Source organism: Lentilactobacillus sunkii DSM 19904 (assembly GCF_001435575.1).
Taxonomy (GTDB): domain Bacteria; phylum Bacillota; class Bacilli; order Lactobacillales; family Lactobacillaceae; genus Lentilactobacillus; species Lentilactobacillus sunkii.
Window position 1 is genome coordinate 173,014 of record NZ_AZEA01000001.1, and the last position, 115,343, is coordinate 288,356.

The window sequence follows — 115,343 nt, forward strand, 5'->3', positions numbered from 1 at the left end:
TGCGTTGACAATTCTTTCGTGATACTTTGGATCATTAATCCAGCTGGCAATTGGTGATGGGAAGCCAAGCTTTTCTTTCAAAGCAGTCTTCTTAGGCATCTCGCGTTCTGCAGCTGTCCGAAGTGAGATTTTGGTTTCATCAGGCGTAATTCGAGTCTTAACCGGCATTGTTTCAGCAAACTTTGCCACTTCTTTGTCGACAAACGGTACTCGGACTTCAAGCGAGTTACACATACTCATTCGATCAGCCTTGTGCAGGATGTCAAATGGCAGCCAGGTGTTGATATCAAAGTATTCCATCTGAGTCATTTCGTCCTTACCCTTCACATCATCAAAAATGTGTTTGGTGTAAGCACCGGAATCAGTATTAATTGAAGGATCCTTCAAAACCTTATTCCGATCGTCATAGTTAAACACGTAGTTAACCCGGTAATAGCGTTCGCTCAATGGCTGAGCCCCACGGACCAGGAACCGCTTGCCATGGAATCGTGGCAGCCGTTTTGCAACAGCAGCCAAACCTTTACGTACCGGCTTTGGTACGTACTTCTGATATCGATCAAATGGAATGGCTTCAAGATACGTATTGTATCCGCCAAAGAACTCATCGGCACCTTCGCCAGATAGAGCAACTTTAACATGTTTTGAAGTGTCTTTTGAAAGATAGTATAACTGGATCGCTGCCGGGTTTGAAAGTGGCTCGTCCATGTAATACATCATGGTTGGCAGGAAGTTAAAGTAGTCATCCCCATTCATATAAATCGGGGTGTTCTTCTGGTTGATTGTTTTAGCAAATTCAGTTGACCAAGCCAACTCACTGTATTTTGAATGATGGAAACCAATTGAAAACGACTGAATCGGCTTCAACTTTGCGGCCTCATTCAAGACATAACTGGAATCAATTCCACTAGACAAGAAGCTGCCGACTTCAACATCGGCAATCATATGGGCTTTAACTGAATCGTCAACTAACTTACCAATCTTGTCAGCATCGCCTTCGATAGTCTGGCTTTCATCGATATGATCGTAATTAAACTTGTAGTAGCGATGGGTTTCAGTCTTACCATTCTTGTGCAGGAAGTATTGTCCTGGTAATAGTTTGTATACATGTTTAAACATGGTTTCTCGGGATGGAATGAACTCAAAGCTCAAATGAATGGGTAACAGGCGAAGATTCAATTCCTTATTGAAATTTGGATGTTCCAAAAATGCTTTGATTTCAGATCCCCAAAGGAAGGTATCACCGTCATCGTAGTAGTACAGCGGCTTAATTCCAAAGTGGTCACGAGCACCAAAGACTTCGTTATTTTTCTTATCATAAATCACAAACGCAAACATGCCACGGAGCTTGTCCAGCAATGCCGGGCCCCATTCTTCATAACCATAAACCAAAACTTCTGAATCAACGTCAGTTTTGAATTCATAGCCCAAGTCGCGAAGTTCTTCACGAATTTCTTTGTAGTTATAGATTTCACCATTAAAAGTCAGTACCTTAGTCTGGTCAGCGTTGAACATCGGCTGACGGCCATGTGCCAAGTCAATGATTGAAAGTCGTCGAAAGCCCATCGAAACATTGTCGTCGGAGAAATAAGCTTCGTCGTCGGGGCCACGATGCTTGATCCGATCAGCCATGCTGTTAATAGTACCTTCTGAAACATCTTTTTGGTTAACGTAACCAACAAATCCGCACATATCCTATACCCCTTTTATCAAATCTTCTTGGTCGGTCTTAAAATTAATAACGTTTTATATTTTATCAGATTAACAACCGTGCTACCAGTAGTATAAACCTTTCTTAAAAAACAGCGACCCAAAGGAAATTAAAACACTTTGGAATTTTATTTTACCATTATTTTAAGTTATACTTGTGTTAGAGCAACAAAAGCTTTGAAGGGAGAGATACAAATGGATGAGATCGTATTTTTCAACCCAGGAGATTCAATCGGCAACTTTCATGATCATAATGAGGCAGTAAAAACTGCCCAGATTTACAAAGAAAAAGAGCACAGCAAGAATGTCCTTGTTGTCCATGGTGTCGATAATAAAAATTTTGATATCTTTATGGCTGACGATATTATTAGTCATGACAACGAAAAGAATGCCATTCAGAAGCCTTATAAAATTTCTGATCGTATTTAAATTGTGAATAAAAAAATGGTTCCCGTTATCTATTAGGATAACGGGAACCATTTTTCTATTGCTTTAGTCTTTGGTATTAACAACCAAAACTTTAGTTGTTGCATTACGAACAACAAATGCAGTTGTCGAACCAATCAATAACCGGTTGATTGCATCTACACCGGATTTACCAATGACAATTAAGTCTACATCATGCTCATCCGGATATACATGTGCAATGATGTTCTTTGGATTACCGATATCAATCGAAGTTTCATATTTGATGCCTTGAGAGTCAGCATACTTCTTTGCTTCGTTAATAATATTTTCAGCAATCTTGTGCTGGTCATCATACATGCTCGGCGGCATTCCTGCAGCACCGGCACCATAATAGAAATTGGTATTATTGATAACCGTAACCAAGTTGAGTGTGGAGTCAAATTGTTTTGCTAATTTGCAAGCTTCTTCCAAAGCTTGTTGTGAATTCTTACTTCCATCCAACGGAACTAAAATGTGTTCATACATTATTAATCACCCTTTCATGTAAGCGGAATCATTTACCTCTACAACACTATAATGCAACGTTTATCGACAAAATGCAATCAATAAGTTTAAAGATATAATTTAAATCATTCTGATTATAAATTTGATTGACTATCATAACGCCATTCGCTTCTAGGCAATTAAATTGCAGTGTTTGTGACAATCATATCAAATTAAAAAATGGTGCAAACATCATCAACATCCGCATACTATATGACTATACGACATAGTATGAAGATCTTCACCGAAATCAGGTAACTGGTTTTGAGACAATTAATTTCGACAAGTTGCAAAATCGCTTTGAAGCGGAATGTGCAAACTAACGATATAACCAAAAAGCTCCCCAATCCATTGTTCCTAATGGATTGGGGAGCTTTTTTGTAATTAGTGCCCTCGGCAGGATTCGAACCTGTACTTGATTGCTCAAACAGCGACCTGAACGCTGCGCGTCTGCCAGTTCCGCCACGAGGGCAACAAACAACATGTTTTATTTTACACTAAAAGTAGTAACTTGAAAAGAAGTTTTGTCGTTTTGATTTAAATACAAGGTATCTGCTCGAGCTGGGATCGTTTTTCATCATCAGATATCCGATTAGTGCCATCAAGAATGCCCCGGCTAAGTCAGCGATCAGATCAGTCATTGTATCGATCAAGGCAGCCCGACCTACCAGGAGTTTACCAGCTTCGGCATATCTCTGAAGATCCAGCCCACCCAGGCCATCAGCAGTAAATTCATACATTTCCCAGAAGACACCGCAAGTAGTTCCGAAGGTAAAAGCAAACAAACTCATCAAAAACGGCTTATTAGATGCATTATCTCTGGAGCTAAGCAAACCTTGGAAAATGGAAAATCCCAATCCCGCAAGCATCATGGCTGAAAGAACGTGCTCATACTTATCCCAGAAAGGCACGCCGTAAAACTGTAAACCAGATCCCAAGAAAATGGACAGGTACAGAAAAATATAAAAGAAGATTAATTCAATTTGTGGGAAATAGAAATTACCGAGCTTTTCAATCAAAAACGGCAGACTGGCAATGATGATTCCTAATAAAACTTCAACTAGCAGAAGCATCTGACCATGAAACTTTGGCTGACCCTTCATAAACCAGTAACCATAGTAACCGATATACCCAGCCATTGAGACAATCGTAATCCAAAACAACCAGGTACTGACCCGTAATTTACCAATTTTCATATGTAATGATCCCCTTTTATATCAAATTAATTGTCCGCAATTAAATTGACCTCGAATGTTAAGTCTTGCTTTTAAATGTGAATACATTACAATAATAACATAAACCATTACAAATTAATCGACTAGCACTGTTCCACGAAGACTGGTACAAGTGCACACAAACTTACAGGAGTTGAAATTATGCCTAAAACCAAACAAATTCACTTGGATGAACAGTTGTGTTTTCAAGTATATACAGTCAATAAAAAATTCAATCATTTTTATCAGCAGGCACTCAAGCCCTTTGATTTAACTTATCCCCAGTACATTGCCATGCTGACTCTTTGGCAATATGCCCCACTTTCCGTCAAACAATTGGGTGAATATCTGCATTTGGACAGCGGAACTTTAACCCCTTTACTCAAACGTCTTGAGAGCCATGGCTGGATCACTCGCAGCCGAAGCGAATCTGACGAACGAACAGTTATCATTGAATTGACGGAAGATGCTCAAAATAAACGTGACGATGTTTTTGATCGTGTGAACAATTGTTTTGACATTCTCGGCCTCACACCTGAAGAAAAAGCCGCCTGCTCTCAAACAATGTCGACGATTGAAACTAAATTGGACGACTATAACGAGTCACATATTTAACGGTGGATTCCTCACACCAATAACAATCATCTTGGAAGCATCGCTAAAAGGCGATGCTTTTTTGTATTCCTCATTTACAAATTTAAATATTTAAGTTATTCTACTTAGCAGAAGATACCCCTAGGGGTATATAAAGGAGAATTTTAATGTTATTTACAAAAGTTAAATCTATTTCTACAAAAGAGCTTCAAGAACAATTAAACAATCAACCAACCATCGTGGACGTCAGAGAAGATTTCGAATACCAAGGTGGGCATATTCCGTCTGCCGTCAACCTGCCATTGTCAACGTTGGATCAACAGACAGGAAATCAGAAACTTCATGAACCTTGGTACTTAATTTGCCGGTCTGGTGCGCGGAGCATGCGAGCTGCGAAGTACCTTACCAAAGCCGGCTATGACGTCATTAACGTTAAAGGTGGGATGAACGCTTGGAACGGTCCCGTTCAAAATTAGGAGGATGCCTTAATGAAAGTTGTGATAATTGGTGGCGTCGCTGGTGGAATGTCAGCGGCTACCCGTTTAAGAAGATTATCTGAAGATACTGAAATTATTGTGCTGGACAAGGGTCCCTATGTCTCATTTGCAAATTGCGGGCTTCCCTATTACCTTTCAGGCGAAATCAGTCAGCGAAATGATCTGATTGTCCAAAGCCCAGAACAATTAAACAAGCGATTTAGAATCGATGTCAGACCCAATACCGAAGTGACGCAGATCAACCCTGATGATCATCAAATCACGGCTACGCATAACGGAACTTCTGCAATTATAGATTACGACAAGTTGATTCTTTCACCCGGTTCAAAGGCAGTTATCCCAGATATTGCCGGTCTGTCTGACGCAGACAATGTCTTTACGTTAAGAAATATTCCGGATGTCGACAAAATTATGAACAATCTCAAACACGACCCCAAAAAGGCGGTCGTTATCGGTGCGGGATCAATTGGTGTAGAGGCAGCTGAAAATCTGACAAATCGTGGTCTTCACACGACCTTGATTGAAGCCGGAGACCATGTGTTACCATTTTTGGATTTTGAAATGGCCGGCATCGTGAATCATGAATTAGCCAAGAACGGTGTCGATATCAAGCTAAACACCCGAGTTGAAAAGTTTTCAGGACATCAGCTAAAGCTCAGTAACGGGACTATTATTGACGCCGACATTGTCATCCTGGCAACTGGCGTTCATCCTGATACCACATTGATTCAAGAAGCCGGGATTGAGACAGGTGATCACGGTGGAATCATCGTTGATAGTCACTATCAAACATCCAAGCAGGATATATACGCCGTGGGTGACGCTATCCTGGTTAAACAATTGATTACAAATCATTTGACTTCAATCCCTCTGGCATCTCCTGCTAATCGGCAGGGACGCCAAGTTGCCGATGTCATTATGGGGATGCACCGACTTAACAAGGGCGGGATTGGGACCTCAATTGTGCGGGTGTTTGGCCTCGCTGCTGCATCAACCGGCTTGAACACCAAACAGCTTCAAGCTGCCGGAATTGACTTTATGACCGTTCATACAACCAATTCAAGTCATGCCGGATATTTCCCGGGGGGGAAGCCACTTTCACTAAAAGTGATGTTTGACGCCAAAACTGGTCGATTATACGGTGCTCAAGCCGTTGGAGCTGAGAGCGTAGATAAACGGATAGATGTCTTATCAGTCGCAATCAAATTTAAGATGGGCATTACAGATCTGCCGGAATTTGAACTCAGTTATGCCCCACCTTTTGGTTCCGCAAAAGATCCCGTCAATATGATTGGATATGCCGGTGAAAATTTGCTGGATGGCTTATCTGAGAACATTCAATTCGATCAAGTGGACGAAGCAGTCAAAAGCGGTGACTACCTTGTTGACGTTAGAACTCCTGAAGAATTAATCCGTGACGGTCAGCTGCCAAATGCGGTGAACATTCCCCTAGATTCTCTGCGAGATCGTTTAAATGAATTACCAAAGGATCGACAAATTATTGTCAGTTGTCGAAGTGGCCAACGCAGTTATCTTGCTGAACGGATTTTAAAAAATGATGGTTATCATGTTAAAAACTTAGATGGCGCGTTTTTAACATATCGTGCAGCTTACCCGGAAAGAATCGTTCATTAAGGAGGATAGATCCATGGCGTGTGATCCTAAAATTACCAACCGCTTGAAACGAGCAGAAGGACAAATTCGTGGCATTTTAAAAATGATGGATGATGACAAGTCATGTCAAGAGACTATGGTTCAACTCATGGCCGTTCGATCCAGCCTTGATAAAGTGATGGGTCTGGTTGTAGCGGAGAATATTCGGCATTGTTTGGATGAGAATGGCAATGTCTCAAACGACAAAATTGAAGAAGCCCTCAAGATGATTGCCAAATTATGATAAACGTTGAAATTTAAATCTGCAGTAAAACGAACCAGTGGCAATGACCGCTGGTTTTTTTTAAACCCAAAAAAGTCCTAATCACCTAGTGATCAGGACTGAATATTTTGTTCATCTTAAATATTAATCGTTCTAATGTTTATAGTGTCTTGAGCCAATCAAGAAGGACTTGACCAACATGATTGAATTGATTCAGTGTATCCATTCGACTCAAGGATCCTGAAGTCAGCATTGCAACGTCAACTTGTTTGTTGTTATATACAAGTCTCGCAACATCATGATCAATAAGATAACCTTCACCAGTCTTATTGTATATAGCAACAGGTTCGTTTGACTCATCAAAATTTCCGGGCAGCTTATATCTAAATTGTTGATCGGCAAACCATGATGTGACAGCTTTACCATGAGTGAGAATTGATTGTAAGAGTTGTAAACTCTCAGCTGCACTGGTGAAATTATCAATGCCAAGGGCAAGGGAACGGCCATCCATCAAATACCGGTTGAGTTTAGTTTGTTGAAAACCATTATCGGTAAGATAGGTCTGAACATGCTTCATACCAATCAAAGAAATCACAACGTTTGTAGCTGAATTATCAGAATCACTGATCATCAACGCAAGCAGATCCCTTAACAACCATTTACGTGGTTCTAACAGCTGCAAAACCCCCGCTCCTCCGACAAGCTGATCGGCACTGACAGGAACCATTTGATTCAAATCAATTCCGCTGTCTAAAATATCGGCAAGAATTGCCAATTTAATCAATGACGCCGAAGGAAATGACATTTGACTCTCGTGTTCAACCAATGTTTGTCCATCCATCCGAATCAATAGACCATAGTCATATTGCGATCCTGACAAAATCTGATCGATTTTGTCAGACAATTCATTGCTCATCGCCAATATCTCCTGAAACCGGCAAACTCTGAAGCAAATTTAGGCTCAGTCAATTCAGCAATATCAACTTTGGCGCCTGGAGTTCGGGCCTCAATCATTTTACCATGACCAATATACATGCCCACGTGGTGAACATAACCTGTACCGTGATCATACGCAAAGAACACGAGGTCTCCTGGTTGAATTTCTTCAGGAGCTAATGGCAGACCACTCTCCTGTTGGTCATCGGCATCTCGTGGAATATCGAATCCGAGAACCCTGTGAAGGGTATACGCAAAACCGGAGCAGTCAAAACCATATGAACTGGTACCGGCCCAAAGATATCTTTCTCCAAGAAACTGGCGGGCCATCTCGACCATCGTTTCGCCAGCATTGTCGCCAACAAATGGCAATGTAGCCGCTGACTTATCAATATAACCTTTTCCAAGAGGTGTCACAACTTCGATGAAATCGCCATCGACACCTGTCTGCGGCAAAACCGTGCCAAGGCTGATTTCAAGTACCGGTTTTTTATTTTCATCATACAAGTTGGCTGTGCGAACAGCTATTCTCACGATTGAGGTTACCGGTGGATAACTGATTTGACTCTCACTCAGCAATTTTGTAGGTACCCAGCCGGGATAACCCCTCGAATCAGAATCATCCTTTTGACTTGGCACATATACTTTTGCCCAGTCACCATCAAAGTGATCAACAATCACTTCGTCGTTAAACAAAGCCTGGGTTTGAAGTAAGTCGTCATCTGACAATGCAACTGATTCTTCATCACTCATTTGTTGAACCCATTTTTTTACATCACCATTCAAAGCTGGTTCATCAACTTTTCTTGGCGATTCTTTAGATTTCCAGATAGTTGCAGCTGGAACCTTTACACGTCTTGTTTCCATCTGAGCACCTCCATTCGTATTGATCAATATCACTAATTTTTAGTATACATATATTATAGTCCTTTCGCCAGTAAGACGGCGTTTAAGTATACAAAATGGATCGCATGGGTGCTGTCATTGAAACTACCCAATACGATCCATTTCTTATTCAAATCCTAATCCCGGTAATTTGGGAAAAGTAATTTCATTTCGGTTGTTAATAATTCCACCGGCTACGGGATTGCTGGTAAACATCATTGAGGCATCAAGATCAACATACTTGATATTTCGCTTAGCCGCGGCCAAATGAGCGGCAGCAGTCACTGATACCGACGATTCAATCATACTACCAACCATACATGGAATCCCGGCAGTTTCAGCAAGTGTATTAATCTTCAATGCATTGTCAATTCCACCAGCCTTCATTAATTTAAGGTTGATGATGTCACAACCATTCATCTCAATCATTCTGGCAGCATCAGCAACTGAAAAGATGCTTTCATCCGCCATAATCATGGTCGTCGTATTGGCAGTCACGTATGCCATCCCATCAAAATCCACTGCTTTAACTGGTTGCTCAACCAGCTGAATACCCAAATTCAGGTCACGCATGCGGTTAATCGCCGCAACAGCCTGTTTGGGATGCCAGCCTTGATTGGCATCCAGGCGGATATTGACTTCAGGACCAACTGCTTTTCGGATCGCAACAACCTTATCAAGGTCATCCTGTTCCGAATCGCTGCCCACTTTAACTTTTAAGGTCGTGAAACCCTGTGCCATTAAATCTTCCGCCTGGTGAATCATCTCATCTGTTGAGCCAACACTAACAGTGTAATCTGTTGTAATCTTATCGGAATGCCCACCTAATAGCTGATATAAAGGAACCCCATACATTTGGGCAAGCAAATCGTTCACTGCGATGTTCAAAACAGCCTTGGGACTTGAGTTATGCACCATGGATTGGTCAATGACTGCTTTAATATCCTCCGCATTGGTTAATGACATACCGATAATTTTCGGACCGATAACGTTATTAACCGCTTCTTCGATACTGGGTAATGTATCTCCAGTAATGACAGGAGTTGGGGCAGCCTCACCATATCCGACTTTACCGTCACTGGCGGTAATCTTGACAATCAAAGTCTGGGCGGTCGTTACTGTCCTCAAAGCGGTCTTAAACGGTCGCTTTAAAGGAACCGCAGCCTCTTTTACCTCAATACTTTTAATAACGGGTTCCAATAAATGTCACTCCTAATTGTTTACTTAACGTAAGCTTCCTTGAAATTGTAGTTGGCACCGGCAGTGTTATAGACAATACCCTTGACCTTTGAGTTAACCATCCATTTTTCACCTGATTGATAAAGTGGAATAATAGCCTGGTCTTTTAATGCCAAGTTCTGTGCCTTGACCATATCATCCCAACGGGCATTTGCATTGCTTCCGTCGTCAGCATTACTTGATTTAATTAATGAATCGTATTGTGAATTCTTCCATCCGGAGATGTTGCTTGGATTGTTTGAAGTCAAAATATTCAGGAATGTGATTGGGTCGGAGAAGTCAGCAAACCAGTTGGCAACCGTTACCGTAAATTGACCTTCAGCTTGACGGGAAAGAATTGCCCGACCAGGAATGTTATTCAATGTAACCTTTAATCCAGGTAATTTTTGTAAGGCGCTTTGGAGGTACTCACTTAACTGCTTCTGATCACTTCCATCAGAGTTCAACAATGTGAAGTGAAGGGATGTGCGGCCAACTTCTTGCAAGCCTTCTTTGAACAGCTGCTTTGCTTTGGTTGGATTGTAACTCATGGATGCAGGTGCAGTAGTATCCTTGGTAAAGTCGGTTCCGTTCTTAGGCGAAACAGCGAGTCCATCGGAAACAAAGCTCTTATTATCAATGGCGCCGCCACCCATCACTTTGTTAGCCAAAACTTTTCGATTGATGATCATTGACATTGCTTGTCTGATCTTTAAGTTCTTGAAAACTTTGTTCTTTTGGTTAACTGCAATGTAGTAGTTGGAAGACTGTTTACGTGAAATCATATCCTTCTTGTTACCCATTTGTTTAGCCTGGGTAGCAGACAGTTGATGTATCAGGTTGAACTTCAAACTTAATGTTGTCCAGCTTGACTGACTTCTTGTCCCAATAATCTTTGTTCTTCTTTAAAGTCCAAGTATTATTGGTACCCGTCCATTTGGTTAATGTAAATGGACCATTATAGACCTGGGTCTTTGACGAAGTTCCGTAATCATTACCATATTTGTTAACGGCTTTAGAATCTTGTGGGAAAAATACAGGGAAGCCCATCAGTAAGTTAAAGTATGGAATTCTTTGTTCAAGTTTCACTGTCAGTTTATATTTACCATCTGCTTTAATCCCCAATTTGGAAACTTTTGCTTTTTTATTTTGAATTTTGTCAGCGTTTTTGATACCGGAGAAAAGATAACCATATTGTGATGCGGTCTTTGGATTCAAAGTCCGCTGCCAAGAATAAACAAAGTCTTGGGCAGTCACTGGATCACCATTACTCCACTTGGCACCTTTTCTGAGATTATAGGTATAGGTCTTACCATCCTTGGAAACGGTCCAATTCTTGGCAATTCCTGGTTCAACTTTACTATCCTTACCTAACCGAACTAGCCCTTCATCGACGTTATTCAGGACGTTGAACGTTCCAACGGCGGTTGTCTTTGACGGATCAACCGTTGTAAGTTCGGAATCAGTTGATGTGGTAATTGTCTTTTTTTCTTGACCAGAATTTTGGCCACAACCAGCCAGAATCAATGCAATGCTTGCTACACCGGCAAGTGCAGCTACTCCACGAGATAAATGCATGATGTATCCTCCTCCAAATATGTAAAATTCCTAACAAATGAATCTTAATTCTAATTTAGCATAAAAACATAAAAAAAACAGGCTTTTTCTAATATTAAGTTCAGAAAGCCTGTGTAAATATGCGATTTTGATGTGAATTTTACTTATTAATTGTAATTGCCATTCGGCGGGCATTATAAATTTGTTCAAACTTGGCTTTTGTGAGCCAGTATTGCCCATCAATTGGGTCGCTCACATGAACACGATCAACATCAACTCCGTCTAAAAGCACTGCATGATTGTTCGATGGTACCATTCCAAAAGGATATTGATCCCATTCTGGGGCCTCAAAATGAACAGTCACAAAGGTTAGAACGGGATTGTGATCATATACAGAAGTATACAGCCATTTAGGATCGGCGCCTGAAAGTTCTTGTAATCGGCCATATTGGCTACCCCACCACATCAACGGTCTGGTAAAAATGGCTTCAAATTTGCCTGGCTGATTTTTAAATGGTGAACCACCAAACCCATGATAAGGATTGGCATCTTCACTGATAGGCATCTGGAGTAAAAATTGGCCATAACTCAACTTAAGAGCCCGTTGCTGGTAATGGAGCCCTTCAAGCAAACTGGCTGCCTCACATCCGTTAATAGCTCCCCAGGCAAGTTGATTAATGTTCCCAGCATTTAATAAAACTTTAGAGCTCATAAAACCACCCCAAGCTGTGCCAATGCCCGTGTTACCATTGGAATATGCTCCGGATGTTGCTCGGTCAACTTTCGACATGCATCAACCAAATTCAATCGCAAGCGGCCTTTTCTATCCACCACAGATTCGGCATGAACCATTGAGCTTAATACCGCTTCATCGACAACAGCTGCAGTCGCACGGAAGAATAAATCAATTTGATTATCGTTAAATCTGGTAACTGTATCAAATTCAGTTGTTTCGAAGTGATCAACTTGATTGGCTGTTGAAAAAGCCAATACGATTTCACCACTTCCGTTACCAATATACCCACCAGTTCGATTAATTCCGACCGTTGCCCGCTTTGCCATTCGTTTCAGCTGACGGGAATTCAGCGGTGCGTCGGTTGCCAAAATTGTAATAATCGACCCTTTTTCTTCTTTCTTTTTGTCTTCTGCGAGCATTTTGGCCAATGGCGCACCAACCGGGGCACCATTGACAATGAAATCAGTCAGATACCCATAATTGGTCATTACCAGTGAACCAACTGTATATTGATGCTTCGAATCGACGGTCACCACTCTGGACGATGAACCGATTCCACCCTTTAAGTCGTAGCACATCATCCCCCGGCCGGCACCGACAGCACCTTCTTCAAAAGTAAGGCCTCTATCAGCCAGAGCATCGGTAATATTTCGCTCAGTAATTGCCATCTTACGAATATTTGAAACATCACCGTCATTACATTCCATCACAATCGGATTAACTGTACTGGTTGAATCACCAATTTCAGGGTTTTGAGCCAGCATCTGCTTAGTAAGTGCATTGAGAGCTGTGCCCACGCCAAATGTATTCGTCAATAAAATCGGCGTTTCAATCGTTCCCAACTCATCAATTTGAACTAATCCAACACTTTTACCAAAACCATTAATCACACAAGAGGCAGCGGGAACTTTATGCCTAAAAAGATTCCCTGGGTGCGGCAAAATTGCTGTAACCCCACTGTGAACGTCTCCTTGATCAACCGTCACCTGGCCAACCTGCACGCCGGCAACATCGGTAATGAGGTTTCGCTTTCCTTTTACTCCGTCCGAAACATCGTTTAAAAGCTTAACTGATAGTCCCATCACAGACACCTCCAAATTTACTTTACATATATAGAATCGACACAATCATCGCACCGACAGCGATTAAATTATTCAAGAAATGTAAACCAATTGAGACCTTTAAATTTTTAGTTGTTATATACAAATACGCTAAAACCCCACCCAAAATTGCGTACGTCAGGAAACTAATGACATTAAAATGAGCAAAATTAGGATCCATATGGGGAAATGCAAATGCCACGGCGCTGACAACTATTGGCAGCCATTTGCTGCTTGATTTGAAGAAAGCGGTAATTAAATAGCCACGAAAAATTGTTTCTTCTAAAATCGGTGAACAAAAAATTGCAGTGAACCCCATGAGAATCAAAGTTAAGTGATTACTCGTCAAGAGTGTTTGAATCTCCTGGTTGTTGTCAGTTTGGGTCACATGGTACACGACTCTATTCAGATTGCCTAATACAATTTCAAGTAAGATAAAGCCTGCCCACGCAAGAACAATCATTTTGACATTTTGCCAGGTCACCCGCTTAACTTCATACCGGCCATATTTTCGATAAGCAAATCGTGCCAGCCAGATGAAAATGAAAAATCCCAATAAATAAACAGCTGCCACAACATAATTACCGATTGAAGATAGTCTCCCTTGAGCAATAAACATCAGTGGGAGCTGAACACTTCCTACTAAAACGATTAGGCCAATAAAAATCATGATTCTTTCGAAGTAATCGCCAAATGTTAACTTTCTGGTATCTTCCATACGCTAACTCCTTAACTATTAAAAGCCTTATTTAAAGCTGTAAAATCAATTGTCCCTAATCCGGTCGCTTGGTTGTAAAGCTTGCCAGGCTGCCCGGTATAATACAAGTTCGTATTATTGGTCCGACTGTCCAGCGGATTAAACGGTGAATTTGACCGTTTGGCGAATCGATAGATCTGCGGGTTCCAAAAACCTAATCGCCCATTGGTATTGAAGTCAGACATCAATACACTGGCTGCAGCCATTTGAGGAGCAACCACACTGGTCCCACCGGTAATCAGCCACTGCCCTTTTGAGTTGCGATTATTTTTCGGTGTTATAAACATACTGTAACCGGTATTTGGATCGGCATTCGCTGAAACATCCGGTAAATTTCTGCCGCTTGACTTGCCGCTCTTATTGACGGCTTTTTTAAGCAATACCGGGCGACCATATTTGAACTTCCATAAATCGGTGGCGTTATAAGTCCCGACACCACTGACACCTTTTTGGTAGCTTGGAGTGGCATTATACTTACTGAATCCACCGCCACCACCGGCAAAAAAGCTTTGGAGCATATCCAGATTACCGAAGAATCGTTGATGCTTATAGTTTGGGTATAGGAAATCAGCACCCCATGCCCGTTCTTTTGTGATCGTAACCTTCTTTTTGTTGACAGTGTACGTCTTTGGTAGAGTTGTTCCACCAACCGCGGTCACATACGGAGAATTCGAAGGTGTATCAACGGACAAGCCGGAAGTCAGTCCGGTGGTGATGCCGTCATACGCACCGTTGTCACCAGTTGCGGTAAAGACACTCATCCCTTGTGCAGCCGCCTGTTCAAAAAGCAGATTCATAATTTGATTATACTTTTTCGGAGTAATTCCCTGCTTCATTTCATAGGCAACTTGGGCTTCGCTTTGCCCCCAACTCAGCGATAAAGTATCCGCAACGTTTTGACCAACTGCCGCAGCAATTGAGTTAACCATACCCGTAATGTTTGGTCTGGCAATATATGTTCGAATATTGCTTCCGGGTGCAATGGCGCCCGCCTGCTCAACATCAATGGTGGTTTCATCATAACCGTCCCAGGTTCCCTTGTAATGATTGGTACGGTAAACACTTAAACGGTTGGATTTAACATCAATTCCCTCATCATCCCAATATCGATACACATCGTTGGGATGGAAATTGGCAAAGGAAATGATCCCAATTGTCTTGCTCCTGCCAGTTGCACCATTGTCATACAGCGACTGAAGATTATAACGGCGGACAAATCTGGTTGGGGAGTACTTTTGAGAGGTATTTGACACCGACGAGTTAGTCAGCCGGCTGTGTAGTGACGTTGGCTGATATTGAGTTTTAGAAGATGAAAATAGCGAATAATTTGATAATCCAAATATTGTATACACTGATTTGGAAAGCCGTTTTGGTAATTTTGGCGTTCGGCTTGCCTTTTGATACTTCACTTCACCGTTATTAACATTGACCAGATTAACTTTGAAAGCTTTTTCAATATTTTTAGTTTTCCCTTGGACAACCATAATTAGGTTGCCTTTGTAGGTTGAAGCTTTTAAATGGTGCTTTTTGAGATAAGTCTGGAGAGCTTTGACATTCTTTGAATTCTGCCCGAATCGTTTGGAAAACGTTGTTGGCGTTACAAAACTTCGGTAACTTGAAGAACTGGGATTCACAGAATCATAAACGAACTTATGTAATGATTTTTGGCTTTTTGGACGCAGCACAATATCAACCAACTGTTGTTTGGAGTCTGAAACGTTGGTCGTCTTTGCCTGGGCCTGCGGGGCTCCCGAAACACAGGAACCCAACAATATGAACATTGCCAATCCGGTTGATATGAAAAACTTTTGAAACCAATCCTTCTTCATACAATTCCCCTTCAGTAAAAGTTGTTATTGATCATCCTTTTTTTGGCTCTCTTCTTGTTCTCGTCGAGCTTTTTTCTCATCTCGGGCGCGGACAATCATCACAACCAGCGGCGTCAGGATCAATCGGATGATGATAATCGCGATTAACCAGATTAAGGCAAATGACAGAACTGACATATGCCATGATTTCGTTATATAGAATGCAACCGCCAACACGATGATTACGGCAGCGATGATCAAGAATAATCGATTCTTTTTCAAATTAATTCTCCTGTAAAATTTCTTATTTCATACTATCATACTTTCCCGGTGGAATTCACGTTTCAATTGGTAAAGTTACAGTTTGTAATCTCATATTCGAAATCGATATAATGATAGTGGCTATATAAATTAACTTTTTGAAAGGAGAATCATTATTATGCTAAAAGAATTTAAAGCGTTCATTGCCAGAGGAAACGTTATCGACCTGGCTGTTGGTGTCATTATTGGCGGTGCATTTACCGGCATCGTCACCTCCCTTACAAATAATTTGATCAATCCATTAATTGGCATCTTTTTAGGAAAAATGGATCTTTCCAACTTGGCCTTTAAAGTTGGCAGTGCCACTTTCAAGTATGGTGCATTTATCAACTCTCTAATCAACTTCATTATCGTTGCGTTCGTCGTCTTTCTCTTAATCAAAATGATTAATAAAGTCATCAAGCGCCAACCGACGAAACCTGCAATTGATAACAAAGAAGTACTACTTTCAGAAATTCGTGATTTGTTAAAAGAAAGAGAATAAGTCAGCCAAAGAGATCCCGATAACGATTCAAAAACGCCAATTCATTGCGATTGTATACCGTGTGGGCTAGAATTAAAGACGTGAATGATTCGTTTATTTCCCAAAATTTGAGAAGAGGTTTTGTTATGAGAACGTTTGCTATTAGGGCCCGCGACGGGGTCATGGAACTCAATTATTCAGAAGATTCCAACAAGCCGCCGTTTCGAAAGTTTATGATCACATATAACCCCAAATTTTCAATTGGTGATAATCTTGAAAACATCAAAGCTGCCTTAACCGGTCTGCCAATTGATGCAGCCATCATCGAAAACTCACTCAACTATGAGTTTTCAGATACTATCATCGGTATTAATCATCAAAAAATCGACATTGGTTTGGCAATTGCCAATATGATGAATATTCCAGTTGTTAATTTACAAAAGATCAAGGAAGTCGGTTTGGAAAAAGCCGTCGCCCAAAAAGAAGAATACCTTAAGTGGCATTTGGATTATTATGGCGAATATGCTGGAAAACGAAACTACGGCCAAGAAGCAATGCTGACCATCGGTAACGGCTACTTTGGCCTTCGTGGTGCCTATGTCGAGTCGCACGCCGACAAGGATAATTACCCCGGCTTGTACGTTGCTGGTGTCTATAACCAGCTCACTACCAAAATTAATGATCGTGATGTTGTCAACGAAGACTTGGTTAACTTACCAAACGCCCAATATATCAGCTTTGGTGTTGACCATCAATTACCGTTTACGATTAAAAAAGCCGATATTCAAGATATTTATCGAAGTCTTGATTTAAAAACCGGTGCTTTGACAACGACCCTTCATATTCAACTATCCACTGGACATATCATCCAAGTTCGGGCAACAAAAGCTGCCAATATGAATGAATGGCATCGTTACGCAATCAAGTACGAATTAAAACCAATCAATTTCTCCGGTAGTTTACAGATTTATTCCGGGATTGACGGCAACGTCATCAATGGTAATGTTGAACGTTACCAGGATTTTGATCAGCATCATATTGATGTCATTGGCATGTCAGCTCATGATAATCAAGTTTCCATGACCGGTCAAACAAAAAATTCCCACGTTCAATTTGTGATTAACTCAAAGCTTGACAGTCAAAGTGTTGAAACAAAGAAACTAATCGATACCACGACTGAAGAAGGAAAAGTTGAACAGACTTTAAGCATCAACGTTGAACCTGGAAAATCATACGAATTCGAAAAAAATGTCACCATCTTTACCTCAAAGGATGAAGATACCCATTTGGAAGTCCAGGCACAAAAAGAATTGGACGCATCATCATTTGATGACACCCTATCAGATAGTCAAAAGTTTTGGACCAACGTTTGGCAGCATTCAGACATCATCATTGACAATGATTTAACCAGTCAAAAGTTAACGCGGGTGAATATTTTCCACATGCTGGTTACCAGTGCCGCACTTGCATCCGGAAAGCTCGATGCCTCGGTTGGTGCTCGTGGGCTGCATGGTGAAGCTTATCGTGGCCATATTTTCTGGGATGTCACGTTTGATTTACCATTCTATGCAATCCACTACCCTGCAATCGCCAAACAATGTCTGTTATATCGTTACAATCGTCTTGGAGAAGCAAGAAAGTATGCCGAATCTGAAGACAAACAAGGGTCAATGTATCCTTGGCAGTCAGGAATGTATGGTGATGAACAGTCTCAATTTGTCCACTTGAACCCAGTAAGCGGCGAGTGGGATCCTGATAACAGCCGCCTTCAACGCCATGTATCCATCTCTGTCGCTTACGATATTATCAACTATGTGCATATTACCGGTGACCAGGAATTCATGGATCAGTACGGACTGGAAATGCTTCTATCAATTTCCAAGTTCTGGGTAAGTATGACCGACTACGACAAATCAGCTGATCGATACGATATCCATCACGTCATGGGACCAGATGAATTTCATGAAGAATATCCAAACTCCAATGACCACGGCCTGACCAACAATGCTTATACGAACATAATGGTTTCCTGGTTGTTCGATAAAGTAAATACATTGGTTTCTAAAGAAAACCAAGATGTGTTGAAGAAAGCAAGCGATAAAGCCGGATTTAGCAGTGACTTGCTGGATAAAATGAACGACATCGACCATAAGCTTCGTTTGGATATCAACGATGAAGGAATCATTGGTCAATTCTCAGGATACTTCAATCTTTCCAAACTGAACTTTGACTCATATCGGAAGAAGTATGGCGATATTTCCAGAATTGATCGGCTTCTTAAAGGTGAAGGCAAATCGCCTGATGCCTATCAGGTTGCAAAACAGGCTGATACGTTGATGGCATATTATGAATTGCCATTTGATGAAGTCCAAGAAGTTATCAACCGTTTGGGATACAAGCTTCCAGCAAACTTCTTTACCACCAACTTAAGATTCTACCTCGATCGAACAACCCATGGTTCAACACTTTCAAGAATCGTTTATTCAGTTCTTGATCAGATCGACGGCAACATGGACCAGTCATGGCAGCTGTTCTCGACGGCCCTGTTCTCCGACTATTATGATATTCAAGGTGGAACAACGGCTGAAGGGATTCACTTGGGCGTTATGGGTGCAACCCTTCAGATCGAGACCAAATGCTATGGTGGTGTTCGATTTGACAGCAATGAAGTCACGATCAACCCTCACCTGCCAAGCATCTGGAATAAAATTTCATTTAAAGAAACCTACCAAGGCATTAATTACAACTTCGTGATTGGTCACCACAGAATCGACGTCACCGCTGATGCAGATAACCATATCAGCGTCGCTAAAAAAGGTTATTCCCTTAACAAGAATAAGATGACGACGATCACGTATAAATAATGAGGAGTGAACAATAATGGCAAAATATTCAGATATTAAAGGTTTTGTGTTCGATTTAGATGGTGTGATTACCGATACGTCAGTCTTCCACAGTCAAGCATGGCATCAAGTTGCTGATAAGGTTGGTGCCCCTTGGTCCAAAGAACTCGAAGATGGATTGAAAGGGATCAGCCGAATGGATTCACTGGAAATGATCTTGAAAGCTGGCAATTTGCAGGACAATTACACTGATGAACAAAAGGTGGACTTGGCAACCGAAAAAAATACCAACTATTTAAAGTTGGTTGATCAAATGACACCAGCAAACATTTTGCCTGGGATCAAGGATTTTCTTGACGAAATTAAAAATGGTGGTTACCTTCTCTCACTCGCTTCAGCATCAAAGAATGCACCCAAGGTCCTCCAAAAGCTAAACTTAACCGACTACTTTCCAAAAATCGTCGATCCTAAAACTTTGAGCAAAGGCAAACCCGATCCAGAGATTTATGTCAAAGGAGCAGAATTAATTGATTTAAAGCCTGAGCAATGCATTGGTGTTGAGGATGCTGCAGCAGGGGTTGAATCGATCAATGCTGCCGGTGAAACTTCAATTGGTATTGGTGATAAACAAATTTTGAAAGATGCTGATATTAATTTTGAAGATACATCAGAAATGACACTTGCTAACATTGAAGCGCAAATGAACTAATAACGATTTCATATCGATAACCAAAAGAATGAAGTGTGCCAAAAGGCGATTTTGCTTCTGCCAAGTAGGCTAGGCATTTCATGGCCGTCGTGGCATAACCTACGAAGCGGCCTTTTGGCACACGTTATGGCTATATAACAGGAGAAATTCAAAGGGGCTGTGAGCAAAACGTTAGTTTTGTCACAGCCCCTTCTTTGCTGTCGGAAATTATTTGATCAGTCCATAGTGTCTCAGACCATTCACAATTCCGCCATTAATATTTGATTTGGTAATATATGATGCTTTCTCCTTAACTTCGGGAACGCCATTGCCCATTGCAACTGGAAACTTAACTTCTGAGAACATCTGTAAATCATTCATCTGATCACCAAATGCGTAAGAAGGAATATCGCCTAAATCAAGTTTTTTCATCAAGGCTTGAATACCTGTTTGTTTCGAAACACCCCATTTCATCGTATCCAAGCAACGGGGATTGTTTCGAACCAATGCCAGCTCGCCTTTGAACTTATCTTGATAAAGCTTATCCTTATCGTAATTAAAGACGTTTAAGAAATTAACTTCATTGTGCTTATAGAATTCAGGATCAACATGAGGCGTTAATCTCAATAACCGATAATTAACTTTGGTCATGTCATTTTCTGCAGTGAGCGCAAATTCTTTATTGTTATAAAAAGAAATCACATCCCCCTGCTCTTTTGCAAATGCTAATATTTGTTCAATCACATCATCACTGATTTTTTCAGCCTTGAGCTTCTTGCCATTATATTGCACATAACTTCCATTGGCACTTACCAGTGAATCAATTCCGGTCGCATCAATCACATATTGAATTTCAAAAATATTTCGACCGGTAGAAATAACCGGAAGAATGTTATTCTCACGTAATTCATTGATAGCTGCGACATTTTCGTCAGACACATTTTTCTCATTGTCAAAAAGTGTCCCATCCAAGTCAAAAAACACAACCGCTTTATACATCGAATTTCCTCCATTTTTCTTATTGGTTATATTGTACTACTTAACATGTGTGGAGTTCCCTTATTTAACCCGAGAATCTAAATATTATATATATTGTGTTACCACATTTTGTGGTACACTAGATATTGTAATTTTTATGAATAAGAGGGGCAAACATGGTGATAATAACAGCAGGAATGATTGGTGTCGGTAAGACCACCTTAACCGGAAAAATTGCAGAGCATTTAGGATCAAAAGCTTTTTTTGAGCCCGTTGGTGATAATCCGGTTCTACCACTTTATTACTCTAATCCAAAACAATACGGATTTTTACTTCAAATATACTTCTTAAACAAGCGCTTTTCTATGATCAAACAGGCACTGAATGACGACAATAATGTCTTGGATCGTTCGATTTACGAAGACGCCCTATTTACCCGGGAAAACAATGCCCAGGGAAACATCACGGATACAGAACTTTCCGTTTACCTCAAGTTATTAAATAACATGATGGCTGAATTGGATGAACTGCCGAAGAAAGCCCCTGATTTGCTCGTGTATGCAGATAGTGACTTCGATACTATCAAGCACCGAATCAAGAAGCGCGGCCGTGATTACGAGCAATTTGACGACAATCCAAGCCTTCAGGAGTATTACTTCAAAATGTGGGCAGCGTACAAAAAGTGGTTTCAAGAATATGATGTCAGCCCTAAAATGAAAATCGATCTACAAAAGTATGACCTTTCAGATCCGAAGAACGTTGATATCGTCCTTCGCCAGATTGACGATGCCTTGGATAAAATTCGCCAACCGCAAAGTGAAACACTATAACAAAAAATGAAGGCAAATTTGTCTTCATTTTTTTACATTCAGTTTAATTTTACCAACTGAAAGACCCACAATCTCTTGTTCATCTGGCTTAAACGCGATACTGCCCTTAGACACCAGGTAATCAATTCGATGCCGGTACCACCAGGATGGTACAAATGGGTAATTCCCAAGTGTTTCACCAATCACTCTCATAATATTCCGGTATCGATGCTGACTGAGATTAGCTATGATGAACCGGTCGTAAAAATCAATTGATTGACTGACTGCCAGTCCGTTAATAATCGTTCGAATCGGGTTATTTTCCCCACGTAACTGCTGCCAGTAATAACGATAGGCATCTCGTTGTGATTCCGGCAACTTGGATTCATAGTTGAATAATTTAAGTTCATCAATTCCAGGGGCACTTATTTCACCCAGTCCAGAAATTGTCAGGAGTTCGTTGTCCAAGGTCGCAAATGCCATCGGAACATGGATGGCCGCCGCTTCAACATCATAATCGAAGAGATAGTCGCATATCCACAAAAAGCCACAGTAATCGTCAGCGTTGCCACTCCACCAAATTCGGATTGACTCCCTCTGATCAAGCCCATCATTTAGTGCTCTAAGCATTTTTTTGAGATGAGTAACTGCCTCGGCCGTATTCTGCTCAGACTCCCTGGTATGCGCGTACTGAATTTTGTACACAGTTTTCCGACTCTCCACAAAGGAGCCCTGACTGATGTCCCCCAAGCTTAAATACATCGGCATGGATAAAATCTTGTGATCCATCCCTTTTTGCTGATAGTAGTGCTTCAATGTCACCGCAAAACTATCGTTGAATACTACGTCGATCATGAACAAACCTCACCCTTCAAATTGTCATCTTTCAATGACCCGCTCAGAAAAGTATAACCGTTTTCCAAACTCATATGCAAATTAAATTGAACCATAATGTTATAATTTGGACAGAATGTAAATGAATTTATTTACGTTAAAAGGAGGAAATAATGGCATCTTCAAAGAAATTGAAACTTTCTGCAGCCCAGATTTGTGGCTGGATTGTATGGTGGCTCGTAACGATTGTCTTGATCGGAGTTGCATTTATCTCATACTTTTTTGGTGATTCCCAGACAGATTCATCCCTATTTTGGGTTGTCTTGGCGACTTTCGCTGCCCTATACACGATTCAACAAATTCTCGCAGCAATTGCCATTAGGCATCTTCATACAAATAATAATTATGTATGGCCCATCGTATTGATTGTGATGGCATTTCTGGGGAGCTTTGTCTATGTAATCCCCGGTATATGGGCACTGATTGTTAACAATCCACAAAGAAATTCTCCTGAAAATTCAAATTGAATCATGATTTCCACACAAAAGCAGAGGAGTGATTCAGCCATCAATGGCCAAATCACTTCTCTGCTTTTTTAGATAATTATTTGGAATCGAATTCAGTTTGGAAATCAACTCATGCCCTACAGCGTTTAGTCCCGATGGACCACAAACACATCACAAGGGGCCTGGGCAATCACAAAAGCTGCAGTGGAACCCATTGTCATTCGATCAACAAAGTTTGCCCCAGTGGCTCCCACAACGATAGCATCGATGCCCTCATCGTCAACAATTTCATGAGCCAGCTTGTTTTTGGGATCGCCGGCCGTCACAAAAGCATTCACTTCAAGGCCCCGGTCTTTTGCCAACAGCTCATATTTATGAACCAAACGTTGGAATCGTGACGTTACTTCATCAATTGTTGACTGATTTGCGTTTCCAAACCCAATTAAAGCGGCCTTGGAAACTCCGAGAATTTCCCGATCATTGATAACCGCTACGATTGTCAGTTTGGCGTGGTTATGCTCAGCAATTGTGACAGCCTTTCTAACCGCTTTGGCAGCCGTCTTTGAACCATCAATTCCAACTAAAATATTCGAATAATTAAAGCTCATCATGGGTACCACCTCAAATGTCTTTACTTAGCGGTCAACTCATAAATTGACTGACCATAGATTGCCATTGCTTTGATCAAATCATCAATTGGCTGAAATTCATTCGCTTGGTGCATGGTATCTTGCGCGTTCGGGAATAAAGCACCAAAAGCAACTCCTCGTTTCATTAATCGAGCATATGTCCCGCCGCCAACCACTTCTGGTTTGGATTTGGTATCATCGGTTTGTTCCTGGTAAACGTTCATTAAAGTGCTGACAATCGGATCGTTGGGATCAACATAGTGGGTTCCCATGTTGTTAATTTCCTTGACTTCACCATCATGCTTGCCGGCAGCTTCTTTCAGATGGGACAAAATTTCCTTATCATCGGTTCCTTTTGGATAACGGAAGTTGGTATTAACACTGCCGCCATGCTGCATATCAAATTTCATAATTCCAATGTTCATTGTGACATCACCCATGACATCATCCACATGATCGGCGCCGATTTTGACAGCACGTGAATCATCGTGTAAGTCCTCAGCAAGATAAGCGATAAAGGATTTCGCTGCACCTTCAAAAGCAAATTCATTTAAGAACTTAGCCATGTAGGTTCCCGCGTTGACCCCATTTTTAGGCTCCATTGCATGAGCTGCCTTTCCCTTAATGTGAAGAGCTACGCCATCTCCAGTGGCTTTTACATCACCTGCAAGTGGGTTCTTATCCAAAAAAGCGGTGAATGCATCAACAAACTTTTCGTTATCACTAACTTCAACTAAAGCGGTAGCATTTCCAGGAACCATATTTGGACGTAAGCCGGAATCGAATTCTCTCAGGGTGTAGTCGGAACCATTAGTATGACCAAAAGTTGTCACGTATGTTGCATTCCCTTTTTCACCGTTAATCAAAGGAAATTCTGCATCAGGTGAAAAGCCAAATGTTGGTTCCGGTTCAACTTCAAAGTAATGTTTCATTCCAGTCCATTCGCTTTCCTCATCAGTACCGATAATGAGGCGAATTTTCATATTTGGAACAATATTGTTGTCTTTCAACATTTTCAAGCCATAATAGGCTGCCAATGCGGGTCCCTTATCGTCAGAAGCTCCGCGACCAAATACTTTGCCGTCTTTTTCGATCATTGTAAATGGGTCGGTGTCCCAACCATCTCCTGCTGGCATCACATCGGCGTGAGCTTGCATGGCCATGGTCCGATCACCGGATCCATACTCAATATAACCGACGATATTATCAATATTCTTGGTAGTAAAGCCATCACGATCACCAAATGATAAAAATTTCAGCATCGCTTTAGTCGGACCTTCACCCAAAGGATATTCATCTGTCTTGTGTTCGTCGTCACGGACACTGTTGATACTGATCAAATCTTTTAAATCTTTCAAGTAGTCAGCTTTATAATTCTGGGCACTCTTTTTCCAATCAACTGTCATTTTGTCTCGCTCCTGTTCATTTCTTATAATTCAATTTTATCACACTATGCCGGACACGTTTCTAATCTGTCAATTGCTGGAATGCTATAATTGAGTTGAGTACAGATTTTGATGGGAGATCTGATAATGGTAAAAGTTAAAAAAATCACAAAAAGCATCCTCAATGAAGTCATAAGAAAGCGCCCCGCAAACAGCTTTAAGGGCACATACGGAAAGATTGTCTTAATCGGCGGCAGCCAGAATTTTGGTGGTGCAATCGTAATGGCCTCACTGGCAGCAGTTTATTCTGGTGCCGGGTTAGTCACGACTGTAACCGACCCCAGCAACCAAACAAGCCTCCACGACTGGCTGCCTGAAGCGATGTTCGTCGATTGGAACCAATTCGACCACGCCAAACCGATTATTGAAGCAGCCGACGTGATCGTGATCGGTCCAGGTTTGGGAACTGATAATCATGCATTCGATTTGTTAAAAGCAGTCTTTCAGATTGTAAAAAAAGGGCAAAAGTTGATCATTGACGGCTCCGCACTGACATTACTTGCATCTAACAACTTGCCGTTGCCAAAGGACTCTTTAAATATCCTAACGCCGCATCAAATGGAATGGCAGAGAGTGTCAGGTATCAAGATTGCCGATCAAACTCCTGACGCCAATCAAAAAGCTGCAGAACAATTACATGCAATTGTTGTGGTCAAATCACACCGAACTCAAGTATATGAGGGAACCGACATCTTTGAAAATACCGGTGGAACCCCTGCTCAGGCCACCGGTGGGATGGGTGACACGCTAGCCGGAATGGTTGGTGGCTTTACTGCTCAATTTAAAGATACGCCAAAAGCTGTTCTCGCGGCTGTATACTCACATAGTGCAATCGCCGATAAACTGGCTGAAAAACAATATGTCGTTCTGCCTCACCAAATCAGTGAGTCCCTGCCTAAGTTTATGCATAAGAACCAAGCTGAATAACTGGCGCATGATAGACAAACATCCTCCAGAAATAAATCCTGGAGGATGTTTTTGATTATTCAATTTTTAACAAACGTCTTAATTTATCGCTTCTTGGGCCCAAAATCATATCAGCAATCCGACTTTTAAGGGATAGATAAATATAAATCATTCCACCAACTCCAACAGCGATCAAAGTCACAATTAAGCTGATGACTCTTCCAAATGGATTTCCGATCAACTGGACGATAAAGTTCAAACCGTAAACAGTCATTAACGTGGCTGCATACATAAACAAAGAATACTTGGCAATCTTTCGAAAGCCGATATCGAGCATATTTTTTTCAAAACCAAAATGACGATTCATGTATCTCAAAATCAACCAGTTAGCAACTGTCAATCCGATTCCTGTTGATAACAGCGGACCAAATGAACCCAGAAAATACGTACATGGCCACTGAAGAATAAACTTAACCACGGTCCCCATTGCAAAGAATTTAACTGCCCGCCGATTTTGAGACAAGCCTTGCATCACAGCCGATATCACAACAAACATCCCCATCGGAATGGAAATAATCGATGAGAATGTCAGAATGTTGGCACCCAAAGCCTGATGAGTGGTTCCATAAAAGACCCGGTTAAGCGGTCCGGCAATCGCAGCCATTCCCAAGGCAGCTGGGATCATCACAAACATGAATAGTGCTAAAACATTAGAATTCTGTTTACGGATCTCTGTCTTGTCCCCATTAGTCAGTGCCTCTGAAAGCATTGGCACAGCGGTAATGGCCAAGGCCGACGATAACGATATGGTAATCATAATCAATTTGTTGGAATTAACGGCGAACATTGCATATAGATCGGACAGGGTCGCATAGTTATAGTTTGTCGCCGCCCGCATAATTTTGAAAAAGGTGAATTGATCAATCAGCATAAAAATTGTAATACCGGCACCCAAAATGATAAATGGGACAGCCTGGGCAATGATTTCCTGATATAATTGTCTTGCTTCAACGTGGATATCATTATTGCTGTGCTTAACCAAATGGTGAAAGTCTTCTCGCCGCCTAAGATAGTAACCCCCCAATGTTGCAAGACCGGCTACTGCTCCGACAAATGCAGCAAAAGTTGATTGCGCAACGGCATGCACCCAGCTGCCATGGAGCACCTGCATCATAATGAATGCTGTTATCAGCATGTAGGCAACCCGGGCAAGTTGTTCCACAAATTGTGAGATCGCTGAAGGAGCCATTTGCTGATAACCCTGAAAATATCCCCGAGTTAAGCTCATCGTGGGAATAATCAAAATCGCCCAGGCAAGTGAATGCAGAACCGGAATAACGTTTGGATTGCCACCATCAATCAGTGGTGCTCCAAAGTAAAGTATCAGCGCACAAATGAGGCCGGTTGCCACTGCAAGAACCAGTCCCCGCTTATATAACCTTACCCCCACTCCGTACTCATTGAGCGCGTTATAATGAGCGACCTGCTTGGCAATTGCGGAAGGGATTCCGGCAATCGCGGCAATCAGGAAAAAGCTATAAATGTTATAACCCAATCCATAAAGGGCGTTGGCACGGAAAAAATAATTTCCAAACCAAATCCCCCATGGAATAATGTAAACTGCACCTAAAAATCTGCTGAGAATGCTCCCGGCTGTCATCCAAGCTGATCCGGACAACATTTGGTCGCGAGATTTTTCAGACCGGTTTTGATTATTGTCAATCATGGTTGTTCCTACTTTCATATACTTTGACACTCGTTTCATTTTAATAAAGTTGGCGTGTAATAGCAATCATCGCCTTATATATTAAAAATTACTTAAGCATCAGATGTTTTCTTACGATGTAATGAAAAAGTATTGTCACGGGTGCCCTAAATGCACTAGAATATTTTTATATGTGGTCTTAATAATTTTCGAGGTGAAATTCTTGTGAGTAAAAAAAGAATCGAGTGGATTGACGTTGCCAAAGCAGTCGGAATTGTTGCGGTTGTATTTGGACACGCCATGACACGACATGGAACCATGTTTCATTTTCTTTATTGGTGGCATATGCCAATCTTCTTCATCATGGGAGGCTTCTTCTTAAAACCAATCGTTAACAACAATTGGTTTGGCTTTTTCAAAAAACGGATTTTACCACTTTTAATTTCGTATTTAATTTGTGGTAGTTTCTTAATCCTTCTATCACACTTTATTCGGGGTGAAAGTTGGTCGTATACAATTTTCTACTTTGCCCGCCTATTATATGGTGGTCGAACCCTGAACCATTATCTAAGTGTCTTTTGGTATATCAACGTTTATCTGCTGGCTTTGGTTTTCACATCAATCGTCATTACATATGTTAAAAACCGGGAAGCTCAAATCATTGTTGCCTTTATCGCACTGATTGTATCCACCAGTTATAAACACATTTATTTCCTATCCTACAAGTATGTTCCATGGGATTTCGATGTTGCATTCATCGCAATGTTCTTTATGTTGTTTGGATATCTTTATTTCCATAAGATTCAGCAGTTCGTTAAAGACTTGTGGGTCATTATCCCCGCTGCAATGCTGACCGTCTGGTTATTTTGGATGCAGCATATGGATCGTTTCAATTTTGCATTTTACCTCAAGTCAAAGATTATTCACGCATCATATCACCACATTGCAATTTCTCGGGTTTCCTACATTACATTCATCCCGATCATCGTTTGTTTAGTCGTCTTTAGTGCCAGCTATTATTTCTGCAAATTCATGCCTCAATTTATGATCAAACCTGTTCAACTCTTAGGTCAACAGACTTTGGGAATCATGTATCTGCATAAGGCAGTCATTGATATCATTGATGAAGCCGGGTATAACGGTGCCATCATGGAAACAGTATTGGCAGTCATTATTTCATTCACCTTGTCACTCATGTATGGCTATGCTAAACGAAAAATAAAAAATTCTCGTATAAGGCGGTCACTTAGTTGATAAATTATCGGCGCTCAAGACTTTTGCGAATACTTTACTTTTTAATAGGTGGACTCATAATCTTGGGTTTCGGTTTCAATATCTGGCAGACACAGCATGCTCAAGACCAATTAAAGGCTAAATATATTGATTCAAGTACCCCCACGATTTTTGTTCATGGCTGGGGAGCAACCCTGCGTTCAGAAAAAGATATGATTTCTGCAGCTGAAATAAGCGGTGCTGCCTCTCGGCGAATGATTGTCAGGGTGCGGTCAAACGGTAAATTGGCAGTCACCGGGACAGTCAAGCCATGGATGATCAACCCGATCATTATGGTCAGAATGGATAATAACCGTGCCGGTGAGGTTCAATACGCCCGCTGGCTGACCAAAGTTTGTAAACTCCTCAAGGACAAGTATCACGTCAACAAACTAAACTTTGTCGGCCATTCAATGGGGGCTTACGCAGTTATCTATTACAACTTATTGAACGGCAATCGAAAGGACCTGCCAAGAACTAATAAGTTGGTTGTGATTGCGGGCCCATACGATGGCATTATGGATAACCATAAATCCAATCAGCCGACTTCCGGACCATTGATGCAGCTTTGGGATGATGCACCAAACAAAAATAAAATTCTTCCAACAGGTAAGCCGAAAATTATTCATCCTGAATTTCAAATGCTCTATCGGCTCCGGCACAATTTCCCACGTCAAGCCAGAGTGTTGAACATTTACGGCAACCTTGGTGACGGATCAAACTCGGATGGCGTCGTTACAAACGCCTCTGCCCTGTCTCTGGGATATGTATTACGTGATCATGTCAGCTTTTACCAAACCTTCGTAGCGTTTGGACCGAAAGCCCAACATAGTGCGCTTCATAATAACAACATGGCGGTCAACAAGATATTAACCGAGTTCATCTGGGACAAGAATTATCGTGATAGTTCAGCAAGTGAATTGATGCAGTAAAACATCAAACGGACGGAATCCAAAATCTGGATTCCGTCCGTTTTTCTGACTCTTTATGGCCATCAAAAAAGTGGCTAAGGTTTAACAACCTCAACCGCTCACTTTGAAAAATTCAATTATCCAACTACGATATTCACAATCTTGTTAGGAATAACAATGACTTTACGAATCGTCTTTCCTTCAAGATACTTCTGAACATTTTCGTCAGTCTTAGCTGCTTCTTCAACCTTGTCTTTAGCCAAATCACGTGCCACTTTGAGATGTGAACGAACTTTACCATTAACCTGAACAACAAGTTGAACAGTGTTCTCGACCAACTTGGAAGCATCGTATGATGGCCATTGCTCGTAGGTAATGGTGCCATCGTGACCCAGGATGCTCCAAAGTTCTTCTGCAATATGAGGCGCAACGGGTGACAATAACTTGACGAACCCTTCCATATAGCTGATTGGAAGAGAGTCAGCCTTGTAGGCCTCATTGACAAAAATCATCATTTGAGAAATACCGACATTAAATCGCATATGTTCGAAGTCGTCGGAAACGATTTTGACTGTCTGGTTATAGACTTTATCCAGTGTTCCGTCATTAATTGTCGTTACCCGGTCACGTAAATGATTATTATCGTCAATGATCAAGCGCCAAACACGATCCAGCCAATGGTAGGCACCGTGAATACCTTCAGTGCTCCATGGCTTGGCAGCATCAATTGGTCCCATGAACATTTCGTAAACCCGCAGCGTATCTGCACCATATTCTTCAACAATGTCATCGGGATTAATGACGTTACCCTTTGATTTAGACATCTTTTCATGATTGGTTCCCAAAATCATGCCTTGATTAACCAACTTCTGAAATGGTTCTTTGGTTGGCACAACGCCTAAATCGTAAAGGAACTTGTGCCAGAATCTGGCATACAGCAAATGCAAAACCGCATGCTCGGCACCACCAACATACAAATCAACAGGTGACCAATATTTCAGCTTTTCAGGTGAGGCAATTGCTTTGTCATTATGTGGATCCATGTAACGAAGCCAATACCATGAACTACCTGCCCATTGTGGCATTGTGTTGGTTTCTCGTTTACCCTTGCGACCATTCTTATCAACAACGTTGACCCAGTCGTCCAAGTTGGCAAGTGGACTTTCTTTTCCACCAGAAACTGAAATGTCTTTGGCCTTAGGTAATCTTAATGGCAATTCATCTTCCGGAACCAACGTCGTCTCGCCATCTTCCCAGTGAATAACGGGGATTGGTTCACCCCAATAACGTTGGCGGCTGAAAATCCAGTCACGAAGTCGGAAGTTCACTTTTTCATGGCCGGCTTTATGGTCCGTCAACCAATTGATAGCTGCCTTGATAGCGTCGTCTTTTCCCATTCCGTCCATGAAACCGGAGTTAAAGTGAGGGCCATCACCGGTGTAAGCTTCTTCATCGGTATTACCGCCTTCAATCACCGGAATAATCGGCAGATCAAATTTCTTGGCAAAGTCATAATCACGTTCATCATGGGCTGGAACGGCCATGATGGCACCAGTTCCGTATGATTCAAGAACGTAATCACCAATCCAGATCGGAACTTCTTTTCCGTTCATCGGGTTGATACCATAAGCACCGGTGAAAACACCGCTCTTATCTTTGTTCAAGTCAGTTCGTTCGAGGTCTGATTTTCTGGATACTTCATCTTGATAAGCTTTGACTTCAGCCTCATGTTCAGGGGTCGTAATCTTTGAAACCAGGTCATGTTCCGGTGCGAGAACCATGTAGGTTGCACCAAATAAAGTATCCGGACGAGTTGTGAATACTTCAACCTTATCATCGGGATGATCCTTTACTTGGAAGAAGACACTGGCTCCACGTGAACGGCCAATCCAGTTGCGTTGCTGTTCCTTAATACTTTCAGGCCAGTCCAAATCATCCAGGTCGTCAATCAATCGATCAGCGTAGGCTGTGATTCGAAGCACCCATTGACGCATTGGTACCCGGTATACCGGGTAGCCGCCACGTTCTGTCTTGCCGTCAATAACCTCTTCATTGGCAACAACGGTTCCACCCATGAAGTCTGGCGCCCAGTTAACTTCAATGTTATCTTCATATGCGAGTCCGCGTTTGTATAATTGTTCAAAAATCCATTGCGTCCACTTGTAATAATTGGGGTCAGTTGTATTAATTTCACGATCCCAGTCATATGAGAATCCCAACGAACGAATTTGTCGTTTGAATGTCTTAATATTCTTGGCCGTAAAATCTCGAGGATTATGACCGGTCTTCAATGCATACTGCTCTGCAGGTAATCCAAAAGCATCCCATCCCATTGGGTGAAGAACATTCTTGCCCTGCATCCGTTTCATTCTGGCCATAATATCAGTAGCTGTGTAGCCTTCCGGATGGCCAACATGAAGTCCCTGTCCTGATGGATATGGGAACATGTCCAGAACATAGTATTTCTGCTTGTCGGCAATTTCTTCAGTCTTAAATGTTTTATGCTCTTTCCAATAATGCTGCCACTTGCGCTCAATTACCTCATGATTGTATGCCATTTTGCAACTTCCACCTTTCATATTTCCCAATAAATGAAAAAAGCCCCATAAGAAACCACACTGGGCTTCTTATAGGACGATTTAACGCGGTACCACCTATATTCTCAATTGCTTGAGCACTCGAATCAATAACGGCGATAAACCGGCTTAGCTTACTTCGTTCGACCAAGCATTCGACGATGAGTTCACCACAACCTGTTCTGAGTTCACAGCAGCCACTCAGTTTCTGGAAAACAGGCAGTTGGTTACTAATTCGTCTCTGCATTTTCACAAATTGAAATTATTGGTTATTATCATACCAAAACGGGTCTTAAAAAACAACTGCCCAGCGTGCTATAATTTTATTATTGGAGTTGAAGTCATGAAAAAACAATTACAAAAATTATCAACCTTGGTTGGATTGGTTTCTTTGCTCACTTTTCTCGTTCTGACTTACGGGGTTCTTTTCCATAAAGAATGGATCAGCACCTTTGACAGTTACTTTGGCCATGCCGTCAGAAGCCTTACCACCCCAACCTTGACATCATTCATGGTCCATTTAACAAAGCTTGGCAATTATGAATCTTTGTTGGGCTTTACAGTTGGAGCCGGGCTGATTCTATTTCTGGTTCGGAAAGTTCGGGCTGCTTTGTTTTTACTCATTAATGGGGTTGTCCTGGCTGGTCCGGTTAATACACTGATCAAACATTTGATTAATCGGCCCCGGCCAACACTTCCCCACATGGTTGCCGTCCATAGCAGCAGCTTTCCCAGTGGCCATTCAATGAGCATTATGATTGTTGCCGGCAGCCTGATTCTACTTGCTAATCGCATTTTAAGGACCAACACTCAAAAACTGATTGTAGACGCCTTGTTAATGATTGTTATCATCGGCATCGGTATCAGCCGAATTTATGTCGGTGTCCACTTCGCCAGTGATGTTCTTGGCGGTTGGACACTGGGTGCTGTTACACTATTAATTTCACAGTGGATCTTTAACAAATTTGCGGGAGGCATCTCATGAAAATCAAGTCTGCATTGGAATTCAGCCATCAACTGCTATCAGAATCGATCGTCGCTGGGGATACCGTCATTGACTGCACAACGGGAAACGGCCACGATACTTTATTTTTAGCGAATTTGGTTGGTAAGAATGGAACGGTTTATGGCTTTGATATCCAAGCTGAAGCCGTAAATAATACGAAGGCTCTGTTAAAAAAGAATCATGTCGAAACTGATCATATCTATTTATATAACATCAGCCATGCCAAAGTTGACGAGGTCTTGCCCGATGAAACGATGATCTCTGGAGCCATTTTTAACCTGGGTTATCTACCTGGCGGCAATAAAACGATTGTCACCTACCCGGAAACTACCATTGCCGCCATCAAAGGCTGCCTCTCACATCTATGTCACAACGGTGTCGTCATAGTCGTTGCCTACTATGGACACCCGGGTGGTGAACGAGAAAAAAACACCGTCCTCGAATTTGGCAGTCAACTAGACCAAAAACGATACAGTGTTTTAAAATACAGCTTTTTAAATCAAAAACATTTTCCACCAATCTTAATGGCAATCCAGCGAATCGACTAATTGATTCGCTGTTTTTTATTCTTTCGATCGGCAAGATTGGCAACATAAGCAATCACAATTAAAATCAGACCGACGACAAACACATTATGCAATGAATCATACAAGACTTGGCGCAGTGCCGGCAAAATTTTATCACTGAGTTCATTGGCAGTTAATGGGTTTATTAACTTATCCATCATCTTCAGGGAAGTGCCCTTTGTCTGACGGACACCTCTGAGCATGGTCATATTCATCACAATTCCAAAAATTGAAATCATTAAAGTCTGTCCCAGCGTTCGGCAAAGCGTATTAAATGATGTTGCAACACCAATCTGGGTCGGTTTAACTTCATTTTGGACGCTAATAATCGATGTAGTGACGGTTAATCCAAATCCGGTACCGCAGATCATTGAAATCCCAAGGAAGGCCACAAACGGCGTATATGCTGGAATTAAGACCATGATGATTGCCCCGGTCAGGATGAAAAAGAGGCTTAAATTAATAATCCGGTATGGTGATGTTCGAGCCAAGAGCTTCCCGGCCAAGAACGAGCCAACGATCCACATCAGAGAACTTGGGGTAACCGCAAAGCCAGCCATTGATGCTCGCAACCCTAAAATTCCCTGAGTCCAGTCTGGTAAATAGACTTCGTAACCAATGAGAAAACCGCTGACAAGAAAGACAACGATGTTTTGAACAACAAATGTCCGATTATCAAACAGTTCCATTGGAATTAATGGATCTGCAGCCAGCCGTTCGGTGCGGATAAACATGACCGTGGCAATAATGGTCACAAGAAAACAAGCCGCAACAATCTGCCAGTTAATGGGATCCTGACCAACCAACTGGAAGGCGTACATAACCGCCAACAGCATAATTGTCAGCCAGGTCGTTCCCATGATATCCATTTTACTTTCAGCATGGTGTTTGTCCTCATGTAAGAAGAGTTGAACCATCATCATAACGATTAAGCCGATGGGCAGATTAATAAAGAATATCCAGTGCCAGCTTAAGTGGTCAACAATAAAGCCACCCAGCAAAGGCGCAATCACTGATGCAATTCCCCAAGCGGACGAATTGAGTCCAAGCACCTGAGCGCGCTTTTCCAAAGGATAAATGTCAGCAATGATTGTGTTTGAGATCGGCATGATTGAACCAGCACCAATTCCCTGAACAGCCCGCCAAAAAATTAACACAACCATCGAGTGGGACAGTCCTGACATAACCGAGCCAAATATGAATATTAAGATACCGCCAATAAACATCGGCTTACGTCCGACACTATCGGCCAATTTCCCATAAATGGGTGTCGCAATTGCGTTGGTGAGCAGAAAAATGGAAAAAACCCAGTTCATCAGTGAAACTCCACGCAGATCACCAACAATCGTTGGCATCGCCGTGGAGACAATTGTGCCCTCAATGGCAGCCATGAAGGTGGCAACAAACAGAGCGATTGTCACCAGAGTTACGTTACTTTTGGTAGCTGTTTTCGTCATGAAATGACCTCTTTTCTTTTAAAATTAAACAAAAAAATGCCCTTGAATTTTCAAGGGCGTTTTGCTTGTCAGCTGTTTATAACTTGAAATAGTCTTTTAACGCATCAACCTTATCTGTATGCTCCCAAGGAAGATCAATATCAGTTCTTCCAAAATGACCATATGCAGCGGTCTGTTCATAAATTGGTCTCTTTAAATCAAGCATCTTAATGATTCCGGCAGGCCGTAAATCAAACAATGCTCGGGTTGCAGAAATTAATTTTTCTTCAGAAACTTTACCGGTTCCGAATGTATTAATATCGATTGAAACGGGTTTGGCAACCCCGATGGCATATGCCAGCTGAATTTCAGCTTCACTAGCTAACCCGGCAGCAACAATATTCTTTGCGATATAACGGGCTGCGTAACTAGCCGAACGATCCACCTTGGTTGCATCCTTGCCTGAAAAGGCACCACCACCATGATGAGCGTAGCCGCCATAAGTATCAACAATAATCTTACGACCAGTCAGGCCGGCATCCCCTTGAGGACCACCGATAACGAAACGGCCGGTTGGATTAACCAGATAACGGGTCTTGGCATCCAGATATTTGGCCGGAATCACCTGTTTGATAATTTGATTGATAACATCATTTCGGACTTGGTCCAAACGGATGCCATCATCGTGTTGGGTACTCAAGACAACTGTATCAACCCGAACGGGCTTGGCATTGTCATCATATTCAACGGTGACTTCGGCTTTGGCATCGGGGCCGAGATAACCAATTTCCCCACTCTTACGAAGTGAGGCTTGCTTTCTCATCAGCTTGTGAGCCAACGAAATTGGCAATGGCATTAATTCGGGTGTCTCGTTAATGGCATAACCAAACATGAGACCCTGGTCACCAGCACCAATCTGGTCCAACGGATCGCCGTGGCCTTCCCGCTGCTCCAAGGCATCATCAACACCCAACGCAATGTCAGGCGACTGTCCATCCAGGGCAACGATCACGCCGCAGGAATCGCCATCAAACCCATAACGACCATCGGAATAACCGATTCGTTTAATGGTATTTCTAACAACTTGTTGAATGTCAACATATGCAGTTGTAGAGATTTCACCAAACACAAACACCAATCCGGTTGTGACCGATGTTTCGCAGGCTACCCGGGCATCCGGATCTTTGGCCAGCAAGGCATCCAAGATTGCATCGCTGATTTGGTCAGCAATCTTATCTGGATGGCCCTCGGAAACTGATTCTGAAGTAAATAAATGTTTTTCGCGCATTTTCTTTTCCCCCTATTGTTTTTTAAGGTTACAAGGCTTCTTCACGCATCACGTGAATCCTATCGGGAACTCATAACTCTACAATCTTATCATAAATGGTTTTCATTTGGAACCTAATTTTTCCTGCCCGTTGACCATCGGCCACAAAACCAGTAGGATTATTTTTGTAATATTTATTCTGCCTGATAAGGAGAAAGTATCTTGTTAAATATTAATCGGTCTGCCTTCATCCAGTCTGGATTGCGGATTGTCACCATGCTGTTTATCTGGATGTTGTTTGCAAATATTTCACTGAAGATGTTTTTCGTCAATCCCAAATTGCTCCACCTGACGCTGATTGGATTGGCCTTTGCTGCACTTTTGAGTGAAATTTCCAAACCACAAAAAAATATGTTGTTCGTGATTGGAGTGGATGTAGTCTTAGGTATCCTACTTGCATCCCTCTATTTGGACACACCTAGTGTCAACGTCTGGCTCATTTTGATTGATTTCGCTTTGGCAAACCTGCTGTTGATAGCCAACTTTATTGACGAACCCCACTGCCGCTGGATTATTTATGGCTTTATCAGCGGCACGGGATTGGTGCTGCTATACACCACTTCCTACCATCACTATTTCTCTTTGGTTTCGCTGATGTACATTACCTTAATGATCTTCGCCAACATTTTCTTTTCCTATTATGCCTTCATGAAGAAAAATAACCAGCTCTCAATGATTATCATTTCCGTCTTGCTGTTAATGCTTTGCCTAACGTTATCAATTTCATTTTTGAAAATTATTCTGATCACCGTTATTTTAGCCTTTTATGTATATTTCGAATCACGAGTCAACTTTCGAAACCATGAAAAACGGGCAAACGTTTCAAGTGTTTCATTCTTGTTATTTGCCCTTCTGATCTGTTTTTAAGGTTCATTTATTATATTTTTGTTAATATGGTTAATTTTCAGAAAAGAATCATCAAAAACGCCACCATCATCCGTTCAATCGTGTAGTATGACGTTGATTGATAAACTCAATAGGGACGGTGACAAGCGTGAACATTAAAGTAGTTGGTGATATCCGAGTTGGAAAAATACAGCCTTCATTAACTGGGAATCCCATTGTTGACGATGTCCTCATTCAACATTTTTGTGATCGACTAAAAGAAAAATTAAATTCACTGCAATTATTCATTGATATTATTCCAGATCATTTCTTTGACGTGACAAAACCATGTGCCGACATCATTTTAATGGATCGACGAATTATTTCCGACCTTCCTGATGAACTGATAATGAACTTTAAGATAATCGACATTGACCATAATGATATTTTACGAGGAAACATTACGGGTGCGTTAAAGGGTCTTAAACGATATGACAGCGGGAAAAACGTTTCCACAATCTAATCATAAAATAAGGGTGCTGATATCAAACAAAAGTTTGGTATCAGCACCCTTTTCTGTTATCCAATTCAATTATTTTTTAAACCGACGATCTTTTTCGATATATACAATCATGAACAAAACCATGACAATCGTTAAAACGATTGTGTAGAACCACGCTTCATCCCGACCGGCAAGCGGAAGTTTGACATTCATCCCATAAAAACCGGAAACAATTGGCGGAATGGCTAAAATGAGTGACCAAATTGTCAAAAACTGCATCGTTTGATTTAATTTATTGTTCAAAATATTGCCGAAAGCCGATTCGGTTTCTCGAACAACATCGCCAACAACATCAAACATGGTCTGACATTGTTTATATTCAATCAGCAGATCATCAATCTCTTCATTCACCTGGCTGGTTAATTCCGGTGACATTTTCAAATTCTCTTTAATCGTCCCTTGAAGTTCTTGGAGCGCAATCAAATTGCCGGCAGTCGCCGAACGAAGATAGACCAAACTGGTTTTAAGACCGGCTAATTCATCCAAACTTCGATTACTGATTGCCCGGTTGTGCATTCCTTCAAGCTTTTCGGCTTTTTGACTGATTTCGTCTAATTGATCAAAGAACGGTGAGATCAGCGCAAACAAAATTGCCAAAATATGTTCGGCAACTGTATCATAAACCGGCTTTGACCGTTCCTGAACCAACTTGGCCTGCTGGGATGCGTGGCAGACCGTAATCAACAATGAATCGCTGAATCCAAGGAAAATTGGCGAAGTCAACATCCGACTTACCTTAGGGTCGGCAATTGCCCGCACAACCAAGGCACTAAAACCCGACAAATCGTCAAAGGTTGCCCGGGGCTGCTCATGGCGGTCAAGCATGTAATTTTTAAATTTAACCGGTGCCCGATACTCACTCGTAATGTTGTCAAGTTCGTCTTCAGTGGGTGAAATTGCTTCAACCCAGGTATACATCTTAAATTTATGAATTTTGATCATGATTGTTCCTCGTAAATCGTTATTTTAGTAATAACTAAAGTCTAATTTTTTGAGGCAATGATTTCAACACTAAACTATTTTGCTTTACCTCGATGAGCTGAAAATTGGTAAATAACAAGCATTGATCCAATCGAAATAAGTGAAATAATCATGGCAACCCGAGTGGAACTGTTGACGAGGAGAAATCCCAAAATGAAAACAAAGAATGCCAAAGTCAAATAATCGGTGATTGGATACCCGGGCATTTTAAAGATCTTTGTGCCCTTTGGATGGGCTCGGCGATACTTAATGTGGACAATCACAAGAACGACCCAAACTACCACGAAATTAATCGTTGAAACACTAGATACCAAACTGAATACCCCGGCAGGAATAAAGTAGTTCAAAACAACAATAATTAGAAGAAATGCCGTCGAAAAGTTCAATGCGATATTGGGAACACCATTTCGACCTAATTTAGTGAGGAAGGATGAAGCATTTCCACCCATACTCAGTGCATACATTGTCCGGCTGGTACTGAACAGGCAACTATTGGTAGCAGACACCGCAGCAGTTAAAACGACAAAGTTTAAGATCCCGGCTGCACCCACGATTCCAATTCCAGAGAATACCTGAACGAACGGGCTGGCAGTGGTTGTAATCTTATTCCAAGGATAAACGCTCATCACAGCAATCATTGAACCGATGTAGAACAAGCCAATCCGAATTGGCAGGCTGTTGATTGCTTTAGGCAGGTTGGCTTCAGGATCATCAGTTTCACCAGCTGTCAGCCCCACCATCTCAATCCCAACAAATGCAAATACAACCATCTGAAATGACATTAAGAAACCGTGAGCACCAGTTGGGAAGAAACCGCCGTGACTGACCAACTGGGTAAATGACGCCGTGGAACCGGCAACGTTGGTATGAAAGATTGCCAACCCAAAGCCGACAACGACCAAAACAATAATCGCCACAACCTTGATCATCGAGAACCACGATTCCATTTCCCCAAATAACCCGACGTTGACCAGATTGGCACCAAACAAGCAAAGCAGGATGATCAGCGGTGGGATCCATTGAGGAATGGTTGGGAACCAATATTTAATATAAATTCCGGTTGCCGTTAAATCTGCCATGGCCAAGCTAATCCAGCAAAACCAGTACGTCCAGCCGGTCACAAATTCCCAACGATCACCCAAATACATTTTGACAAAGTCTAAAAATGAATGTTTGGATGTATCCGATAAAAGCAACTCACCGATTCCCCGCATCAGGAGAAAACAGAAGATCCCAACAATTAAATACGAAAGAATAATTGAAGGCCCAGAAGTATGAATCGCAGATCCGGATCCTAAAAACAATCCGGTTCCAATCGCCCCACCAATAGCGATCATCTGAATATGACGACTCTTTAACGAACGAGATAGTGAATTTGCTTGATTCTTGGTTTCCATAATATCCTCCTTAAAAATGTAAACAAAAAACGTCCCCAGTACCTAATAAGATACCAGGGGCGTTCATTCAACGCGGTTCCACCCAAGTTCCACAATACAGTATGTATTGCCTCTAATTGCAGATAAGGCTGCCGCCATTAAGTATTGCCATATTGACTGCCAACTTTCAGCAAACGTCAGCTCTCTGTGAATATTTACTAGTATACGGTTGATTTTTCAATTGTCAACCCCAAATCGTCAACACTTGTTCATTAATTAGAGACAGTTTTAATTCAAATGTCCATGTTATTTGCTTTTTAAGTCAATAACGAGTATCTTTGAGCCAATAAAAGTTGAATCGACTTTTAATCAATTCCATTTTGGAGGGATATTCATGGATTCTCATACTGCACTTTTAATTATTGATTATACAAATGACTTTGTGGCCGACAAAGGCGCTTTGAGTTGTGGTGAACCAGGTCAAAAACTGGAACCCAGCATCATTAAGCTCGCTGATCAGTTTGTCGCAAATGGCGATTGGGTCATCCTACCGACAGATGTCCACAAACCAAACGATCCCTACCACCCAGAAACAAAACTGTTCCCACCTCACAATGTTCGTGGAACTTGGGGACGGGAGTTTTATGGTGGTTTATCGGATTGGTACAAAAATCACCAAAAGGATGACAAAGTCTACATGTACGATAAAACCCGTTATAGCGCATTTGCCGGAACCGATCTGGATATCCGCCTACGTGAGCGGCATATCGATACCGTTCATCTAGTCGGTGTCTGTACCGATATTTGTGTCTTGCATACTGCAGTTGACGCCTATAACCTATGCTACAACATCGTCGTTCATAAATCCGGAGTTGCCGGTCTTACTCAAGCCGGAAATGATTGGGCACTTGATCACTTCGAGCATGTCCTCGGTGCCACTGTCGAAGACTAAAATCGTTTCATTTTGCAAAATAGTCAGTTTTAGTGTTTAATGTTCTTCAGTAGACAAAATATATTTTCGTATGAAGATGGCATAAAGCTTTTGTTTTATGACCATCTTCTTAAAGTTTAAAAATATTTTGAACTCAGGAGGAACGACAATGGCTAATAAAGTGTCCAGATACAATAACGACCAGTGGGAAACCGCAAAAGAATCCGTTTTACAGGAGTACGAAGATTATAAGCAAACCCTGCGTGACCAAGGGGTTGACTATACAATCAAAAATGCGCGGAAATTATTGATCTATCAAGACCTGGTTGCCGAATGGGAACACAAAATTGGAACTGTTATTACTGACCTTGAAGATAACGTCTTTGCGTTAAGTGTCTTTGACGATATAAAGAAACGAAAACAAAGCACCCTTTTGGCTCGCGGCTATGAGCATATTTCAAGTTGGCCGGATTTTAATCCAACTGCCTTGGCATTATGGCTTGAACTGGAAGAAGACGAAACGATGGCTTAGTTTGTGAGGTGTGAAATATGTCTCATTTTGACATGTCCATGTTGGTCACGATCGCAATTGGGTTGGTTTTGATGATTCTTACCAATAATCGGCCATTCGCGATTACACTGGCTGTTTTGGCAATTCTGATAACAATCATGATGACAATCAAGAAAATAATCGAGCGAAACAAATCAAATCATAAAGATCATTCAAAAAGCTGACTGTGGTCAGCTTTTTTTGTTGGAATCATAAGTTGGATATCATGCCTAAACAAAAACTGCAGCAATGAATGAAAGATCATCCATCACTGCAGTTAATTGAGTTCAGCTCTAAACTATTTTCCCTTTTTCTCCGATTTCCGATTCTTCTTCATGTATTCATCACGAGTTTGGAGATCTTTCACATGAATCTTAATCTCAATTGGCTTTAAGTCAGTCATTTCAGAAATTGTTTGGGTTAGCTTCGAAGTAACCTTCTTGAATACCGTTGGAATCGACTTGCCATACTCCAATACTGCGTCCATTGCCAACTTGACTTCTTTATCATCGTTATCTAAATCTACTTTCACCCCCATGGATGGATCGGTGTCGTCATTGAATTTATCGGTCACAGTATCAATGAGATTCCCCTCAAGGGATAATACCCCATCCACGTCACGGACAGTGTTGCCCGCAATCTTTGCCAGTACGTCATCATCATAGGTCAACACAGTTGCTACAGGACCGTTATTTTCTTGTGTCATTGTTTTTCCCTCCATAGGCTATTCAACTCTGTCATCGTTGACAGTGTTTGCGATATCGTCTTTTTTGCGGGTGCTTTGCTGTTCCCATTCTTTTTTGGTCAGAACATCATTGATGTTCAAGTTAATTTCAACAACGTCCAACCCCGTGTAATTTTTAATTGCTTTTTGGGTACGGCTGCATATTTCATCAAAGATATGCCGGGCATCGGCACCATACTCAATAGTGGCTTCCATGTCCAAAGCAACTTGCTTGTCCCCCACCTCTGCATCGATTCCTTTGGTCGGATCCGTCGTTTTTGAAAACCGATCGGCCAGCTCACTCATCATCCCACCGTCCAAAGACAGAACGCCTTCAACATTTCTTGACACCAGGCCGGCAATTTTTTCGATTACCGAATTTTCGAAAGTTAATTTCTTAGTCAAATCTGGATTAGTCACAGTTGCATCCATTGCAGTCATCTCCTTATATTGTCAATATTCTTAGTCATCATTTACCAATTGACTGATTAAGCTTTTAATACCGCCAAATTTCCAAATGACAGTTCCAATCAAAGCCCCAATCAGGGTCAATGTCAGGACAATCATCATGCCGCTGAGTCCACCAAAGACCCAAACCACACCACAAATCATCCCGAAAATGGCGCCATACATTATTGCATTCATCGTCATCCGCCTCCTAAACTACTCGTGGGTGACTTGCTTTTTGTCTGTTTTGTGATGAATCAAACGGGGTGACTTTGACACGAACCTTTTTGACTTTTGCATCCATCACCTGTTCAAGCTTGTCTGTCACAATGGTCTGAATTTCTTCGCCTAATTTGAGTAAATCCTGGTTCAGCCTGTCAACAGCAGCCACGTTAACTCGGGCGACCCGATTCTTGGTTCGAAGATGCAGCTTAACTTTGACGTCATTCACATTACCTTCTTCAAGAATGCTGTTCTGTAGAATTTTTTCCACGGCAGCTTTTGAGATGCTGAGCCGGCCATTTGAAGATTTAAACCGCAGCTGATCCGATTTTTGGGGTGCACAAATGGCAGTTAGAATCAAAACAAGACTGATCAACCCAACAATCACACCAAGGATAACGGCCGTGATCAAAATCCAAAATGTCTTGGTTTGGACAGTTTTGATCATAATTGGAGAAATGTACTCAATCGGGACAACAAGACTGACAAACCAGACCGTTTGGGCGATTCCAATCAACCCCATCATCCATATAAAAAACTTCGTAAATTTATTCAATGTGCAACCTCCTTTCTGAAAAGAGGTAAATTATTTGGCAATTCCACGGGTTACCATCGAAATCACAAGGACAAAGATTATCGCCCCTACAATTGCCGGTAGGATCGCCATGCCGGCCAACTGTGGCCCCCATGCCCCAAAAACAGCTTCTCCAAGCCAGGCGCCAATCAAACCACCAACAATGTTGCCAATCCATCCCATGGGCATGTCTCGGCTGACAATTGCTCCTGCAAGGGCCCCGATCAATCCGCCGACTATAAGTGTCCAGAGTAAACTAAACATGATTATCATCCTTTCTTTGATTTCGTTTATAGAATTCATAGCTCCTTTGCTATATCTATATTCTATAATAATTTATATCTTATTGTGTGAATAAGCTATGAAGAAAGATAGAAAAGAATGTGAACATTATCACCGCTACCCTCAAACTCCCAATCTCGCCATGGAAGCCGATAATCATTTCACTAAAAAAAGAGTCGACCGTTAAGCCGACTCCAAAAGTCCAAGTTACAACACCCCCATCCACACACCAATGCCTGATATGACTGCGCTCAGAAACATCAGTCCAATCATCAGGGCGTGAAACTTCTTATGCATGACAACCAATGCCAGATACTCTCTGATAACGGCATTCGGCAAATAATAAAACGGGGTTTTTGAACCGATTCCAAATATGTTCATTCCTACCTTGCGGGCAAGAATACCAGCTCGCAACGTGTGATAATTACTGGTCACAAAAACGATTTTTGCTTTATCGGATTCAAAATCGGCTTTGATCACTGCTTTGGAAAATTTCATGTTTTGCAGGGTGTTGACTGATTGGTCTTCAATCAATGTGTCCGCACGTCTGACACCATGTTCCAAAGCATAATCTCTCATTGCCACACTCTCCGGTACCAGCTCATCGCCACCCTGTCCGCCGGAAAAGACCATTTTGGAATGTTGATTGGATTTATGGATTTGTTTATTATAGAATTCAATTCCTTTATTGATCCGCCCACCAAGTAAACGCCCAACTTTATGGCCGTCCACCAAGCCGGCACCCAAAACAATGATGTAATTTTTATTTGTTCGAGGAAAGTAAAACTGATATAAAAGCATTGATGATAATGTATTCCAAACCGTCAATAAAACATAAAAGATAAACAAGGTCAAAAAGGTCATGATAAATGCCTGGATCGGAGCTGGTGTATTGATTGGATTGAAAAAAATCAAAACATCAACCACCACAACCCCAATTCCGGCAAGCAGAGTCAAAGAACCGCTAAAACTATAGCCCTCTTTTCGCCAAACGATTAAAGCATTGATAAACAAAAAGACGAAACTTAAAATCAAGCCTAAAAGAACCGCCAGTCCAACAATCACCAGAGCAACCGCAAGAATCAGCGCATAATATTTTTGACCGAACATTTCAAATAATTGTACCAGTAAAACCAGCAACGCAAGCAAATTCAAATTCGCCAACCAGCCAATCACTGAGGAATTACGATTCTTTATCAAATATGTACTCAAAAGAACTGCCAAGACAACAAACACAGTCCCCGTTAATGATATCATAAACATCCCTGATCCCTCTTCCAATAATTAACTCAAATTCCGCAAAATAAAGGCCGGCAGCAAAACCAAAGTTTTGTCCCGGTCAGATGAATATCTGAAAAGCAGCATCATTTGTTTTTATAATCCTTACTGTTCATCTCCTCGGCAGCAAATTCCTTGATAAACTTCAAAATTTCTTTGACTTTATCGTCGCCATACCGGCTTATCCAGCTGTCAAACCGCTTTGTGATCAGATCATCAACGTGCTTTTCGGTTTTTTCACCAGCAGGTGTTAAATGCAAATACAGTCGCCGACGGTCACTTTCAGCCGGTTTTTGAAAAATATAATCATGCTGTAATAGAACCTTGATTTGGCGTGAAATTGCACTTCTGGTTACCCGCCTCTCACTGGCTATATCCATCAACGAAACATTCTTTTTTTCAGCTACTGTATGCAAAATTAAGTATTGCTCAAAAGAAAGTCCATACTTCGTTGCCGGCTCTGAAACAAAGTTATCTAAGTATTTAAGCGAAGACAAATAAACATCAATTGCTTCCTTTAGTAGATCTTGATTTGTTTTGCTCATATCTGTCACCATTCCCCTTTAATTATTAAACCTTATATCACCTTAATTATATATTTTAGTCACCAGTGTCGCAACTAAATGGATTATCTTTATCGTTTTACTGATTTATGCCTTATAATTATGACATAACAACAAAGGATTGATAAAATGGCTGATGATGTAGTTTCTCTCATTCACCACGTTGAACTCAACATTTTTAAACAATTTGCGACAATTACCAAAAAATATCACATCAACTATATTGCAATGGGCGGTACCATGCTGGGGGCAATTCGACACCAGGGCTTTATTCCCTGGGACGACGATATGGACGTTGGCATGCTGCGGTCGGACTACGAGCATTTTTTGAAAGTTGCCAGCGAAGAACTGCGAGGAACCCACTATTTCTTACAGACACCATGGACCGACCAAAACTACGCGCTGAGTTACGCTAAGATTCTCGATCGGAACACGTTTATTGAGGAAAAGAACAACGTTAACAACGCCCGGAAAGGAATATTCCTGGACATCTTCCCCTTGGACAAAATCCCCGATTCACCGGCAAGACAGCGCCGACAGATAGTTGATATCAGACGGTTGGATAGTCGAATCTATTTAAAATTACGGTATAACGTCATTGATAATCCAATCAGAAAATTCCAAAATCCCCTTTCGGAAGAACAGGTTGAATCAGCCGATGATTTCAAAGAACAACGTGAGGCAATCATGAAGATGTACAACAGTAAGCCTGCACTCATGAATGTTAAGAACCTCGCCTCACAATATTCGTATGAAAAAGAAATTTTGAACGTTGACCAAGTCAATGACATTGTTGATCTGCCTTTTGAAGATACCAGCATTCGAGTACCTGCTGACTATCAGTCAATCTTGACCAGAATCTATGGGGATTACATGGAATTGCCACCGGAAAATGCGAGGACAGAAAAGCACATTGTCCGTCTCATCACCAATAACCAAGAGTTTGAACTATAACTAATTACTTGCATTGACTTAATTTTTTTGGTAGGTTACATACGTTAAGCAATGTAGAAATGAAGGTGTTATGAATGTTTAATCCAAATGAATCCCGATTCGCCAGTTACTCAATCGTCTCATCATTGCCCGATGAAGCCATTGATAATGTCTGGTACATTATCGACAATGATTTGCAGGGCGTTTTCCAGCTCTCAAATCTAATCACATTCAATCTGGTCAATAATGACGGCAAGCTTTCCTATGATTTTATTCAGGGAAATGAATTGGTCGCCACTTTTGACTCCCCATACCCTTATGACAACGGTTATCCCAAATCTTTAGTTGTCTATGACAGCGGGGACCGTCAAATAATTGCAACACCATCGGAAATTAATCTTTAAACCGCATCAAAAAGGACTGAAAATGATTTATTTTCAGCCCTTTTTTGGAACATTATTTAAGTGCCTGTTCGCACACCCAAATATTTTGATTATTTAATTTAAATCGATACCAAACCGTGCTGCCGTTAGAATACGACTTCACGGCTTTTTTATTAGCTCGAACGGTCTTATTAAGTACATCTTTGGAATAGCCGGTAATTTGGGAAAGAGTCGCTGTATTGTAAACGTGGTTTCTCAACGCATACTGACCCTTTTGAATCGTAATTGCATTTTTTGTGTCTGCAAAGGTGACTGGGTTAAAGTTAAGTGCTTTGGAATAGACCCAATACTTTTGTGCGTTGGATGCTTTGCTGAAACGAATTCGATACCAAGTACTCTTAGATGGCTTCTTAACGGCCCGAGAGTCGACGTAAACCTTCTTTCCAGTATATGCCGGGGTATAAGCCCAACTATAGCTGAACGTGCTGTATCCTGATCCCTTGACGTGGTTATAAAGCCGATACTTGGCGAAACTCTGGTTCAAAACAGCTGTCTCGTTACCCTGACCCCGATTATATTTCACGGTAGCCGGTTGAGTAATTGAGTTGGCATTCAAGCCAGAACTGCTTTGGGAATCAGATGAACCGGATGTGGTGTTGTTATCCCCACCATAGTAATGTTTTACCAGGGCATAAAAATCGTTCATCGTATATGCTTGGCCAAAATAGGTCTGACCTGATTTGGCGTAATAGCCGTCCGGATCGACATGGTCGGAACCACCCAGATAATGGGCAACGGCCTTGTGGGACCAGACCGTTCCTTTACCATCATTAACAGCGTTATTTAACGGTAAATTATATTGGTGAAGCAACTCAGCAGTGTAGTTGGCTGCATTATTAACTTCTTTGGCAAACGCAGATTTACTGTGGACCTCAACTTGTTCAAACTGCAGGAACCGTCCATTACCGGGAAAACCACAACCCCACGCAAGGTAATCAGTGTTGGCAATGTTGATCACTCGGGATGCGTCAACATATGAATGAACGAAGGCATTTTGATAGTTCTTCTTCATATAAGCGATTTCGCCATAAATAGTGGAGTTGGGATTACCCGTCTCATGAACGACGACGCCATCAGGCTTGCCGGTTGTGTATTTATTGGTTGGAAACCCGCTCCAAATCGATTTGGTTACATTGGCCGGCTGAAGATTATTCTGGTAAATATAATTGTTAACGGCTGAATCACCATGGGCATTGACTAAAAAAAGCGTTGAAACTCCGATGAACGCAACAATCCCCATTGTGGTTCTTAAAAAAATTCTCATTAAGTTTAAAATTAAAAGACGTTTTTTCAATATCATGATCCCCCCATGATGAACAAAATTTTTAACTGATCGATTGCCCCTAGAAATCTGTATATTAATCGTAACATATTCGAGTAAATTGTGAAAAGATGTACTATGGCTTGGAATCAATAGTCAAAAAAGGCCAAATAAAAAGCGGGTTCATCACCCGCTCTTTAAGTTACTGCTCCGGCTGGGTTCGAACCAGCGACCTCTTGATTAACAGTCAATTATTCTACCACTGAACTACGGAGCAAAAATATTTAATTAATTACCACTTAGATAATATATCATATTCCTTCGTGGCTGACAACTGGAAAAATGTATAAAAAAAGATTTTGGGGAATCCAAAGATTCCGAAAGATCTCTACTGCTCCGGCTGGGTTCGAACCAGCGACCTCTTGATTAACAGTCAATTATTCTACCACTGAACTACGGAGCAAAAATATTTTCTTTAAAAACGACATATATATTTATATCATATCTCTGGAAAATATGCAAACCAAATTATCATTTAAATTTCATTAATCAACTAACTAATGTGATTTTCTTTAAGAATGATGTCAACTTCCTTCTGCATCTCGGGCGTTTTCTTCCATTCTTCAAAATGATCCATATTCTCGTCGGGCATCGTATAATGCTCGTTGATATATTGCTCATATTTGGCCACGTGAGGTGAATGTGGGATATTTAGCTGTAATATCCTTACCTGCTTAATAAAACCTCTCTCAGCGGCTAATTCAGCCCGTCCGTTTTGAACCATATTGCTGATCTCAATATACTTCGTTCCATCGTTTCTGGTGATCTCTTCGATCAGTGTCAGCACTTCATGACTTTTCACTTTAAAACCTCCCAAATGATTCACGAGAACAATTATACATAAAAAAACTGACGTTATAAAGGCGTCAGTTTTTTAAGAGAGAAAGAGAATTGATTAGAAGGTATTTATTTAGTACCCGAACATAATATACTCAATATTGTAAGCGCTGTCAACTATTTCCACAAAAAAGATTGCCAATTAACAGCAATCTTCGAATTCAACAGCATAACTATTCTTTTCCAGGCAAATGAAGTGTATGAACAGGCCGCATGATTGACGAAGGATTATCGATTATATGATCAAGTGAATGGCCGGAAACATTAACCAAACAGAAGAAAATAACAACCAACAGAACGCCCCATGTCAGTAGTTGGTTCCAGACAGACATTTTTTCACTGATGACAGATCCATAGAAACGTTTATGAATTTCAGCCGGAACATCCTTATTTTCTGGATGATCTGCTTGTTCCTGTTCAGTGATCTGCTTTTGATAGTTCTTGATGCTGAAATTCTTTTGAACACTTTTTCGTTCGGTTTCAAAACGATGCTTTTCTTTTTTGCTTAACTTTTTGAACCACTGGGTAAACTCGCGGTATTTCTTGGTAACTTCCTTAGTTTCCCCAACCATCTTAAGTTCGCCATAGTTAATCCAGGCAACCTTGTCACACAGCATTTCAATCTGCTTGAGTGAATGACTGACAAAGATAATCGTCTTACCTTCTTCTTTAAATTCACCAATTTTGTCGACACATTTTTGGTAGAAGGTATCATCACCAACTGACAATGCTTCATCAATGATTAAAATATCCGGGTTGATGTGAACGGCGATGGCAAAGCCAAGCCGAGAACGCATACCGCTTGAATAGCTTTTAACTGGTTGGTCGACGAAATCGCCAATATCAGCAAAAGAGATGATATCGGGCATCAATTCGTCAATCTCTTCATTGGTTAATCCCTGCATCAATGATTTGAGTCGAATGTTTTCACGTCCGGTCAAGCTGCTTCTGAGTCCGGCATGGATTGCGACGATCGATGTCTCGCCCCGGACATCAACGTATCCGGTCGTCTGTGGGATAATGCCGGAGATAATATTGGAAATTGTTGATTTTCCAGAACCATTCACACCAATCAAGCCCAGGGTTTCCCCCGGTTTAATTGTGAGTGACACCCCCATCAATGACCAAAAGTGGGGAACTTGTTTTTTGGTGATCGAAAAGAATGAACGCAATTTTTCTGATTGAGTCTTAAACAGCTCATACTCTTTTGTGACATTTTCTACTTTTACTTTATAATCATTTTCCATTGTTTTGCTCCTAATTTAAGAGACTCTGAATTCACGAGTCATATTATAACAAACTTTGCGACAGAAAAAAGGATTCTCAAATAAACTTTGCGAACCCTTAAACATCTATTTACGAACGACTCTTTCCAATGGCAAGCTGTTGAATTGGATGACCGAAGCACCCTGGTTAATCTTTGTTGCCCCATTATCATTAAAAACGAAATTAGGAATAATGCGTTTTGGAATGCTGTTAATTTTTGATTGAGCATTTTCTGCACGAATAGCAGCGTCATTCTTCTTATTGCCTGCAAGCTGTTTGTTAAGCGATGCATCAATTTTTGAACCGATGTCACCTGTGCTGGTTGATCCATCCAATTTGTTTAAATCATACTTGGTAATAATTGCATTTAATTTATTACCATAATTCATATCTGTTGCATAGGTTAATGACAACGCCATTGCAGCATCACTCGAGGTCAATGCATTGGTTGTCCAGGTTCCGGCATAATAATCAGGATCGGTTAACGTACCGTGTCTCAGCAAATATGCATTGTCTTTAATTGAAGCTTCGATTGTCGGGTACTTCTTAAAAGCGGCGGCAGTCATATAATGCTTCCCTTTTGATGTGTATTCTCCGGTACTCATGGTAACGGATTGGCCATTATAAGCCCCTTTAACGCCAAAGTAATTGTTTGCGTCCAATGATAGCTCTGAACGGCCAAAGTCACTCTCAACGATTGCCTGGGCCATCATCACGGATGGATACAGGTGGTTCTCGCGGCTGACTTTGACAACCGGCACTTTGAGTTGGTTGATAAAGTCAGTTTCAACACTGGCACTCGATCCGTTTGCGTTTACAAAACAAAAGCCGGTAATCGCAAGAGCTGCGACTATGGCTTTCATCATGACTTTTGATATTTGCCTAAAAATTCCAAAAACCTCCCGATACTGAAACTGCTGATATTTCAAAGCAGCTTCAGATGCTTCTATGATCTGATAGATTCATACATTTATGATAAGAATGATCCAGAAACCCAGTACTTTGTCGAAGAATTTGGAATGGAGATCCGGTACCATAATGAACGATCATTGACTTTAAGGCCAATTTTATCAACAGATACTTTAGTGCCGGCTTTTAAATCAAGTTCATTTAACTTGTAGTGCTTTTGAAGATTGCCGGTTGCGTTGGCATGATCATACAAGTAGGTTGAACTGGCATTCTTCGAGATAGACTTTGTTTCTTTGTGATTAACAATTGCAACCGATCCAGGATATGATACAACATCTGAACCTTTAATCCAACCTTTTGTCTTTCCATCAGCGATTCGATACCAAAGGACAATCCCTTTGGAAGTCTTCTGCAAGGCGGTTTTGTTGACATTAAAGCCTTTATTTGCGGCCGCAATTGTTTTCACTTTCTTAACAGGTTTGGATAACAACTTTGAGCCGACAATATGGTTGTAAATATAACCGGAAGACGACTTGCTTGGTGTCAATGCTCCACTGGCTGTTCCGGAATACGTGGTTGCAAATTGAAGTGCAGGTGCACTAACCCAGAACTTCTTCGCTTTGGAATTGCTGTAGAAACGCAAGCGATACCAATTAGTTGAACTATTGTCTTTAACGCCACGCATATCCAAATAAACCTGAACTCTGCTGTTAACGCCTAATTGAGACCATGTATAACGTTTCTGAGCGGTTGTCGAACCCTTCACATGATTATATACGTAGTATTTCTTGTATTTACTTGAAAGTGGAACCAAATCTTTTCCACCTGATTTGTAGTACTTAACTTTTGCCAATTTTGGCGCAGTCGGAACTGCACTCACAGTGGAACTGGAACTAGCCGAACTGGCACTTGAACTGGTTGCAGCAGAACTTTGAGTAGCTGATGAACTGGACGAGCTTGCTGAAGAAGTCGTAGAACTACCAGTTTCGCCAAAGACCTGATCCAAATTGTAGGTCTGAATGACGGTAATCAACGATTGGCCATAATTAGGCGCAGTGGCATATTTGCCAGTCAATGCATTAGCTGCATCCTGATAAGTTGCGGCGTTTTCCTTCCAAGAACCGGAATAATATTTGGAATTCCAACTTGTCCCGTTTCGAAGAGTTGAACCGTTATCCGCGAATGAAGCATATGCGGACGGATATTTCTTAAAATTAGCGGTTGTATTAATCATTTGGCCATTACTGTTATATTCAGTTGTCGGCATAGAAACAGAAGCGCCATTGTAGGCACCTTTAATACCGAAGAAGTTGTTGGCTTCGATGGTCAGCTGACTTTGGCCCCAACCGCTTTCAAGACCAGCCTGAGCCATCATGACCGATCCATACAGATTGTATTTCGTCGATGCTTTTGAAACATCACTCTTATATTTTGTGATAAAACTGCTTGCTGTAGAAGCATGCGCTTGCTGGTATGTACTTTGGGCAGAAAATGCTGTGAATAAAACCCCCATCCCCGTAACAAGCAAAGCAGTCAAACCATGCTTAATTATTTTATTCAATGAACCACACCTCCGTTTAAGCCACATCACTATCATATTAGATAATTGATGAAAAATGAAGCCCTAACATAGAATTAATTATCCAAAAAGCTTTAAACTTTCTTAATATCTTTATCAACTCTTATACTATATCATTTTATGACCGAAAACAAAAAAAGAAACTACCAATTCAAAATAAATATTCGGCTATCTTTGATCTAATTGTGATTAGGATAAGAAAAAAGAGATAGGCAATTTTGCCTATCTCTAAAAAGTTAAAATTAAAATTTAAATTCTATTCAACAGTGACACTCTTCGCCAAGTTTCGAGGACGGTCAACATCAAGTCCTTTGTTTAAACTTGTAAAGTAAGCAATCAATTGAGCAGGTACCACACTCAGCAATGGCGTAATTAATTCACTGACATCAGGGATAACCAAGGTATCATCGTCCTCTGCCAAACCTTTACGAACAATTGTAAAGGTTGCAGCACCACGAGACTCTGTTTCCTGAAGATTACTACGGGTTAAGTTGGCAGTCCGCTTTTGGGTAATAATTCCAACAACCGGCGTTCCTTCTTCGATCAGTGCAATCGTTCCGTGTTTCAATTCACCGGATGCAAAACCTTCGGCTTGAACGTAGGAAATTTCCTTCAGCTTCAAAGCTGATTCAAGTGAAACGGTCTGATCAATCCCACGACCGATATAGAAAGCACGGTTTGCCGGAACAAAGTATTTCTTAGCCAAATCTTCAATGACATCTCGTTCATCGATGATTGCCTGCATACCTGTCGCAACCAGACCCAACTGCTGACGAATATCAAATTCTTCGGCGATAGTCTGTTCCTTAGCTTCACCCAAAGCCTTGGCCAAGATCGCTTCAACGCCTATTTGGGCGGTATAAGCCTTGGTAGATGCAACGGAAATTTCCGGACCTGCGTGAAGCAGCATGGTATAAGTTGCTTCACGGAAGAGTGTTGAATTTTCAACATTGGTAATGGTTAAGCTCTCATAATTATTGGCGTTTACGTTAACCAACACCTCACGGCTGTCAGCAGTTTCGCCACTTTGTGAGAGGAAAATAAAGAATGGTTTCTTGGATAATAGTGGATTGTCATATGCAAATTCTGATGCAATATGAACCTCGGTTGGGACATGTGCCAACTTTTCAAATAATTTTTTACCTACCAAACCGGCATGATAGCTGGTTCCGGCACCCACGATGTAAAGACGATCAGCCTGCTTCATTGCATTGATCAATTCGGTGTCAACGTTTGGCTTACCTGATTCTTCAGTATAAAGTGAAGCCAATTTACGCATGACGTTAGGCTGCTCATCAATTTCTTTGAGCATATAGTAAGGATATGGACCTTTTTCAGTTTCCTGGGCATCCATATCAACATGGAAAGTGTCCCGCTCAACTTTGTTGCCTTCACGGTCTTGAATGTCAACATCGTCGGGCGTAATTGTAACTACTTCGCCATCATGAAGTTCAAGAAAATCGTGGGTAACATTCAACATTGCCGGTGCATCAGAGCAGACAACATTGCAGCCATCACCGACACCAATCAGTAATGGACTCTTGTTTTTGGCAACATACAATGTCTCAGGATCAGTGCTGTCAATCAGCAAAAATGCATATGAAGATCCTTCAAGGAGGTTCAAAGTCTTCAAGAAGGCTTCCTTAGTTGTCAAACCTTCATTTTGAACGAAGCGGTCAACCAACTGAACGACAACTTCAGTATCGGTCTGACTGGTAAAAGTGGTTGTGCTTAAATACTTAGCTTTTAATTCTTTGTAATTTTCAATCACACCATTGTGAACCAAATAGAAACGGTGATCCTCAGAATATTGAGGATGAGCATTCGCAACGCTGACAACACCGTGAGTTGCCCAACGGGTATGACCAATTCCAACGGAGCCGTGTACTTCTGGCCCAACAGCTGCTTCAAGTTCAGAGATCCGGCCCTTACGCTTTACCAGGTAGTCATTACCATTTAAATCATTTACATAAATACCGGCTGAATCATAGCCACGGTATTCAAGCTTTTCAAGCCCTTCCAATAAAATTGAAACAGCATTATCATTTCCAGTTACTCCAACTATTCCACACATTTTAGTATTCTCCTAAGTTTTTAAAATTGGTATATACAGAATATCAGCGCCATATATTTTTATAACACGTATAATCTACCTAATTTCGAGATAAATGTCAACAAAAGATATCAAATGGTATAGCAAACTTTAAAAATTGATATATCAACTAATAACGATCAGGCGTAACCAAATAAAATGGAGTTGCAGAAAAACTTTCGTTTTACTTACAACTCCACTCAAAGACAATATTTAAATTACTTATTTCATGAAAAAATGTGGTTTCTATTCAATTCCCAATTCGTCACGAACCACGTCAGCGATGCGCTTGGTATAATCATCAACCAAGTCCTGGGTTGGGGCTTCGGTCATAACCCGAAGTAATGGCTCGGTTCCGCTTGGGCGAACCAGGACACGACCATCACCATGCATTTCCTCTTCAACCTGTTTAATCGCTTCTTTTACTTTATCATTATCCAAAACGTGCTTCTTGTCAGCAACCTTGACGTTAATCAATCGTTGAGGGTACTTGGTGATTTCGCCAGCAAGTTCTGATAACTTCTTACCAGTTGACTTCATCACCGATAACAATTGCAAGCTGGTCAGCATGCCGTCACCGGTTGTGTTAAAGTCCAAAAAGATAATGTGGCCGGATTGTTCACCGCCAAGATTGTAACCATCCTGGTTCATCTTTTCAACAACATAACGGTCGCCAACCTGAGTCTTAACACTGGTCATCCCAGCACGTTCCATTGCTTTGTACATGCCCATGTTACTCATAACGGTTGTCACAATCGTATTTTTCTTCAACCGTCCGCGTTCAGCCATGTATTTTCCACAAATGTACATAATGGCATCCCCGTCAACCAACTTACCGTTTTCATCAACGGCAATACAACGGTCACCATCACCATCAAAAGCAATACCAGCCTGAACGCCCTTATCCAAAACGAACTTTTGCAGCTGTTCAGGGTGGGTTGATCCGACATGGTCATTTATGTTGAGACCGTTAGGATTGGTTGCCAACGTTTCAAATTCAATTCCTAAATCAGCGTACAAAGTGGTAACCAGTTTGCTGGTTGAGCCATTAGCAGCATCGACACAAACCTTCATTCCCGACAAGTCTTCCGAAATGGTCTGTTCTAGAAAATGAATGTATTTTTGACTGCCTTCAAGATAGTCACCCACAACACCCAAACCGTCAGCAGCCGGACGAGGAAGAATATCTTCAGATCGTTCAAGGATCCCTTCAATTTCTTCTTCCAGTTCGTCTGAAAGCTTGTATCCGTCGGCGCCAAAAAACTTAATCCCGTTGTACTCCACTGGATTGTGAGATGCTGTGATCATAACACCCGCATCTGCATCCTGGTTTCTAACCAAATAGGCCACACCGGGGGTTGTGACGATTCCAAGATTTAAAACCTCAATTCCCACCGATAATAAGCCGGCAATCAGGGCTTCTTCCAACATTTGACCGGAAATCCTGGTATCCCTGGCCACCAAAACCTGTGGCTGCTTTCTTTCAGAATGGTGGGTCAGAACATAGCCGCCTGCCCGCCCGCATTTAAAGGCCAATTCCGGGGTGAGTTCTTTGTTCGCAATACCGCGAACGCCGTCAGTACCAAAATACTTCATTTTAAAAATTCCTCATTTCAGTTTCCATATTTTTACTAGTTATTTCTGGTAATTTTAACCGCAATTCGTTCAGGATCAAATCCCTTAACGTTGTTCAATTTCGGATCAAGAGTGACTTTCTTGGTCTTAGTCTTTGTCACATCGCTTGTATCGACCTCAACCTTAACCGAACTGAGCTTGGCCAGTTCTGCCTTGGTTGCAAATACTCTTACCCGCTTGGTTGCCGAAGTCAGGGTAAAGCTTTCATTGTCATCAGTGATTCCCTTTGGCTCAAGCTTGATCGGCAGTTCCTTGCTGTTTCCCGGCGTAATTGGCAGTGTAACATCCGCTGTAGCTGGGGTAATTACAACGTTAACGGTGTTTTGCTTAGAATCAAGCGCCTCAATAATTGCCTGGCTCGAAATTGATGACTTGGCATTCTGAGGAACGTTTAGTTGGGCGACAACCGACTTAATCCGGTTAATCTGATCGGAAGCACCGGTAATCTTAACGTTCTTAACATCGGCATTTGCATCCCCGGCTTGATAACCGGAGGCAATGTTTCTTTGTGAGTATTTAACGGTCAAAGGATATGAAACAGTCTCCCGCGGCTGAATATCAACCTTAATTGTAGCCGGTTCGAAGCGATATCTCAAATCATTATTTAAACCGTCCTGCTGAATTCGCACCGTATGACGCCCAACTCCTAATTTGGAGAGATCGGCATATGCCTTGAAGTTTTGGGTATTGGCAGTGGTTGTAACCAGTGCGGAAGGACCAGTCAGATGAACCTTCACCTTCTGAGGGTAGCCGGTAACGAAATATTTGTTACTATTAACTGTCAAAGACAGCGGAACAGAAAATGTTTGGGTCCGATTGGAAGTGAGTGAAGTTGAATTGGTGTTATTGCTCGACTGGTTGCCGGTTGTATTCGTCTGCGTGCTTCCCACATACATAAAAAGGAGAATTGCAAAAAATAGTGACAACAACCGATATGCCCAGTTTTTAAAGAGCCATTGTCTCATAATTACCGGCCCCCTTTAAAATGCTTGTCAATGAAACCCGAAACTGTATTGATGAACGTTTTGTGAGTCTGATCATCCTCATCGGTAAATAATTGGTTCTTGAAATATTTGAGATAATCATCCCGGGTCATGCCACGCAGCAGCTCATTATTTTGGGTGATCGAAACTTCACCAGTCTCTTCAGAAATAACAACCGTCATCGCGTCAGTCAGTTCAGAAATTCCAACCGCCGCCCTGTGCCGGGTTCCCAATTCTTTGGGAATCAAATTACTCTGTGAGAGTGGCAGATAGGCTGCTGCAGCCGCAATTCGATTGTCCTTGATAATGACCGCACCATCATGCAGAGGGGTATTTGGAATAAAAATGTTAATCAGCAATTCCCCGCTGACATCGGCATCCAAATCAATCCCAGTTTCGATATATTCCTCCAAACCGGTATTCATCTGCATGGTAATTAATGCCCCGATTCGTCGTTTCGACATATATTGGATTGCTCTGTCCAAAGCGGTGATCATCTTCTGGGCATTTTCGTTTTCTTTTCTGCCTTTAACAAAAATGGATCCGCGGCCAAGATGTTCCAATCCACGACGAATTTCAGGCTGGAAGATCACAATCAGCCCAATAACCCCCCAATTGATAACCTGGTCCATAATCCAAGATAAGGTAGAGAGCCCCGTGTACGCACTGATAATTTTGACGATCAAAATAAGAACAATCCCACGTAAAAGCTGGACTGCCTTGGTATCTCGAACAATCAAAAGTAAATTATATATCAAGAACCAGACTGCAAATATATCAATCAGGCTCGTAAAATTATGTAACGTAAAAATATTTGACCAGTTCATTGCGCTCTCCCTTAAATAGTTTTCAAAAATATTATATCATTCTACCCGCCTAAACTGATAACTGAATGAAATTTCAGCTGATGTTTAAATAAATCATTAAAAATGTCTTGAAGTGTCAATTATTAATGGCATTTATCGGCAAAAAATAGTTTAATTATATTGATAGGGGGTTTTGTCGTGAACGCAAAAAATAAATGGCTGGTTCGGGCACTTTTTCTAGTCTGGATCGCAGGATTATATTTATATCTAAAAACACCCCCATTTAACTTTCTGGTGTTAAATACGTTTTTGGCTTTTATTCCAATCGAACTCAGCTTCCACATTGATGTGGGTAAACCTAAAAATCCGATTTTATTCTGGATCTTGATCGTTGTGTGGCTGTTATTTTATCCTAATACTCCATATCTGTTGACGGATTTATTCCACTTATCCTTGTTGAATCCTTATGGTGTCAATGGCCTGCTGCGATTAGATGATATTATGTGGTTTAAGTTTTCATTGCTTTTGATATCAACTATTTTCTCAACGCTTCTTGGGCTTTGGGGATTGGATACCATTGCAGATGCCATTACCTCAAGAATCCATGCCCAGCACTTAATCATCAAACACAGTGTCGTGATTGGATTAACGATTCTGACGTCCGTTGGAATTTTTATCGGCAGATTCCTCCGTATTCACACAATCTACCTATTTTTAACTCCGGAATTATTTATCCGACCGTTGTTGAATATGTGGAGCCGACCCGCAATCGTCTTCATTGTTTTATTAACCGCGGTTCAACTGGTCTTTTATTACACTCTAAAATTAATTCAAAAACCACGAAAATAGTAAAAGGGATGTCTGCCGTCAAAGTACGGTGGAACATCCCTTTTGAATTGCTCAAAATTCATCATTCGACCACAAATTTATTTCTGAACTGCGCCACATAGTCCCTTGGTAACTGGAGCCCATTCTTTAAATAATGATCAAACGTTCCGAAGCGTTCCAATAAAATATCGTTGGCATGCTTCAAGTAATCACTATCCACCATCAAGGCGACATGGAGATTATCCAGCTGCTGTTGATTCATTTCATCTTTGAAACGATTTAAAATGTCCTGATTGGCTTGAACCCGCAATTTGTTGGTCAGTAGATAATCATCCATAATCTGTTGATCATTGGCACCGGCAATCCTCAAAATGACGGCTGCAGCAAATCCAGTTCGATCTTTACCTGCAAAGCAATGGAACAGAATTGGCGCGTTATCTTCCAGCAGGCCCATCATGAAGTCATGATAACCCTTTTGGGCTGACTTGCTTAACACAATTGACTCATAGGTTTTGAGCATGTTTTCATGAACTTTGTTGCCACTGGTAATCATCGATCCCAAGCTGGCACCATTAGAAGTTTTATCAGATAAAATATCAATATGATAATAAGTGGTTCCTGAAACTTGGGTATCGGGCGCCTGCCTGACTTCATCAGTACTTCGAAAATCGTAGACGTCACCAATCCGACATTCATCCCGGAGAAAGGCCGATTGCTCTTGGGTAATGCCGGCAATCGCCCCGCTCCTAAAAAAATATCCGGTCTGTAAAACGCCTGCAGGTACTTTAAGCCCGCCAATATCCCTGAAGTTGATAAGTCCTTTGTCATTCATTTGAAATCCCCCTACTGGTTTTGATAATCCATGATCAAAACGGTTTCAGAATAGTTAATGTATTGTCGAAGATGAGCTGCCATCGACCAATCAATGTTGCCTTGCTCCAGTAAAACCTGAACGCCTTCACGTTCAGCCGCCAACGCTTTAATTCTCAAGCTCTGATAATTCATTGCCTGATCCTTAATTTGTTTTTTGGAATGATCCTTGGCCAATTCAATCTGATTACGGTAACGAACAATCAAATGATAAACAGATTGACTGTCAAATCGCTGGTTATCAATGTCATCACGGGCAAAGTAATCAGACAAAGACGAAATAGCCGCTTTTGCCTGTTCCCGTTGAATCAATGCCAGTTCATCAGAAATATCTTCATCGGTTTTGTGACGAATGATCCATAAGGAAATGCGATTGCGCAATTTTGCAAAATTTCGGGCAGTGCCGTGTCCAAGTCGAACTTTATGACCAATTGAGCGAATCATCTGATTTTCCAACCGCTGTAGTTTGGCTGTGGCGATCAGAAATGCCTGTTTTGAAATTTTCTGGTCGTCATACAACTTCTGAACAGCTGCTCTTTCTCCTCGTAGTGCGACTCGCCGAAGAGCAAGTTCATCAGAAATAATCGAATCCATGTCTTTCTTATCCTGTAATTTAAGTTCAAGCCGTCTGATAAGGAATTGATAATCCAAAATCAGGTCAAATGCTTCCTTTTGGTTATTCGGCCGCCGTTCCTCTTCAATCCGTTGAACAGCCAACTTCATAATATAAACTCTGGCCTCATCTTCGGAAATATAGGTGGTTCCTTCATCATTAGCAGGTGTCCCGTCAATCTCATCCGGATCATCACCGGAATTGGCTCGAGTCAATAACGGTGCCTTATCCTCAGAAATTAACGGTAAGGTAATCGTCGCAACGACTAAAGAAATGATGATCACTCCGGCAGCAACAAATAACGCCAGTGAACGTGATGGAAATGGACTGCCATCCTCAACGACCATTGGAATCGATAATACTCCGGCCATGGTGACGGCGCCACGAACACCTGAAAGTCCAGCCAGCAGTGCGGCTTTAAAGGTCGGCATCTGTTTGGTTTTCAAATACTTGAGTTTTCTTGAACGGATACTGGAGACCGCCTGGTAGGCATAGATCCAAATGACTCGAATGGCCAAAAGGATGAACCAGGCCAATAACGAAATTCCCAGTGCGCCAAACGTGTTTATCTGATTATTTTGAATCACGTTGGTTGTCGCTAACGGCAACTCAATGCCAAGAATTAAGAAAACAATTCCATTCAACGTGTAGATAATAATATCCCACGTTTTCTCACTAACCAGCTTTAACTCCGGCTGGCTGCGATCCGGTGCGGTGCCATAGAAATGAAAGATAATCCCTGCTGCAACCACGGCAATTACTCCGGAGGCGTGGAAGAATTCTTCTGTCACAAGATAGACAACGAATGGTGTTGTGACTTGCAAAACAGTACTAAAGATAACATCATTGATACCTTGCCGATATAGCCAGTTTTCGATTAACAGGATTAACGCCATGATGACCAAACCGCTGATAAAGCCCATGATACTGATATAAATAAAATCCAGTGTCGCCGCCTTGATTGAAAACACCCCAGTAACAGTAGCGGCAATTGCATATTTAAATGCGATCAAGCCACTGGCATCGTTAATCAGACTTTCACCACTGACAATGTGCAGGATGCCTTCAGGAAGCTTGGCCCTTTTGGAAATTGATTGGACAGCCACCGGATCGGTTGGCGATAAAATGGCTGCTAACGCAAAGCTGACAGAAAATGGCATCGTCGGAATGATCAAATGAAACATCAGGCCACCCAATATGGTCGTCAAAAAGACCAACACAATGGCATTTGCTAAAATTGGCCCCCGAAGTTTCCATAACTCCTGCTTTGGGAACCTGCGCCCATCATTAAAAAGCAATGGGGCGATAAACAATAATAAGAACCAATCAGTCTCAAGCGGGATACTCACGTGCATGATTAAAGCCGCACCAAGTCCCAAAACGACTTGAATTAAACTGACTGGAACCGATGGAACAAAATGATCGACAACGTTGGAAAACACGACCAATGTCATCAATAAAATAACGGCTTCAAGGATGTGCACTCATTACCAACTCCTAGTCTGACTTGGGGTTTTCTCCAATAATTCGAACTTCAGTTTCCAAATGAACGCCAAATTTGTTAAACACCGTCTTTTGAACATGAGCGATCACGTTCAAATAATCAGTCGCAGTTGCACCATCAACGTTTACAATAAAACCAGCATGCTTCATAGAAACCTGGGCACCACCAATTTGAAAACCTTGCAGACCGGAATCATGGATCAATTTGCCGGCAAAGTAACCCTTTGGCCGTTTGAACACACTGCCACATGATGGCAGATCAAGGGGTTGTTTGGATGCCCGCAATGCATTGAGGTGATCCATCTGTTTTTGAATTTTGTCAGCGACACCGGTTTCAAGCGAGAACGTTGCAGAAATCACAATTTGATGATTCTCCTGGACACTGCAGTGACGGTAGCCAAAATCCAACTGCTTGTGATCCAAATGAATAATTTGGTTGTCGGGAGTTAATACTTCTGCTCCGGTGACAACATTTTCAATTTCACCACCATAAGCACCAGCGTTCATGAAGACAGCGCCACCGACGCTTCCGGGAATGCCCGCAGCAAATTCTACCCCGGTTAATGAATTAGCCTGAGCGGCTTTTGTGACATCAATCAGGGCTGCTCCAGCATCGGCAACCACCAAATTTTCGTGGGAAGTAATCTTGTTCATCTTAGTTAAAATCATCGTCATGCCACGAATTCCACCATCTTTGACGATCAAGTTGCTGGCATTTCCGACAACAGTGACCGGCAACAGATGGTCATTGGCATAGTCAAGTAATGTCTGGCATTCCTTGATCGACTTGGGAAAAGCCAAAATATCAGCTGGTCCGCCAGTTAGTGTATGTGTGTATTTAGACAAAGGTTCATCTAATAAAATATCAATTTCAGGATATAAGTTGACAATTGTTTTTGATTGCATCATTTTTAAATTCCTCGGTTTCAAAGCATATAAATTAATTTTACCACGAAAACAGCGCGGGTTGTATGATGATAACCGGGATGCACTCCGGTTGCGTTTTTTGGAGGTTCTTTGTACAATGTGAATAACTTGAGGTGAAAAATATGAACTTTGTTGCGATGGATTTCGAAACCGCAAATGCAAAAAGAGCCAGTGCCTGTTCAATTGCGTTGGCTATCGTTAGAAATAATCAGATAACTCACGAATTTTACTCGTTAATTAATCCGGAAATGCCGTTTAGCTGGCGTAACATCAACGTTCATGGCATTCATGAGCGGGATGTTGCGGACGCACCAACGTTTCCAGAGGTTTGGCAACATATTGAACCATTATTTACTGCCAATAAATTGGTGATTGCCCACAACGCATCATTTGATAACAGCGTTTTGAAACGAACTTTGGAACGTTATGAAGTCAATCCGCCCCACTACCTTACATTGGATACGCTGCGAACTTCAAAACAATTTTATCCCAACTTGGAAAATCATAAGCTAAATACCCTTTGTGACAAATTAAATATCGTTTTGGAGCACCATCATAATGCATTGGACGACAGTGTTGCCTGCGCAAATATTTTACTCACTGAACAGCAGCAGTTTGGCAGTGAGATGCTGCGGCCGTTTGTCAAAGCCATTTAAAAAAGATTGAAGTCTGAGAATATCTCAAGCTTCAATCTTTTTTTGACCTATCTGAAATGGTTAGGACCATCTTCACGGCTTCTCGCCCGTCCTCAACCAGCGTATTGGTCACATGAAACCCGACCTTGTCATATACATGAATGGCCGGCTTGTTGTTAGAAAATACGGTCAACATTAACTGGTCCAGTGAACTAAAATCTTTCGCCCAATCAATTGCAAGTTCCATCAAATTAGTCCCGATCGAATATCCCTGATAACCGGCAAGAACGGCAACACCAACCTCGCCGACGCTTTCTTGAATGTTGTCAACGGTCACAATACCAATTAACTCGGAACCATATTCAGCAACTGCCATCAGATTGGTCCGGGAATGGTTAATAAAATTGATTTGTTGGGCTTCTTCTTCGCCGGTAATATCGTCAAGATCGGAATCAACTAAAAAGGTGTCAGATTCTCCTTGAAGAACTTTAAGCAGATCCAAAACAGCTTGCCCATCACTTGACTCGGCTAATCGAAAATTCACTTCTTCTGCCAATTCGTCACTCACTTTCTATGGTTGTTAATCAAGAACTTCAGAAATCATTTTTTCAAACCGGTCGCCCTTAGCCTCGAAGGTTAAAGTCCGGACATTATCACCTTGGGAATCATCCCGTTTAAAGATAATTCTCAAATATTGATTTGGCAGTTCATCTGCCACAAACTTGGACCATTCAACAACATTGACACCATCGCCATTGAAATACTCTTCCAAGCCGAGATCATCACCACCGCCTTCTTCAAGACGATAAACATCCATGTGGTACAAAGGAATCCGACCATCCTGATACTCACGAATGATCGTAAACGTTGGACTTTTGATTGGCCGGGTAATTCCCAATCCTTTGGCCAATCCCTTAGTAAAAGTCGTTTTACCAGCCCCAAGATCGCCATCTAAAAGAATCAAATCGCGCGGTTGTAAAAAATCCGCCAGCTTTTGACCAATCGACATCGTTTGTTCTGCAGAATCAACTGTGATTGTTTTTGACAATTCATCACCCCATTCAAAAAGGAAGGATTGTGGCAAAGTCAACGATCAGCCACAATCCTGTCCTGTTTATTTACCTTTATTATAATGCTTGAGCAGCTGTGATGATAGCTACTTTATAAACGTCTTCTTCATTGCTTCCTCGTGAAAGATCGGAAACCGGCTTGTTTAAGCCTTGAAGGATTGGGCCAATGGCTTCAAATCCACCAAAACGTTGAGCAATCTTGTAGCCGATATTTCCTGATTGTAACTCAGGGAAGACAAATACCGTTGCTTTGCCGGCAACCTTGGAACCCGGTGCTTTCTTCTCAGCAACTGTCGGAACAAATGCGGCATCAAATTGCATTTCTCCGTCAATATCCATATCAGGTGCCTGTTCTTGGGCCAGCTTGGTTGCTTCCTGAACTTTAGTGACCATGTCACCCTTTGCTGAACCCTTGGTTGAAAAGCTGAGTAAAGCCACTTTAGGATCAATATCAAAGGTCTTGGCAACTTTGCCGCTTTCAACAGCAATTTCAGCAAGTGCATTGGCATCGGGATCAAGATTAATGGCACAATCAGCAAACAGATAACGTTCGTCACCTTTTTGCATGATAAAAGCACCACTGATTAATTTAACGCCGGGTTTTGTCTTAATGATTTGTAATGCTGGACGGACAGTGTCCCCGGTTGGATGATTGGCACCTGAAACCATTCCGTTAATTTTATTCATATATACCAAAGTGGTACCGAAATAGTTGGGGTCCTTGAGCCAATCACGTGCCTTGGCTTCATCAGTCTTGCCTTTACGGCGTTCAACGATTGCAGAGACCATTTCATCAATTTGATCAGCTGGTTGATTCAGGTAGTCAATGATTTCAACATTGCCCAGATCAATACCAGCGTCTTTAGCAACTTTTTCAACAGTTTCGTGATCTCCCAAGATAACCGGGTTAACCAGGCCATCCTTTGCCAGACGGCTGGCTGCCCCAAGAATTCGGGCATCATCACCCTCTGGAAACACGATGCTAATATTCTTACCCTTGATCTTTTGCTTCAGACTTTCAAATAATTCCATGATAAATCCTCCAATTCTACAAAATCATCCTAAGATGTTTGCGATACCTTTTCCGGTAACTGCCAATCTATCGGTTTCTCACCCATCGCTTCCAAAGCTTCATTGGTCTTGGAAAATGGCTTCGACCCAAAGAATCCTCGGTGAGCGGACAAAGGACTTGGGTGCGCCGATTGAATGACCACATTGGTCTTGGTATCGATCAATGCAATCTTGTCTCTGGCAGCTCTCCCCCACAGAATAAAGACAACTGGCTTTTCGCGGGCAGAAAGCTTTTGGATTGCAGCATCGGTCAGCTGTTCCCAGCCTTTTCCCTTATGAGAAAAAGCCTGACCATTTCTAACAGTTAATACTGAATTCAAAAGCAGAACCCCCTGCTTGGCCCAGCTTTCCAAATCACCGTGCGAAACCGGCTTGATCCCGAGGTCGGACTGAAGCTCCTTATAAATGTTCTGCAATGATGGTGGAATTTTAACGCCAGGCATCACTGAGAAACTTAACCCTTGAGCCTGATGCGGTTCGTGATAAGGGTCCTGCCCGAGTATCACGACTTTCACCTTATTAAAAGGCGTGAGCTGAAACGCCTCAAAAATATGATTCATATCAGGATGGATGTATTGATTTTTATATTCTGATATCAAAAATTGGCGCAACTGCTGATAGTATGTTTTTTCAAATTCCGGCTCCAAAACATCCCACCAGTCATTTTTTATAAACGGTTTCATTCCTAACACCTCACGTTTTATTCTACCATACCATTTTTAAAATAACACCAGAGTAAATAATTTCGGAACGTGTTAGAATGAAAATAATACAAGTAAAGGAAATGCGCTTATGAGTCGAAAATTACAGTTAAATTTAACCGAACTGGATCACACTCGGTCGAGCAAAGTAACCGATCAATATCGGGATACAAAATATTTGATTGTTGGAAAATGGGGCCTTGTTTCCGACACTTTTTCGATTTATTCAATTTCCGGAGAAGTGGTTGCTACTGTCCGTCAACAGTCTCTTGGTATGACCCCCAAGTTTGACCTTTATTACCTTGACCAATTTGTTGGCAGTTCGGTCATTCATTTTACCATGCGCTATACGACCATTTTCATTAATGGGATCAACTGGCTGATAACCGGCAACCAGGAAAAGCAAATCTATCACATCATCCATGGCAGAGACCGGATCGCTACGATCAAGTCCTATAGTCAGTCCGACCAGGTCATTCGGATAATGGATATTGATGACACCAATCATGAGCCGTTAGTCCTTGCCATTGCGGCAATTCTGAATCATCCTTCTCTCGCCCACGCTTCAAGATTGAAACTTGGCGTACTGAATAAAGCACCGGTTAAACCAAAACTCCAAGGTGAAAACATGCAGGCAACCCACAATCAATGAAAATAAGCGATGAATCAGATGGCATATGCCATTCTGGTTCATCGCTTTTAATTTACTGGATATTAGTAATGCTTCATAACCCGCTCAATTTGACGTTTCTGATCACGTCGCTTGATGGTCTCACGCTTATCATACTCATGCTTACCGGTTGCCACCCCAATCAATACCTTTGCAAACCCATTCTTGAGGTAAACTTTTAAGGGAACAATTGTAACACCCTTGTCCTGGGTAATTTGAGCCAATTTGCGAATCTGTTTTTTATGAAGCAGCAACTTTCGATTCCGAAGTGGATCATGGTTAAATTGATTACCCTGCGCATATTCACTGATATGCACGTTCATCATGTATGCCTCGTCATTTCGAATCTGAACAAAACCATCCTTCAAATTGATTCGTCGATCACGAATCGATTTAATCTCAGTTCCAGTCAGAACGATTCCAGCTTCGTAGGTCTCTGAAATCGAATAATCATGACGGGCTTTTTTATTTTGGGCCATCAAATTATCGTTGTTATGTTGCTTTTTCCCTTTGGCCATCAAATCACCTCACTTACAGCTTAATGTTTATTATGGCTCCGATGCCCGTTGTTACCATGGGAATTATTATTCCGGCCGCGGTTATTATTGTTGTGGTTGTTGTTATTACTGTGGTTGGAATGAGAATTGGAACTTGAGTTGCCATGGCGTTCGTTATTACCATGATAATTATTGTTATGGTAAGTCCGCTTTGGCAGCATATTGCTTTGTGGTGTCTTCTCAGGATCAACAATATCGAAGTCAACGGCACTCTGCTTAACATCAACGTTAACAACCTTAACTCGGATTGCCTGACCCATCTTATACGTTCTGCGGGTATTACGGCCAACCAGCGCCATGAATTGTTCAACGTATTGATAATAATCGTCATTCATTCGACTGATATGAACCAAACCTTCAACCGTGTTCGGCAGCTCAATGAATAAACCAAACTTCATAACAGAACTAACAACGCCATCAAATTCTTCACCAAGATGGTCGTTCATATATTCTGCTTTCTTCATGGAATCTGTATCCCGTTCGGCGTCAACTGCTCGACGTTCATATTGTGATGTGGTTGTGGCAATTTCATCAAGGACGTTTGCATAACGTTTCTTGGTCTCATCGTTAATTCCATTATCTTGATAGTAGTGGATCAAACGGTGAACCATCGTATCTGGGTAACGGCGGATTGGTGATGTGAAATGTGTGTAGAATGGTGCAGCCAATCCAAAGTGACCTAATGACTGATCAGCATAACGAGCCTGCTTCAAGCTCCGCAGCAACATAACCGAAACCATCATTTCTTCTGGCTTGCCGGCAACCTTTTTCAAAACATTTTGTAATGTCTTTGGGGTTACATGCTCTGGATCACCTTTAACATTGATTCCAAATGCAGTTAAGGTTTCAAAGAATGTCCGAATTCGATCAGCATCAGGTGTCTCATGAACACGATAAATAAATGGAACATGCTTCTCGTAGTAATGTTTGGCAACCGTCTCATTGGCAGCCAGCATGAATGACTCAATCATCCGTTCAGCTGTTCCCCGAACTCGGAGCTTAATGTCGATTGGATGACCTTTTTCATCAACAATGATTTCTGCTTCGTTGTCATCAAAGTCAATTGCACCACGAGCTTTACGGTGTTTGTACAAGATTTTATGAAGTTCGCCCATGGTTTCAAACATTGGAACCAGCTTTTCGTATCGGTCCATCGTCTTTTGATCATGGGACTCTAAAATGTTGTTAACAGCCGTATAAGTCATCCGAGCAGTCGATTTCATCAAGCTTGGATGAATCCGATGCTTGATAATATTACCAGATGGATCAATTTCCATCTCACAACTCATACAAAGACGTAACTGACCTTCGTTTAATGAACAGATACCATTTGAAAGCCGTCTTGGCAGCATTGGAATAACCCGGTCGGTCAGGTATACAGAAGTACCCCGACGAAAGGCTTCTTTGTCAATTGCGCTGCCTGGTTGGACATAATGGCTCACATCGGCAATGTGAACCCCTAAATGATAATTGCCATTCGGGAGTTTCCATGCAGTAACGGCATCATCCAAATCTTTGGATGACTCACCGTCAATCGTGACCAAATCTTGATCCGTAATGTCTTCACGACCGATTTTTTCGGCCTCGGTTACGTGATCAGGAATTGCGTCGGCAGCTTGGATAACATCTTCTGGGAACTCTGCTGGTATGTCATGGGCATAAACAATCTGTAAAATATCGATTCCTGGATCATCAACAGAACCAATCACTTCGTCGGCAATACCGACCATGTAATCTGGATGTTTGGCATCGGGATATTCTGTAATTTGAGCGGTAATAACTTCCCCAGGAGTTGGTTTCAAACCAACATCATTGATATAAAACTTGTACTTGGCGATTTTTTTGTCATTTAAAGTCAACTGGCCAATATAACCCTTATCGTCATCGGTCTTTTCGAACGGACCGACTACTCGGGTATATTTGTGTTCAGCGATTGCTGTTACTTTACCTTCTGGACCACGATCCGAACCTGGCTGAGCAGGTCGAACAATCTCCATATCAACCGTGTCACCATTTAAGGCGTTCATCGTGTTGTCCGGGGCAATGTAAGCATCGGGTGCGGTCTCATCATAGGCAACAAATCCGAACCCCTTATCGTTGGCGTGGAAAATACCACTTAACTTTTGTTTGTCGGGATTCAATTGGAACTTGCCGTCTTCTGTGACAACAGCGACTTTATCGCGTTCCAAAGAAGCCAATTCCTGAACGATCAGCTTAAAGGCGGCTGACCCGTGTGAACGCAATACGTCAGCTATTTTTTCGACAGTAAATACGTTATCCGGATATGTCCGCAGAACGTTTTCTATTTGATTTTTCAAATCATTATCTTGCAATCTATATTCCTCTTATTATTCATAAAGTTGTGTTAAAAATTGAGTTAAATCGGCCTCTAACTGCTTGTGGGCAGTATTAACGGTAATCATATGACTGGCATTTGGATATTCGTGGTAACTGACTTGGCTGTTAACCAGTTCGTCACGCAAAGATTTGGCACTTTCAGGATTAACAATTTCATCACTCAATCCCTGACCAATAAAATATGGTTGATGAATCTGTGGTAAGTCTTCGGCAACCCCAACAGTAAAATCAGCTATTTTGGCCAAGAGTGTATCAATATTATCATCAAGCCACTTCAGCTTGGAATCCATAATTGCCTCATTGGTTTGATATTGAATGAAATTGGCTTTGGCCATCTGCATAAATGTATTATGAACACTGAATTGCCGCTTTCTGACAATTGGCGAACCAAATGAACCGCCACCGACTAGTGAAGGATCATTTTCCAATGTCTTTGCGGCGAAAATCCCGCCAAGCGAAATCCCAAAAATACTGATTTGAGTATAGCCCTTATCCTTGAGAAATTTGACGGCATTTTGTGCATCGTGCCACCAACGCTCAGGAGTTCCCTGCAACAAAATATCACTAAAATCAGCCGTTCCATGCCCCATGAACATTGGCGCATAAACCGTGTAGTTCTCCCGTTCCAAGTATCTTGCCAACATCCGAACATCTACTGGACCGCTCGCGAAAGCGTGAAGCAAAATGATTGCTTTAGGTCCATGTTCAAAATAAAAAGGTTTGATTGGTGTTTGCATAGCACCCATCCTTTCATGTCTACATATTCAATTATAATAAAAATCCTCCTGCATTTAAACAGGAGGATTGAATACTAATGAGATGATATCCAAACTAATGCAAGTGCTAAGAGAAAGAAAAGAATCCCTAAAACAAGTGTAGTTTTTTGCATGAATGCTTCAAAGCCACGTGGCTTCTGCTTTGCAAACAAGTCATCGGCCCCACCAGTTAAGGCGGACATGGCGTCATTAGTCTTTGATGGTTGCATTAATACTGCGATTGTTATCAATACACAGTCGATCAGTAATAATGTTAACAAAAAGTTGTACACGTTGATAGCCTCCTACCGTTAAATCGGCTTAATACTACTCTTACTAAACTAACACATTATAACAAAATACGCTACCTTTTGGGATTAAGTTTCTCGAGTTTGAGAAATAATCTGTTGGGTAATTGAATGCTGATTTTTTGTTGAAACATTGATGAAAAGTGTGTCACCCCATCGGACCAGCGTATCTCCAGCGGGAACAATTTCCACGCCGTTTCGCTGAATCTTGGTCAGCAAAGCGCCCATTGGCCATTGAATTTGACGAACCAATTTGCCATCCATTTTAGATCCGGCATAAACCGTCTCCATAATTTCGACAGTCCTCCCCAAATTCATCCTAGTTTGAACCTTTAACAACTGCTGAAGCATCGAATAATACACTGGCTTGCCGTTGAGCATGTCTAAGACGCCGTATGCAATCAGTGAAACCACTGCGAGGCCAAGTAGATGTGTAAGGGTTCCAACCATCTCAGTGATGAGGAGAATCGCTGTGAAGGGAGCCTTACTAATTGCAGCAAAGTACCCCGCCATCCCCATGATAATAAAGCTTGAAAAGTATGCCGGATTCATTAGACCAAGACTAACCGCAATACTTCCGACAATTGCGCCAATCAGTCCACCCAAACAAAGGATCGGCAGGAAAATACCGCCCGGCAGACCGCTTCCATACGAAATCATTGAGAAAATAAACCGGATCACAAAGTATAAACACAATATCAGCGTGGGATAGTTGGCAGAACTTAAACGTAAGATGATGTCACTTCCTCCGCCCAACAAGTGCGGGAAAAAAGCGCCAAGTGGAATAACCAGCAGTAATGGAATAATCCCATTGAAATACCACGGAATATGTGTATGACTGTACCACTTACCCATTCTAAGGATAACCACCTGATACAGCCTGCCCAGGATGCCTAAAACAATGCCCAAAACAACCACCCACAGAAAATACTTGAGCGGCAAAGGCGTGCTTTTCATGTAAAGAACCGGTTTTAATCCAAAGACATATGTTGCAACCATGTCTGAGGTAACCGCTGACGTTAATGAAATGATCCAAATATTGGTAGAAAAGTTGTGATAAATTTCTTCCAGTACAAACAAAGTGCTGGCAATTGGGGCATTAAAGGCTGCGCTTAATCCAGCAGCTGCTCCACTTGAAATCAGTACCTGCCGGTCAAAACCAACCTGCTTGGTAAAGTAAGCAACACCCTGACCGAGGGTTGATCCAAGTTGAATTGATGGACCTTCCCGACCTAGATAAAGGCCACTACCGATTGCCAGAATACCACCGATGAATTTCCGCCATAAGATGGCCCACCAGCCATAATCAACCTCGCCAATTAGTTGTCCTTCAACTTGCGGAATTCCCGAGCCTTTGATGTCTGGCTGCTGTTTTAAAAGCCAGCCAACAATCAAGCCGATGGCAACATTGATAACAATCGCGGCCACCAGGAAAGGCAAATGGTGAATGGAATTGACGTACAAATAACGCATGAAGTTGGTCATATGACCAATTGACCATCGAAACATCGACACAGCAGAGCCTGCGAGTGCCCCAATGACAATTCCATTGATAATTGTTTTGATTTGAGATACTCGATAACTTCCTCTTACCTGCAATTCGCTCATCCTTTAATTATTTCTGACATCAATCATATCATAATCAAATGTATCGTTTTAGGATTTTTTTGCCAATCAAAACGATCAAAAGGCTTAATCCCGTTAAAATACTCAGATAGGAATTGTGATCGCCAGTCTGTGGGAGCTTTTCATCAGATTCCTCATTATTGTTGGCTGATTTGTGGCTATTGGCTTCTTTATCAGTTAGTGAATGGTGTTCTTCTTTATTGAGTCTGTCTCCCTTCTGTCGAGAGTCTTTGGTCAACTCAGCTTTCTTGTCAGGCAACTTTGTATAATTAAATTCAATATCTTCAGGTAATAAATTATCAGCCTTTAGTGTCTGAGATGCTTGTTTTGCTTGATAACCGGGCACGAGCTTTGGTGTGTACGTTTGTTCTTCGCCAAAGTCGAGTTGGACAGAATCACTGGACAAAATTTTGCCGTCCTCATCAACATTTACAATCTTAAATGTTACGCGTTTTGGTTTGTAGCTGAGAGTGAATGTTTTTGAATTGTTATCTAGTTTGGTAGAAACTAAATCATAGCCGTAGAATTCAACGTTTTCTGATTGAAATTTGATTGCCTCAGATGGCGTCAACTGCAGTGTCTTGTTAAATAATGATTTACCATGAGCATCGATCCCCTGAAGATGGTAACTTTCAAAACGTTCAGTGGATTTCTTGGAAAGCGTCGTAGATTCATCCTTTGTCTCACCACTGTCATGTCCTTTAGCAGGCATCCCTTTTAATACTTCATTAGTTTGATTTTTGGATGTCACCGCCTTTTTATCGACTTGAGGAACTTTAACCACCTTGGAGGTTTCTTTTTCGATCGGTTTACTTGGAGTGTCATCAACATCCTTGTTTGCACTTTCTGTTTTAGGTGTCGATGGGGCGGAATTCTCTTTTATCACCGGTTCTTTATTGATGATCTCTGTTACGACTGGCTTTTCTTTTGGCTGCTCCGGTGATTTAACAACTGAGACAGTTTTCTTAATATCGGAAGGTTCCTCGGGCTTAACCTGTTGGTTTCTCGATTCTGATTGAATCGCGTCTTCTGTGGGATACGCAGGTATAGCTTTCACTTTTTCTTTATCAGAAGATTGGTTAGGAATCGATCCTTCAGCTGTTTTCGATGAAATTGTATTTGTATTTTGACTTTTCTTAGCAACTATCGTTGACGCAGAAGCCTCTTTCACTGGTCCCACTTCATTGATAGTTTCAATCTTGACTGGCATCTTCTTGCGAGTCTGATCTTTAATATTGAGATGAGGAGCCGCTGGTTCAGATTCAACCACCTTTTCAGTCGCTTTGCTAGCGGTAATTATTGGCTTTTCTTGAACGGAAGTCTGGTCTTGAATCGCTCCTGTGTTTTTGTTTGAGGAACTGCCATTTTCAAGCATAGTCAATTTAACAAATTCCTGTACGTTGGCTGTCGATCTAGTATCTTGTGATTGGGTTGTTTCCTTACTACTTGTGGTCGGATCTAATTTTGTCTCTGATTTCATTCCGTTTGGTCCTTCAGTCGTGGAACTCTTATCAGTCTTGGCCCTTGATGTAGATTGTGTAACATCACCCTTATCATTGTTCGTTATTAAACCTTCATTCAACTTTTGTGGCAAAGGAGTAATATTATCAGACTTTTCTGGCTCGGTTAACCCTGTTTGAATGATATTGGTTGATGATTGAGAATCATCTTTTTTTGTTGCTTGCTTTTCAGAATCCGGTTTTTTCTTTTCGCTTTGTTTCGCATTTGAATCGTTTTTGACATTTACTTGCTTATCTTTAGTGGAATGCTCTATTTCACTTTTTATCGGGGTGTTTTTGATATCTATCGATGCTGTTTCCTGCTTTTTTGGTCGAAAGACTAAATCAATATTCATTTTTTCGGATGTAACTTTCCCCTTTAATAAATCCCTATTAATAAGATCATAACCGCCAACATCAGAATTTGAACCACGAATATCATATTTTGCATTCAGAGTCCCATTGGTTAGTGTTACGCTTTTGTTCAAAATCTTACCACTTTCGTCTTTATAGTTGATTGTCACCTGGGCGGGTAATGCGTCATATCGAACCGTAATTGAGCTGTATTTGGGGGATAGAGTCATAACTGATTTTGCAGTGGTGTAGCCAGGGTGATTAGGAACAGCTACGTTACCATTGGCATCCAGATCCAACATGGTTTCCACTTCATCAATTTGCTTCTGTGTTCCACCAAGTGACTTGACATAATACTTTTCAATCACCTTCACCTGTTTATTAGCGTTCTTGTCGGCCTTGCTGACAGAACCTTTCGAAACGTTCGCCGTTGACGTATCCGCCTTCGCCACTTGTTCATTAATCAACGGACTACTGGCACCTAATATACCCAATGAAACTGATAATAAAATTGCTTTTTTCAAAATAAAATCCTCCATTTTTGTGTTCTATTAATTAGATACGAAAAAATGGAGGACTTTTATGTAGAAAAAAAGCCGCCAAAGCGACTTTTTTAAAATTACTTGTTCAAGATGTCTTGACGTGCTTGTTCTGACAAGTTGTAGAATGAGTGAATTCCTTTGTAATCGGCAACGTCACCGAGTTGGTCTTCAATTCTCATCAATTGGTTGTACTTAGCGATACGTTCGCCACGGCTCATTGAACCAGTCTTGATTTGACCAGCGTTAAGAGCAACAACCAAGTCAGCAATAGTTGTATCTTCAGTTTCACCAGAACGGTGTGAAATGATAGCAGTGTAGCCTGCTTCTTTAGCCATTTCAACGGCTTCAACAGTTTCAGTCAAAGTACCGATTTGGTTAAGCTTGATCAAGATAGCATTGGCAACGCCCATGTTGATACCTTTCTTAAGGTAATCAGTGTTAGTAACGAATAAGTCATCACCAACGATTTGAACTTTCTTGCCAAGACGTTTAGTAGCCATTTGCCAATCAGCCCATTCGTTTTCATCAAGAGGATCCTCGATTGAAATAACTGGGTATTTGTCAACGATGCTTTCAAGCAAAGTAACAAATTCATCAGCAGTGTATGACTTTCCGTCACCCTTCAAGTCGTATTTCTTAGTTTCAGTGTTGTAGAATTCTGATGCTGCACAGTCAAAGGCAATGGCAATGTCTTTACCTGGCTTGTAACCTGCACGTTGGATAGCTTCAACAAGGATTTCAAATGGTTCCTCATTGTTCTTCAAGTCAGGTGCAAATCCACCTTCGTCACCAACAGCAGTTGAGTATCCACGTTCGTTCAACAAGTTCTTCAAGTTATGGAATGTTTCAGAACTCCAACGAATAGCTTCCTTGATTGATGGTGCACCAACAGGCATGATCATGAATTCCTGGAAATCAACCTTGTTGTTGGCATGCTTCCCACCATTGATAACGTTAAGCATTGGTGTTGGAAGTAAGTGTGCGTTGAAACCACCAAGGTAGTTGTACAATGGAACTTCCAATTCGTCAGCAGCAGCACGGGCGGCAGCTAATGAAACACCTAAAATGGCGTTAGCACCCAACTTACCCTTGTTTGGAGTACCATCCAATTCGATCATGGCCTTATCAATTGCCAATTGGTCAGTAACATCGTAGCCAACAATTTCTTTAGCGATGATGTTATTAACGTTGTCAACGGCTTTTGTAACGCCCTTGCCCATGTAACGATCCTTGTCACCATCACGCAGTTCAACAGCTTCGTGTTCACCAGTTGAAGCACCTGAAGGTACGATTCCACGGCCCATTGCACCTGCTTCAGTATATAATTCAACTTCAACAGTTGGGTTACCACGAGAGTCTAGAACCTCACGAGCATAAATATCAGAAATAATTGACATGTTTTTTTCTCTCCTTAGCGAAAGTTGTGACCTTTTGTACAAGGTTCAACTTCAATTCTATTAGTTTCTGCCCAAACTTTCAACATAAATCAACGAATTTAACTATTTTTGTAAAAAGTTTGCAAGGTTTAAAAATGAATCGGCCTTTAAGCTTGCACCACCGGCCAAAACGCCATCGATGTCAGTCTGTGAAAGAATGTCATCGGCATTTTCGTCGTTCACACTACCACCATACAAAACCCGAACCTGATTAGCGATATCATCACCATACAAATCGGCAATTGTCTGCCGGATCAAATAACAGCCTTCTTCGGCCTCGTCGGTACTGGCCGTTTTACCACTGCCAATCGCCCAACTTGGTTCATAGGCAACAATAATTTTTTCAGCTTGTTCAGGCGTAACTGACTTTAAAGCGTTGGTGACTTGACTAACCACCCAGGAAATCCGATCTGCAGATTCTCGTCGGCTCATTGTCTCATCACAGCAGATAATTGGTGTCAAATGATTGCGAAATGCCGCATGCACTTTCTTGTTGATAATGTCATCAGTCTCATTGAAATATTTTCTTCGCTCTGAATGACCGATGATGACATGGGTCACACCCATTTCAAAAAGCGCTTTGGGGCTCGTTTCGCCGGTATAAGCACCTTCATCTTCATAAAAACAATTTTCTGCAGAAATAATCAGCGGTGAACCATCGTTTTCTTGAACCATACTCTCCAAAAATAATGGCGAGGCAGCGATACAGGTCTCGGTTACTTTTGGATCAGGAAGCTTGCCTTTGATAGCCTGAAGAAATTTAACGGCTTCCGAAACTGATAGGTTCATTTTCCAGTTACCCGCGACGAACGGAATTCTCATAAGAATCATCCTTTACATTTTTTACTTAATGCCATTGTAACTAAAACCGGTTTCAAAAGCCACAAATTTCTCCTATACCAATTTTTAGTAAATTAAAAAGAGCCCGCTAAAAAGCGGACTCTTTCAATATTACTTGTTATCAATTGCTGCAATACCAGGAAGTGTTTTACCTTCAAGATATTGAAGTGAAGCACCACCACCGGTAGAAATATGAGTCAATTTGTCAGCAACACCTAATTGCTTAACAGCAGCAGTTGAATCACCACCACCAACAATGGTTGTTGCATCGTTTAATGTTCCAAGGAACTTACCAATTCTAAGGGTTCCTTGAGCGTAATTTGACATTTCAAAGACACCCATTGGGCCATTCCAAACAACAGTCTTGGCATCTTTAAGAATATTTTCAAATTCTTCAATTGACTTAGGGCCGATATCCAAAGCCATCCAGCCGTCATCAATGTCGCCTTCAACGACTTTGTGTTCAGCATCATTCTTGAATTCTTTTGCTACAACGTTATCAGTAGGGAGAACGATCTTGTCGCCACCCTTTTCAAGAATCTTCTTAGCAACGTCAATCTTATCTTTTTCAATAAGTGAGTCACCAATCTTGATCCCTTTGGCTGCGTAGAAGGTGTAAGTCATACCACCGCCGATGATAATCTTGTCGGCTTTATCAAGCAAGTTGTCAATAACACCAATTTTGTCGGAAACTTTGGCACCACCAAGGATGGCAACAAATGGACGCTTTGGATTATTAACAGCTTCGCCCAAGAACTGGATTTCCTTTTCCATAAGGAAACCGGCAGCAACAGGCTTGCCGTCTTTGTGCATTGCTTCAGCAATTCCGGCGTTTGAAGCATGAGAACGGTGAGCGGTACCAAATGCATCATTGATGAATTCGTCAGCAAGTGAAGCCCAGTATTCACCTAATTTAGGATCGTTACCGGATTCACGCTTGACATATTCACCATTGACAACATCTTCGTAACGTGTGTTTTCAAATAAGAGAACACTGCCGTCTTCCATCTTATCGATAGCGTCTTCAAGTTGTTTGCCTTCAGTAGCTGGTACAAAGATAACCGGCTTGTTGAGCAGGTTTGAAAGACGTTCTGCAACTGGACGTAATGAAAGGCCCTTTTTGTCGTCTTCCTTCTTAATACGGCCAAGATGTGAGCAGAGGATTGCCTTACCCTTGTGATCCAATACATACTTAATAGTTGGCAAAGCTGCTTGGATACGGTTGTCGTCACCAATAACGCCATCCTTGATAGGAACGTTGAAGTCGACACGCATCAAAACTTTTTTGCCTTCGAGATTTAAATCAGAAACTGTTAATTTTGCCAATTTTGTAACCTCCTAAAATCATTTGATTGTGATTTGTAGAACATAGATAGATAGCAAAAGACGGAGAAGACGCTCTCCTCCGCCGATTGCAATAAATTAATTATTAAAGTGAAGCAAACTTCAACAAGGTACGAACCATGTTGCAAGTGAAGCCCCATTCGTTATCGTACCATGCAACAGTCTTAACTAATTGGTTGTCACCGGCAGTAGTAACTTCAGTTTGAGTTGGGTCAAATACTGAACCGTGAGGATCATCAATGATATCTGATGAAACGATTTCGTCAGCGTTGTAACCAAATGCTTCGTTGTTAGCAGTGTGCTTCTTCATAGCATCGTTAACTTCGTCAGCTGTAACTTTCTTATCAAGTACAGTAACTAATTCAGTTAATGAACCATCAACAACGGCAACACGTTGTGCATGACCCATGACTTTTCCGTCAAGATCAGGGATAACCAAGCCAATAGCTTTAGCGGCACCTGATGAATGAGGAATAGTATTGGCACTAGCAGTACGGTTGTTACGACGCTTCTTGGTCTTAGGTCCATCAAGAATTTGTTGTGATGCAGTAAATGCATGAACAGTAGTCATGGTACCAACTTTAACACCGAAGTCTTTGTTTAAGTAATAAAGCATTGGTGCCAAGCAGTTAGTAGTACATGAACCAGCTGAAACAATCACATCGTTGGAATCAAGAATGTCCAAGTTAACACCAGGAACAACAGTCTTAACAGCACCGGCAGGAGCTGAAACTAAGACACGTTTTGCACCGGCCTTGATGTGTGCTTGAGCCTTTTCTTCTGAAGTGTAAAAACCAGTACATTCAAGTACGTAGTCAACACCATCATTCTTTACCCAAGGAAGGTTAGCAGCATCTTTTTCTGAGTATACAGGGATTTCCTTACCGTCAACGACGATACCCTTATCAGTTGATGAAACATCACCAGGGAAACGTCCATGGGTTGAATCATACTTCAATAAATAAGCCAACATTGATGGAGTGGTCAAGTCATTAATTGCAACCACTTCAATTTCGTCGGAATGTAATTCGTGAATCCGTTTGAAAGCCAAACGACCAATTCGGCCAAAACCGTTAATACCAATCTTTACAGTCATACTAAGTTTTCCTCCTTTAGGAAATAAGAAAATATTATTCATAGTACGAAGTTAATCGTACCACGAAATGAAAACAAAGTCAGCACCCTTGTGAACAATAATTCAAAGTGTGCATCGAGTAACCATAAATATTACCCAAAATCAAGTATAGCAGACCACCGGAGAATTACAATGCAATTGAATTTAGTAAACGTTTTCACGATCAAATTTTCTTTGTGCTTGAAAATGTTCTCACTTTCTAGTATATTGGTATAGTAAGTTGCGCCCGTAGTGTAATGGATCGCACGTAAGATTCCGGTTCTTGAAATGAGGGTTCGATTCCCCCCGGGCGCATTTATTTATCATGACTTAGGAATTTAAAGTGAGTTATTTACTGAAAATAACTGTTGTTCCCACAACAATGGAAATACAATCTGCTGAAAATATTGCTTCACAATCTTTCCATAACAAAAGCCTGAGAACTTTTTCTCAGGCTTTTTTGTTAGTCCGGAACTGATGTCGGTTCCCTGACACCTTCAGTGAAATCAACCCCTTCTTTTGCATAGAAGTCCATGATTTCCTGCCGTTGTGATTCAAATTTTGGCGGAAGTGACAATCCTTGTCCCATGGTTAGGATAGGTTCTTCCAAACTGAATCCGGGTGTCGTTGTTGCAATTTCAATTCGATTGTCGCCGGGATCTCGAACATACAAGCTCTTGAACCAGCCACGATCAGCATACTCTTCAATATTCAGGTGCTGTTCCTTTGCAATATCCCAATACCTGAACAAGTCCGCTTTAGTCGGTGCCTGGATTGCGAAGTGATCAATACTTCCCCTACCAAAACGGGTTCGAACATCTTGTTGATCACTCTCAAATAATTCAATTGATTGGCCATCCTCTAATTCAACCACATTATCTTTTACTGGGATGCCCAACCAGTTGTGGAAGAAAGCCCCTGTTGCTTCAGGATCAGGAACATGCAGCTCAGTTCCCATAAGATGGGTGATCTGTTTGTCCGCTGGAATACCATTATCAGGCACAACGCGCATATCAGTAAGAACTTCGCTGGTTTCCAAAAGCTTAACTTCAATTTCGTCGGGATCCAAGAACATAATTCCGCCTTGAATATCTTCGGCTTTCACGGCGTGTTCAGCCAACCGTGCTTTCCAAAAATCAGCACTGCCATTAGGGATCGAAAGCTTGATGTTGTTAAAAAAGTGTTTGCCGTCTGTTCGATGACCTAGTAATGGAACAACAAAAAAGGTCACGACTGATCCAGGCGTTCCAAGATAGTCGCCATAAAACAAGTGACGAATTCGAATGTTTTCCTGATTAACGGTGTTTTTGACCAAGCGCATCCCCAATATACGGGTATAAAAATCGATATTTTGTTGCGAATCTTTGGTTAATAATGAAATATGATGGGTTCTCATAGCAATCCTCCTGGTTCAATATTTGCTTATTAATGTAATTGTAGCACGAATGAATCCGCTTTCTTATAATAAGCATCTATAAATGAATATTGTTCAAAATGATGCCTATACAAATATTACTTGAATGTGAGCAAAACATTTGACCTTTTTTGACCAATAAACTATTATATTAACATGAACTTGGCGTAAACCACCGTTCATAAAACCTATAAGGAGGCATCTTGAATGAATTTAGTGCCAACCGTCATTGAACAATCCGCAGGCGGTGAACGTGCGTATGATATTTACTCACGTTTACTAAAAGACCGAATTATCATGTTATCAGGTCCTATTGAAGACGACATGGCTAATGCGATTATTGCCCAATTGCTTTTCTTGGATGCTCAAGACTCAGAAAAAGATATTTACCTTTACATCAACTCACCCGGTGGTGTTATCACTTCCGGGATGGCCATTTACGATACCATGAACTTTGTTAAATCAGATGTTCAGACCATCGTTATGGGAATGGCAGCATCAATGGCTTCCGTCCTGGCTTCTTCTGGAGCAAAGGGCAAGCGATTTGCATTGCCACATGCTCAAGTTTTGATTCACCAACCATCTGGTGGAGCTCAAGGTCAACAAACTGAAATTGAAATTGCCGCTGAAGAAATTCTCAAAGCTCGTAAGATGATCAACAATCTCTTAGCTGAGAACTCAGGCCAGCCAATTGAAAAGATCAACAAGGATACTGAACGTGATAACTATCTTACCGCTCAGGAAGCTGTTGATTATGGACTCTTGGATGGTATTATGACAAGCAGTTCAGAGAAACAGTAATTGACTTACAAACTGAATTGACTTTCTTAGTCAAAATGATCCAACCTCTTTTACGAGGTTGGGTCATTTTTTTGTCCCAACATGCACCTGATTGCTAAAACCATAACGACCGACTAGAATAAACTTGTAGATAGTTAATTAGTTAACATGAAATAGATTTATCGAATCGAGGCCATAATTATGGATGCTAATCAAACAAAGGAAACAGTTTCTGAAGAATCAATTCCCACTGAAATGAAGGCTTGGGAAATCGTTAAACCCGGTCCCATCAATGGCGACGTCTCGCCTTTGCGTTACACAACTAAACCAGTTCCAAAGCCTAAACGTGGTGAAGTATTGGTTAAAGTGATTGCATGTGGTGTCTGTCATACTGATCTGCACGTAACTGAAGGCGATTTGCCCGTCCACAAAGAACACTTGACCCCAGGCCATGAGGTTGTCGGTCGCGTCGTTCAAATGGGTGATGAAACCCGTCGCTTTAAATTAGGCGATCGAATTGGGATCCCTTGGTTACGCTGGACTTGCGGTGTCTGTGAGTATTGCCGATCAGGACGTGAAAATCTCTGCCCCAACTCTTTATATACCGGTTGGGATCATGACGGCGGATACGCTGAATATGTCACGGTACCTGAAGGCTTTGCTTATCGGATTCCTGCCCGTTTTGATTCTTTGACGGCTGCTCCACTGCTATGTGCCGGAATCATTGGTTACCGGGCTTATGAACGCGCCAACGTCCCTGCAGGAGGCACACTTGGTCTCTATGGCTTTGGCGGCTCAGCCCACCTGACAGCTCAAATTGCAATGAAGCAAGGCATCCAAGTCCATGTTTTGACTCGTGGCGAAGATGCAAAGAAGTTTGCGTTGCAGCTGGGAGTCGCTTCGGCACGTGGAACCTACGATATGCCACCTGTTAAACTGGATTCAGCGATCAATTACACACCTGTTGGTGACGTTGTTCCAAAAGCAATGGAAGCTTTGAAGCCCGGTGGCACTCTGGCAATGGCTGGGATTCACTCAACCGATATCCCACAGATGAGCTATCCTTCCCATATCTTCCACGAAAAGAACTTAACCAGTGTGGAAAGCAACACTCGTCGTGATGGTGAAGAATTTCTGACATTGGCCGATAGATTGAACATCCATCCTGAAGTGACTGAATATCCTCTGGCAAAAGCGGACGAAGCACTCAAGTATATCTCAAAGGGTGATATTCGAGGCGCTTGTGTCTTGAGAGTCAGCGAAGGCTAGAGTTTACATCAGACTTCACTTTGAATACAATGTAAATTAAATTGTCATAACTAAAAACGGCAACAACCGAAAGTTAAATTTCGGTTGTTGCCGTTTAATTGTTGTATAACAGGATTTTATTCCAAGCATCGCGTTGTCGTTTACCTAGCCAAAACGTGTGCCGACGACCCAGATGCTCATTTCTAAGGGAGACTAGCTTCAAACCCAAAATCTGGGTTGTCTATCTAGCCGAAACGTGCTCAACGCAATTGATGCTAACTTCTAAGGGGGCTTTGACTAAAACCTAAACCCATCTTGTCGTTTACCTAGCCAAAACGTGTGCCGACGACCCAGATGCTCATTTCTAAGGGGGACTAGCTTTAAACCCAAAATCTGGGTTTAAAACTAGTCCCCCTTAGAAGCCGCATCTCCCGGGTCTCGTTACACTCTCTCACATTTCCGGTTCCAATCCCTGCTCCAATTTACCCGCGTACTCATTAATTTTTCTTAGACGATGATTCACGCCGGACTTTGAAATTGGACCACCTTCTACCAGATCACCCAATTCTTTAAGGCTCACTTCTGGATGTTTTAATCGTGCTCTGGCGACCTGGGCTAATTTTGGATTCAACTTATTCAGGCCGATCATTTCATCGATCAATTTAATGTTTTCAATCTGCTTGCTGGCCGCGTTCGCGACTTTATTCAAATTGGCATTCTCGCAATTAACCAATCGATTAACTGAATTGCGCATATCCCGCACAATCCGAATATCTTCGAATTTGAGCATTGAACTCGTTGCACCGATTAATTGTAGAAAATCAGCAATTTTTTCGGCTTCTTTAAGATAAGTAATGTACCCGCTTCGTCGTTGAGTCGTCCTCGCTTTGAGATTATATTTGTTCATCATTTCTGCGATCATTTCATTATGATTTTCATACAAAGAATAGATCTCCAAATGATATCTTGAGGTTTCAGGATTATTAACAGATCCGCTGGCAAGAAAAGCACCCCGCAAATATGATCGAATTTGAGAATCTTCTTTTAACATGTTGCTGGGTACTCGTTCAACAATTGATGCCCCGTCAAAGATACCCAAGTCATCCAATAACTGAGTAGCTTTATTTTCAACTCGCAAAATATATAAATTGTTTTTCTTTAACTTCATTTTCCGGCGAACACTCAATTCACCGGTAATTCCATAAAACTTTGATAGTAGTTTGTACATCCGTCTGGCAATTGCCGGGTTTTCAGATGAAACGTTCAATACAAAATGATGATTAGAAATCGAAAGGGAACCATTAATCCTAATCAGGGCCATTAATTCAGCCTTGGCATTATCCCGGTGAACAGTCAACGAGGTTAACTCCTTTTTGACTTCACTTGCATATGACATTTGATCCCCTCCTTTTCTAACAAAAAAGCTACTTATTGTCGTCGAGTGACCGACCAAGTAAATTGATCAGTTCGTCGGCAACTTCTTGACCATTATGGAACGCACCACGGTCTTTTAATTCAAGAAAGTCGGCGGAAATAACCCGACATCCCATTGCCCGCAAACCTGCAAAATCGTGCTTGACCGGCTGTGAAACTTCATTCCATTTTTTATGGTCAATATATTCTGATGGAACCTCTTTGATGTTTACTAAAACAGTATTAATAAAGTTCATGCCCAAATGACGATTTAATACCCGGACGTGGTCTGCTTCGGTAAAGTTCTCGGTTTCACCTTTTTGGGTCATAATATTACAGATGTAAACAATATCAGCACTGGTTCGCCGCAATGCTTCCCCAACATTTTCAATCATTAAATTGGGTAAGATGCTGGTGAACAAGCTACCGGGGCCAAGAACAATCTGATCCGCATTCATAATAGCATCGATCACCTGTGACACTGCTTCCGGTTTATGGGAATCATCTGTGGTTTCCACCCAAACCCGTTTAATCAGCTTGCCTGCGGCGGTAATCTCCGACTCACCACTTAACGTTGAACCATCACTGAATTCGGCATTCAGTTCCAATGGTTCATTAGCAGCGGGGTAGATATGACCATCAACTTGAAGCATCTTGCTCAGGATTTGAACGGAATCAAAAATTCCACCCTTCATTTCTGATAGAGCGGCAATAATCAAATTGCCCAATGCATGCCCGGCAAAGAATTGATCGGAACTCTTAAATCGATATTGAAACAATTGTAGGTACAGTTCCGGCATATCCGATAGTGCAACCATAACATTTCGAATATCTCCAGGCGGCACAACGTTAATATAATTTCGTAGGATTCCTGAAGAACCCCCATCATCAGCAACGGTCACAACCGCTGTGATATCCACGTGCCGGTTTCGCAAATTTTTGAGGATAACCGGAAGTCCGGTACCCCCGCCAATCACAACGATCCGCGGCCGGTGAGTATGCAGTGCATCAAGCATCAGTTACCCTCCTTGGTCTTATGACGGTCAATGTCACGGTGGGTGATATTGACCGGATACTTATCTTTCAAATCTTTCGCAAGCTGTTGGGCAATCGCAACCGATCGGTGTTGACCCCCGGTACAGCCGATTGCAACAGTCAAGCTCGCCTTACCTTCATTTTGATATCCGGGTAAAGTGAATTTCATCATATCCAAGAGCTTCTCATAAAATTCTTTGGCACCCTCGGAATTCATTACATAATCTCTTACTGGCTTATCAAGGCCGGTCTTATAACGCATTTTGGCATCATAGTACGGGTTCGGCAAGAAACGAACATCCATGACGATGTCGGCATCCAATGGCAACCCATATTTAAAACCGAACGACATCACTTCCACGTGGAAGGTATGTGTCTCGTCAGTTGATTCAAAGTTGTGGAACACTTCTTCACGAAGTCGTCGCGGAGCCATGTTGGTCGTATCGACCACCATATCGGCCGCTTTTTTGACGTTTTCCAACAACTCCCGCTCTTTTTTAATGCCATCGATGACCCGCCCATTTCGGGCAAGAGGATGGGCACGGCGGGTTTCTTTGTAACGGGAAACCAGCTTCTGGTCAGATGAATCAAGGAAAATAATGTCAACATTGTTGTCATCATTTTTCCGAAGGTCACTGAACATATCAATAACCTCATCATAAAAAACCTGTGAACGTAAATCCATTACCAACGCAATTTTATTAATATCGCGCTCCATGTGGATTAATTCTTTGAATTTCGGCAGTAATGTTGGTGGCATGTTATCAACACAAAAGTATCCCAAATCCTCGAAGCTTTGCATCGCCACGGTCTTACCTGCACCACTCATACCGGTAATAATCACAAATTGGTTATTTACAGCCATAATGATTTCCTTTCGTTAACGAACTTTAAACAGTATAACATACCGGGCGTGTCATGTGAACTGTCCTCCACCACACCCTCCCCACAAAAAAGATCACTCGGAGTCAACTGACCCAAAAGTGATCCTGTCATCATTATTTACTTGCTTTTACAGCACGTTTTTCAGCTTGCTTGGTTAATTTTTTGTCGCGTTCCAAAACCGGCTTCAAATACTGCCCGGTATAACTTTCCGGTACCTTGGCAAGCTGTTCCGGTGTCCCGGTTGCAACGATGGTTCCACCACCATCGCCGCCTTCCGGACCCAAATCGATCAAGTAATCAGCACTCTTCACAACATCCAAATTATGCTCAATAATCAATACGGTATTACCCTGATCAACTAACTTCTCCAGAACACCCAATAGTCTTCGAATATCTTCACTATGCAGACCAGTGGTTGGTTCATCCAAGATATAGAAATTTTGACCGTTAGCTTTTTTGTGAAGCTCTGAGGCCAATTTCATCCGTTGGGCTTCACCACCGGATAAGGTGGTTGCCGGCTGACCCAAATGAACATAGCCTAAACCAACGTCTTTGATTGTCTGAAGTTTGCGTGAAATCTTTGGAATTGCACTGAAGAAATCAACCGCTTCATCCACAGTCATATCAAGAACGTCGGCGATATTCTTTCCTTTGTACTCAACTTCCAGTGTTTCAGCGTTATACCGTTTGCCATGACAAACTTCGCAAGGGACGTATACATCGGGTAAAAAGTTCATTTCAATCTTCAAAATACCATCACCGTGGCAGGTTTCACAACGGCCACCCTTAACGTTGAAACTGAACCGGCCTTTTTTAAAGCCACGCAATTTTGCGTCATTGGTGTTTGCGAACAAACCACGGATATCATCGAATACGCCAGTATAAGTGGCTGGATTTGACCGTGGCGTTCTGCCAATTGGTGTCTGATCAATATCAATAATCTTTTCAATGTTTTTATAACCAGAAATAGATTTGTACTTACCTGGCTTTTCGGAATTATGATTGAGCTTCTGTGCCAAAGCCTTCTTCAAAATATCGTTAACGAGCGTTGATTTGCCGGAACCTGAGACCCCAGTAACAACCACCATTTTTCCAAGTGGGAAGTCAACAGTCAGGTCCTTCAGATTATTTTGAGCAGCACCGGTAACTCGGATCTTTTTACCATTGCCTTTTCGACGCTTATCGGGAACCGGAATGAATCGTTTTCCGGATAAATATTGTCCTGTAATTGATTCTGGAACCTTCTCGATATCTTCAGGTGTTCCGACAGCCATGACCCGACCACCCTGCTGACCGGCACCAGGACCGATATCAACAATGTAATCAGCAGCTCTCATGGTGTCTTCATCGTGTTCGACAACGATCAGCGTGTTTCCCAAATCACGCATCTTTTTCAATGAAGCAATCAACCGATCATTATCACGTTGATGCAGACCAATTGAGGGTTCATCCAAGATATAGAGAACTCCGGTTAAATTAGAACCAATTTGAGTGGCCAGCCGAATTCGCTGCGCCTCTCCACCTGATAAAGTCCGAGCAGAACGCGACAAAGTCAGATAGTCAAGCCCAACATTTCGCAAGAAAGTTAATCGGTCAGTGATTTCTTTGATAATCGGTTTGGCGATCATTGTGTCCTGCTCGCCAAATGAGAGGGACCGGAAAAAGTTCAACTCAGCGGTTACATCCAAAACAGAAATCTGGGCAATATTTTCCTTCCCAACTTTAACTGCCAATGCCTTTCGATTCAAACGATAGCCATGACATGTCTGACAAGTCAATTCGGTCATGTACTGACTTAAATTGTCTCGGGTAAAGTCACTGCTGGTGTTGTGGTATCGTCGGTTAACATTATTGACAACCCCTTCAAACGGGCCGTCAACATCCCTGATCCCGCCAAAATCGCTCTGAAGGACAAAGTGGAACGTTTTGGTCTTTGAACCATATAAAACAAAATTCTGCTGCTTCTTGGGCAATTGATTAAACGGAACATCCATGTCAATGCCTTCAGCATCACAAACCTGCTTAAGCATATTTGGATACCACTTGGAGCTGGCTGAATTCCACGGAGCTAAAGCACCTTCAGTCAGGGTCTTGGTGCGATCAGGAACAACCAAATCTTCATCAACTTCGAGTTTCATCCCTAACCCGTCACAATCGGGACAAGCCCCTAATGGTGAATTAAATGAAAATAAACGGGGTTCCAATTCACCTACTGTGAAACCACAAATTGGGCAAGCATAGTGTTCTGAAAACATCAACGGATCACGTTCACCAAGAAAATCGGCAACCGCATACCCGCCACTTAATCTAAGAGCGGCTTCCAGTGAATCTGATAAACGATTATTAATACCATCCTTCACGATAATTCGATCAATGATGATGTTAATATCATGACTTTTATTCTTATCCAACTCCGGAACATCGTCAATGTCCAGCGTTTCACCATCGACCTGCACTCGAACAAAGCCTTCACGCTTGATTTTCTCAAAGATCTTTTTGTGCTGACCCTTCTTACCGCGAACAATTGGTGACAAAATCTGCATTTTGGTTCTGTCGGGAAGTTTCATCACCTGGTCAATCATTTGATCAACCGATTGGCTGGAAATTACCGAGCCGTCATTGGGACAGATTGGTACCCCAACTCTTGCCCACAACAAACGGAAATAATCGTTAATTTCCGTGACGGTTCCAACGGTTGATCTTGGGTTCTTGGAAGTCGTTTTTTGATCGATCGAGATTGCCGGACTTAACCCGTCAATCGAATCAACATCCGGTTTGTCCATCTGCCCCAAAAACTGACGAGCATACGATGAAAGACTTTCAACGTATCGCCGCTGGCCTTCCGCATAAAGCGTATCAAATGCCAACGAACTTTTCCCTGAGCCTGACAGTCCGGTCATGACAACCAGTTTATCCTTTGGAATTGTCACGTTAATATTTTTTAAATTGTGGGCACGTGCCCCACGGATGACGATCTTATCCATTGCCAATATGCATAATCTCCTTTAGATCATTTACTCATTTGACCCTTTAATTCAATAATTGTATCACGCAAAGTTGCAGCCTGCTCAAAATCAAGCTTCTTGGCAGCATCTCGCATTTCTTCTGTTAAGCGGGCTAGCATATCCTTTTGATCCTTCTTATTCATCTGTTCAAAGTCACTCTCAACAAAGTCGTCTTTTTCACCGCTATCATCCGAACTCTTCGTAACTGAAATTAATGATCGGATTGGCTTAACAATTGTTTTTGGCGTGATGCCGTGTTTTTTATTATATGCCATTTGAATTGCCCGTCGATGGGCAGTTTCATCAATTGCTGCCTGCATCGAGTCGGTAACAGTGTCTGCGTACATAATCACTGCCCCGTGTTCGTTCCGCGAAGCTCGACCAATCGTTTGAATTAATGATCGTTCATTACGCAGAAAGCCTTCCTTGTCGGCATCAAGAATGGCCACAAGCGAGACTTCGGGAACATCGATTCCTTCACGTAAGAGATTAATTCCGACTAATACGTCAAATTTACCGAGTCGTAAATCACGGATAATTTGTGTTCGTTCAAGCGTCTTGATATCTGAATGAAGGTACTTAACTTTAATTCCTAAATCCTTTAAGTAATCGGTTAAATCTTCAGCCATCTTTTTGGTCAAAGTGGTTACAAAGACTCGTTCATGCTTATCAACCCGCTTATTAATTTCACCGACCAAATCATCCATCTGACCCATAATCGGCCGAACGTCAATGGTTGGATCCAGCAATCCGGTTGGCCGAATCACCTGAGTCACAACGTCTTTTGTCTGATCCATTTCGTATGGTCCGGGAGTTGCAGACATATAAACAACTTGGTGGACATGCTGCTCAAATTCGCTGAGGGTCAATGGCCGGTTGTCCAAAGCACTTGGCAGCCTAAATCCATAATTGACCAGCTGTTGCTTTCGAGCTTGGTCACCATTATACATCCCACGGATTTGTGGCATGGTCTGGTGAGACTCGTCAACAACCATTAAGAAATCATCGGGAAAGAAATCCAGTAGGGTAAATGGTGGCTGACCAGGCTTCCTGCGGTCCATGAATCTGGAATAATTTTCAATCCCGCTGGTGTAACCCATTTCCCGCATCATTTCAATATCATAGGTGGTCCGTTGCTTGAGCCTTTGAGCTTCCAACAGCTTGCCCTCTTTTTCAAACTTGGCAACCTGCTTTTCCATTTCATCCTTAATTTCGGGCAACGCAACATTCATCACATCATCACTGGTCAAGAAATGAGTCGCAGGGAAAATGGCAATATGATCACGGTCACCAATCACTTCACCGGTTAATGTATCGACCTCACGAATTCGATCGATTTCATCCCCAAAGAATTCAATTCGGAAGGCATGCTCATCCCAAGATGCCGGAAATACTTCGACAACATCGCCATGGACTCTGAAACGCCCCCGTTGAAAATCAATATCATTACGGTCATATTGGATATCGACCAGCTGACGAAGAAAATGATCTCGTTCAATCGTTTGACCAACTCGCAATGAGACCACGTGATTTCGATATTCCGTTGGGTCACCCAAACCGAAGATGGACGATACTGATGCAACAACAATCACATCGTTTCTTTCCAAAAGCGAGCTGGTTGCTGAGTGCCGTAACTGATCAATTTCGTCGTTAATGGAAGAATCTTTTTCAATATAAGTGTCACTTGATGGAACATAGGCTTCGGGTTGGTAATAATCATAGTAACTGACAAAGTATTCAACCGCATTGTGAGGGAAAAACTCCTTGAATTCGCCATAAAGTTGACCAGCCAGCGTTTTGTTGTGTGACAAAACAAGGGTCGGTTTATTTACCTGGGCAATCACATTTGAAATTGTAAATGTCTTACCAGTTCCAGTGGCACCCTTCAAAATCTGAGCCTTTTTACCATCATTGATTCCTGCAACCAATTTCTTGATCGCATCGGGTTGATCACCGGTTGGCTTATACTTTGATACCAAATCAAATTTTCGATCTTCTTCGCGTTCAATCAACTTCAAATTCCCCCTGACCTATAATCAGAATGACACAACATAAAAAGGCTGCAAGCAAAATCATGTTTTGTTTCAGCCCACTATCAACGTTATTTTACCATACGAACATACTTTCGCCAAAGATTATTCCTTCGAATTATCTTCCTTTTTTAAAACTTTCCTGGTCAATCTTCGTAACTTGTCCTGAGTCGTAAAGTTTTCAGCCAGCATTTCAGGAATAACCTTGGTTAAAACATATTGGACACAGTGCATATCACGATATTCCAGCATTGTTGATAAGCTTTCTTTATACATTTCCGGATAGACTTCTTCAGGATTTCCTTTTTGAATTTCACCGAAGGATTCATATAGCAGGTCAACTTTATCAGCAACGGCCAAAATTCGGCCTTCCAACGTATCATCCTTACCTTCAGACAAACGTCTTCGATAAGCATCCTGAAATTCTTTTGGAATTTCGTTTTGAACAAAATTTTCCGTCAATTTGTCATCAACATCCGCTAACATTGTCCTCAATACAGGTGTTGCATACTTAACAGGTGTTTTAATATCGCCGATAAATCGTTCTGTATAATCATGATTCAGCGCTTTTTCGTACAACGCCCGCCAATCAACATTCTCACCGGCATTTTCTTCAACATCGCCTAAAAATTGAGCAATTTCAGTAACCTTAAACGAATGGGCAGCAACTGAATGCTGCTCAAATTTAAAGTACCCAGGTGCCCTGTTAATCAATTCCAGTTCGTCCAGACTTTCCAAATATTGATGCATTCCCATCGATAAATCCCCCGTTTCTTCACAGCAAAAGGGGCCGCTGACAAAACAAATGTTTAGTCACGGCCTCCTTGTCTGTAAAATATTTAATTAATGTTCCGAAACACTTGATTTTTCTTTGTCGCTAAGTGATTCAACATACTTAAATGCTTGTTGACCGGCAATTCCGCCTTCACCAACGGCAGTTGCAATTTGGCGAAGATCTTTTTGTCGAACGTCTCCAATCGCATAAATACCTGGGATAGCAGTTTCCATTTGGTCAGTGGTCTTAATCCAACCGTCTTTATCGGTGATCTTAAGATCTTTGAAAGCGTCGGTCATTGGCAGCAAACCAACATAGATGAACACACCAGATGTTTCAACCGTTGAAGTCTCATTAGTTTGATTGTTAACGACTTTAACACCAGTGACCTTGTTATCGTCACCAAGTACTTCAGTGACGTTGGAATTCCAGACAAAGTCGATCTTGTCATTGGCAAATGCACGGTCTTGGATAATTTTTTGTGCACGAAGTTGGTCACGACGATGAATAACTGTTACATGGTTAACGATTCCTGACAGATATGATGCTTCCTCAATCGCAGAATCGCCACCGCCGACAACGACAACATCTTTGTTCTTGAAGAACGCACCATCACAGACAGCACAGTAAGAAACACCCTTGCCGCCATATTCGTGTTCACCGGGAATACCTAATTTTTTATATTCTGAACCAGTTGCAATAATGACTACTTTAGCCTGCAACTCATCTTCATCAGTTTTGACAATTTTGTAATCGCCATGGTCTTCAACAGAGCTGACAGTTCCATAGACATATTCAGCACCAAAATTAACTGAACTGTCGTACATGTTTTGTGCCAAATCAGGGCCCATGATTGATTTGAAGCCTGGGTAATTTTCGATAGCGGCCGTATTATTCATCTGACCACCATAAATTCCCCGATCAATCATTGCAACTGACAGATTTGCGCGTGATGCATATAATGCGGCTGTCATTCCGCCGGGGCCGGCACCAATAATCACGACATCATATTGTTTTGCCATATGGATCCTCCCTTTGATAATCAAAATTCATTATAAATTAATTTACTATGAAAAAGTAAGCTTGTCCAGCAGATACACTTACTTCTTTTTATCTTCAGCGCTCAATTGAGCACCTAAATCTTTCAAATAAGATCTCAAACCATCGGCAATTTCTGGATGACGGAGGCCGAAAATAATATTTGTCTTCAGCCAACTCAATTTGTTTCCAGTATCAAATCGTTCACCTTTAAACTCATGGGCAAAAACCCGTTGCGTTTGGTTAAGCGTATCAATCGCTGAAGTCAATTGAATTTCGCCGGTCTTATCAGGTTTGGCATTTTCGAGAATCCCAAAAATTTCTGGAGTCAGCAAATAACGGCCGATAATGGCCAAATCGCTGGGAGCTTTCTCTGGAGAAGGCTTTTCCACAAACTTCTTGACGTTGAACAACCCAGGCCGAACCTCTTCAGAAGGATCAATCACACCATATTTGGAAATATCCTTATGGGCGACTTTTTTGACAGCCAACGTTGAAGCGCCGGTCTGTTGATAGCTTTCCATCAGTTGCTTGGTCAAAGGCACCTTATCCTGCATCACATCGTCACCCAGCATGACAATAAATGGTTCATTGCTGATGAAGCTGCGGGCAGTATAGATTGCATCCCCGAGTCCACGTGGATGCGACTGACGAATGAAATAAATGTTCATATCGTTAGTCTTGCGGATGGTCTCTAGAATATCATTCTTGTGGCGTTCTTCCAAATTCATTTCCAACTCCGGATTGGAGTCAAAATGATCTTCAATTGAACGCTTACCTTTGCCAATCACAATGACGATATCCTTAATACCGGCTTGTTTAGCTTCCTCAACGATAAATTGAATAGTTGGGGTATCAACAATTGGCAGCATTTCTTTAGGTAACGCTTTGGTTTCCGGTAAAAATCTGGTACCTAGTCCTGCGGCAGGAATAACTGCTTTGGTGACTTTTCTTGTCATAGTTTACTGCACCTTCTCTTATTTATTCAATTTCTGAACGACCTTCACGGGTCATTAATTGATTGATGGTTTCTTTGATATCTGCCCCATCATAAAGAACATGGTAAATCGCTGAAGTGATTGGCATTTCAACCCCACGCTTCTTGGACAGCTCATAAGCGGCACGAGTTGTCGCAATTCCTTCAATCACCATGCCCATATTCTTAACAACTTCATCTAAAGAATGTCCTTTTCCAAGCTCATTACCAGCCCGCCAGTTTCGAGAGTTTGTGCTTGTTGCAGTCACAATAATATCACCAACGCCTGAAAGACCGATAAAGGTCAATGGGTTGGCACCAAACGACGTTCCAAGACGAGAGATTTCGGCAAGGCCACGAGTCATTAAAGCGGCTTTGGCATTGTCTTTGTATCCTAAGCCGTACAAAGCGCCGGCTCCAAGAGCAATAATATTTTTCAATGCAGCACCAATTTCAACGCCGATGACATCGTCACTGGTATAAACACGGAAATAATTGTTCATAAACAATCCCTGAATCTCTTCGGCAGCATGAGCATTGTCGCTGGCAACGGTCACCAAAGTGATGTCATGGGTAACGACGTCTTCAGCTTGACTGGGGCCGGAAAGCACGGAAATTGAATTGCGGTTTTTGGCATCAATTTCCTGAGCCAGTACTTGTGACAATCTGAGGTAGGTTTTTTCTTCAATTCCTTTTGAAGCATGGATAATGTTAACTTTTTGATTTCTTTCGGTCAAAATAGCCGCAACTTGTTTGGCAACTGAACGGGTAACTTGGGTTGGAACCACAAACAAAATGTAATCAACACCATCAATTGCTTCCTTCAGATCATTTGTAGCAACGAGTGAGTCGGAGAAAGTGAAATTCTTGATGTACTTTGTGTTGGTATGCTGTTCGTTAAGTTCCTTAACCTGCTGTGGATTGTATGACCACAGTTTAACATCTGAACCATTTTCATCTAATAGGCTTGCGAGAACGCTTCCCCAAGAACCTGCACCAAGCACTGCAACTTTTTTAGCCATGATAAATCTCCTCTATATTAATAAACGATTATTTTACTTTAATTTGGAACCTTCCAAATACCACGGATTATATGGATTTCGGCGACGGTAAACAACTAAGCAGATTGCACCGACAAACAAAACAATTGAAAGAATCTGTGACACTCTGAGCGCCCCCAGCATCAAACTATCTGTCCGCATCCCCTCGACAAAAAATCTGCCGAACGAATACCACATAACATACGTCAAAAACACCTCGCCACGCTTGAACCAATGGGGATTGTGCCTTAATGAAATGATTACCAGAAAGCCCAACAGACTCCAAAGCGATTCATACAAAAACGTCGGTTGGCGATATGCACCGCTGATAAACATCTGATGAATAATAAACGGTGGCAGATGCAAACCCTGCAAGAAGCTCAGCGATGTCGCCTGCCCAAAGGCTTCCTGATTCATAAAGTTCCCCCAACGACCAATGGACTGGGCCAATAACACCGTGGGTGCGGCGACATCCAACATCAGCCAAACCGGGATGAACCTGTGGCGACAGAACAGGATGACGACAATCATCGCCCCAATTAAGGAACCGTAAATTGCGATCCCGCCATCCCAAATTTTGATGATTTCGCCGGGGTTGTCCTTATAATAGCTCCACTGGAAAACCACGTAGTACAAACGGGCGCAAATCAATGCTGCCGGCAATGCCCACAATATCATGTCGTAAATATCATCTGATTTAATACCGCGTTTATTACCTTCACGGGTCGCCAGATAGACCGCTAAAAGAACACCACTGGCAATAATGATACCATACCAGTGCACTTCAATTGGTCCCAGATTAAAGGCAATCGGGTTTAGGGCCAAACTTAATAGATTTACCAAAATAACGATCTCCTATTTCTTATCTGAATCTTTATTGTTATCGTCGATGAGATCTTTATTCTTTTCCTCAACGTGTTGCTGTTCTTCTTTATGTTTCTCATCATTTTTACTATTAACCTTAATGAGGTTATTCAAGTTTCGATCGAAAGTCTCAGTGGCATCATATCCCATGCTTTGAGCACGGAAGTTCATGGCTGCGGCTTCGATAATAATCGCCAAATTTCGACCGGTTCTGACTGGAATCGTAATCTTTGGAACGTCCACATCAAAAATGTGAACGTTTTGAGTACCGTTACCCAATCGATCAAATTTTGCTTCTTTGGTATAGTTGGCAAGATGAATAATCAAGGCAACCTTTGTCTGACTTCTAACAGCACCGGCTCCGAACAGGGTCATCACGTCAATAATGCCAATTCCTCTAATTTCAAGCAAGTGGCGTAAGATAGCGGGTGCTGTCCCCATCAATGTCTGCTCATCTTGTTGATAGACTTCAACCCGGTCATCGGCAATCAAACGATGACCTCGTTTAACAAGCTCCAAAGCGGTTTCACTTTTACCAATCCCACTGTCTCCGGTTATAAGAATCCCAAGGCCATAAACATCTACCAACACACCGTGAAGGGACTTCCGTTCTGCCAACTTATCATCAAGATAGTTCGTCATGTTACTGAGAACCCGTGATGTTGTCAGCTTGGAACCCAATACTGGAATGTGTTGTTGTTTAGCCGCTTCCAAGAGTTCCTCAGGGGGATCCAGTTGTGTTGACACCACAAAAGCTGGTGTCTGAGGCTGACACATTTGCTGCATGACACTCAGCAGTTCCTCGTGAGACATCCCTTTGGAATATGAAATTTCGGTAATTCCAAGCAGCTGAATCCGTTTAACCGGATAATAATTAAAGAATCCAGTCAACTCCAGTCCTGGCCGGGAAATATCTGCAGTAGAAATCGACCTTTCTTCAAGGTATTCCTTACCATAATAGACGTCCAACCTGGCATTTTTAACTAAATCAGCTACCGTTACACTTTCAGTCAAGAACATCCCTCCTCAGTTAATCACTATAATTTTATCACTTTGGGGCCTGCAAGTCGCTAGGGCCGTTGGAAATATTCAGCAATAATCCAACTGACAATGGACATTAAGACAGCAACCAATATCGCCATCCAAAATGATGAAAATCGAAATCCAGCACCAACAATCACGGCCGTCAACTCCAACATTAGACCATTAATCACAAGGGTAAATAGTCCCAATGTCATCAAGTTGATAGGTAAAGATAAAATTGTAATGATCGGCCGAACCAGCCAGTTCAGGACTGCCAAAACCAACGCAGCCAGAAAAGCGATACCAACGCTGGCAACATAAAAGTCAGCCGGAAAGAATCCGCTGATGGCCATAAATAAAATCGTGTCAACCAGAACAGTCGTTAAAAATCTCACTTATTGGCCCCTTTTCTGGTCATCATGAACATCTTTTTCCTCTACGTCATGGATGACTTTTCTAGATTTATCAGTAGAAGTTCCACCGGTAAAAGTGGATTTAAGTTGGTCAAAAGGCGAACCAACACCTGGATTGTCCAGTGGTATTGTGAACATCATAATGATATAAGCAATAATTGCCACAACATCAATTGCAGGTGTAAATGCCAAAATCACGTATAAAATACGTACTAACGTTGAGTTCCAACCAAAATAATTGGAAATTCCTCCAAGAACTCCTGAAATCACCCGATTGGTGGCTGAGCGTCGCAATTTCTTATTCTTATTCATCCTCATGCCTCCAGAATATAACTTCTAGCTTAAGATTATCTAAAAAAGGCACTGCAATCAAGTATGCAGTGCAAAATATCAACCATTCTTAATTTAATTCAATAATTTTTCCAGTTGCCAGATAAACCGTCCATTCACAAATGTTGGTACTGTAATCACTGACCCGACCCAAGTCCTTTGCGACATTCAGGTAGATGATTGCTGAGCTGACAATTTCAGGGTTCTTTGCCATGGCCTGATAACTTGGTGACGCAATATCATTGTATAATTGGTCAATCTTTTTATCATACAATTGAGCGGTTTTTTTAGCTTTATCCTTGTCTGCATCGCCATAAGATTCAATTGAATCATCGTACTGCTCACTAACTTCTTGAGCCATGGTCGCAATAATTTCTTCAACTGAGGCAATTCGCTGCTTACCTTTAATCTCAACCACTGATCTAGCGACATTTCGTGCGTGGTCCCCAGCCCGTTCCAAATCAGTAACGGCTTTCAAAATCCCGACAACTTCTCGAAGATCACCCGTAACTGGTTGGTACAAGGCAATCATTTCAAATGACCTCTTTTCAATATGAATCTGGAGATGGTTAATGTCGTGATCGTTGGTAATGACAGCATTGGCTTTTTCAGTATCGTGATCAACAAAAGCCTGGCCGGCACTATTGACTGCTTCACCGACCAACGCACCCAATTTCATAAAATCTGCTTTTAAAGTAATAATTTCTTCGTCAAAAACTTTCCCCATACGCTTCTCTCCTATCCGAATCGTCCGCTGACATAATCCTCCGTTTGCTTCTCATCGGGATTAACGAACATTTTAGTTGTATCGTCATATTCAACAACTCTGCCTTCCATAAAGAATGCTGTTTTGTCAGAAATGCGGGAAGCCTGCTGCAGGTTGTGGGTAACGATTATTATTGTATAATCTTTTTTCAGTTCAAGCAAAGTATTTTCAATCTTTGCACTGGAAATTGGATCCAAAGCACTGGTTGGTTCATCCATTAAAATGACAGACGGTGATACCGCCAAAACTCTGGCAATACAGATCCGCTGTTGCTGCCCACCTGAGAAAGATAAAGCATTATCATACAAATTGTCTTTAACCTCATCCCAAACTGCCGCTTGTTTTAAGCTGGTCTCGACAATCTCGTCCAACTTTTGCTTGTCACGAATACCGGCAATCCGTAATCCGTAGGTGATGTTGTCATATACGGAAAATGGAAATGGATTGGGCTGCTGAAAAACCATCCCAATGGATTTTCTTAATTCAACCAGGTTGGTCTGAGGTGAGTAAATATTGTTACCGTGAAATTGAACGTTACCGGTAATTGTCACCCCATCGATCATGTCGTTCATTCGATTAAGACAACGCAGAAAGGTTGACTTTCCACAACCTGAAGGTCCGATCAAAGCTGATATCTGGTTCGGCTGAAAATCTAAGTGAATCCCATACAGTGCCTGAAAATCACCATAAAACAAATCGAGATTATCTGCTGAAATAATTGATTCTGACATGTTTGCCCTCCTAACCAAAGTTTCCTGATACATAATCGTCGGTCATCTGAACTTTGGGCCTCGTAAAGACCTTCCTGGTTTTATTGTACTCAATCGCCTCACCCATATTGAAGAAGACTGTATAGTCACTTAATCTGGCTGCCTGCTGCATGTTGTGGGTTACGATGATGATCGTATAATCTTTTTTAAGTTCCCGTAAAGTCGCTTCCAGCTGCTGAGTTGAAACTGGATCCAGCGCGCTGGCAGGCTCATCGAGGAGTAAAACATCAGGTTGTACAGCTAATGCCCTGGCAATACATACCCGCTGAGCTTGGCCACCGGATAAGGAAAGTGCGCTTTTATTCAAACTGTCCTTAACCTGATCCCAGACGGCTGCCTGTTTTAAGGTTGTTTCAACAACCCGGTCCAAAGTTTTCTTATCGTGAACACCACGTCGTTGCAAAGCAAAAGTCACATTATCATAGATTGATTTGGCAAATGGGTTGGGACGCTGAAACACCATTCCAATCCGCCGGCGAACTTCATAAACGTCAATTTTAGGTTGATTGATGTTAACGCCTTGATAAAGGATTTCGCCTTTAACGGTCGCGATGCCATCATTCATTCGATTAAGTGAACGCAGAAAAGTTGATTTTCCTGATCCAGAAGGACCAATCAAAGCTGTAATTGTATTCTTTTCAAATTTCAAGTCGGCGTTTTGCATTGCCAAACTTTTTCCGTAGTAAATTTCGAGATTTTTGGTTTCCATTGTGATTTCAGTTTCTTCAGGATTGAAATCATAAATAAACCGTTTTGGCTTGTTATTTAATTCAGTTGTATTTTGCATTTCATCCCACCTACTTTACTGAAGTCATTCGTTCAAAGACTTTTCGACCAATAAATCTTGCTGATAGATTAAATATCAAGATCGCCAAAACCAGAACCGCAGCGGCTCCGGATGAGACCTGAGTTAAATCTGGCATGATTCCTTCAGAATTAATCTTCCAGATGTGGACTGCCAATGTTTCAGCCGGACGTAAGGGGCTCAATGGACTGTCAATGTTGAACGGGTTCCAGTCGGCAAAGTTCAATGCCGGTGCACTTTGACCAGCCGTATAAATCAAGGCAGCGGCTTCACCAAACACCCGACCTGAACAAAGGATAATCCCGCTGATAATTCCCGGTAAGGATGCCGGAACGACAATGTGAATAATTGTTTCATATTTGGAAAGTCCAAGGCCAAGGCCACCCTGTCTTTGATCATCAGAAACATTTGCCAATGAGTCCTCAATATTTCTGGTCAGTAACGGTAAGTTGAAAATCGTTAAAGTTAACGCGCCGGAAATAATCGAGAATCCATAGTTAAACTGGACAACAAACAGCAGGAATCCAAACAGACCAACAACCACTGAAGGTAATGAGCTCAGGATTTCAATGGCAGTTTTGATCGTGGATGTAAACCAATTATCCTTCGCATATTCATTGAGGTAAATGGCTGCTCCCAATGCAATCGGAAGTGAAATCAGCATCGCCAAAACCAGTAGATAAAATGAGTTGAATAATTGAATTCCAATTCCGCCACCAGCGTTAAATGCTTTAGCCGGTGAGGTCAAAAAATGCCAACTGACATTTGGTAACCCGGTGATAAAGATATAGCCAATCAAAAACGCCAAGATAAGAACGACGAATCCGGCAACCATTTTCAGACAGGCAATGGCGAAACGACTTTGCTTTTGAGTTCGATTCATTTCTTAAACGCTCCCTTTCGACCAATCATGTGGACAACCAAGTTGAAGAATAGTGACATAACCAACAGAACCAGTGCAAGTGACCAGAGAGCGTCATTTTGCATCGATCCCATAACCGTGTTCCCCATTCCAGCCGTCAACACCGAGGTCAATGTTGATGCGGGAGACGTTAGGTTTTGCGGCATCAAAGCTGCATTACCAATAACCATCTGAACGGCCAGTGCCTCACCAAAAGCCCGAGCCATTCCGAAAACAACGGCCGTCAAAATACCTGGTGTAGCCGCTCTTAGAACCACTTTCCAGATAGTCTGCCATTTGGTAGCACCCAGCGCCAATGAAGCCTGCCGATAGAACTGAGGCACTCCTTTTAACGCGTCAACGGTCATCGAAACAATTGTTGGCAAAATCATAACAAAGAGAACAAATGTCCCGGAAAGGATTCCAAAACCACTACCGCCGAAAGTATTTCGGACAAATGGCACAACAACTGAGAGGCCAATGAAACCATACACAACTGACGGAATTCCAACCAACAACTCTGTAACCGGCTGAAGAATTTTAGCACCACGTTTGGGGGAGATTTCAGTCATGTAAACTGCTGTTCCAATAGCAAACGGGGTTGAAAGCAAAGCTGCCAATATCGTGACTAAAAATGATCCAACAATCATTGGTAATGCACCGACCGCCTGATGACCGCTCGGTGTTTTGGTCCCCGGATTCCATAAGGTTCCTGTGAAGAAATCTTTAACCGAGACCCCATCTTTAAAAAACGTTGCCAACCCTTTGCTGGCAACAAATACAATAATTCCAAGGACAATTGCCATAATGAGGAGTAGCGCTGAAAGACTGAGCAGACGGCCAAAGCGCTCATATCGGGCAGTCTTAGACTTTTTCATCAATTGTTTTGCTAATTTTTGGTTTTGCACAGCTATTCCCCCGATCCTTTTGTGATTTTACCCTGCCAAGTTCTTTGATATTGCATATCTTTGACTGAAATGTAACCGAGCTTGTTAAAAAGGGTCGTTTGAATGTGATCGTTTTTAAGATAACTGAGGAATTTTTTGGTTAACCCAGTCGGTTGACCACGGGTATAAATGTGTTCATAAGACCAAATCTTCCACTTATTATCCATGACATTCTTTTCTGTCGGGTGAATGCCGTCAATACTGATCGGATGAACACTCTTATTCAAGTATCCAAACGATACATAACTAATGGCACCAGGAGTTGTTGAAACAATCTGCCGAACAGTTCCGGATGAATCCTGCTCTTGAGCTGTCGCACTCTCATGCCCCTTGAGGCCATATTCTTCAAAGGTAACCCGAGTTCCACTGCCTTGGGATCGATTAATCAAAGTGATTGGCAGATTTGGCCCACCTAACTGTTTCCAATTCGTGTACTTTCCAGTAAAAATGGCAATCAGTTGGGCAGTGGTTAAATTGTTAATGCCAACTTTATCGTTAGTGATTGGTGCAACCCCAACCACGGCAATTTTGTGATCAACAAGTCCTTTGGGATTGATTCCCGCTTTTTCTTCGGCGAACAGATCAGAATTTCCCATTTGAACTGCACCAGATTCAATTTGACTCAAACCGGTACCTGATCCGCCTCCTTGGACGTTGATAAAGATGCCGGCATGATCCGCAGAATACTGTTCGCTGGCAGCTTCAACCAGTGGCTGTAACGCGGTTGATCCAACGGCGGTAATCGATTGTTGATTAGTCGACGTTTTACTTCGGGCGTTGTAGGCCCCAATTCCGGCAACGATAATAACCACACAAAGCAGTAACTTTAAGATTGTCTTTTTTCGCATCAAAATTCCTCCTTGAATCTTCATATATCATTGTATGAAATCAATGTAAATATTTGACCGAATGAATGTAAATGTTTTGTAAATAAACAATGGGGTGTTCCTAATTCTCACAGACAAAATAAAAAGTCGTGGGCAATCCCGCGGCTTTTGCGATTTTAGAATGTAAATTTAATATTCAAAATTGTAAAAATTGGGCATCATTTTTCAGCCTGCTTTTCATCGTCTTTAACAATCGGGAAGTTGACCGTAAAGGTTGAACCAACACCCCGCTGGCTTTTAACATCAATTGTTCCACCAACTGCATCAACCATTTCTTTAACAATCGAGAGGCCCAATCCTGTGCCGCTAACTTTCTGCTTTGTCCGCGAATCGTCTGCCCGGTAAAATCGTTCAAACAATCTGGAAATATCTTTTTGGGCAATTCCAATTCCAGTATCAGAAACATGTAGCTGCCAAAAGCTGTCATTATCAGAGTATTCAATATTAACTTCCCCGTTGGGACGATTATACTTAACGGCGTTACTGACCAAATTGCGCAAAATTCTTGTAAGCGTCGTTGTGTCAGCGATGACTTCAACATGTTCAGGAATTTTGTTATGAATTGTCACATTATTATTGGCGGTCATTGACTTATAAGATGCAAGTTCGGAATTGACGAAATCATGCAGTGGCAATGGCTTGTAATCATAATTGGTGCCATTTTGAATGTGGGAAATCGTCAAAACATCCTGAACCAGAAAAGCCAGTTGATCACTTTGTTGGTCAATAATTTTCAAAAACTCCACCAAGCTCTTCTTGTCATTCATGGCCCCGTCAAGAAGCGTTTTTGTGAAGCCGGAAATTGCAGTGATCGGCGTTTTTAACTCGTGACTTGCATTTCTCAAAAAGTCGATCTGCATTTGTTTGACGTTGATAATGTCTGAAATATCATACATAATCACCAAAATGTGAAAATCGTTATCCAACCGGTTAAAAAGAACACTGGTGTCCCATGTAACTGGTGATGCACCAACGCTCTGGACCTCTTCATGCTGAGATTTATGATTATTAAACACATTTTCAATTAAGGAAAGCAATTGGTAATTCCGAACATCCTGAGTGTATGGATGAACCTGTGCAAGAATATCTCTACCAAGCATGACGGACATTTTATGGTTCGCAAAAATAACGTCATGCGTCGAATCAATTACCATGACACCGACTGGCAGACTGGAAAGAATTGTAATTAGTTCGACATTACTGTTACGGATGCTTTTCCCTTCATCTTGTTGGCGGCTTTGAAGTTCGTTTAACTGATCGGCAATTCCCTTTAAGGGGTTGCTGGGTTCAACGAATAGTGGGACTGCGGGATGATGAGCAACGATATTGGCAGTCATTACCTGCAGCTGTTTTAACAATTTATCATGATGGCGGTATTCAATGATCAGCCTGATTCCAGCAATCACGGCTGCAAACATAAGTAATAGGGCAAAGTCGTCCCAGCCAGATTCGCCGGTTGAAAAACCATAAAAAAGCACGGCCAATACGGCAATGCTTAAACTAACAACGATTAAAATTTGCTTATAGATATTACTCAGCGTCATCATCCCCAGTGGAGAATTCATAGCCAAAGCCTCGAACAGTTTTAAGATACTTCGGCTGTTTTGGATCTGGTTCTATTTTTTCACGTAGATGGGCAATTTGAATGTCGACCATTCGACTTTGACCGGAATAGTCAAAGCCCCAAACTCCTTGCAGCAGCTGATCTCTGCTCAGAACCTGATTCTCATGGCTGACCAGGTACTGCATTAATTCAAATTCCTTTGGGGTGAGCTTCAGATTTTTGTTGTTCACAGTTACCCGATACTTTTTATGATCAATCGTAAAGGGACCGGTTGTTTCAACATTCCCAGATGGTTTAGGCTTTGTGTCGCCTTCTTTGGTGGCACTCTTTTCATATCTTCGGAGAACTGCGTTGATTCGAGCAATCACTTCTCGTGGACTAAATGGCTTTGGGATATAATCATCTGCCCCCATTTCGAGACCAAACACCTTATCAAACTCTGTGTCCTTAGCCGTTAACAGAATAACCGGGGTATCGTTTCTGTCCATTCGCAATTGCTTAAGAACTTGTTCACCACTCATTTGCGGCAGCATTAAATCCAACAGGACAATGTCAAATTGGCCATTTTCAGCCATTGAGAGGGCGTCAACACCATTGGTGGCACTTTGCACCTCAAAATTTGCCTGTTTTAAATTATATTCCAATAGCGTCACAATTGCTGGTTCATCATCAACTACAAGCACTTTTTTCACGGTGATCCTCCTAATTACTAAACTCAGTATATGTCTTAACACCAATCTCGTGAGGCGAATTCTTGAAGATTGCCGATTCAGTTATTTTCAACTGATCATTTCGATCACGAACTTTGAAGCGGCAGTATGTCGAATTGGTACTGAGTGCCCGATAAAACTCATCTTCGTTGGTAATTTTAATTCCGTTAACTTCAAAAATAACATCCCCAACTTTAAGATCCATCTTAGCTGCTGGCGTTTCTGGCTGAATGCCAATCACTCTGACCCCATCCATCACTTCACTATACTCAAAGTTCTGCTTGCTATCATTGTGCTTGGCCATTGCGAGAGCAAGATAATACCCAAGCAGTAAAATGATAATCGCCGGCAAAATGATTTTTGGAACAAAGTAGCCGATAACCGAAAAACCAACACCAACCGCGACAATGACATACAAGGACTTGCTTAACGCCTTGAACAGTTCTCGGGGAATGCTTCTCTTAACGGTAAATTTCATCCCGATCAGAATTGGAACCAACAACAACGCATATGAATGGTTATTAATCTGGAATAATGGCATAAACGGAAAGCTGGTGTGGATCCAATTTCCGGGAATAAAGAGTAAAAACGGGAAGATCGAAATTTCGTTAAACTTGTAAACTGCCGTCTTGTTATTCCTTTGGTTACGAACTAAAGTTGGTGAATCAAACCGACCACCATTAACATTCACGTAAACAGCGGTTGCAAGTGTAATGGCCACGAACACGATCAGTATGTTAATCGGTGCGACTGATGTTTGATTGATCCCAATTTGTTTAAACCAATTAACAATAGGATGAAGTTGAGAAATATTGGGTAGCACCAGCGTGATGATACTGGCTGCCCCAGCAATCGTAATAGGCAGTAACCACCAGGGAAGCAGCAACAAGCCAACTGCCATCAATCCCTCATATATGATGAGCCATTCGAGGGAAATGCTTAAGAAGCCACCTAGAATAATGGACGCCAAAACACCAAAAATCAATCCCATCCGAACAAAATGACGGCCCTCATAAAAATCGTCATAAATAGCAGAATTGAATATTGCCCGTTCCTTTTTTAGTCGGTTTGTGTGGATCATGTAAACCCGGATAACCCCAATCCACAAAGCGGGTTGTAATACAAAGAAACCAAACGCTATTAAAAATTTCATTATGTCTCGTCCTCACCAATAATTATAAAGCTAGTATATCATTTATTGCCTGTCGATTTAAATTAGTTTCTAATCAACAAAGTGTTAAACAATCAGATTATGTAAAAAGGCTGGGGTCAAATTATCATTTTGATCGCCAGCCTACATATTTTTTCGATTGAAATGAGAAATTTGTCAAAAACCGGTTTATTCCGGATTTTTTTGACTCAACTGCCACTGAAGATAAGCGTTGATGAACGGATCCAGGTCCCCATCCATCACACCACTGACGTTAGCCGTCTCATAGTTGGTACGATGATCTTTGACCATGGAATATGGGTGAAAGACATATGAGCGGATTTGCGATCCCCAGCCGATGTCTTTTTGTTCGCCTTCAATTTTCGCTTTTTCCTCGGCCTTTTTTTCTTCTTCACGTTCATACAATTTGGATTTCAACATGTTCATGGCCGTCTGACGGTTTTGCAGCTGGGAACGCTGTGCCTGACTTGCCACCACAATTCCAGTTGGAATATGCGTAATTCGAACTGCTGATGATGTTTTGTTAACATGCTGACCACCGGCTCCGCTTGAACGGTATACATCGACCTTCAAATCATCCGGGTTGATATCGATCGATACATCATCATTCAATTCTGGCATCACATCAACTGATGCAAACGATGTGTGACGACGACCGGCCGAGTCAAATGGTGATAGTCTGACCAGACGATGAATCCCCTTTTCTGAACGTAGATAGCCATATGCGTTTTCACCGCTGATCAATATCGAAACACTGTTAAGACCGGCAACGTCACCGACTTGGTAGTCCAGTGTCTGAACGGTAAATCCATGTGCCTCTGCCCACCGTGTATACATCCTTAATAACATGGAGCCCCAATCCTGAGCTTCGGTTCCACCGGCACCCGGATGGATTTCAAGAATGGCATTGTTCCGGTCGTACTTACCGTTCAACAGCAAAGTCAGCTGATAGCGATCCAGTTGTGCTTTCAACTTCTTTTCGTCAGCTTCAAACTCTTCTTCCATTCCAGAGTGGGAATCTTCACTGATCAATTCAAGCGTGACTTTCAAATTATCCAATTGATTTTTTAAAGAGACAAAACTGTCACGCTTTGTTTTCAATTGATTCGTTTGATCAATCAACTTTTGAGCTGATTCCTGATCATCCCAAAAGCCTGGTTCAGCCATCTTTGACTCGTTAATTGCGATGCTTTCACTCAACGCATCGAAGTCAAAGTGACCTCCTAAAGCCATCGATGGCTTTTTGCATTTCAGCGATTTGTTTTTTTGACTCACTTATTTCAAATGTCATATTATTCTCCCTAATTTTTGTTCGGATTCAAAGAAAGAATCCAAACAATGAGATTGCCGGATTCTTTCAAATGATCTATTAACGTTGCATATTTTGACGAATTTCAGCCTTCATGAACAGACGGGTAGCATCATATTCAATATCAGCAATCATTTCTTCAAACATCTTGTAACCCTCTCGTTGGTATTCAACAAGTGGGTTTTGTTGACCATAGCCACGAAGACCGATTGATTGACGCAATTGATCCATGATATCAATGTGGTCTGTCCAATGAGAATCAACAACTCGTAAAATAACAACCTTCTCAAATTCAAGCATTTGAGATTGATCATAAAGTTGTTCTTGCTTTTCTTTATATTCTTTATTAGCCAGGTCCATCAACATCTTCTTGATTTCATCAGCTGATTTGCCTTGGAAGTCTTCCAAAGAAATTTGATCTGGACTAACCATTGCACTAATCGCAAAGTCCAAAATGGTCTGGAGATCCCAGTCTTCTTTTTCTCCCTGAGTATGCAAATCGACAATTCGGTTAATGGTCCGTTCTATCATCGGTAGGATAACCCACTTCAAGTCTTTTTGCTCATCGATGACTTCACGACGTTCACCGTAAATAACTTCACGCTGTTGTCTCATAACATCATCATATTGCAAAACGTTCTTCCGTGAATCGTAGTTGTTACCTTCAACCCGCTTTTGAGCAGATTCAACTTGCTTGGTGATCATTCTTGAACGAATAACGGCATCTTCACCTTCAACATTCAAATGCTCCAAGAAGTTTTTGATCTTTTCTGAACCGAAACGACGCATTAAATCATCTTCAAGTGACAAGTAGAATTGTGACAAACCAGGATCACCCTGACGACCTGAACGGCCACGAAGCTGATTATCAATACGGCGTGATTCATGTCGTTCAGTACCAATAACGGCCAAACCGCCAAGTTCAACCACACCGGGTCCTAATTTAATATCAGTACCACGACCGGCCATGTTGGTAGCGATGGTAACGGCACCACGTTGACCGGCGTTGGCAACAATTTCAGCTTCCTTCGCATGGTTCTTGGCGTTCAAAACAACGTGAGGAATCTTTTCTTCATCAAGTCGTTGAGACAGATATTCTGATGTTTCAACCGCCACAGTACCAACCAGCATTGGCTGACCTTTTGTATGAAGTTCCTTGATTTTATTGATAACCGCTTCAAATTTTGATTCAAGAGTTGGGTACAAAATATCAGGATGGTCAACACGAACAACCGGCTTGTTGGTTGGAACAGAAATAACTTCCATGTTATAGATCTCACGGAATTCTTCTGCTTCAGTCTTGGCAGTACCAGTCATACCGGCTAACTTTTTATACATCCGGAAGAGGTTTTGGTAAGTGATGGTTGCCATTGTCTTACTTTCCTCATTAATGGTAACCCCTTCTTTTGCTTCAAGGGCTTGGTGCAGACCATCAGAGAATCGGCGACCTTCCATGATCCGACCGGTAAATGAATCAACAATTTTGACTTCGTCGTCTTGGACCACGTAATCCTTATCGCGAAGCATGATAAAGTTGGCACGCAAAGCCTGGTCCAAATGGTGGGTCAAGGCAGTGTTGTCAGTGTCATACAGGTTCTTCAAGTTGAAATACTTTTCAGCTTTTTCGATCCCTTGATCGGTTAATGAAACGGTCTTGGTTTCCAAATCAAGCTTGAAATCATCAGTCTCATGCAAAGTCTTCGCGAATCTATCAGTTCTTTGATAAAGATCAGAGGTTCCGCTTGATTGACCTGAAATGATCAATGGGGTACGGGCCTCATCAATCAAAATGGAGTCAACTTCATCGACAATCGCAAAGTTCAGCGGACGCTGAACCATTTGTTCCTTATAAGCAACCATGTTGTCACGCAGGTAATCGAAACCGATTTCTCCGTTGGTTGAATAGGTAATGTCAGCAGCGTATGCTTCACGCTTCTCATCGGCATCCTTTTCAGTTGTGTTGACACCAACAGATAAGCCAAGCCAGTTGTACAACTCGCCCATTTCAGTGGCATCACGTTGAGAAAGGTATTCGTTAACTGTAACAACGTGAACCCCTTCTCCTGCAAGTGCATTTAAATAAACTGGCATAGTGGCAGTCAAAGTCTTACCTTCACCAGTCTTCATTTCTGCAATATTTCCTTCATGAAGAACAATTCCACCCATGATTTGGACGTGGAATGGATACAATCCCAAGACTCGCTTGGCCCCTTCTCGGGCAACGGCAAATGCTTCCGGAAGCAGATCATCGAGTGTTTCGCCTTTTTGGTAACGTTCCTTTAATGCCGGTGTCTTGGCTTGTAATTCTTCATCACTGAGTTGACGATACTCTTCAGCATACGAACCAACTTTGTCAGCAATTTTACTGAGTCGTTTTTGTTCGCGTGTATCACTTTCAACCCATGTTCTTAAAATATTAGCCATTAGTAAATTCCCTTCTAAATTAAAATACTGTTCAAATTTTTCATAGTATTTGTGGACTGCATACTTATTTAGTGTAACATTTTAGGCCGCTTATGAAAACACAAAAAACAATGCATCAGCGGCATTTAACCATGATAATACATTTTGAACAGATATGAAAGGTTAACGGACCAAAAATACGCAAATTTATTCGTTTTGGGAATAAAAAAGTTGGGAACGAATTAATGACTCATTCATCCCCAACTTCAACGCGTGACATGATGAAATGCCCGCTAATTATTGTAAATATTATTCTTCGCCGGTTTCGATCAGACCATAACGGCCGTCATTACGACGGTAAACAATGTTGATCCCTGAAGTTTCTGCATCTTCATAGATGAAGAAATCATGGCCCAGCATGTCCATTTGAAGAATGGCTTCCTCATTGTCCATTGGTTTCAAAGCTAATTGCTTTGTCCGAACAACTTGGAACTTGGATTCATCATCGGAATCCGAACTGCTGGTATCGGCAGCTGGTGCAAACTCAAGGTTCTTGAACCCTTTTTCACGAGATTTACGGTTAACCTTGGTCTTGTACTTACGAATTTGACGCTCGAGTTTATCTGTTACCAAATCAACGCTGGCATACAAATCGTTAGACATTTCTTCGGCTCTCAAAGTTAAGTATGGTAAAGGAATGGTTACCTCAACTTTTGCTTGCTTATCTGGATAAACCTTCAAATTGACATGAGCTGTATTTTTCATGTCCTTTTCAAAGTACTTCTCCAGTTTACTGATCCGCTTTTCAACATAATCACGAATCGCCTGGGTTACCTCAATGTTTTCACCACGAATGTTAAAAATTAGCATAGCGTTCTCTCCCTTCACCATTAAAGGCTTAATGGTCCATTAATGAAATCACTTTCATTACTGGCTACAACTTTAGTATAATTGAAAGTTTGCATTTTAACAATCATTGGGTCTGGATTTCTTTAACGAGCTAAGGTTAACCCCCTGACGGAAGTAGCACCGTACTGGTATAACAGGTTAGCCGCATGCCTTATGGTTGTACCGGTTGTGTAAACATCGTCAACTAATAAAATTGCCTTATTCTTGATTAAAAATTTTTTTGATTGAATCATTTCAAACGGTTGAATAAGCTCCAACCTGTCCCGTCGATTCTTTGCAGATTGAGGGACAGTTTTTCTTTTTAGCTTGACTTTGAGAACCTCTGAAAATCTCACATATTCTAACAGCCCCGTCACCTGGTTGAATCCGCGATTAGCCATCGTGTCCATGCTGACAGGGATTGGCACAATGACGGCATTGGTTTTGTGGAGCCGATCACGGACTCCTTGTGAAAAAACTTTACGCAAACGATAATCGCCGTTAAATTTATACTGTTTCATGTAATCCTTCATGAACGAATTATATTCAAACAGCGCGGTGTTCATAAACCGCATTGAATCAGGGCCCTCCCACCTGAGACAGTCATTGCAGTGGCTAGGCATCCCTGCCGTTTGCCTTCTCCCACATCCATCACAGGTTGGCAAGGTGGATAAATCTGAAAATTGGGAGTTGCAGTCACTGCAGACGCTTGGGTTTGGGAGCGGAGTCAAGCGCACAATATCGGTTAACGACATTTCGTCCCTGATCGGTGAACTGCACAAAAGACATGTTTTCATAGACTGGCCGCCTTTCGATTCATCATTTTTATCTGGCGATCGCATGATTTGATATTACTGGTTTTTGCCTCACAATAAAAAATAACCTGACCAGTTGGACGGTCAGCGTTTCGTCCAACCCGTCCGGCAATTTGAACCAATGCTGCCGCTGAAAATATTTCGTCATCAGCCTTCAAAACCAATACATCAATTCCAGGAAAGGTGACCCCCCTTTCCAAAATTGTTGTGGTAATCAAAAAATCAAGCCTTCGATTTCGCATAAGGGCAACTTTTTCAATTCGCTTTGGGTCAGCTGAATAAACAGTTTCAAAACTCGCAGCAACCTCTGCATGAGTGATTGCATCGGCAACCCGTTGCAAGTCTTTGATGTGGGGAACAAATAATAAGAATCGCTGCTGCCCGTTAACCAACTGATTGATCATCTTGAGAACCTGTTTAGGCAGACTGCCATCTTTGGTAATCTGTTCTAAGTGGCGAATCCGACAAACGCTGATTTCGGGTAAAAAATGGCCGTGATATCTAATAGGCAAATAGCTCACCGACAGATGTTTTCGTGAAATTGCGCGAAATAGACTTTTATCAGGCGTTGCCGTGAGATACAGCATGGCACTGTCTGGCTTGACGGCATTCTTAACAGCAAAGTGAAGCATCGGATTGCCGGAATAAGGGAAAACATCCACCTCGTCGATAATCAAAACATCGAATGCATGGTAGAATCGGAGAAGCTGGTGAGTGGTACAAATGGTAATTTGGCTGTATTTATAGGGTTGTTCACTTTTACCATGGAGCAGCACAATCGAGACCTTGTCAAAGGCCGCTTGAACCCTTGGAAACAGCTCAATACAAACATCGACTCTGGGCGATGCTATGCCCACCCTTAGACCCCTGGCAACTGCCCAGGCAATGCCTTTAAAGAGCATTTCTGTTTTACCTGCCCCGGTCACAGCCCATAACAAGTGGCGCTGCTGCTTCTGAAAAACTTGAATAACGTCATTCGCACATTGTTCTTGGAGCTTGGTTAATTGTCCATTCCAAGACAACGGCTGTTCGATTGGTCTAAAGTGATTCGGCTCCTCAATAAACGCCAATTGCGTCAAGGTATCAATCCGTCCCATTTGAATGCAAACGTAACAGTAATATTGATTGCGCGGTAAATAAGCCAGTGACCGGTTTAATCTTGACCCGCAGCGGGCACAAGACAGCCCTTGCTCCGTGTTGATGGCATCACGCATCTTCACTTCCGAAACGGCTGCCAATTCTGGTGTAAGATCCCGGGCGGGCATTTGGCGGCCGTACAACTCTGATATATCATTAATCATAGAAAGTCACCTCACACATTAAATACGTAAAAACTGGAGGAATCCTTTTGAAAAACGAATCTCTAACAATTAAATCAAATGGTACCCATGAAATTGAAATCAAAAAATCCCGTTTCATCTGCACAATGGAAAGGATCGAAACCGAGGATCAGGCTAAAAATATCATCGCCAAAGTTTCAAAAGAAAATGCAAAAGCCAATCATAATTGTTTTGCCTACATGTTGGGAGACGATGACCATATTCAACGGGAAAGTGATAACGGTGAGCCATCCGGCACTGCCGGGGTCCCAATTCTTGAAGTTCTCAAAATGAATGAACTCCACAACGTTCTGGCTGTCGTCACCCGTTACTTTGGTGGCATCAAGTTGGGAGCGGGCGGTTTGATTCGTGCATACAGCAATGCCACCTCAACAACTATCGATTCGCTTGGGATCGTCAAGCTGGTCAACAAACAGGAATTAACATTAACGATTGACTACAATCAATTTGATAAATTAAAATATTTTCTTGAACAAGAATCGATTCCAATCGAAGCAACTAACTATACAGATAAAATTGATGTCGTCATTGCCGTAAGTGATGCCGGCTTTGATGCCCTGATCACCCAAATCACCAATTTGTTAAGTGATCAATTCAGTTATAAAAAAGGCAAATATAAAATCTTTGAAGTTCCCTATTCACGTGAAGATCGACAAAATGATGAAAACAAATAAAAGGAGACTGCCCAGCAACGGACAGTCTCCCTTTATGTAAAATGCTCTAAATCCATTTAAAATTAATGATTATTTTTGCTTGTCGTATCTTTTACCAGTTTCTTAATCCCATTCAACAACGGCTGACGATCCGGGCCAACCAACCCAATTGTTTCAACAAATAATTCCAATCCGATTAATACAGCGACTGTGAGTAAAACAGAGCCCCACAACGTTGAAATCGGATAAAGTAATGAAATAAACGAGAAAATAAGCGCAATCCCATAAATGACCAAGACTGTCTGTCGATGAGTCAAGCCAATCTGCATCAATCGATGGTGGAGATGT

General features: G+C 41.8%; 111 protein-coding genes, 4 tRNA genes, 1 pseudogene, 1 riboswitch and 1 other annotated feature (2 of these 118 only partly in view). Of the genes and pseudogenes, 29 read left to right on the forward strand and 87 right to left on the reverse strand.

Annotation, left to right across the window (positions count from 1 at the left end; all coding sequences use genetic code 11):
• A protein-coding gene (gene asnB, locus FD17_RS00865) for an asparagine synthase (glutamine-hydrolyzing) (protein ID WP_057822804.1) crosses the window boundary here: on the reverse strand, nt 1–1,689 show its 5' portion. It extends 192 nt beyond the left edge of the window; the window shows 1,689 of its 1,881 coding nt (coding positions 1–1,689); its start codon is at nt 1,687–1,689; the stop codon falls past the left edge of the window.
• A gap of 213 nt (nt 1,690–1,902) precedes the next feature.
• Between asnB and FD17_RS00870 the strand changes: the two genes are divergently transcribed.
• Nucleotides 1,903–2,136, forward strand: a complete 234-nt coding sequence (locus FD17_RS00870) for a hypothetical protein (protein ID WP_057822806.1) — start codon at nt 1,903–1,905, stop codon at nt 2,134–2,136.
• A 63-nt stretch (nt 2,137–2,199) separates the two neighbouring features.
• Here FD17_RS00870 and FD17_RS00875 read toward each other — a convergent pair whose 3' ends face one another.
• From FD17_RS00875 to FD17_RS00885, 3 genes are all read right to left on the reverse strand, one after another.
• Nucleotides 2,200–2,640, reverse strand: a complete 441-nt coding sequence (locus FD17_RS00875) for a universal stress protein (protein ID WP_057822808.1) — start codon at nt 2,638–2,640, stop codon at nt 2,200–2,202.
• 406 nt (nt 2,641–3,046) lie between these two features.
• Nucleotides 3,047–3,130: transfer RNA gene (locus tag FD17_RS00880), tRNA-Leu, on the reverse strand.
• A gap of 25 nt (nt 3,131–3,155) precedes the next feature.
• Nucleotides 3,156–3,854 (reverse strand): DUF2238 domain-containing protein, encoded by a 699-nt coding sequence (locus tag FD17_RS00885; RefSeq protein WP_057822810.1) that lies wholly within the window; start codon nt 3,852–3,854, stop codon nt 3,156–3,158.
• Between the two features lie 180 nt (nt 3,855–4,034).
• Here FD17_RS00885 and FD17_RS00890 point away from each other — a divergent pair, with 180 nt between their 5' ends.
• The 4 genes from FD17_RS00890 (at nt 4,035) to FD17_RS00905 (ending at nt 6,860) form a co-directional block, all read left to right on the forward strand.
• Entirely contained in the window at nt 4,035–4,487 is a 453-nt protein-coding gene (locus FD17_RS00890; protein WP_057822813.1) for a MarR family winged helix-turn-helix transcriptional regulator, read from the forward strand.
• Between the two features lie 146 nt (nt 4,488–4,633).
• Nucleotides 4,634–4,942 (forward strand): rhodanese-like domain-containing protein, encoded by a 309-nt coding sequence (locus FD17_RS00895; protein ID WP_057822814.1) that lies wholly within the window; start codon nt 4,634–4,636, stop codon nt 4,940–4,942.
• Between the two features lie 12 nt (nt 4,943–4,954).
• On the forward strand, nt 4,955–6,598 hold the full coding sequence (locus tag FD17_RS00900; protein WP_057822816.1) for an FAD-dependent oxidoreductase: 1,644 nt from the start codon (nt 4,955–4,957) through the stop codon (nt 6,596–6,598).
• Between the two features lie 13 nt (nt 6,599–6,611).
• Nucleotides 6,612–6,860, forward strand: a complete 249-nt coding sequence (locus tag FD17_RS00905) for a metal-sensitive transcriptional regulator (RefSeq protein ID WP_057822818.1) — start codon at nt 6,612–6,614, stop codon at nt 6,858–6,860.
• A gap of 139 nt (nt 6,861–6,999) precedes the next feature.
• Here FD17_RS00905 and FD17_RS00910 read toward each other — a convergent pair whose 3' ends face one another.
• The 9 genes and pseudogenes from FD17_RS00910 to FD17_RS00950 form a co-directional block, all read right to left on the reverse strand.
• Nucleotides 7,000–7,755, reverse strand: coding sequence for a serine hydrolase (locus FD17_RS00910; RefSeq protein WP_057822820.1), 756 nt, complete (start codon nt 7,753–7,755; stop codon nt 7,000–7,002).
• Nucleotides 7,752–8,642: a C40 family peptidase gene (locus tag FD17_RS00915; protein ID WP_057822821.1), complete on the reverse strand. Its 891-nt coding sequence runs from the start codon at nt 8,640–8,642 to the stop codon at nt 7,752–7,754. The genes FD17_RS00910 and FD17_RS00915 overlap by 4 nt, the downstream gene beginning before the upstream one ends.
• Before the next feature lie 144 nt (nt 8,643–8,786).
• Nucleotides 8,787–9,860, reverse strand: a complete 1,074-nt coding sequence (locus tag FD17_RS00920; RefSeq protein ID WP_057822823.1) for a dipeptide epimerase — start codon at nt 9,858–9,860, stop codon at nt 8,787–8,789.
• Nucleotides 9,861–9,880: 20 nt separating this feature from the next.
• Nucleotides 9,881–11,456: pseudogene (locus FD17_RS00925) on the reverse strand (peptide ABC transporter substrate-binding protein).
• A gap of 139 nt (nt 11,457–11,595) precedes the next feature.
• The gene (locus tag FD17_RS00930; protein ID WP_057822825.1) at nt 11,596–12,147 is read right to left on the reverse strand and encodes a C39 family peptidase; all 552 of its coding nucleotides are present in this window, start codon (nt 12,145–12,147) and stop codon (nt 11,596–11,598) included.
• On the reverse strand, nt 12,144–13,253 hold the full coding sequence (locus tag FD17_RS00935; protein ID WP_057822826.1) for a P1 family peptidase: 1,110 nt from the start codon (nt 13,251–13,253) through the stop codon (nt 12,144–12,146). The genes FD17_RS00930 and FD17_RS00935 overlap by 4 nt, the downstream gene beginning before the upstream one ends.
• 22 nt (nt 13,254–13,275) lie before the next feature.
• The gene (locus tag FD17_RS00940) at nt 13,276–13,989 is read right to left on the reverse strand and encodes a CPBP family intramembrane glutamic endopeptidase (protein ID WP_057822827.1); all 714 of its coding nucleotides are present in this window, start codon (nt 13,987–13,989) and stop codon (nt 13,276–13,278) included.
• A gap of 11 nt (nt 13,990–14,000) precedes the next feature.
• A complete protein-coding gene (locus FD17_RS00945; protein ID WP_057822828.1) occupies nt 14,001–15,857 on the reverse strand; it encodes a S53 family peptidase in 1,857 nt (618 codons plus the stop codon).
• Nucleotides 15,858–15,881: 24 nt separating this feature from the next.
• Nucleotides 15,882–16,118: a hypothetical protein gene (locus FD17_RS00950; RefSeq protein WP_057822830.1), complete on the reverse strand. Its 237-nt coding sequence runs from the start codon at nt 16,116–16,118 to the stop codon at nt 15,882–15,884.
• 157 nt (nt 16,119–16,275) lie between these two features.
• Here FD17_RS00950 and mscL point away from each other — a divergent pair, with 157 nt between their 5' ends.
• From mscL to pgmB, 3 genes are all read left to right on the forward strand, one after another.
• The gene (mscL, locus tag FD17_RS00955; RefSeq protein WP_057822831.1) at nt 16,276–16,641 is read left to right on the forward strand and encodes a large-conductance mechanosensitive channel protein MscL; all 366 of its coding nucleotides are present in this window, start codon (nt 16,276–16,278) and stop codon (nt 16,639–16,641) included.
• 125 nt (nt 16,642–16,766) lie between these two features.
• On the forward strand, nt 16,767–19,484 hold the full coding sequence (locus tag FD17_RS00960) for a glycoside hydrolase family 65 protein (protein ID WP_057822832.1): 2,718 nt from the start codon (nt 16,767–16,769) through the stop codon (nt 19,482–19,484).
• A 16-nt stretch (nt 19,485–19,500) separates the two neighbouring features.
• Nucleotides 19,501–20,172 (forward strand): beta-phosphoglucomutase, encoded by a 672-nt coding sequence (pgmB, locus tag FD17_RS00965; RefSeq protein WP_057822833.1) that lies wholly within the window; start codon nt 19,501–19,503, stop codon nt 20,170–20,172.
• Nucleotides 20,173–20,379: 207 nt separating this feature from the next.
• Here the strand turns inward: pgmB and FD17_RS00970 are convergent, their stop codons facing one another.
• Entirely contained in the window at nt 20,380–21,150 is a 771-nt protein-coding gene (locus FD17_RS00970; protein ID WP_057822834.1) for a Cof-type HAD-IIB family hydrolase, read from the reverse strand.
• A 155-nt stretch (nt 21,151–21,305) separates the two neighbouring features.
• Here FD17_RS00970 and FD17_RS00975 point away from each other — a divergent pair, with 155 nt between their 5' ends.
• Nucleotides 21,306–21,959, forward strand: coding sequence for a deoxynucleoside kinase (locus tag FD17_RS00975; RefSeq protein WP_057822836.1), 654 nt, complete (start codon nt 21,306–21,308; stop codon nt 21,957–21,959).
• 24 nt (nt 21,960–21,983) lie between these two features.
• Here FD17_RS00975 and FD17_RS00980 read toward each other — a convergent pair whose 3' ends face one another.
• Nucleotides 21,984–22,793: a DUF1835 domain-containing protein gene (locus FD17_RS00980; protein ID WP_057822838.1), complete on the reverse strand. Its 810-nt coding sequence runs from the start codon at nt 22,791–22,793 to the stop codon at nt 21,984–21,986.
• A gap of 152 nt (nt 22,794–22,945) precedes the next feature.
• On the opposite strand from FD17_RS00980, the gene FD17_RS00985 reads away from it, so the two are divergent.
• The gene (locus FD17_RS00985; protein ID WP_057822841.1) at nt 22,946–23,299 is read left to right on the forward strand and encodes a hypothetical protein; all 354 of its coding nucleotides are present in this window, start codon (nt 22,946–22,948) and stop codon (nt 23,297–23,299) included.
• Nucleotides 23,300–23,424: 125 nt separating this feature from the next.
• Here FD17_RS00985 and FD17_RS00990 read toward each other — a convergent pair whose 3' ends face one another.
• Nucleotides 23,425–23,889 carry a universal stress protein gene (locus tag FD17_RS00990; RefSeq protein ID WP_057822843.1) on the reverse strand — a complete coding sequence of 155 codons (465 nt, stop codon included), beginning with the start codon at nt 23,887–23,889 and terminating at the stop codon, nt 23,425–23,427.
• 20 nt (nt 23,890–23,909) lie between these two features.
• Nucleotides 23,910–25,313, reverse strand: coding sequence for a dipeptidase PepV (gene pepV / locus FD17_RS00995; protein ID WP_057822844.1), 1,404 nt, complete (start codon nt 25,311–25,313; stop codon nt 23,910–23,912).
• Between the two features lie 126 nt (nt 25,314–25,439).
• On the opposite strand from pepV, the gene FD17_RS01000 reads away from it, so the two are divergent.
• Complete coding sequence (locus FD17_RS01000; RefSeq protein WP_057822846.1) at nt 25,440–26,279, forward strand: NAD(P)H-hydrate dehydratase; 840 nt, start codon at nt 25,440–25,442, stop codon at nt 26,277–26,279.
• A 55-nt stretch (nt 26,280–26,334) separates the two neighbouring features.
• Here the strand turns inward: FD17_RS01000 and FD17_RS01005 are convergent, their stop codons facing one another.
• The gene (locus FD17_RS01005; protein WP_057823157.1) at nt 26,335–27,984 is read right to left on the reverse strand and encodes a putative polysaccharide biosynthesis protein; all 1,650 of its coding nucleotides are present in this window, start codon (nt 27,982–27,984) and stop codon (nt 26,335–26,337) included.
• A gap of 204 nt (nt 27,985–28,188) precedes the next feature.
• Here FD17_RS01005 and FD17_RS01010 point away from each other — a divergent pair, with 204 nt between their 5' ends.
• Together FD17_RS01010 and FD17_RS01015 are read left to right on the forward strand one after the other, a co-directional pair.
• Complete coding sequence (locus FD17_RS01010; RefSeq protein WP_057822849.1) at nt 28,189–29,217, forward strand: acyltransferase family protein; 1,029 nt, start codon at nt 28,189–28,191, stop codon at nt 29,215–29,217.
• Nucleotides 29,218–29,279: 62 nt separating this feature from the next.
• Nucleotides 29,280–30,167, forward strand: coding sequence for an alpha/beta hydrolase (locus tag FD17_RS01015; protein WP_420864813.1), 888 nt, complete (start codon nt 29,280–29,282; stop codon nt 30,165–30,167).
• Nucleotides 30,168–30,283: 116 nt separating this feature from the next.
• Here FD17_RS01015 and leuS read toward each other — a convergent pair whose 3' ends face one another.
• Nucleotides 30,284–32,704, reverse strand: a complete 2,421-nt coding sequence (leuS, locus tag FD17_RS01020; RefSeq protein ID WP_057822853.1) for a leucine--tRNA ligase — start codon at nt 32,702–32,704, stop codon at nt 30,284–30,286.
• 69 nt (nt 32,705–32,773) lie between these two features.
• Nucleotides 32,774–32,975 (reverse strand) — a binding site (T-box leader).
• 90 nt (nt 32,976–33,065) lie between these two features.
• Between leuS and FD17_RS01025 the strand changes: the two genes are divergently transcribed.
• Together FD17_RS01025 and mnmM are read left to right on the forward strand one after the other, a co-directional pair.
• On the forward strand, nt 33,066–33,707 hold the full coding sequence (locus FD17_RS01025) for a phosphatase PAP2 family protein (RefSeq protein ID WP_057822855.1): 642 nt from the start codon (nt 33,066–33,068) through the stop codon (nt 33,705–33,707).
• The gene (mnmM, locus tag FD17_RS01030; protein WP_057822856.1) at nt 33,704–34,276 is read left to right on the forward strand and encodes a tRNA 5-(aminomethyl)-2-thiouridylate-methyltransferase MnmM; all 573 of its coding nucleotides are present in this window, start codon (nt 33,704–33,706) and stop codon (nt 34,274–34,276) included. Before FD17_RS01025 ends, mnmM begins: the two co-directional genes overlap by 4 nt.
• Here mnmM and FD17_RS01035 read toward each other — a convergent pair.
• Nucleotides 34,273–35,751 (reverse strand): MDR family MFS transporter, encoded by a 1,479-nt coding sequence (locus FD17_RS01035; protein ID WP_057822858.1) that lies wholly within the window; start codon nt 35,749–35,751, stop codon nt 34,273–34,275. The genes mnmM and FD17_RS01035 overlap by 4 nt on opposite strands.
• A 76-nt stretch (nt 35,752–35,827) precedes the next feature.
• Complete coding sequence (gene metK, locus FD17_RS01040; protein ID WP_057822860.1) at nt 35,828–37,018, reverse strand: methionine adenosyltransferase; 1,191 nt, start codon at nt 37,016–37,018, stop codon at nt 35,828–35,830.
• Nucleotides 37,016–37,099, reverse strand: a riboswitch (SMK box riboswitch). It overlaps the preceding gene by 3 nt.
• A gap of 120 nt (nt 37,100–37,219) precedes the next feature.
• Between metK and FD17_RS01045 the strand changes: the two genes are divergently transcribed.
• Together FD17_RS01045 and FD17_RS01050 are read left to right on the forward strand one after the other, a co-directional pair.
• A complete protein-coding gene (locus tag FD17_RS01045) occupies nt 37,220–37,924 on the forward strand; it encodes a hypothetical protein (RefSeq protein ID WP_057822862.1) in 705 nt (234 codons plus the stop codon).
• Between the two features lie 127 nt (nt 37,925–38,051).
• Nucleotides 38,052–38,405, forward strand: a complete 354-nt coding sequence (locus FD17_RS01050) for a hypothetical protein (RefSeq protein WP_057822864.1) — start codon at nt 38,052–38,054, stop codon at nt 38,403–38,405.
• A gap of 69 nt (nt 38,406–38,474) precedes the next feature.
• Here FD17_RS01050 and FD17_RS01055 read toward each other — a convergent pair whose 3' ends face one another.
• Nucleotides 38,475–39,386, reverse strand: a complete 912-nt coding sequence (locus tag FD17_RS01055) for a magnesium transporter CorA family protein (protein WP_057822867.1) — start codon at nt 39,384–39,386, stop codon at nt 38,475–38,477.
• Nucleotides 39,387–39,460: 74 nt separating this feature from the next.
• Nucleotides 39,461–40,822 carry an amino acid permease gene (locus FD17_RS01060; RefSeq protein ID WP_057822869.1) on the reverse strand — a complete coding sequence of 454 codons (1,362 nt, stop codon included), beginning with the start codon at nt 40,820–40,822 and terminating at the stop codon, nt 39,461–39,463.
• A gap of 373 nt (nt 40,823–41,195) precedes the next feature.
• On the opposite strand from FD17_RS01060, the gene FD17_RS01065 reads away from it, so the two are divergent.
• From FD17_RS01065 to FD17_RS01075, 3 genes are all read left to right on the forward strand, one after another.
• Nucleotides 41,196–41,753, forward strand: a complete 558-nt coding sequence (locus FD17_RS01065; protein ID WP_057822872.1) for a cysteine hydrolase family protein — start codon at nt 41,196–41,198, stop codon at nt 41,751–41,753.
• Nucleotides 41,754–41,901: 148 nt separating this feature from the next.
• Nucleotides 41,902–42,264 (forward strand): hypothetical protein, encoded by a 363-nt coding sequence (locus tag FD17_RS01070; RefSeq protein ID WP_057822874.1) that lies wholly within the window; start codon nt 41,902–41,904, stop codon nt 42,262–42,264.
• A gap of 17 nt (nt 42,265–42,281) precedes the next feature.
• The gene (locus FD17_RS01075) at nt 42,282–42,467 is read left to right on the forward strand and encodes a hypothetical protein (protein ID WP_057822876.1); all 186 of its coding nucleotides are present in this window, start codon (nt 42,282–42,284) and stop codon (nt 42,465–42,467) included.
• 113 nt (nt 42,468–42,580) lie between these two features.
• On the opposite strand, the gene FD17_RS01080 is transcribed toward FD17_RS01075, so the two are convergent.
• The 7 genes from FD17_RS01080 to FD17_RS01110 form a co-directional block, all read right to left on the reverse strand.
• Nucleotides 42,581–42,988 carry an Asp23/Gls24 family envelope stress response protein gene (locus FD17_RS01080; RefSeq protein ID WP_057822878.1) on the reverse strand — a complete coding sequence of 136 codons (408 nt, stop codon included), beginning with the start codon at nt 42,986–42,988 and terminating at the stop codon, nt 42,581–42,583.
• An 18-nt stretch (nt 42,989–43,006) separates the two neighbouring features.
• Complete coding sequence (locus tag FD17_RS01085; RefSeq protein WP_057822880.1) at nt 43,007–43,438, reverse strand: Asp23/Gls24 family envelope stress response protein; 432 nt, start codon at nt 43,436–43,438, stop codon at nt 43,007–43,009.
• A gap of 30 nt (nt 43,439–43,468) precedes the next feature.
• Nucleotides 43,469–43,651, reverse strand: a complete 183-nt coding sequence (locus tag FD17_RS01090; protein WP_057822882.1) for a hypothetical protein — start codon at nt 43,649–43,651, stop codon at nt 43,469–43,471.
• 13 nt (nt 43,652–43,664) lie between these two features.
• Complete coding sequence (gene amaP, locus FD17_RS01095; RefSeq protein ID WP_057822884.1) at nt 43,665–44,231, reverse strand: alkaline shock response membrane anchor protein AmaP; 567 nt, start codon at nt 44,229–44,231, stop codon at nt 43,665–43,667.
• 30 nt (nt 44,232–44,261) lie between these two features.
• The gene (locus FD17_RS01100; RefSeq protein WP_057822887.1) at nt 44,262–44,513 is read right to left on the reverse strand and encodes a GlsB/YeaQ/YmgE family stress response membrane protein; all 252 of its coding nucleotides are present in this window, start codon (nt 44,511–44,513) and stop codon (nt 44,262–44,264) included.
• A 225-nt stretch (nt 44,514–44,738) separates the two neighbouring features.
• On the reverse strand, nt 44,739–45,794 hold the full coding sequence (locus FD17_RS01105) for a YdcF family protein (RefSeq protein ID WP_420864814.1): 1,056 nt from the start codon (nt 45,792–45,794) through the stop codon (nt 44,739–44,741).
• Nucleotides 45,795–45,895: 101 nt separating this feature from the next.
• Nucleotides 45,896–46,366 (reverse strand): MarR family winged helix-turn-helix transcriptional regulator, encoded by a 471-nt coding sequence (locus tag FD17_RS01110; RefSeq protein WP_191983114.1) that lies wholly within the window; start codon nt 46,364–46,366, stop codon nt 45,896–45,898.
• A 135-nt stretch (nt 46,367–46,501) separates the two neighbouring features.
• Between FD17_RS01110 and FD17_RS01115 the strand changes: the two genes are divergently transcribed.
• A complete protein-coding gene (locus tag FD17_RS01115; protein WP_057822890.1) occupies nt 46,502–47,326 on the forward strand; it encodes a LicD family protein in 825 nt (274 codons plus the stop codon).
• A 74-nt stretch (nt 47,327–47,400) separates the two neighbouring features.
• Nucleotides 47,401–47,709, forward strand: coding sequence for a DUF960 domain-containing protein (locus tag FD17_RS01120; protein WP_054769753.1), 309 nt, complete (start codon nt 47,401–47,403; stop codon nt 47,707–47,709).
• 52 nt (nt 47,710–47,761) lie between these two features.
• Here the strand turns inward: FD17_RS01120 and FD17_RS01125 are convergent, their stop codons facing one another.
• The 11 genes from FD17_RS01125 to cdaA all read right to left on the reverse strand — a co-directional run bounded on the left by FD17_RS01125 (nt 47,762) and on the right by cdaA (nt 59,197).
• Nucleotides 47,762–49,042, reverse strand: a complete 1,281-nt coding sequence (locus FD17_RS01125; RefSeq protein WP_057822892.1) for a peptidoglycan recognition protein family protein — start codon at nt 49,040–49,042, stop codon at nt 47,762–47,764.
• 172 nt (nt 49,043–49,214) lie between these two features.
• A tRNA-Asn gene (locus FD17_RS01130) sits at nt 49,215–49,286 on the reverse strand.
• Nucleotides 49,287–49,400: 114 nt separating this feature from the next.
• Nucleotides 49,401–49,472, reverse strand: a tRNA-Asn gene (locus FD17_RS01135).
• Nucleotides 49,473–49,562: 90 nt separating this feature from the next.
• On the reverse strand, nt 49,563–49,871 hold the full coding sequence (locus FD17_RS01140; protein ID WP_057822894.1) for a hypothetical protein: 309 nt from the start codon (nt 49,869–49,871) through the stop codon (nt 49,563–49,565).
• A 208-nt stretch (nt 49,872–50,079) separates the two neighbouring features.
• Nucleotides 50,080–51,153, reverse strand: a complete 1,074-nt coding sequence (locus FD17_RS01145) for an ABC transporter ATP-binding protein (protein ID WP_057822896.1) — start codon at nt 51,151–51,153, stop codon at nt 50,080–50,082.
• Nucleotides 51,154–51,258: 105 nt separating this feature from the next.
• Nucleotides 51,259–52,038: a glucosaminidase domain-containing protein gene (locus FD17_RS01150; RefSeq protein WP_057822898.1), complete on the reverse strand. Its 780-nt coding sequence runs from the start codon at nt 52,036–52,038 to the stop codon at nt 51,259–51,261.
• 104 nt (nt 52,039–52,142) lie between these two features.
• Nucleotides 52,143–53,642, reverse strand: coding sequence for a glycoside hydrolase family 73 protein (locus FD17_RS01155; protein WP_057822900.1), 1,500 nt, complete (start codon nt 53,640–53,642; stop codon nt 52,143–52,145).
• A gap of 274 nt (nt 53,643–53,916) precedes the next feature.
• The gene (glmS, locus tag FD17_RS01160) at nt 53,917–55,734 is read right to left on the reverse strand and encodes a glutamine--fructose-6-phosphate transaminase (isomerizing) (protein ID WP_057822902.1); all 1,818 of its coding nucleotides are present in this window, start codon (nt 55,732–55,734) and stop codon (nt 53,917–53,919) included.
• 264 nt (nt 55,735–55,998) lie between these two features.
• Nucleotides 55,999–57,348, reverse strand: a complete 1,350-nt coding sequence (gene glmM / locus FD17_RS01165) for a phosphoglucosamine mutase (protein WP_057822903.1) — start codon at nt 57,346–57,348, stop codon at nt 55,999–56,001.
• A gap of 35 nt (nt 57,349–57,383) precedes the next feature.
• The gene (locus FD17_RS01170) at nt 57,384–58,352 is read right to left on the reverse strand and encodes a CdaR family protein (protein WP_057822905.1); all 969 of its coding nucleotides are present in this window, start codon (nt 58,350–58,352) and stop codon (nt 57,384–57,386) included.
• A gap of 2 nt (nt 58,353–58,354) precedes the next feature.
• Nucleotides 58,355–59,197 (reverse strand): diadenylate cyclase CdaA, encoded by an 843-nt coding sequence (gene cdaA, locus FD17_RS01175; protein WP_057822907.1) that lies wholly within the window; start codon nt 59,195–59,197, stop codon nt 58,355–58,357.
• Nucleotides 59,198–59,374: 177 nt separating this feature from the next.
• Here cdaA and FD17_RS01180 point away from each other — a divergent pair, with 177 nt between their 5' ends.
• Complete coding sequence (locus tag FD17_RS01180; protein WP_057822909.1) at nt 59,375–60,025, forward strand: DUF1361 domain-containing protein; 651 nt, start codon at nt 59,375–59,377, stop codon at nt 60,023–60,025.
• A gap of 61 nt (nt 60,026–60,086) precedes the next feature.
• On the opposite strand, the gene FD17_RS01185 is transcribed toward FD17_RS01180, so the two are convergent.
• Genes FD17_RS01185 through murB form a run of 3 tightly spaced genes read right to left on the reverse strand, consistent with a single transcriptional unit; the run spans nt 60,087 to nt 63,896 of the window.
• The gene (locus FD17_RS01185; RefSeq protein WP_057822912.1) at nt 60,087–60,836 is read right to left on the reverse strand and encodes a tyrosine-protein phosphatase; all 750 of its coding nucleotides are present in this window, start codon (nt 60,834–60,836) and stop codon (nt 60,087–60,089) included.
• A gap of 11 nt (nt 60,837–60,847) precedes the next feature.
• Nucleotides 60,848–62,971, reverse strand: coding sequence for a cation:proton antiporter (locus FD17_RS01190; protein ID WP_057822914.1), 2,124 nt, complete (start codon nt 62,969–62,971; stop codon nt 60,848–60,850).
• Between the two features lie 13 nt (nt 62,972–62,984).
• On the reverse strand, nt 62,985–63,896 hold the full coding sequence (gene murB, locus FD17_RS01195) for a UDP-N-acetylmuramate dehydrogenase (protein ID WP_191983117.1): 912 nt from the start codon (nt 63,894–63,896) through the stop codon (nt 62,985–62,987).
• A gap of 143 nt (nt 63,897–64,039) precedes the next feature.
• Here murB and FD17_RS01200 point away from each other — a divergent pair, with 143 nt between their 5' ends.
• Nucleotides 64,040–64,573 (forward strand): 3'-5' exonuclease, encoded by a 534-nt coding sequence (locus FD17_RS01200; protein WP_057822918.1) that lies wholly within the window; start codon nt 64,040–64,042, stop codon nt 64,571–64,573.
• A gap of 31 nt (nt 64,574–64,604) precedes the next feature.
• On the opposite strand, the gene FD17_RS01205 is transcribed toward FD17_RS01200, so the two are convergent.
• From FD17_RS01205 to FD17_RS01220, 4 genes are all read right to left on the reverse strand, one after another.
• Nucleotides 64,605–65,108 carry a GNAT family N-acetyltransferase gene (locus tag FD17_RS01205; protein WP_057822921.1) on the reverse strand — a complete coding sequence of 168 codons (504 nt, stop codon included), beginning with the start codon at nt 65,106–65,108 and terminating at the stop codon, nt 64,605–64,607.
• 24 nt (nt 65,109–65,132) lie between these two features.
• Entirely contained in the window at nt 65,133–65,600 is a 468-nt protein-coding gene (tsaE, locus tag FD17_RS01210) for a tRNA (adenosine(37)-N6)-threonylcarbamoyltransferase complex ATPase subunit type 1 TsaE (protein WP_057823161.1), read from the reverse strand.
• A 79-nt stretch (nt 65,601–65,679) separates the two neighbouring features.
• Nucleotides 65,680–66,654: a phosphate acetyltransferase gene (gene pta / locus FD17_RS01215; protein ID WP_057822922.1), complete on the reverse strand. Its 975-nt coding sequence runs from the start codon at nt 66,652–66,654 to the stop codon at nt 65,680–65,682.
• A gap of 29 nt (nt 66,655–66,683) precedes the next feature.
• Nucleotides 66,684–67,376, reverse strand: a complete 693-nt coding sequence (locus tag FD17_RS01220) for a uracil-DNA glycosylase (protein WP_057822924.1) — start codon at nt 67,374–67,376, stop codon at nt 66,684–66,686.
• Between the two features lie 109 nt (nt 67,377–67,485).
• Here FD17_RS01220 and FD17_RS01225 point away from each other — a divergent pair, with 109 nt between their 5' ends.
• On the forward strand, nt 67,486–68,046 hold the full coding sequence (locus tag FD17_RS01225) for an LURP-one-related/scramblase family protein (RefSeq protein ID WP_057822926.1): 561 nt from the start codon (nt 67,486–67,488) through the stop codon (nt 68,044–68,046).
• A 62-nt stretch (nt 68,047–68,108) separates the two neighbouring features.
• Here FD17_RS01225 and smpB read toward each other — a convergent pair whose 3' ends face one another.
• From smpB to gap, 10 genes are all read right to left on the reverse strand, one after another.
• The gene (gene smpB / locus FD17_RS01230; protein WP_057822928.1) at nt 68,109–68,582 is read right to left on the reverse strand and encodes an SsrA-binding protein SmpB; all 474 of its coding nucleotides are present in this window, start codon (nt 68,580–68,582) and stop codon (nt 68,109–68,111) included.
• Between the two features lie 20 nt (nt 68,583–68,602).
• Nucleotides 68,603–70,954, reverse strand: a complete 2,352-nt coding sequence (gene rnr, locus FD17_RS01235) for a ribonuclease R (protein ID WP_057822930.1) — start codon at nt 70,952–70,954, stop codon at nt 68,603–68,605.
• A 15-nt stretch (nt 70,955–70,969) separates the two neighbouring features.
• Nucleotides 70,970–71,716: an alpha/beta hydrolase gene (locus FD17_RS01240; RefSeq protein ID WP_057822931.1), complete on the reverse strand. Its 747-nt coding sequence runs from the start codon at nt 71,714–71,716 to the stop codon at nt 70,970–70,972.
• 74 nt (nt 71,717–71,790) lie between these two features.
• Nucleotides 71,791–72,027, reverse strand: a complete 237-nt coding sequence (gene secG / locus FD17_RS01245; protein ID WP_057822933.1) for a preprotein translocase subunit SecG — start codon at nt 72,025–72,027, stop codon at nt 71,791–71,793.
• An 84-nt stretch (nt 72,028–72,111) separates the two neighbouring features.
• Complete coding sequence (locus FD17_RS01250) at nt 72,112–73,650, reverse strand: ClC family H(+)/Cl(-) exchange transporter (protein WP_057822936.1); 1,539 nt, start codon at nt 73,648–73,650, stop codon at nt 72,112–72,114.
• 34 nt (nt 73,651–73,684) lie between these two features.
• Complete coding sequence (locus tag FD17_RS01255; RefSeq protein WP_057822938.1) at nt 73,685–76,045, reverse strand: MucBP domain-containing protein; 2,361 nt, start codon at nt 76,043–76,045, stop codon at nt 73,685–73,687.
• Nucleotides 76,046–76,140: 95 nt separating this feature from the next.
• Nucleotides 76,141–77,460, reverse strand: coding sequence for a phosphopyruvate hydratase (gene eno, locus FD17_RS01260; protein ID WP_057822940.1), 1,320 nt, complete (start codon nt 77,458–77,460; stop codon nt 76,141–76,143).
• Between the two features lie 102 nt (nt 77,461–77,562).
• Entirely contained in the window at nt 77,563–78,321 is a 759-nt protein-coding gene (gene tpiA, locus FD17_RS01265; protein WP_057822942.1) for a triose-phosphate isomerase, read from the reverse strand.
• A 129-nt stretch (nt 78,322–78,450) separates the two neighbouring features.
• On the reverse strand, nt 78,451–79,665 hold the full coding sequence (locus FD17_RS01270) for a phosphoglycerate kinase (RefSeq protein WP_057822943.1): 1,215 nt from the start codon (nt 79,663–79,665) through the stop codon (nt 78,451–78,453).
• A 103-nt stretch (nt 79,666–79,768) separates the two neighbouring features.
• A complete protein-coding gene (gap, locus tag FD17_RS01275; protein WP_057822945.1) occupies nt 79,769–80,779 on the reverse strand; it encodes a type I glyceraldehyde-3-phosphate dehydrogenase in 1,011 nt (336 codons plus the stop codon).
• 261 nt (nt 80,780–81,040) lie between these two features.
• On the opposite strand from gap, the gene FD17_RS01280 reads away from it, so the two are divergent.
• Nucleotides 81,041–81,112, forward strand: a tRNA-Arg gene (locus tag FD17_RS01280).
• A 148-nt stretch (nt 81,113–81,260) separates the two neighbouring features.
• On the opposite strand, the gene FD17_RS01285 is transcribed toward FD17_RS01280, so the two are convergent.
• Complete coding sequence (locus tag FD17_RS01285; protein WP_057822947.1) at nt 81,261–82,193, reverse strand: VOC family protein; 933 nt, start codon at nt 82,191–82,193, stop codon at nt 81,261–81,263.
• Nucleotides 82,194–82,418: 225 nt separating this feature from the next.
• On the opposite strand from FD17_RS01285, the gene FD17_RS01290 reads away from it, so the two are divergent.
• The gene (locus tag FD17_RS01290; RefSeq protein ID WP_013728123.1) at nt 82,419–83,012 is read left to right on the forward strand and encodes an ATP-dependent Clp protease proteolytic subunit; all 594 of its coding nucleotides are present in this window, start codon (nt 82,419–82,421) and stop codon (nt 83,010–83,012) included.
• A 180-nt stretch (nt 83,013–83,192) separates the two neighbouring features.
• Complete coding sequence (locus tag FD17_RS01295) at nt 83,193–84,260, forward strand: zinc-dependent alcohol dehydrogenase family protein (protein WP_057822949.1); 1,068 nt, start codon at nt 83,193–83,195, stop codon at nt 84,258–84,260.
• A gap of 430 nt (nt 84,261–84,690) precedes the next feature.
• On the opposite strand, the gene whiA is transcribed toward FD17_RS01295, so the two are convergent.
• The 27 genes from whiA to FD17_RS01430 form a co-directional block, all read right to left on the reverse strand.
• Nucleotides 84,691–85,635, reverse strand: coding sequence for a DNA-binding protein WhiA (whiA, locus tag FD17_RS01300; protein WP_057822950.1), 945 nt, complete (start codon nt 85,633–85,635; stop codon nt 84,691–84,693).
• A gap of 28 nt (nt 85,636–85,663) precedes the next feature.
• Nucleotides 85,664–86,668: a gluconeogenesis factor YvcK family protein gene (locus FD17_RS01305; RefSeq protein ID WP_057822952.1), complete on the reverse strand. Its 1,005-nt coding sequence runs from the start codon at nt 86,666–86,668 to the stop codon at nt 85,664–85,666.
• Nucleotides 86,668–87,552 carry an RNase adapter RapZ gene (gene rapZ / locus FD17_RS01310; RefSeq protein ID WP_057822954.1) on the reverse strand — a complete coding sequence of 295 codons (885 nt, stop codon included), beginning with the start codon at nt 87,550–87,552 and terminating at the stop codon, nt 86,668–86,670. The genes FD17_RS01305 and rapZ overlap by 1 nt, the downstream gene beginning before the upstream one ends.
• A gap of 133 nt (nt 87,553–87,685) precedes the next feature.
• Complete coding sequence (gene uvrA / locus FD17_RS01315) at nt 87,686–90,562, reverse strand: excinuclease ABC subunit UvrA (RefSeq protein WP_057822956.1); 2,877 nt, start codon at nt 90,560–90,562, stop codon at nt 87,686–87,688.
• Nucleotides 90,563–90,582: 20 nt separating this feature from the next.
• On the reverse strand, nt 90,583–92,589 hold the full coding sequence (uvrB, locus tag FD17_RS01320; RefSeq protein ID WP_057822958.1) for an excinuclease ABC subunit UvrB: 2,007 nt from the start codon (nt 92,587–92,589) through the stop codon (nt 90,583–90,585).
• A gap of 123 nt (nt 92,590–92,712) precedes the next feature.
• Entirely contained in the window at nt 92,713–93,363 is a 651-nt protein-coding gene (locus FD17_RS01325) for a YfbR-like 5'-deoxynucleotidase (protein WP_057822960.1), read from the reverse strand.
• A gap of 87 nt (nt 93,364–93,450) precedes the next feature.
• The gene (trxB, locus tag FD17_RS01330) at nt 93,451–94,404 is read right to left on the reverse strand and encodes a thioredoxin-disulfide reductase (RefSeq protein WP_057822962.1); all 954 of its coding nucleotides are present in this window, start codon (nt 94,402–94,404) and stop codon (nt 93,451–93,453) included.
• A gap of 78 nt (nt 94,405–94,482) precedes the next feature.
• On the reverse strand, nt 94,483–95,379 hold the full coding sequence (gene galU, locus FD17_RS01335; RefSeq protein ID WP_057822964.1) for a UTP--glucose-1-phosphate uridylyltransferase GalU: 897 nt from the start codon (nt 95,377–95,379) through the stop codon (nt 94,483–94,485).
• A 22-nt stretch (nt 95,380–95,401) separates the two neighbouring features.
• Nucleotides 95,402–96,418 (reverse strand): NAD(P)H-dependent glycerol-3-phosphate dehydrogenase, encoded by a 1,017-nt coding sequence (locus FD17_RS01340; RefSeq protein WP_057822966.1) that lies wholly within the window; start codon nt 96,416–96,418, stop codon nt 95,402–95,404.
• A 33-nt stretch (nt 96,419–96,451) separates the two neighbouring features.
• The gene (lgt, locus tag FD17_RS01345) at nt 96,452–97,279 is read right to left on the reverse strand and encodes a prolipoprotein diacylglyceryl transferase (protein WP_404819259.1); all 828 of its coding nucleotides are present in this window, start codon (nt 97,277–97,279) and stop codon (nt 96,452–96,454) included.
• Nucleotides 97,280–97,291: 12 nt separating this feature from the next.
• Nucleotides 97,292–98,314, reverse strand: a complete 1,023-nt coding sequence (gene hprK, locus FD17_RS01350) for an HPr(Ser) kinase/phosphatase (RefSeq protein ID WP_176744926.1) — start codon at nt 98,312–98,314, stop codon at nt 97,292–97,294.
• A 56-nt stretch (nt 98,315–98,370) separates the two neighbouring features.
• The gene (locus tag FD17_RS01355) at nt 98,371–98,718 is read right to left on the reverse strand and encodes a phage holin family protein (protein WP_057822972.1); all 348 of its coding nucleotides are present in this window, start codon (nt 98,716–98,718) and stop codon (nt 98,371–98,373) included.
• Entirely contained in the window at nt 98,719–99,048 is a 330-nt protein-coding gene (locus FD17_RS01360) for a PspC domain-containing protein (RefSeq protein WP_057822974.1), read from the reverse strand.
• Nucleotides 99,049–99,136: 88 nt separating this feature from the next.
• Nucleotides 99,137–99,793, reverse strand: coding sequence for a phosphate signaling complex protein PhoU (phoU, locus tag FD17_RS01365; protein ID WP_057822975.1), 657 nt, complete (start codon nt 99,791–99,793; stop codon nt 99,137–99,139).
• 11 nt (nt 99,794–99,804) lie between these two features.
• A complete protein-coding gene (pstB, locus tag FD17_RS01370; protein WP_057822977.1) occupies nt 99,805–100,563 on the reverse strand; it encodes a phosphate ABC transporter ATP-binding protein PstB in 759 nt (252 codons plus the stop codon).
• Between the two features lie 10 nt (nt 100,564–100,573).
• On the reverse strand, nt 100,574–101,389 hold the full coding sequence (gene pstB / locus FD17_RS01375) for a phosphate ABC transporter ATP-binding protein PstB (RefSeq protein WP_057822979.1): 816 nt from the start codon (nt 101,387–101,389) through the stop codon (nt 100,574–100,576).
• Nucleotides 101,390–101,399: 10 nt separating this feature from the next.
• Nucleotides 101,400–102,290, reverse strand: coding sequence for a phosphate ABC transporter permease PstA (gene pstA, locus FD17_RS01380; RefSeq protein ID WP_057822981.1), 891 nt, complete (start codon nt 102,288–102,290; stop codon nt 101,400–101,402).
• A complete protein-coding gene (gene pstC, locus FD17_RS01385) occupies nt 102,287–103,216 on the reverse strand; it encodes a phosphate ABC transporter permease subunit PstC (protein ID WP_057822983.1) in 930 nt (309 codons plus the stop codon). The genes pstA and pstC overlap by 4 nt, the downstream gene beginning before the upstream one ends.
• Nucleotides 103,217–103,218: 2 nt before the next feature.
• Complete coding sequence (locus FD17_RS01390; RefSeq protein ID WP_057822985.1) at nt 103,219–104,103, reverse strand: phosphate ABC transporter substrate-binding protein PstS family protein; 885 nt, start codon at nt 104,101–104,103, stop codon at nt 103,219–103,221.
• A 197-nt stretch (nt 104,104–104,300) separates the two neighbouring features.
• Nucleotides 104,301–105,686 (reverse strand): sensor histidine kinase, encoded by a 1,386-nt coding sequence (locus FD17_RS01395; protein ID WP_057823164.1) that lies wholly within the window; start codon nt 105,684–105,686, stop codon nt 104,301–104,303.
• The gene (locus FD17_RS01400; protein WP_057822987.1) at nt 105,673–106,398 is read right to left on the reverse strand and encodes a response regulator transcription factor; all 726 of its coding nucleotides are present in this window, start codon (nt 106,396–106,398) and stop codon (nt 105,673–105,675) included. The genes FD17_RS01395 and FD17_RS01400 overlap by 14 nt, the downstream gene beginning before the upstream one ends.
• 10 nt (nt 106,399–106,408) lie before the next feature.
• Nucleotides 106,409–107,569 carry a PDZ domain-containing protein gene (locus FD17_RS01405; RefSeq protein WP_057822989.1) on the reverse strand — a complete coding sequence of 387 codons (1,161 nt, stop codon included), beginning with the start codon at nt 107,567–107,569 and terminating at the stop codon, nt 106,409–106,411.
• Nucleotides 107,570–107,755: 186 nt separating this feature from the next.
• Nucleotides 107,756–108,878, reverse strand: a protein-coding gene (gene prfB, locus FD17_RS01410; protein ID WP_191983115.1) for a peptide chain release factor 2 whose coding sequence is annotated in 2 segments (ribosomal slippage) — nt 107,756–108,799 and nt 108,801–108,878 — 1,122 coding nt in all. Because the reading frame shifts where the segments join, the coding sequence is not laid out codon by codon here.
• A 78-nt stretch (nt 108,879–108,956) separates the two neighbouring features.
• Complete coding sequence (secA, locus tag FD17_RS01415) at nt 108,957–111,320, reverse strand: preprotein translocase subunit SecA (protein WP_057822991.1); 2,364 nt, start codon at nt 111,318–111,320, stop codon at nt 108,957–108,959.
• Nucleotides 111,321–111,608: 288 nt separating this feature from the next.
• On the reverse strand, nt 111,609–112,169 hold the full coding sequence (gene hpf, locus FD17_RS01420) for a ribosome hibernation-promoting factor, HPF/YfiA family (protein ID WP_057822993.1): 561 nt from the start codon (nt 112,167–112,169) through the stop codon (nt 111,609–111,611).
• Nucleotides 112,170–112,291: 122 nt separating this feature from the next.
• Nucleotides 112,292–112,762, reverse strand: a complete 471-nt coding sequence (locus tag FD17_RS01425) for a ComF family protein (RefSeq protein WP_235803151.1) — start codon at nt 112,760–112,762, stop codon at nt 112,292–112,294.
• A gap of 218 nt (nt 112,763–112,980) precedes the next feature.
• Nucleotides 112,981–114,303: an ATP-dependent helicase ComFA gene (locus FD17_RS01430; protein ID WP_057822998.1), complete on the reverse strand. Its 1,323-nt coding sequence runs from the start codon at nt 114,301–114,303 to the stop codon at nt 112,981–112,983.
• Between the two features lie 47 nt (nt 114,304–114,350).
• Here FD17_RS01430 and FD17_RS01435 point away from each other — a divergent pair, with 47 nt between their 5' ends.
• Nucleotides 114,351–115,016, forward strand: coding sequence for a YigZ family protein (locus FD17_RS01435; RefSeq protein WP_057822999.1), 666 nt, complete (start codon nt 114,351–114,353; stop codon nt 115,014–115,016).
• A gap of 62 nt (nt 115,017–115,078) precedes the next feature.
• Here FD17_RS01435 and FD17_RS01440 read toward each other — a convergent pair whose 3' ends face one another.
• On the reverse strand, nt 115,079–115,343 hold the 3' end of the coding sequence (locus tag FD17_RS01440) for a glycosyltransferase family 4 protein (RefSeq protein WP_057823001.1). It continues 827 nt past the right edge of the window; the window shows 265 of its 1,092 coding nt (coding positions 828–1,092); the start codon falls outside the window, past its right edge; its stop codon occupies nt 115,079–115,081.

Bases quoted from the DNA above. Each gene is read 5' to 3' on its own strand.
- FD17_RS01075 (WP_057822876.1), top strand. From the start codon at position 42,282: ATGTCTCATTTTGACATGTCCATGTTGGTCACGATCGCAATTGGGTTG.
- FD17_RS01225 (WP_057822926.1), top strand. From the start codon at position 67,486: ATGAGTCGAAAATTACAGTTAAATTTAACCGAACTGGATCACACTCGG.
- FD17_RS01200 (WP_057822918.1), top strand. From the start codon at position 64,040: ATGAACTTTGTTGCGATGGATTTCGAAACCGCAAATGCAAAAAGAGCC.
- FD17_RS01360 (WP_057822974.1), bottom strand. From the start codon at position 99,048: ATGAATAAGAATAAGAAATTGCGACGCTCAGCCACCAATCGGGTGATT.
- FD17_RS01240 (WP_057822931.1), bottom strand. From the start codon at position 71,716: ATGCAAACACCAATCAAACCTTTTTATTTTGAACATGGACCTAAAGCA.
- FD17_RS00915 (WP_057822821.1), bottom strand. From the start codon at position 8,642: ATGGAAACAAGACGTGTAAAGGTTCCAGCTGCAACTATCTGGAAATCT.
- gap (WP_057822945.1), bottom strand. From the start codon at position 80,779: ATGACTGTAAAGATTGGTATTAACGGTTTTGGCCGAATTGGTCGTTTG.
- glmS (WP_057822902.1), bottom strand. From the start codon at position 55,734: ATGTGTGGAATAGTTGGAGTAACTGGAAATGATAATGCTGTTTCAATT.
- rapZ (WP_057822954.1), bottom strand. From the start codon at position 87,552: ATGGCTGTAAATAACCAATTTGTGATTATTACCGGTATGAGTGGTGCA.
- FD17_RS00900 (WP_057822816.1), top strand. From the start codon at position 4,955: ATGAAAGTTGTGATAATTGGTGGCGTCGCTGGTGGAATGTCAGCGGCT.
- FD17_RS01070 (WP_057822874.1), top strand. From the start codon at position 41,902: ATGGCTAATAAAGTGTCCAGATACAATAACGACCAGTGGGAAACCGCA.
- smpB (WP_057822928.1), bottom strand. From the start codon at position 68,582: ATGGCCAAAGGGAAAAAGCAACATAACAACGATAATTTGATGGCCCAA.
- phoU (WP_057822975.1), bottom strand. From the start codon at position 99,793: ATGGGGAAAGTTTTTGACGAAGAAATTATTACTTTAAAAGCAGATTTT.
- FD17_RS01065 (WP_057822872.1), top strand. From the start codon at position 41,196: ATGGATTCTCATACTGCACTTTTAATTATTGATTATACAAATGACTTT.
- FD17_RS01060 (WP_057822869.1), bottom strand. From the start codon at position 40,822: ATGGAAACCAAGAATCAAGCAAATTCACTATCTCGTTCGTTAAAGAGT.
- FD17_RS01005 (WP_057823157.1), bottom strand. From the start codon at position 27,984: ATGATTGACAATAATCAAAACCGGTCTGAAAAATCTCGCGACCAAATG.
- FD17_RS00975 (WP_057822836.1), top strand. From the start codon at position 21,306: ATGGTGATAATAACAGCAGGAATGATTGGTGTCGGTAAGACCACCTTA.
- FD17_RS01000 (WP_057822846.1), top strand. From the start codon at position 25,440: ATGGTAAAAGTTAAAAAAATCACAAAAAGCATCCTCAATGAAGTCATA.
- pstA (WP_057822981.1), bottom strand. From the start codon at position 102,290: ATGAATCGAACTCAAAAGCAAAGTCGTTTCGCCATTGCCTGTCTGAAA.
- metK (WP_057822860.1), bottom strand. From the start codon at position 37,018: ATGCGCGAAAAACATTTATTTACTTCAGAATCAGTTTCCGAGGGCCAT.
- FD17_RS00980 (WP_057822838.1), bottom strand. From the start codon at position 22,793: ATGATCGACGTAGTATTCAACGATAGTTTTGCGGTGACATTGAAGCAC.
- FD17_RS01290 (WP_013728123.1), top strand. From the start codon at position 82,419: ATGAATTTAGTGCCAACCGTCATTGAACAATCCGCAGGCGGTGAACGT.
- FD17_RS01090 (WP_057822882.1), bottom strand. From the start codon at position 43,651: ATGAATGCAATAATGTATGGCGCCATTTTCGGGATGATTTGTGGTGTG.
- FD17_RS01430 (WP_057822998.1), bottom strand. From the start codon at position 114,303: ATGATTAATGATATATCAGAGTTGTACGGCCGCCAAATGCCCGCCCGG.
- pta (WP_057822922.1), bottom strand. From the start codon at position 66,654: ATGGAATTATTTGAAAGTCTGAAGCAAAAGATCAAGGGTAAGAATATT.
- FD17_RS00945 (WP_057822828.1), bottom strand. From the start codon at position 15,857: ATGAAGAAGGATTGGTTTCAAAAGTTTTTCATATCAACCGGATTGGCA.
- FD17_RS01055 (WP_057822867.1), bottom strand. From the start codon at position 39,386: ATGATCAAAATTCATAAATTTAAGATGTATACCTGGGTTGAAGCAATT.
- FD17_RS01395 (WP_057823164.1), bottom strand. From the start codon at position 105,686: ATGACGCTGAGTAATATCTATAAGCAAATTTTAATCGTTGTTAGTTTA.
- FD17_RS01080 (WP_057822878.1), bottom strand. From the start codon at position 42,988: ATGACACAAGAAAATAACGGTCCTGTAGCAACTGTGTTGACCTATGAT.
- FD17_RS01185 (WP_057822912.1), bottom strand. From the start codon at position 60,836: ATGAATGACAAAGGACTTATCAACTTCAGGGATATTGGCGGGCTTAAA.
- FD17_RS00875 (WP_057822808.1), bottom strand. From the start codon at position 2,640: ATGTATGAACACATTTTAGTTCCGTTGGATGGAAGTAAGAATTCACAA.
- FD17_RS00870 (WP_057822806.1), top strand. From the start codon at position 1,903: ATGGATGAGATCGTATTTTTCAACCCAGGAGATTCAATCGGCAACTTT.
- eno (WP_057822940.1), bottom strand. From the start codon at position 77,460: ATGTCAATTATTTCTGATATTTATGCTCGTGAGGTTCTAGACTCTCGT.
- FD17_RS01340 (WP_057822966.1), bottom strand. From the start codon at position 96,418: ATGGCTAAAAAAGTTGCAGTGCTTGGTGCAGGTTCTTGGGGAAGCGTT.
- FD17_RS01220 (WP_057822924.1), bottom strand. From the start codon at position 67,376: ATGAAACCGTTTATAAAAAATGACTGGTGGGATGTTTTGGAGCCGGAA.
- whiA (WP_057822950.1), bottom strand. From the start codon at position 85,635: ATGTCATATGCAAGTGAAGTCAAAAAGGAGTTAACCTCGTTGACTGTT.
- mscL (WP_057822831.1), top strand. From the start codon at position 16,276: ATGCTAAAAGAATTTAAAGCGTTCATTGCCAGAGGAAACGTTATCGAC.
- FD17_RS01085 (WP_057822880.1), bottom strand. From the start codon at position 43,438: ATGGATGCAACTGTGACTAATCCAGATTTGACTAAGAAATTAACTTTC.
- FD17_RS01425 (WP_235803151.1), bottom strand. From the start codon at position 112,762: ATGCGGTTTATGAACACCGCGCTGTTTGAATATAATTCGTTCATGAAG.
- FD17_RS01250 (WP_057822936.1), bottom strand. From the start codon at position 73,650: ATGAGCGAATTGCAGGTAAGAGGAAGTTATCGAGTATCTCAAATCAAA.
- FD17_RS01120 (WP_054769753.1), top strand. From the start codon at position 47,401: ATGTTTAATCCAAATGAATCCCGATTCGCCAGTTACTCAATCGTCTCA.
- pstB (WP_057822979.1), bottom strand. From the start codon at position 101,389: ATGCAAAATACAACTGAATTAAATAACAAGCCAAAACGGTTTATTTAT.
- FD17_RS01295 (WP_057822949.1), top strand. From the start codon at position 83,193: ATGGATGCTAATCAAACAAAGGAAACAGTTTCTGAAGAATCAATTCCC.
- mnmM (WP_057822856.1), top strand. From the start codon at position 33,704: ATGAAAATCAAGTCTGCATTGGAATTCAGCCATCAACTGCTATCAGAA.
- FD17_RS01025 (WP_057822855.1), top strand. From the start codon at position 33,066: ATGAAAAAACAATTACAAAAATTATCAACCTTGGTTGGATTGGTTTCT.
- FD17_RS00985 (WP_057822841.1), top strand. From the start codon at position 22,946: ATGGCATCTTCAAAGAAATTGAAACTTTCTGCAGCCCAGATTTGTGGC.
- murB (WP_191983117.1), bottom strand. From the start codon at position 63,896: ATGCAATCAAAAACAATTGTCAACTTATATCCTGAAATTGATATTTTA.
- leuS (WP_057822853.1), bottom strand. From the start codon at position 32,704: ATGGCATACAATCATGAGGTAATTGAGCGCAAGTGGCAGCATTATTGG.
- FD17_RS01035 (WP_057822858.1), bottom strand. From the start codon at position 35,751: ATGACGAAAACAGCTACCAAAAGTAACGTAACTCTGGTGACAATCGCT.
- FD17_RS00885 (WP_057822810.1), bottom strand. From the start codon at position 3,854: ATGAAAATTGGTAAATTACGGGTCAGTACCTGGTTGTTTTGGATTACG.
- FD17_RS01110 (WP_191983114.1), bottom strand. From the start codon at position 46,366: ATGGTGACAGATATGAGCAAAACAAATCAAGATCTACTAAAGGAAGCA.
- FD17_RS00930 (WP_057822825.1), bottom strand. From the start codon at position 12,147: ATGAGCTCTAAAGTTTTATTAAATGCTGGGAACATTAATCAACTTGCC.
- FD17_RS01325 (WP_057822960.1), bottom strand. From the start codon at position 93,363: ATGGGAATGCATCAATATTTGGAAAGTCTGGACGAACTGGAATTGATT.
- FD17_RS01115 (WP_057822890.1), top strand. From the start codon at position 46,502: ATGGCTGATGATGTAGTTTCTCTCATTCACCACGTTGAACTCAACATT.
- FD17_RS01285 (WP_057822947.1), bottom strand. From the start codon at position 82,193: ATGAGAACCCATCATATTTCATTATTAACCAAAGATTCGCAACAAAAT.
- FD17_RS01170 (WP_057822905.1), bottom strand. From the start codon at position 58,352: ATGAGACAATGGCTCTTTAAAAACTGGGCATATCGGTTGTTGTCACTA.
- FD17_RS00940 (WP_057822827.1), bottom strand. From the start codon at position 13,989: ATGGAAGATACCAGAAAGTTAACATTTGGCGATTACTTCGAAAGAATC.
- FD17_RS01145 (WP_057822896.1), bottom strand. From the start codon at position 51,153: ATGGAAAATGATTATAAAGTAAAAGTAGAAAATGTCACAAAAGAGTAT.
- FD17_RS00890 (WP_057822813.1), top strand. From the start codon at position 4,035: ATGCCTAAAACCAAACAAATTCACTTGGATGAACAGTTGTGTTTTCAA.
- FD17_RS01150 (WP_057822898.1), bottom strand. From the start codon at position 52,038: ATGATGAAAGCCATAGTCGCAGCTCTTGCGATTACCGGCTTTTGTTTT.
- FD17_RS00935 (WP_057822826.1), bottom strand. From the start codon at position 13,253: ATGGGACTATCAGTTAAGCTTTTAAACGATGTTTCGGACGGAGTAAAA.
- glmM (WP_057822903.1), bottom strand. From the start codon at position 57,348: ATGAAGTATTTTGGTACTGACGGCGTTCGCGGTATTGCGAACAAAGAA.
- FD17_RS00990 (WP_057822843.1), bottom strand. From the start codon at position 23,889: ATGATGAGCTTTAATTATTCGAATATTTTAGTTGGAATTGATGGTTCA.
- FD17_RS01100 (WP_057822887.1), bottom strand. From the start codon at position 44,513: ATGTTTAGTTTACTCTGGACACTTATAGTCGGCGGATTGATCGGGGCC.
- FD17_RS00960 (WP_057822832.1), top strand. From the start codon at position 16,767: ATGAGAACGTTTGCTATTAGGGCCCGCGACGGGGTCATGGAACTCAAT.
- trxB (WP_057822962.1), bottom strand. From the start codon at position 94,404: ATGGCAAAACAATATGATGTCGTGATTATTGGTGCCGGCCCCGGCGGA.
- pgmB (WP_057822833.1), top strand. From the start codon at position 19,501: ATGGCAAAATATTCAGATATTAAAGGTTTTGTGTTCGATTTAGATGGT.
- pstB (WP_057822977.1), bottom strand. From the start codon at position 100,563: ATGTCAGAATCAATTATTTCAGCAGATAATCTCGATTTGTTTTATGGT.
- FD17_RS00905 (WP_057822818.1), top strand. From the start codon at position 6,612: ATGGCGTGTGATCCTAAAATTACCAACCGCTTGAAACGAGCAGAAGGA.
- FD17_RS01390 (WP_057822985.1), bottom strand. From the start codon at position 104,103: ATGCGAAAAAAGACAATCTTAAAGTTACTGCTTTGTGTGGTTATTATC.
- galU (WP_057822964.1), bottom strand. From the start codon at position 95,379: ATGACAAGAAAAGTCACCAAAGCAGTTATTCCTGCCGCAGGACTAGGT.
- FD17_RS00910 (WP_057822820.1), bottom strand. From the start codon at position 7,755: ATGAGCAATGAATTGTCTGACAAAATCGATCAGATTTTGTCAGGATCG.
- hpf (WP_057822993.1), bottom strand. From the start codon at position 112,169: ATGCTAATTTTTAACATTCGTGGTGAAAACATTGAGGTAACCCAGGCG.
- FD17_RS00970 (WP_057822834.1), bottom strand. From the start codon at position 21,150: ATGTATAAAGCGGTTGTGTTTTTTGACTTGGATGGGACACTTTTTGAC.
- cdaA (WP_057822907.1), bottom strand. From the start codon at position 59,197: ATGAACTGGTCAAATATTTTTACGTTACATAATTTTACGAGCCTGATT.
- tpiA (WP_057822942.1), bottom strand. From the start codon at position 78,321: ATGAGAATTCCGTTCGTCGCGGGTAACTGGAAAATGAACCTATCAGTT.
- FD17_RS00895 (WP_057822814.1), top strand. From the start codon at position 4,634: ATGTTATTTACAAAAGTTAAATCTATTTCTACAAAAGAGCTTCAAGAA.
- secA (WP_057822991.1), bottom strand. From the start codon at position 111,320: ATGGCTAATATTTTAAGAACATGGGTTGAAAGTGATACACGCGAACAA.
- pepV (WP_057822844.1), bottom strand. From the start codon at position 25,313: ATGACAGTTGATTGGAAAAAGAGTGCCCAGAATTATAAAGCTGACTAC.
- FD17_RS01105 (WP_420864814.1), bottom strand. From the start codon at position 45,794: ATGTTTATGATATCATTAACGGGGACTGTGTTTGTTGTCTTGGCAGTT.
- FD17_RS01305 (WP_057822952.1), bottom strand. From the start codon at position 86,668: ATGCTTGATGCACTGCATACTCACCGGCCGCGGATCGTTGTGATTGGC.
- FD17_RS01405 (WP_057822989.1), bottom strand. From the start codon at position 107,569: ATGAAATTTTTAATAGCGTTTGGTTTCTTTGTATTACAACCCGCTTTG.